The organism is Actinobacillus indolicus, from assembly GCF_004519515.1.
Lineage (GTDB): Bacteria > Pseudomonadota > Gammaproteobacteria > Enterobacterales > Pasteurellaceae > Glaesserella > Glaesserella indolica_A.
This window is the reverse complement of sequence record NZ_CP038145.1, coordinates 865,070-947,500: the sequence shown is the minus strand read 5'-3', so window position 1 is coordinate 947,500 and position 82,431 is coordinate 865,070. Positions and strand designations below refer to the sequence as shown.

At 40.0% G+C, this 82,431-nt stretch carries 73 protein-coding genes, 2 tRNA genes, 3 rRNA genes and 3 pseudogenes (1 of these 81 running past the window's edge); 45 read left to right on the top strand and 36 right to left on the bottom strand.

Annotated features, from left to right (window positions below; translation table 11 throughout):
* The 7 genes from EXH44_RS04555 to EXH44_RS04525 all read left to right on the top strand — a co-directional run.
* Positions 1 to 2,325, top strand: a 23S ribosomal RNA gene (locus tag EXH44_RS04555); it begins 571 nt to the left of the window's first position.
* 150 nt (positions 2,326 to 2,475) lie between these two features.
* Positions 2,476 to 2,591, top strand: a 5S ribosomal RNA gene (gene rrf / locus EXH44_RS04550).
* 51 nt (positions 2,592 to 2,642) lie between these two features.
* A 5S ribosomal RNA gene (gene rrf, locus EXH44_RS04545) occupies positions 2,643 to 2,758 on the top strand.
* Between the two features lie 11 nt (positions 2,759 to 2,769).
* A tRNA-Asp gene (locus tag EXH44_RS04540) sits at positions 2,770 to 2,846 on the top strand.
* Between the two features lie 50 nt (positions 2,847 to 2,896).
* Positions 2,897 to 2,972: transfer RNA gene (locus EXH44_RS04535), tRNA-Trp, on the top strand.
* 118 nt (positions 2,973 to 3,090) lie between these two features.
* Complete coding sequence (gene xerD / locus EXH44_RS04530) at positions 3,091 to 3,984, top strand: site-specific tyrosine recombinase XerD (protein ID WP_162856461.1); 894 nt, start codon at positions 3,091 to 3,093, stop codon at positions 3,982 to 3,984.
* Position 3,985: 1 nt separating this feature from the next.
* Positions 3,986 to 4,279, top strand: coding sequence for a DUF5389 family protein (locus tag EXH44_RS04525; RefSeq protein WP_162856460.1), 294 nt, complete (start codon positions 3,986 to 3,988; stop codon positions 4,277 to 4,279).
* A gap of 19 nt (positions 4,280 to 4,298) precedes the next feature.
* Here EXH44_RS04525 and tilS read toward each other — a convergent pair whose 3' ends face one another.
* The 5 genes from tilS to proA all read right to left on the bottom strand — a co-directional run bounded on the left by tilS (position 4,299) and on the right by proA (position 9,057).
* Positions 4,299 to 5,567, bottom strand: coding sequence for a tRNA lysidine(34) synthetase TilS (gene tilS, locus EXH44_RS04520; protein ID WP_162856459.1), 1,269 nt, complete (start codon positions 5,565 to 5,567; stop codon positions 4,299 to 4,301).
* An 8-nt stretch (positions 5,568 to 5,575) separates the two neighbouring features.
* Positions 5,576 to 6,010 (bottom strand): D-aminoacyl-tRNA deacylase, encoded by a 435-nt coding sequence (gene dtd / locus EXH44_RS04515; protein ID WP_162856458.1) that lies wholly within the window; start codon positions 6,008 to 6,010, stop codon positions 5,576 to 5,578.
* Positions 6,007 to 6,855: a virulence factor BrkB family protein gene (locus EXH44_RS04510; protein ID WP_162856457.1), complete on the bottom strand. Its 849-nt coding sequence runs from the start codon at positions 6,853 to 6,855 to the stop codon at positions 6,007 to 6,009. Before EXH44_RS04510 ends, dtd begins: the two co-directional genes overlap by 4 nt.
* A 97-nt stretch (positions 6,856 to 6,952) precedes the next feature.
* Positions 6,953 to 7,759 (bottom strand): 5'-nucleotidase, lipoprotein e(P4) family, encoded by an 807-nt coding sequence (locus EXH44_RS04505; RefSeq protein WP_162856456.1) that lies wholly within the window; start codon positions 7,757 to 7,759, stop codon positions 6,953 to 6,955.
* Between the two features lie 47 nt (positions 7,760 to 7,806).
* On the bottom strand, positions 7,807 to 9,057 hold the full coding sequence (gene proA / locus EXH44_RS04500; protein WP_162856455.1) for a glutamate-5-semialdehyde dehydrogenase: 1,251 nt from the start codon (positions 9,055 to 9,057) through the stop codon (positions 7,807 to 7,809).
* Positions 9,058 to 9,154: 97 nt separating this feature from the next.
* On the opposite strand from proA, the gene mutL reads away from it, so the two are divergent.
* The gene (gene mutL / locus EXH44_RS04495) at positions 9,155 to 11,002 is read left to right on the top strand and encodes a DNA mismatch repair endonuclease MutL (protein ID WP_162856454.1); all 1,848 of its coding nucleotides are present in this window, start codon (positions 9,155 to 9,157) and stop codon (positions 11,000 to 11,002) included.
* 135 nt (positions 11,003 to 11,137) lie between these two features.
* The gene (gene cpdA / locus EXH44_RS04490) at positions 11,138 to 11,965 is read left to right on the top strand and encodes a 3',5'-cyclic-AMP phosphodiesterase (protein WP_162857526.1); all 828 of its coding nucleotides are present in this window, start codon (positions 11,138 to 11,140) and stop codon (positions 11,963 to 11,965) included.
* A 37-nt stretch (positions 11,966 to 12,002) separates the two neighbouring features.
* Here the strand turns inward: cpdA and EXH44_RS04485 are convergent, their stop codons facing one another.
* On the bottom strand, positions 12,003 to 12,296 hold the full coding sequence (locus EXH44_RS04485; protein WP_162856453.1) for a YfcZ/YiiS family protein: 294 nt from the start codon (positions 12,294 to 12,296) through the stop codon (positions 12,003 to 12,005).
* Positions 12,297 to 12,373: 77 nt separating this feature from the next.
* On the opposite strand from EXH44_RS04485, the gene EXH44_RS04480 reads away from it, so the two are divergent.
* The 6 genes and pseudogenes from EXH44_RS04480 (at position 12,374) to corA (ending at position 17,864) form a co-directional block, all read left to right on the top strand.
* Complete coding sequence (locus EXH44_RS04480; RefSeq protein ID WP_162856452.1) at positions 12,374 to 13,042, top strand: NAD(P)H-dependent oxidoreductase; 669 nt, start codon at positions 12,374 to 12,376, stop codon at positions 13,040 to 13,042.
* 18 nt (positions 13,043 to 13,060) lie between these two features.
* Positions 13,061 to 14,655 (top strand): annotated as a pseudogene (gene thiP, locus EXH44_RS04475) (thiamine/thiamine pyrophosphate ABC transporter permease ThiP).
* Entirely contained in the window at positions 14,652 to 15,281 is a 630-nt protein-coding gene (thiQ, locus tag EXH44_RS04470; protein ID WP_162856451.1) for a thiamine ABC transporter ATP-binding protein, read from the top strand. Before thiP ends, thiQ begins: the two are co-directional and overlap by 4 nt.
* A 69-nt stretch (positions 15,282 to 15,350) precedes the next feature.
* Positions 15,351 to 16,277: an SPOR domain-containing protein gene (locus EXH44_RS04465; RefSeq protein ID WP_162856450.1), complete on the top strand. Its 927-nt coding sequence runs from the start codon at positions 15,351 to 15,353 to the stop codon at positions 16,275 to 16,277.
* 14 nt (positions 16,278 to 16,291) lie between these two features.
* Positions 16,292 to 16,609 (top strand): DUF2322 family protein, encoded by a 318-nt coding sequence (locus tag EXH44_RS04460; protein ID WP_162856449.1) that lies wholly within the window; start codon positions 16,292 to 16,294, stop codon positions 16,607 to 16,609.
* A 289-nt stretch (positions 16,610 to 16,898) separates the two neighbouring features.
* On the top strand, positions 16,899 to 17,864 hold the full coding sequence (corA, locus tag EXH44_RS04455) for a magnesium/cobalt transporter CorA (RefSeq protein ID WP_162856448.1): 966 nt from the start codon (positions 16,899 to 16,901) through the stop codon (positions 17,862 to 17,864).
* Positions 17,865 to 17,896: 32 nt separating this feature from the next.
* Here the strand turns inward: corA and ftsX are convergent, their stop codons facing one another.
* The 3 genes from ftsX to ftsY are packed head-to-tail and all read right to left on the bottom strand — an operon-like array spanning position 17,897 to position 20,877.
* Positions 17,897 to 18,823 carry a permease-like cell division protein FtsX gene (ftsX, locus tag EXH44_RS04450; RefSeq protein WP_162856447.1) on the bottom strand — a complete coding sequence of 309 codons (927 nt, stop codon included), beginning with the start codon at positions 18,821 to 18,823 and terminating at the stop codon, positions 17,897 to 17,899.
* Between the two features lie 9 nt (positions 18,824 to 18,832).
* Complete coding sequence (gene ftsE, locus EXH44_RS04445) at positions 18,833 to 19,486, bottom strand: cell division ATP-binding protein FtsE (RefSeq protein ID WP_162856446.1); 654 nt, start codon at positions 19,484 to 19,486, stop codon at positions 18,833 to 18,835.
* Positions 19,486 to 20,877 (bottom strand): signal recognition particle-docking protein FtsY, encoded by a 1,392-nt coding sequence (gene ftsY / locus EXH44_RS04440; protein ID WP_162856445.1) that lies wholly within the window; start codon positions 20,875 to 20,877, stop codon positions 19,486 to 19,488. The genes ftsE and ftsY overlap by 1 nt, the downstream gene beginning before the upstream one ends.
* Positions 20,878 to 20,975: 98 nt before the next feature.
* Between ftsY and rsmD the strand changes: the two genes are divergently transcribed.
* From rsmD to cgtA, 8 genes are all read left to right on the top strand, one after another.
* A complete protein-coding gene (rsmD, locus tag EXH44_RS04435) occupies positions 20,976 to 21,566 on the top strand; it encodes a 16S rRNA (guanine(966)-N(2))-methyltransferase RsmD (RefSeq protein ID WP_162856444.1) in 591 nt (196 codons plus the stop codon).
* A gap of 118 nt (positions 21,567 to 21,684) precedes the next feature.
* On the top strand, positions 21,685 to 22,479 hold the full coding sequence (gene nagB, locus EXH44_RS04430) for a glucosamine-6-phosphate deaminase (protein ID WP_162856443.1): 795 nt from the start codon (positions 21,685 to 21,687) through the stop codon (positions 22,477 to 22,479).
* 8 nt (positions 22,480 to 22,487) lie between these two features.
* Entirely contained in the window at positions 22,488 to 23,639 is a 1,152-nt protein-coding gene (gene nagA / locus EXH44_RS04425; protein WP_162856442.1) for an N-acetylglucosamine-6-phosphate deacetylase, read from the top strand.
* A 200-nt stretch (positions 23,640 to 23,839) separates the two neighbouring features.
* Positions 23,840 to 24,151, top strand: coding sequence for a 50S ribosomal protein L21 (gene rplU / locus EXH44_RS04420; protein WP_005711422.1), 312 nt, complete (start codon positions 23,840 to 23,842; stop codon positions 24,149 to 24,151).
* Positions 24,152 to 24,171: 20 nt separating this feature from the next.
* Complete coding sequence (rpmA, locus tag EXH44_RS04415) at positions 24,172 to 24,429, top strand: 50S ribosomal protein L27 (protein ID WP_005711421.1); 258 nt, start codon at positions 24,172 to 24,174, stop codon at positions 24,427 to 24,429.
* 77 nt (positions 24,430 to 24,506) lie between these two features.
* Positions 24,507 to 25,436, top strand: a complete 930-nt coding sequence (locus EXH44_RS04410; protein ID WP_162856441.1) for a DMT family transporter — start codon at positions 24,507 to 24,509, stop codon at positions 25,434 to 25,436.
* A 1-nt stretch (position 25,437) separates the two neighbouring features.
* Positions 25,438 to 26,358: a DMT family transporter gene (locus tag EXH44_RS04405; RefSeq protein ID WP_162856440.1), complete on the top strand. Its 921-nt coding sequence runs from the start codon at positions 25,438 to 25,440 to the stop codon at positions 26,356 to 26,358.
* Positions 26,359 to 26,394: 36 nt separating this feature from the next.
* Positions 26,395 to 27,570, top strand: coding sequence for an Obg family GTPase CgtA (gene cgtA / locus EXH44_RS04400; RefSeq protein WP_162856439.1), 1,176 nt, complete (start codon positions 26,395 to 26,397; stop codon positions 27,568 to 27,570).
* A 42-nt stretch (positions 27,571 to 27,612) separates the two neighbouring features.
* Here the strand turns inward: cgtA and gatZ are convergent.
* A pseudogene (gatZ, locus tag EXH44_RS04395) lies at positions 27,613 to 28,635 on the bottom strand (tagatose-bisphosphate aldolase subunit GatZ); the annotation flags it as partial.
* Between the two features lie 40 nt (positions 28,636 to 28,675).
* Here gatZ and EXH44_RS04390 point away from each other — a divergent pair.
* Positions 28,676 to 29,329 (top strand): IS1595 family transposase, encoded by a 654-nt coding sequence (locus tag EXH44_RS04390; protein WP_162856388.1) that lies wholly within the window; start codon positions 28,676 to 28,678, stop codon positions 29,327 to 29,329.
* A gap of 21 nt (positions 29,330 to 29,350) precedes the next feature.
* Here EXH44_RS04390 and EXH44_RS04385 read toward each other — a convergent pair.
* Positions 29,351 to 29,596, bottom strand: a pseudogene (locus EXH44_RS04385) (class II D-tagatose-bisphosphate aldolase non-catalytic subunit); the annotation flags it as partial.
* 264 nt (positions 29,597 to 29,860) lie between these two features.
* On the opposite strand from EXH44_RS04385, the gene ygiD reads away from it, so the two are divergent.
* Positions 29,861 to 30,643, top strand: a complete 783-nt coding sequence (gene ygiD / locus EXH44_RS04380) for a 4,5-DOPA-extradiol-dioxygenase (RefSeq protein ID WP_162856438.1) — start codon at positions 29,861 to 29,863, stop codon at positions 30,641 to 30,643.
* 43 nt (positions 30,644 to 30,686) lie between these two features.
* Here the strand turns inward: ygiD and mrcB are convergent, their stop codons facing one another.
* Positions 30,687 to 33,083, bottom strand: coding sequence for a penicillin-binding protein 1B (gene mrcB / locus EXH44_RS04375; protein ID WP_162856437.1), 2,397 nt, complete (start codon positions 33,081 to 33,083; stop codon positions 30,687 to 30,689).
* A gap of 219 nt (positions 33,084 to 33,302) precedes the next feature.
* Here mrcB and EXH44_RS04370 point away from each other — a divergent pair, with 219 nt between their 5' ends.
* Positions 33,303 to 34,505 carry an acetate kinase gene (locus tag EXH44_RS04370; RefSeq protein WP_162856436.1) on the top strand — a complete coding sequence of 401 codons (1,203 nt, stop codon included), beginning with the start codon at positions 33,303 to 33,305 and terminating at the stop codon, positions 34,503 to 34,505.
* Between the two features lie 63 nt (positions 34,506 to 34,568).
* Here the strand turns inward: EXH44_RS04370 and trpS are convergent, their stop codons facing one another.
* A complete protein-coding gene (trpS, locus tag EXH44_RS04365; RefSeq protein ID WP_162856435.1) occupies positions 34,569 to 35,597 on the bottom strand; it encodes a tryptophan--tRNA ligase in 1,029 nt (342 codons plus the stop codon).
* A gap of 322 nt (positions 35,598 to 35,919) precedes the next feature.
* Between trpS and cspE the strand changes: the two genes are divergently transcribed.
* The 4 genes from cspE to dnaJ all read left to right on the top strand — a co-directional run bounded on the left by cspE (position 35,920) and on the right by dnaJ (position 40,065).
* Positions 35,920 to 36,129: a transcription antiterminator/RNA stability regulator CspE gene (cspE, locus tag EXH44_RS04360; protein ID WP_135676362.1), complete on the top strand. Its 210-nt coding sequence runs from the start codon at positions 35,920 to 35,922 to the stop codon at positions 36,127 to 36,129.
* Positions 36,130 to 36,397: 268 nt separating this feature from the next.
* Positions 36,398 to 38,299 carry a molecular chaperone DnaK gene (dnaK, locus tag EXH44_RS04355; protein ID WP_162856434.1) on the top strand — a complete coding sequence of 634 codons (1,902 nt, stop codon included), beginning with the start codon at positions 36,398 to 36,400 and terminating at the stop codon, positions 38,297 to 38,299.
* Between the two features lie 192 nt (positions 38,300 to 38,491).
* The gene (locus EXH44_RS04350) at positions 38,492 to 38,872 is read left to right on the top strand and encodes an AraC family transcriptional regulator (protein WP_244238744.1); all 381 of its coding nucleotides are present in this window, start codon (positions 38,492 to 38,494) and stop codon (positions 38,870 to 38,872) included.
* Between the two features lie 56 nt (positions 38,873 to 38,928).
* Entirely contained in the window at positions 38,929 to 40,065 is a 1,137-nt protein-coding gene (gene dnaJ / locus EXH44_RS04345) for a molecular chaperone DnaJ (RefSeq protein WP_162856433.1), read from the top strand.
* 233 nt (positions 40,066 to 40,298) lie between these two features.
* Here dnaJ and EXH44_RS04340 read toward each other — a convergent pair whose 3' ends face one another.
* The 7 genes from EXH44_RS04340 to EXH44_RS04310 are packed head-to-tail and all read right to left on the bottom strand — an operon-like array spanning position 40,299 to position 49,356.
* The gene (locus tag EXH44_RS04340) at positions 40,299 to 41,162 is read right to left on the bottom strand and encodes a hypothetical protein (RefSeq protein WP_162856432.1); all 864 of its coding nucleotides are present in this window, start codon (positions 41,160 to 41,162) and stop codon (positions 40,299 to 40,301) included.
* 33 nt (positions 41,163 to 41,195) lie between these two features.
* Positions 41,196 to 42,605, bottom strand: a complete 1,410-nt coding sequence (locus EXH44_RS04335) for a glycosyltransferase (RefSeq protein ID WP_162856431.1) — start codon at positions 42,603 to 42,605, stop codon at positions 41,196 to 41,198.
* Between the two features lie 14 nt (positions 42,606 to 42,619).
* The gene (locus EXH44_RS04330; protein ID WP_162856430.1) at positions 42,620 to 43,630 is read right to left on the bottom strand and encodes a glycosyltransferase family 2 protein; all 1,011 of its coding nucleotides are present in this window, start codon (positions 43,628 to 43,630) and stop codon (positions 42,620 to 42,622) included.
* A 1-nt stretch (position 43,631) separates the two neighbouring features.
* On the bottom strand, positions 43,632 to 46,595 hold the full coding sequence (locus EXH44_RS04325; protein WP_162856429.1) for a CDP-glycerol glycerophosphotransferase family protein: 2,964 nt from the start codon (positions 46,593 to 46,595) through the stop codon (positions 43,632 to 43,634).
* Between the two features lie 14 nt (positions 46,596 to 46,609).
* A complete protein-coding gene (locus EXH44_RS04320) occupies positions 46,610 to 47,752 on the bottom strand; it encodes a LicD family protein (protein ID WP_162856428.1) in 1,143 nt (380 codons plus the stop codon).
* A gap of 5 nt (positions 47,753 to 47,757) precedes the next feature.
* Positions 47,758 to 48,189 (bottom strand): glycerol-3-phosphate cytidylyltransferase, encoded by a 432-nt coding sequence (gene tagD / locus EXH44_RS04315; protein WP_162856427.1) that lies wholly within the window; start codon positions 48,187 to 48,189, stop codon positions 47,758 to 47,760.
* Between the two features lie 18 nt (positions 48,190 to 48,207).
* A complete protein-coding gene (locus EXH44_RS04310) occupies positions 48,208 to 49,356 on the bottom strand; it encodes a CDP-glycerol glycerophosphotransferase family protein (RefSeq protein WP_162856426.1) in 1,149 nt (382 codons plus the stop codon).
* A gap of 196 nt (positions 49,357 to 49,552) precedes the next feature.
* Between EXH44_RS04310 and EXH44_RS04305 the strand changes: the two genes are divergently transcribed.
* The 4 genes from EXH44_RS04305 to EXH44_RS04290 are packed head-to-tail and all read left to right on the top strand — an operon-like array spanning position 49,553 to position 53,309.
* Positions 49,553 to 50,728 (top strand): polysaccharide biosynthesis/export family protein, encoded by a 1,176-nt coding sequence (locus EXH44_RS04305; RefSeq protein ID WP_162857523.1) that lies wholly within the window; start codon positions 49,553 to 49,555, stop codon positions 50,726 to 50,728.
* A 9-nt stretch (positions 50,729 to 50,737) separates the two neighbouring features.
* The gene (locus EXH44_RS04300) at positions 50,738 to 51,865 is read left to right on the top strand and encodes a capsule biosynthesis protein (protein ID WP_162856425.1); all 1,128 of its coding nucleotides are present in this window, start codon (positions 50,738 to 50,740) and stop codon (positions 51,863 to 51,865) included.
* Positions 51,865 to 52,662 (top strand): ABC transporter permease, encoded by a 798-nt coding sequence (locus tag EXH44_RS04295; protein WP_162856424.1) that lies wholly within the window; start codon positions 51,865 to 51,867, stop codon positions 52,660 to 52,662. Before EXH44_RS04300 ends, EXH44_RS04295 begins: the two co-directional genes overlap by 1 nt.
* On the top strand, positions 52,659 to 53,309 hold the full coding sequence (locus EXH44_RS04290) for an ABC transporter ATP-binding protein (protein WP_162856423.1): 651 nt from the start codon (positions 52,659 to 52,661) through the stop codon (positions 53,307 to 53,309). Before EXH44_RS04295 ends, EXH44_RS04290 begins: the two co-directional genes overlap by 4 nt.
* Before the next feature lie 81 nt (positions 53,310 to 53,390).
* Here the strand turns inward: EXH44_RS04290 and EXH44_RS04285 are convergent, their stop codons facing one another.
* The 3 genes from EXH44_RS04285 to ppa all read right to left on the bottom strand — a co-directional run bounded on the left by EXH44_RS04285 (position 53,391) and on the right by ppa (position 56,724).
* A complete protein-coding gene (locus EXH44_RS04285; protein ID WP_162856422.1) occupies positions 53,391 to 55,253 on the bottom strand; it encodes an SLC13 family permease in 1,863 nt (620 codons plus the stop codon).
* Positions 55,254 to 55,373: 120 nt separating this feature from the next.
* Positions 55,374 to 56,132 (bottom strand): M48 family metallopeptidase, encoded by a 759-nt coding sequence (locus EXH44_RS04280; RefSeq protein WP_162856421.1) that lies wholly within the window; start codon positions 56,130 to 56,132, stop codon positions 55,374 to 55,376.
* Positions 56,133 to 56,196: 64 nt separating this feature from the next.
* Complete coding sequence (gene ppa, locus EXH44_RS04275; protein ID WP_162856420.1) at positions 56,197 to 56,724, bottom strand: inorganic diphosphatase; 528 nt, start codon at positions 56,722 to 56,724, stop codon at positions 56,197 to 56,199.
* A gap of 270 nt (positions 56,725 to 56,994) precedes the next feature.
* Between ppa and ilvC the strand changes: the two genes are divergently transcribed.
* The gene (gene ilvC, locus EXH44_RS04270) at positions 56,995 to 58,476 is read left to right on the top strand and encodes a ketol-acid reductoisomerase (protein WP_162856419.1); all 1,482 of its coding nucleotides are present in this window, start codon (positions 56,995 to 56,997) and stop codon (positions 58,474 to 58,476) included.
* A gap of 98 nt (positions 58,477 to 58,574) precedes the next feature.
* On the opposite strand, the gene EXH44_RS04265 is transcribed toward ilvC, so the two are convergent.
* The 3 genes from EXH44_RS04265 to EXH44_RS04255 are packed head-to-tail and all read right to left on the bottom strand — an operon-like array spanning position 58,575 to position 61,238.
* Complete coding sequence (locus tag EXH44_RS04265) at positions 58,575 to 59,336, bottom strand: biotin--[acetyl-CoA-carboxylase] ligase (protein ID WP_162856418.1); 762 nt, start codon at positions 59,334 to 59,336, stop codon at positions 58,575 to 58,577.
* A 6-nt stretch (positions 59,337 to 59,342) separates the two neighbouring features.
* A complete protein-coding gene (gene murB / locus EXH44_RS04260; RefSeq protein ID WP_162856417.1) occupies positions 59,343 to 60,371 on the bottom strand; it encodes a UDP-N-acetylmuramate dehydrogenase in 1,029 nt (342 codons plus the stop codon).
* 3 nt (positions 60,372 to 60,374) lie between these two features.
* The gene (locus EXH44_RS04255; protein WP_162856416.1) at positions 60,375 to 61,238 is read right to left on the bottom strand and encodes a YicC/YloC family endoribonuclease; all 864 of its coding nucleotides are present in this window, start codon (positions 61,236 to 61,238) and stop codon (positions 60,375 to 60,377) included.
* A 90-nt stretch (positions 61,239 to 61,328) separates the two neighbouring features.
* Between EXH44_RS04255 and rph the strand changes: the two genes are divergently transcribed.
* The gene (gene rph, locus EXH44_RS04250; RefSeq protein WP_162856415.1) at positions 61,329 to 62,045 is read left to right on the top strand and encodes a ribonuclease PH; all 717 of its coding nucleotides are present in this window, start codon (positions 61,329 to 61,331) and stop codon (positions 62,043 to 62,045) included.
* A gap of 74 nt (positions 62,046 to 62,119) precedes the next feature.
* Here rph and qseC read toward each other — a convergent pair whose 3' ends face one another.
* Genes qseC through EXH44_RS04235 form a run of 3 tightly spaced genes read right to left on the bottom strand, consistent with a single transcriptional unit; the run spans position 62,120 to position 64,623 of the window.
* On the bottom strand, positions 62,120 to 63,490 hold the full coding sequence (qseC, locus tag EXH44_RS04245) for a quorum sensing histidine kinase QseC (protein WP_162856414.1): 1,371 nt from the start codon (positions 63,488 to 63,490) through the stop codon (positions 62,120 to 62,122).
* Positions 63,477 to 64,148, bottom strand: a complete 672-nt coding sequence (locus EXH44_RS04240) for a response regulator (protein WP_162856413.1) — start codon at positions 64,146 to 64,148, stop codon at positions 63,477 to 63,479. The genes qseC and EXH44_RS04240 overlap by 14 nt, the downstream gene beginning before the upstream one ends.
* A 52-nt stretch (positions 64,149 to 64,200) precedes the next feature.
* Complete coding sequence (locus EXH44_RS04235; protein WP_162856412.1) at positions 64,201 to 64,623, bottom strand: YgiW/YdeI family stress tolerance OB fold protein; 423 nt, start codon at positions 64,621 to 64,623, stop codon at positions 64,201 to 64,203.
* Positions 64,624 to 65,227: 604 nt separating this feature from the next.
* Here EXH44_RS04235 and rppH point away from each other — a divergent pair.
* From rppH to EXH44_RS04215, 4 genes are all read left to right on the top strand, one after another.
* The gene (gene rppH / locus EXH44_RS04230; RefSeq protein ID WP_162856411.1) at positions 65,228 to 65,842 is read left to right on the top strand and encodes an RNA pyrophosphohydrolase; all 615 of its coding nucleotides are present in this window, start codon (positions 65,228 to 65,230) and stop codon (positions 65,840 to 65,842) included.
* Positions 65,839 to 66,633 carry a sulfite exporter TauE/SafE family protein gene (locus EXH44_RS04225; protein WP_162856410.1) on the top strand — a complete coding sequence of 265 codons (795 nt, stop codon included), beginning with the start codon at positions 65,839 to 65,841 and terminating at the stop codon, positions 66,631 to 66,633. Before rppH ends, EXH44_RS04225 begins: the two co-directional genes overlap by 4 nt.
* A 10-nt stretch (positions 66,634 to 66,643) precedes the next feature.
* Positions 66,644 to 67,441 (top strand): prolipoprotein diacylglyceryl transferase, encoded by a 798-nt coding sequence (gene lgt / locus EXH44_RS04220; protein WP_162856409.1) that lies wholly within the window; start codon positions 66,644 to 66,646, stop codon positions 67,439 to 67,441.
* 68 nt (positions 67,442 to 67,509) lie between these two features.
* Entirely contained in the window at positions 67,510 to 68,184 is a 675-nt protein-coding gene (locus EXH44_RS04215) for a phosphoglycolate phosphatase (RefSeq protein WP_162856408.1), read from the top strand.
* A gap of 102 nt (positions 68,185 to 68,286) precedes the next feature.
* Here EXH44_RS04215 and rpsT read toward each other — a convergent pair whose 3' ends face one another.
* Complete coding sequence (gene rpsT / locus EXH44_RS04210) at positions 68,287 to 68,550, bottom strand: 30S ribosomal protein S20 (RefSeq protein ID WP_005713402.1); 264 nt, start codon at positions 68,548 to 68,550, stop codon at positions 68,287 to 68,289.
* Between the two features lie 240 nt (positions 68,551 to 68,790).
* On the opposite strand from rpsT, the gene murJ reads away from it, so the two are divergent.
* The 4 genes from murJ to EXH44_RS04190 are packed head-to-tail and all read left to right on the top strand — an operon-like array spanning position 68,791 to position 74,282.
* Positions 68,791 to 70,362, top strand: a complete 1,572-nt coding sequence (murJ, locus tag EXH44_RS04205; protein WP_162856407.1) for a murein biosynthesis integral membrane protein MurJ — start codon at positions 68,791 to 68,793, stop codon at positions 70,360 to 70,362.
* A gap of 60 nt (positions 70,363 to 70,422) precedes the next feature.
* Positions 70,423 to 71,487 (top strand): MFS transporter, encoded by a 1,065-nt coding sequence (locus EXH44_RS04200; protein WP_162856406.1) that lies wholly within the window; start codon positions 70,423 to 70,425, stop codon positions 71,485 to 71,487.
* A 6-nt stretch (positions 71,488 to 71,493) separates the two neighbouring features.
* Positions 71,494 to 71,865: a fluoride efflux transporter FluC gene (locus tag EXH44_RS04195; protein WP_162856405.1), complete on the top strand. Its 372-nt coding sequence runs from the start codon at positions 71,494 to 71,496 to the stop codon at positions 71,863 to 71,865.
* 32 nt (positions 71,866 to 71,897) lie between these two features.
* On the top strand, positions 71,898 to 74,282 hold the full coding sequence (locus EXH44_RS04190) for a GDYXXLXY domain-containing protein (RefSeq protein WP_162856404.1): 2,385 nt from the start codon (positions 71,898 to 71,900) through the stop codon (positions 74,280 to 74,282).
* 75 nt (positions 74,283 to 74,357) lie between these two features.
* On the opposite strand, the gene dsbA is transcribed toward EXH44_RS04190, so the two are convergent.
* Positions 74,358 to 74,996: a thiol:disulfide interchange protein DsbA gene (gene dsbA / locus EXH44_RS04185; protein ID WP_162856403.1), complete on the bottom strand. Its 639-nt coding sequence runs from the start codon at positions 74,994 to 74,996 to the stop codon at positions 74,358 to 74,360.
* Positions 74,997 to 75,035: 39 nt separating this feature from the next.
* Entirely contained in the window at positions 75,036 to 75,305 is a 270-nt protein-coding gene (locus tag EXH44_RS04180; protein WP_162856402.1) for a DUF1040 family protein, read from the bottom strand.
* Positions 75,306 to 75,390: 85 nt separating this feature from the next.
* On the opposite strand from EXH44_RS04180, the gene mobA reads away from it, so the two are divergent.
* Positions 75,391 to 76,512: a molybdenum cofactor guanylyltransferase MobA gene (gene mobA, locus EXH44_RS04175; RefSeq protein WP_162856401.1), complete on the top strand. Its 1,122-nt coding sequence runs from the start codon at positions 75,391 to 75,393 to the stop codon at positions 76,510 to 76,512.
* Positions 76,513 to 76,599: 87 nt separating this feature from the next.
* Here mobA and EXH44_RS04170 read toward each other — a convergent pair whose 3' ends face one another.
* The 4 genes from EXH44_RS04170 to EXH44_RS04155 are packed head-to-tail and all read right to left on the bottom strand — an operon-like array spanning position 76,600 to position 82,352.
* Positions 76,600 to 78,699: a TonB-dependent siderophore receptor gene (locus EXH44_RS04170; protein ID WP_162856400.1), complete on the bottom strand. Its 2,100-nt coding sequence runs from the start codon at positions 78,697 to 78,699 to the stop codon at positions 76,600 to 76,602.
* A 29-nt stretch (positions 78,700 to 78,728) separates the two neighbouring features.
* Positions 78,729 to 80,693, bottom strand: coding sequence for a Fe(3+)-hydroxamate ABC transporter permease FhuB (gene fhuB, locus EXH44_RS04165; RefSeq protein WP_162856399.1), 1,965 nt, complete (start codon positions 80,691 to 80,693; stop codon positions 78,729 to 78,731).
* Complete coding sequence (locus tag EXH44_RS04160; protein WP_162856398.1) at positions 80,687 to 81,586, bottom strand: iron-siderophore ABC transporter substrate-binding protein; 900 nt, start codon at positions 81,584 to 81,586, stop codon at positions 80,687 to 80,689. Before EXH44_RS04160 ends, fhuB begins: the two co-directional genes overlap by 7 nt.
* A 1-nt stretch (position 81,587) precedes the next feature.
* On the bottom strand, positions 81,588 to 82,352 hold the full coding sequence (locus EXH44_RS04155; RefSeq protein WP_108923711.1) for an ABC transporter ATP-binding protein: 765 nt from the start codon (positions 82,350 to 82,352) through the stop codon (positions 81,588 to 81,590).
* Between the last annotated feature and the right edge of the window lie 79 nt (positions 82,353 to 82,431).

Here is an 82,431-nt window from a genome sequence, read left to right as displayed (position 1 = left end):
AATGGGTCAGCGACTTATATTTTGTAGCGAGGTTAACTGAATAAGGGAGCCGAAGGGAAACCGAGTCTTAACTGGGCGGATAGTTGCAAGGTATAGACCCGAAACCCGGTGATCTAGCCATGGGCAGGTTGAAGGTTGGGTAACACTAACTGGAGGACCGAACCGACTAATGTTGAAAAATTAGCGGATGACTTGTGGCTGGGGGTGAAAGGCCAATCAAACCGGGAGATAGCTGGTTCTCCCCGAAATCTATTTAGGTAGAGCCTTGAGCGGACACCTTCGGGGGTAGAGCACTGTTTCGGCTAGGGGTCCATCCCGGATTACCAACCCGATGCAAACTGCGAATACCGAAGAGTGATACTCAGGAGACACACGGTGGGTGCTAACGTCCATCGTGGAGAGGGAAACAACCCAGACCGCCAGCTAAGGTCCCAAAGTCTATATTAAGTGGGAAACGAAGTGGGAAGGCTTAGACAGCTAGGATGTTGGCTTAGAAGCAGCCATCATTTAAAGAAAGCGTAATAGCTCACTAGTCGAGTCGGCCTGCGCGGAAGATGTAACGGGGCTAAAATATAGCACCGAAGCTGCGGCATCAGTAGAAATACTGTTGGGTAGGGGAGCGTTGTGTAAGCGGATGAAGATGGATTGAGAAGTCTGTTGGACGTATCACAAGTGCGAATGCTGACATAAGTAACGATAAAACGAGTGAAAAACTCGTTCGCCGGAAGACCAAGGGTTCCTGTCCAACGTTAATCGGGGCAGGGTGAGTCGGCCCCTAAGGCGAGGCTGAAAAGCGTAGTCGATGGGAAACGGGTTAATATTCCCGTACTTGTCTTCATTGCGATGTGGGGACGGAGAAGGTTAGGTTAGCAGACTGTTGGATGTCTGTTTAAGTTGGTAGGTGGGGAGCTTAGGCAAATCCGGGCTCCTACTAACACTGAGAGATGATGACGAGTCTCTACGGAGATGAAGTAACTGATACCACGCTTCCAGGAAAAGCCACTAAGCTTCAGATGAAGATAAACCGTACTGAAAACCGACACAGGTGGTCAGGTAGAGAATACTCAGGCGCTTGAGAGAACTCGGGTGAAGGAACTAGGCAAAATAGCACCGTAACTTCGGGAGAAGGTGCGCTGGCGTAGGTTGTAGGGATTTACTCCCGAAGGCTGAACCAGTCGAAGATACCAGCTGGCTGCAACTGTTTATTAAAAACACAGCACTCTGCAAACACGAAAGTGGACGTATAGGGTGTGATGCCTGCCCGGTGCTGGAAGGTTAATTGATGGTGTTATCGAAAGAGAAGCTCCTGATCGAAGCCCCAGTAAACGGCGGCCGTAACTATAACGGTCCTAAGGTAGCGAAATTCCTTGTCGGGTAAGTTCCGACCTGCACGAATGGCATAATGATGGCCAGGCTGTCTCCACCCGAGACTCAGTGAAATTGAAATCGCCGTGAAGATGCGGTGTACCCGCGGCTAGACGGAAAGACCCCGTGAACCTTTACTATAGCTTGACACTGAACATTGAATTTTGATGTGTAGGATAGGTGGGAGCCTTTGAAGCAGTCACGCCAGTGATTGTGGAGGCGTCCTTGAAATACCACCCTTTAACGTTTGATGTTCTAACGAAGATTGCGGAACGCGGTCTCGGACAGTGTCTGGTGGGTAGTTTGACTGGGGCGGTCTCCTCCCAAAGAGTAACGGAGGAGCACGAAGGTTTGCTAATCACGGTCGGACATCGTGAGGTTAGTGCAATGGTATAAGCAAGCTTAACTGCGAGACAGACAAGTCGAGCAGGTGCGAAAGCAGGTCATAGTGATCCGGTGGTTCTGAATGGAAGGGCCATCGCTCAACGGATAAAAGGTACTCCGGGGATAACAGGCTGATACCGCCCAAGAGTTCATATCGACGGCGGTGTTTGGCACCTCGATGTCGGCTCATCACATCCTGGGGCTGAAGTAGGTCCCAAGGGTATGGCTGTTCGCCATTTAAAGTGGTACGCGAGCTGGGTTTAGAACGTCGTGAGACAGTTCGGTCCCTATCTGCCGTGGGCGTTGGATGATTGAGAGGGGCTGCTCCTAGTACGAGAGGACCGGAGTGGACGCATCACTGGTGTTCCAGTTGTCTCGCCAGAGGCATTGCTGGGTAGCTACATGCGGAAGAGATAAGTGCTGAAAGCATCTAAGCACGAAACTTGCCTCAAGATGAGTCATCCCAGTCTATAAGACTGTAAGGGTTGTTGGAGACTACGACGTAGATAGGCACGGTGTGTAAGTGTAGTGATACATTGAGCTAACGTGTACTAATTGCCCGAGAGGCTTAACTATACAACCTCAAGCGTTTTTGAAGAAGAAGCGCAAGAGAGTTGAAAGCTGAATAAAAGCAACAAACTAACTAAACAAAATAAAGACACTCAGAGCAGCTTGTTTCGAAATGAAAGAACAGACAATAAGATAGAGAAAGTCATCAAAGATTTTCCTGATGGCCATAGTGCTGTGGTCCCACCTGATTCCATCCCGAACTCAGAAGTGAAACGCAGTAACGCCGATGGTAGTGTGGGGTTTCCCCATGTGAGAGTAGGGCACCATCAGGGTTTTATTAACTTAGTTCATTACATTAGTGAACTAACTTAATAAAAGAATTTATTGGCAACTATAGTGCTGTGGTCCCACCTGATTCCATCCCGAACTCAGAAGTGAAACGCAGTAACGCCGATGGTAGTGTGGGGTTTCCCCATGTGAGAGTAGGGCATTGCCAATTACCCAATTTGCGGAGCGGTAGTTCAGCTGGTTAGAATACCTGCCTGTCACGCAGGGGGTCGCGGGTTCGAGTCCCGTCCGTTCCGCCACTTATTTAAGAGCGAGTTAGATACTCGCTTTAGCTATATATGATTTATATAGGGGCGTAGTTCAATTGGTAGAGCACCGGTCTCCAAAACCGGGTGTTGGGAGTTCGAGCCTCTCCGCCCCTGCCATTATTAGAGGAACCGATTAGTGAAAGCTAATCGGTTTTTTCGTTTTAGCTATCTTTTAAATACTTTCTGACTTTTATGTTAGAATTTTGCAAATTTTGATAACAATCCTACCGCTTGTATGAAACAGCTTGATCCTATTATTGAACAATTTCTAGATACACTGTGGCAAGAACATGGTTTATCAGAAAATACAGTGACATCCTATCGTCTGGATTTAGAAAGTTTTTCTCAATGGCTTTCTGAGCCTAAAGCCTTTTTAACGATAGATTACGCTGACCTTCAAACTTTTTTAGGTGAAAGAGTAGAGCAAGGTTATAAAGCGACAAGCTCATCTCGAATGTTAAGTTGTTTACGCAAATTCTTCCGTTTTCTGTATTTAGAAAATTATCGTGATGATGATCCGACGGCAACGCTGGCATCACCACGTAAACCTGCCCATTTACCTAAGTCATTGAGTGAAGAACAGGTGTTGGATTTACTGAATATACCTAATACCAATGATCCTTTAGAGCTTCGAGATAAGGCGATGTTAGAATTGCTTTATGCAACGGGTTTACGTGTGACAGAGCTCGTTTCTTTAACATTAGATAATCTGAGTTTAAGACAAGGGCTTGTGCGTATCATTGGTAAAGGTGATAAGGAACGTTTAGTGCCTTTGGGAGAAGAGGCGAGTTATTGGATTCAGCAGTTCTTTGAATATGGACGTAGTACGTTATTAAATGGCTCTCAATCGGATGTGGTTTTTCCAAGCCGATTAGGTAATCAGATGACACGTCAGACATTTTGGCATCGTATTAAGCACTACGCATTGTTAGCGGGCATTGATAGTGATAAGCTCTCTCCCCACGTGTTACGCCACGCATTTGCCACACATTTAGTTAATCACGGTGCAGATTTACGTGTTGTACAGATGTTACTTGGACATAGTGATCTTTCTACCACACAAATTTATACCCAAGTAGCGAAAGCTCGTTTAAAATCATTACATCAACAGTTTCACCCAAGGGGATAATATGCAACAAGGTTTTTCAAAATTTAGTTGGGCATTGGCACTTTTCTGTTTACCCAGTACATTATGGCCACTTGCCTTATTGGTTTCACCAAAGTTTTCAGATAATCCAAATTTAACGCCAAGCCAAATTGATTGGTTTTCAACGGCATTTTGGATTTACCCTTTCGTGTTATTAGCCATTTCAGGCATTTTATATAAGTTACATCAATCAAAAAAAGGGCTGGCTAGCGGATTATTAACGCTAGGTTTTCTCGCTTTTTATGGATTAGTTTTCTATATTTTCCACAGTTTATAGAAAAAACGGAAAATCCCATTTATCTCTTTATCATTTCAACGAATATTTCACCGTAGAAAATCAACGGCACACGTCCCCGTAACCACACGGGGATACAATTTTCCTGCCAAATTTTTTTCATCTCTTCTCGATGGGTTTTTCCGTAACACTGCACTTTGCTTGGATAGCGGTTGGTTAGGCGAAGTGGGGTTTGTTGTAACGCTTCTGGCAATAACAAGCGGTGAGATTTGCCTGATATTTTGTAAATAATCTCTGTGCCGTTGCGTTGAACAATGCCAAGCGAAGCGGGCAGTTGAATTTCTTCACTTTGCGGTGGCAGTTCCAACTCAAAATCATCTATCTCTGCTTGAATAGGGGTAATGAAGATCTGCTGTTGGTAACGGCGAATAAGATGTTGTTCAAGTTTGACCTGCGGATTTTTATCGGCTTTTGCCAAAATGAGATGTTGGATAATCTGTTCTAGTTGAGCCACGCTTGGCATTGCAAGGTGAGCCTGTGCCAGCCACAAACGGACAAGCTGTTGTTGCTTTAACAAAGAAAAATGCTCAAAGCCGGTGATGTCTAAACCGCCATTTTGTAGCCGACTAGCCAGTTCGGGGTGTAGCAATTCTTCAATCAGTTGTTGTTGCTCGGCACAATGTTGGCTTGAGCGTGCCACCATTTGATTAAACTGTTGCCAACGTTGATTGAGCAAAGGTAACGCTGTTTGACGTAGGAAATTGCGGTCAAAATCGGTGTTGAAGTTGCTTTCATCTTCAATCCATTCCAGTTGATGTTGTTCAGCATAAGCGAGAATGTCGGTTTTATTGAAGCTGAGAAGCGGTCGGAAAATCGCAATATTTTGCCAAAAACTGACCGCTTGCATTGCCCCTAGTCCTTGAATACCGCTTCCTCTTTTTAATGCAAGGAAAAAGGTTTCAACTTGATCGTCAAGATGATGTGCAGTTGCCAACATTTCACTCAGTTGAATATGCTGTTGAATGGCTTGATAGCGTGCTGTTCGAGCATTGGCTTCCAGCCCTTGCTGGCCTTGTACTTGAACCTTGCAGACAGTCAAAGGGATTGCCCACTGTTCACAAAGCTGTTCACAGAATGTTGCCCAGCTATCTGCATTTGGGCTTAAGCCGTGATGGATATGAATTGCCCTGAGTTTAAGGCTAAGGGCTTGTCGGGCCTGTGCGAACAGATGCAGTAAGACTACCGAGTCCACCCCACCGCTTAAACCGATGAAGAAAGCGGTCTGATTAGGGCAATGTTTTGCAAGTTGTTGCTGGAACTGTTGGTACATTGCCGTGCCTATACTTGTAGCCAAAAGGTGACAGGCCCGTCGTTCTGTAAGCTGACCTGCATATCGGCAGCAAACTGTCCTGTTTGGGTATGGATTTTGAGTGCCGCTTGCTGATGAAAATAGTCGTAAAGTGCTTGAGCAAGTGCTGGAGTTGCCCCACGAGAGAAACTCGGGCGTAGGCCTTTTTGGGTATCGGCGGCAAGGGTAAATTGGGATACGACTAATAAACTTCCCCCTGCTTGCTGAACGTTTAGGTTCATTTTGCCTTGTTCATCGGCAAAGATACGATAGTTCAAGACTTTTTCCAGTAAGCGATCTGCCTTAGCCTGATCGTCACCTTGCTCAACACCTAATAATACTAATAGTCCCGTTGAAATTTCGCCGACCGTTTGGTTATCCACTTCCACTTTCGCCCATTTTACTCGTTGAATTAATCCGATCATTCTCTGTTCTCCGTTAATGGATTTGCTAATTCGCCTGCTTTGATCATTTCCATATCTTTTAATACGGAAGCAAATTGTCCCCCTAATAACACCACTCGCCAGCTTAGGTGGATCCAAACAATCATAATCGGAATGGTGGCTAACGCACCATAAATTGCTTGATACGACGGAAACGTTGCGATATACCAAATGAAAATTTGTTTACCTAGAGTAAAGAAAACGCCAGCAAATAAAGCGCCTAATGTCGCATGTTTAAATTTTACTTTAGTATTCGGCACAATCAGATAAGTTAAAGTAAACATCAGCCAAGTAAGTAAAAAGGGGACAAATTGGAGAAGATGATGGCTAAAAGAAAACAGCCCGTCTTGGCTAAACATTTCTAAAGAGAAAATATAAGAACTGATGGCTATACTAGCACCAGCAAAGAGAGGACCAAAAATCAGGACCGCTAAATAGATCCCAAAGGAAAGGATAGTTGGGCGTTTTTTCGTATTATGCCAAATTTCATTAAAGGCATTATCAATGCTCGAAATCAACATCACCGCCACCACGACTAAACCGATGATACTGATGATCCCCATTTTTTTTGAGTTATCGACAAACATCTCAAGATATTGCTGAACCATATCCCCTGCACTTGGGGCAAAGTTATCGTACACCAGTTCTTTTAACTGTGTGGTGGCTTGTTCAAAAATCGGTAATAGCGTAAATATCGAAAACACCACCATAATTAATGGTACAAGGGACAGTAAAGATGTATAAGTGAGATACCCAGAATAAATCGCAATTTTGTTTTGTTGGAAGCGATAAACAAAGAGTTTCAAAAAAAAGAGAAGTTGTGCCATGTCATTTTTCCTCCAAAATGGAGGAAAAGTTTAACATAGAATTGAAATGAGATAAAAAGAGAGCCTATCAATAAAGATAGGCTACACATATCAAGGATTATTTTCCATCCCAAGCTTTAATCGCATCATGACGAATTTTGATTCGGCTTTGTGCATCACCTTTATAGTAATCTTTGTCTAAACCGCCTTCCCAATCACCATAATTTGGATTTGGTAGGACGATAAATTTATTACCAAAGGCTTTACTATTGGCATCTACAAAGGCTTTACGTTCGGCGTTGGATTTTTTATAGGTAGCATCACCAAAATCATTTAGGTTATCGCCGATATAAAGCACAATCTCATACCCTTGTTTCTCAATTTCTTCAAAACGAGGGGTTTTATTTGATTTGTCTTTACGTAAATAGAGTGTCTCTTCACTCACTCCAGTAAAGCCAAGTTTTTTCATATCATCAATAGTGCCTGCTTTTTCATTTGCATCTTTACGGTTAGATACATAGAACACTTTTCCGCCGTGTGCATTCACATAATTGTTGAACTCAACCGCACCCGCAATGGCGCCTGTTTGGCGAGCATCGACCCAGCGAGTCCAATCTTTGCTGTCAAAAGCTTTGTTGTTTTTGATTTGCCAACCTGCGTAAGCGCTGTTATCCATCATCGTTTCGTCTAGATCAACGGCAACCGCTTTTTTCTTCCCTTTCTTCACTTTGGCTTTATCAAAAGCAATCTGAGCAATATTAAAAGCTTGATAAGCTAATGCTTGATATTCCCCTGATTGTTGAACCCAGTTTACACCTAAAACAGCGTGTTGTTGTAATTGGGCATCGCCTTCTACTTTTTGTGTGCAAGCAGAAAGTGCTAATGCGGAAAGTATCGTGGTGATAGTAAGTTTGTTTAGCTTCATTGATGTTTCTCCTTTTGTATAAATGAACGATGACGATACTAGCCTGATTAGCTTCTCGTCAAATAATCCCCTTCACACACCCATTTATAAGTTGTGAGTGCTTCTAGCCCCATAGGTCCACGGGCATGTAGTTTTTGGGTGCTGACCGCCACTTCTGCACCTAAGCCAAATTGTGCCCCGTCGGTAAAACGAGTGCTGGCGTTAATATATACCGCCGCCGCATCGACCTGTTGAACGAACTGGCGAGCCAAAGCATAGTTACTGGTTAAAATCCCTTCGGAATGTTGGCTACCATAGGTACGAATATGCTCAATCGCTTGCTGAATACCATCTACAACCACCACACTTAAGTCTAACGACAGCCACTCTTGACGTAATTTTGCTTGATCAAGCGGTTGGATTTGCGGATTATTTTGCAGATCTTCAGAAAAATCATCGCTATGCAATGTCACTTTCAATTTGCAAAGATGTTCGGCAAGTTTCGGTAAAAACTGATCTGCAATCGCCTTATCGACCAATAAAGTTTCAAGGGTGTTACAAGTACTTGGGCGTTGGGTTTTCGCATTGGCAATCACATTCAGCGAACGCTCTAAATCCGCACTGGCTTCCACATACAGGTGACACACCCCGATACCGCCGACAATCACTGGGATAGTTGAATTTTCCTTGCAGAACTGATGTAAACCAGCCCCACCACGCGGAATAACCATATCAATGAACTGATCCAACTTGAGCAATTCGAGCAATAAAGCACGGTCAGGATCAGTGACGGCTTGCACCGCTAATTTCGGTAATCCTGCCTGCTCTAGGGCAGATTGTACGACTTCAACCAAAATCGCATTGGTAAATTTCGTTTCTTTACCGCCTCTTAAAATCACCGCATTACCCGTTTTTAAACAAAGCGAAGCAACATCAATGGTCACATTCGGACGAGCTTCATAAATGGTTAAAATCACCCCTAACGGCACTCGTTGGCGTTCGATTTTCAACCCACTATCCAACACACCGCCGTCAATCACCTGCCCGACAGGGTCGGCAAGGCTTGCGACGTTTCGTACATCATTTGCAATCCCACGAATACGCTCAGGTGTTAGCAACAAGCGGTCGATTATCGCCTCTGAAATCCCTTGCGATTTAGCATAATCAATATCCTTCGCATTGACCGCTAAAATCTCATCAGTACGCTGTTCCAACGCATCGGCAATGGCGAATAGGGCTTGGTTCTTTTGAACATTGCCAAACTGTGCTAACTCAAAGCTCGCTTGTTTGGCTAGTTTTGCAATTTCAATCATTGTCATAGGAAATTCTCATCAAAAAATAATGGCGATTGTAGCACAGCTTGAAATTTTTTTAGGGGGTGAAATGTGCTAAAGTAATATTATTGATTTTTAACCTATGAATGATGAGCCAATGAAGCCTTTAATCCAAATCCTACCGCCCCAACTCGCTAACCAAATTGCCGCAGGCGAAGTGGTAGAGCGTCCTGCGTCTGTGGTTAAAGAGCTGGTGGAAAACAGTTTGGACGCAGGGGCGACACAAATTCAGATCGATATTGAGAAAGGCGGATCGCAGTTGATCCGTATTCGAGATAACGGCTGTGGGATCGGTAAGCAAGATCTGGCTTTAGCTTTGGCTCGTCACGCCACCAGTAAAATTGCTACCCTTGAAGATCTGGAAAGTATTTTAAGTCTGGGTTTTCGTGGCGAAGCCTTAGCCAGTATCAGCTCGGTGTCCCGTTTAACGCTCACTTCTCGCCCCGAATATCAGGCAGAAGCGTGGCAAGCCTACGCACAAGGGCGTGAAATGGAGGTTGAAATCAAGCCTGCTTCTCACCCTGTCGGCACGACTATTGAAGTGGCTAACTTGTTCTTCAATACCCCTGCTCGCCGTAAATTTTTGCGTACCGATAAAACCGAATTTGCCCATATTGATGAAGTGGTTCGCCGTATTGCATTGGCAAAACCGAATGTGACTTTTACGCTGACCCATAATGAGAAAAAAGTGCGTTACTACAAAGCGGTGGCGACACAACAGCTTGAACAGCAACAAAAACGGGTTGCAACGATTTGCGGTGATGAGTTTATTCAGCAGTCGGTACACATTGATTGGCAACACGACGATCTACATATTTACGGCTGGGTCGGCTCGCCAAGTTTAGCGAGAGTTCAAAACGATCTCTGTTACAGCTATGTCAATGGGCGAATGATGCGAGATAAAACGATCAACCACGCTATTCGCCAAGCCTATGGGGAACGGTTGCCGAAGGATCATTACCCTGCTTTTGTGCTATTTTTAGATCTTGACCCGAGCCACATTGATGTCAATGTTCACCCTGCAAAACACGAAGTGCGTTTTCATCAAAGTCGCTTAGTCCACGATTTCATCTATCAAGGTGTTTTGAATGCCCTTGAAGATCAACATCATTTACCGCTGAAAACGAATGTCAGTGAAGCATTGCCGAATTATATTGCCGACACCAACCGTGTGGCTTCGGGGCAGAATATTTTTGCTCACCACTATCGTGAGCCAAGTTCGGCTTCATCAACTTACAGCGAACGTCCGAATTACAACCACTCTCGTTCATCAGGGGTAAGCAAAAGCGAACAGAAGTGGTATGGCGAATTGCTTTCTACATCGCCTATGCAAGACTATAAGCGGTCAGAACCCGTTCAAAATTTGCCAAAAACCGCCAAGATCACACCGCTTGTTGAACCGATAGCCGAGCCGGTCACGCCCTATGCCCAAGCCTTAGCGGTAGTGAAACAGAAAGCATTGTTGATGAAACAGGGCGAAACCTTTTATCTGCTTTCCCTTGAAAAATTGGCTCAATTAAAACTACAAGCTGAGTTAGCCAAAGGGGAAAATCAGGCTCTGTTGATACCGCTAAGTTTAACCCTTGATGAACAGCAAACAGCATCTTGGCAACAACTGCAAACCGCTTTGGCAGACTTGGGTTTTGATATTCAAACAAAACAGTGGCAAGGGCAAACTCGCCTTACCATTCAAAAAGTCCCAACTTGTTTACGCGAACAAAATCTGCAACAACTGCTGTTTAGCCTATTCAATCAACAAGCGGTCGATTGTGCCGAGTTTTTTGCAAAAAATGCGACTTATCCAACCGCTAGCAGTTTGAGCGAAGCGGTGGCGTTATTGGCGGAGATTGAAGTGTTGCCGAAAGGGAAAGCGATGTTAGAGATGCTAAGAGTTGAAGTAGATTTTTCCCCATACCTAGAATTAGCTTAAAAATCATCAAATAAACGTAAATTTTTGTGAAAAATGTGGCGTGTTCCACATTTTTTTATTTTGCTTAATGACAAGGTGTGGGAAATGAGTAGAGTAGCCTTCGTTTGATAAATTTTTATGAGAGTGTTTGATATTATGGATGATAGTTACACATTTCCCCTGAAATCCCCAATAGTGCGTATTTTACAAATTACAGATCCGCATTTATTTGCATCTGATGATGGCGAACTATTAGGGGTAAATACAACACAAAGCTTTCAAGCGGTATTAAACGCAATTGAACAGGATCTTTTCGATTATGATTTTATTTTGGCAACGGGAGATCTTGTGCAAGATCATAATCGAGAGGCATATCATCGTTTTACAAAGATGGTGAAGCCTTTAGCAAAACCTATCTTCTGGGTGGAAGGTAATCACGATTTACAGCCACAGATGCGCAATGCGCTTTCTCTTTATGCCCAAATGCAACCTGAAAAACATATTTTAGCAGGGGATTTTTGGCAGGTGATTTTGTTAGATAGTCACATAGAAGGCGTGCCAGGTGGGGCTTTGAGTACATCACAGTTGGATTTTCTCAAAGCAAAATTAGAGACTTATCCTGAGCGTTATAGTTTGATTGTTTTGCACCACAATATTTTACCTACCAATTCGGCATGGTTAGATCAACATAGTTTGGCTAATGCGGATCAGTTAGCGGAAATACTAAAACCCTATCCTAAAGCAAAAGCAATTTTACACGGGCATATTCATCAGGAAGTAGATAAATTGTGGAAGGGGTATCGTGTACTGGCAACCCCATCGACCTGTATTCAATTTAAGCCAAATTGCGATAATTTCACTTTAGATCCTGTGCCACAAGGTTGGCGAGAGATCTGTTTAAATCTGGATGGTTCGATTGACACGCGCGTCAAGCGGTTAGATTGTAACGATTTTTTACCAAATTTTAATGCCTTGGGGTATTAAGTAAATAGCTTAGCGGGTAAGGCTAAGCTATTTTGTTTTAGCGTAACTTCATCTGAAAAATCACCGCTTCCGCTTGGCAACTAAATAAGAATTTCGCTTGTAACAAAAAGCCATCTTCGGTTTGGCGGATTTGGCTACTGATGTCGCACGGATCGCTTTCAACTTCTCTTGCTTTTGCTGTTAATGTAGCTAGTCCTTGTTCTGCGTCTGCTTGAGTTGGATAGACAAGGGCTAATTCAATGGTGCTGTCCGCATTGTCAAACATAGACGTGCTACTTGGTTTGCAAATGCCACCACAACAATCGGCTTGGTCACTAAAGGTTTTTGACATATTTACTCCTTGATATTTTGAAATTTAAGTAAAGCGTATCATAATATGGTAATCAATTCATTGAGGGGAAACAAATTATGTCTATTTCTAAACAAGCTATTCTTGATGCCTTTCATTATCGCCACGCTTGCAAACAATACGATCCAACGAAAAAAATCAGTGATGAAGATTTCCAATTTATTTTGGAAACAGGGCGTTTATCGCCAAGTTCTTTTGGTTTTGAGCCGTGGAGATTTTTAGTGATTGAAAACCACGCTATCCGTGAGCTTATTCGTGATAATGCGTGGGGGGCAAAGGATAAGGTGATGGATTGTAGCCATTTTGTTGTGATCCTTGTTCGTCAGCCTGAAACCTTGCTTGCTGATGGCGAATATGTGCAACATATGATGCGAGATGTTCACCATATTCCTGAAGAAGCGTTAAAAATGCGTCAAGGTTTTTATCGCAACTTCAGTGAAAAGGATTTTGGCTTGACCCAAGATCCGGTGGCGTTTTATCACTGGGCTTGTCGTCAAAGCTATATTGCGTTAGCCAATATGCTTACCGCTTCAGCAATGATTGGCATTGATAGCACGGCGATTGAAGGTTTTCCATTGGAAAAAATGGATCAGCTTTTTGTCGAAAAAGGGCTATATGATCCGAAAGTCTATAAACTCAGTGTGATGGTTGCCTTTGGTTATCGTGCGGTAGAACCTAAAGCGAAAACCCGTCAAGCAATCTCTGATGTGGTGGAATGGGTGAAATAATTGCAAGTTGGTAAGCAAATCTCACCGCTTGTTACTCGCAAGCTGACCCAATTTTCCGCTTGGGCAAGCTATGTTGGCTTGCTCTCACTCTATGCGTTCAGTTTCTGGGCATTATTTGAACATCGTGCCGATGAAACCTTTTGGTCGTGGCAAGAAACGTGGCAAATTTTAAAATACAGCACCTTGCAAGCAACGCTGTCGGCGAGTTTATCTTTACTGTTTGGTGTTTTGTTGGCTCGTAGCTTTTTCTACCTACGTTTTCGGGGCAAAACTTTGCTCTATAAGCTGATTTCATTTGCGTGGGCGTTGCCATCGTTGGTAGTGATTTTTGCATTAATCGGGGTTTGGGGAAATTCAGGTTGGATAGCCCATCTCGTTCAAGCGGTGGGATTGTCGTGGGATTTTTCCCTGTACGGTTTACAAGGGATTGTGTTAGCTCATCTGTTTTTGAACATTCCCCTTGTCGCAAAGTATTGCCTTGAAGGGCTACATCTTATTCCAACACATCAGCACCAACTGGCGAACCAGCTCAATCTGTCTGGGTGGCACTACTTTAGGATTATTGAATTACCGATATTAAAAGGCATTTTGCCCTATGCCTATGCAACGGTTTTTCTGCTCTGTTTTACCAGCTTTCCAATTGTATTAATGTTAGGGGGGGGCCTAAATACAGTACGCTTGAAGTGGCGATTTACCAAGCGGTGACTTTTGAGTTTGATTTTGCGAAAGCGGTGATGTTAATTATGGTGCAAATCCTTGTGGGGATTGGCTTACAACTGATAATGGATTGGGTGACACGCTTTAGTTTTCAGCGAGTGAAAACGCAGTCTGTGTCGATTGAGATCTGGACGGCACAGCCTAAAGGTAAGGAAAAATGGCTACTACAAGCGGTGCTTTTCGGGGCAATTTTTACCATTTTATTACCGCTTGCAAATGTAGTTTGGACTGCCATTTCAGTATCAAACTTTTGGCAACGGCTCTTTTCGCCAACACTTTGGCAATCGGCAAGCTATTCGTTGTTATTAAGTCTTATCGCATCTTGTTTTGTGATCGGCATTGCTTATCTACTCGCCCTTGAAACTCGCCAGCTTGCTTATCATAAACAGAAAATCAAGCAAAGCATTCTCGCAGGTGTGAGTACTTATCCCCTGATTTTGCCGATATTTATGTTAGCCGTTGGGCTATTTTTACTGCTGATCAATGTGCAATTAACCACTTGGCAACTGCTATTGTTGGTGGGAATTTGTAACGGTTTGATGCTACTGCCTTACATCTATCGCTTGTTGTTTTCAGCAATGTGGGAAGCCTTGGTTTCTCACGATAAATTGGCTCGTAGTTTGGGATTAACGGGGCTTCGCCGTTGGTGGATCGTGGAAAAAAATTATCTTATCCGACCGCTTATCAATGCTTTTGCCCTGTCAATGTCAGCAAGTTTAGGCAATTTTTCCGTGATTGCCTTTTTTGGTAGCCCTGACTTTAGCACCTTACCTTATTTGCTTTACCAACAATTAGGCAGTTACCGAACTGAAGATGCGACTGTTACCGCATTTCTTTTAATGCTATTTGCCTTTTTGCCGTTCCTATTGATTGAACAGAAAGAGAACCGTCGATGATTTGTTTAAATGTTGAATTTGATTACCCTGAAATGCCAATGCAGTTTCAACTCAATGTAAAAAAGGGGGAACGCATTGCGGTGATTGGTGAAAGTGGTGCAGGCAAAAGCACCTTACTTAATCTGATAGCAGGTTTTGAAAAAGCGGATCGTGGTGAGATTTTACTCAATGGGGAAAATCATTTTGCCACTGAACCAGCCCAACGTCCTGTATCGATGTTATTCCAAGATAATAACCTTTTTCCACATTTAACGGTTGCTCAAAATATCGGTTTAGGGCTAGTTTCTCGTTTACATTTTAATGCTACGCAGATGCAAAAAATTACGCAAATTGCAGAGCAGATGGGCATTGCTGAACTGTTAGAACGCCGTTCGGATTTATTATCCGGCGGGCAAAAACAGCGTGTGGCGTTAGCCCGAACACTCCTTAGAGATAAACCGATTTTGTTGTTAGATGAACCTTTTTCTGCCCTTGATCCACAAAAGCGAATGGAAATGCAACAACTGGTTGTAGAATTATGCCAACAGAAACAGCTCACGTTACTGATGGTGACACATCAAGTGGAAGAAGTGAAAAACTGGTGTGACAGAGTGATCGAAGTCAAACAAGGTTCGTTGATTTACTAGTCAAAATCCGATTTTTTCAGTAAGATTAGCGTTTATTTTACTCATTTATTTTTTTAAGCAGAGGTTATTGTGCCAAATCGTGATTATGCCGTTCGTTCTAAATCTAAGAAAGGCGGAAATAAAGTGCTTATTTTAGCTATTATTATTTTATTATTAATGGGAAGCGGCTTAGCTTTATGGTTATTAAAAGAAAGTAGCCCACCAATGGTGGTTCCAACTCAAACCGTACAAACTCAGCAACAACCGAAAAGTAGTTTGCCGACTCCGCCAGAGGAAGTGTATAGCTATATTCGTGACTTAGAAACAAGAGAAGTGCCTGTTGATAAGAACTCCAAACTTGCTCAATTAACAAAAGAGCAAGAAAAAGCGATACAAAAGCAGAAGGAAGAACAATTACGTTTAGAACAAGTTGCACAGAATGCTCAGACTGCAACTACTGTTGCTTCTGTGGCAACAGAGAGTGAAACTGTAAAAGTAGAAAAAGCACCAGAAACGACGGAAACTAAGCCACAAATTGTTGCGCTTACCCCAGAAGAATTGGCAGCGAAAAAAGCTAAAGAGCAAAAACTGGCAGAAGAAAAACGTAAACAGGCTGAGTTGAAAAAACAACAAGAACTTGCAAAAAAAGCAGAACAGGAAAAAGCAGAGCAGGCTAAGGTTGAATCTGCAAAATCTGAGCCTGTAAAAGAAACAGTACAAACGGCTAAACAAGAAAGCACTAAACAAGAAACGGCCAAAATTGTGGCAACGGCAAAACCTGCATCAGAAGCTCCAAAAGCTACAGGTAAATTTGGCTTACAATGTGGTGCGTTTAAAAATAAAGCTCAGGCAGAGAATATGCAAGCTCGTTTAGCGATGGCAGGATACAATGCTCGCATTGCTAGTAATGGTGAATGGAATCGTGTGTTCGTAGGTCCAGTAGGTGATAGAGCAGCCGCATCATCAGCACAATCTAATGCTCGTAGTGTGGCGGAATGTTTAATTATTGCGATGTAATGGGGAATTAAAAAATGCAATTTAAAGATTATTTAGCAACTTTTCCTAGTATTGAACATTTATCGGGTTTAGATGTATTAAATGAGCAAGGTGAGACGATTCATCATATTCCAGCAGTAGAAGGTAAACTGGGTTCACTAAAACTTTACTATGCGCTATCTACGCAGTTTAATCAAAAATTAAACAGTGAGTCTGCAAAGCAAGGTGTGGTATGGTTTGCAGAACATCTTGAAGATGCGAAGCAACATGTAGGAAAACACCCGAATATTGATCTTTTACTCAAGGTGGTTGAGCAAGATTTGCAATATGTATTAAAACCGATTGAAAAATAGAACATAGCTGACAAGGTTAAGTAAGGCACTTTCACAATACAGAAAGTGCCTTTTTATTTTAAATCAGAAAAATATCTCCTTTTTCTTGACGATTTTGGCTTTAATCTGTACCATTCGCCCGTTTTTTTCACTTGAGGATATCTATTTTGGACAGTCACAGTCGATACTTATCAGTTTTTTAACCTTTCTCGTCCAAAATCCTTTTGCCGACGAGAGTCGGTAATTCTTATCAGTATCTTATTTTGTTTCTTTCTGTTCATCGCCTCATACCATTTGTTAGGAGTATGAAATGATCCGAGCTTTTTCGTTAAATAACGAGCGCTTAATCAGTGTAGATGAAACGACCCAAGACCAATTAAATCAAGCAATTTGGATCGATCTTGTTGATCCCACAGAAGAAGAACGTAGTGTATTAGAGCATCGTTTAGATCAAACGCTTGCTGAAGAGCATGAGTTGGAAGATTTAGAAGCTTCTGCACGTTTCTTTGAAGACGAAGATGGCTTGCACCTACACTCATTTTTCTATTGTTTAGATGATGACGATTATGCCGATATTGCAACAGTTGGTTTTACCATCCGTGATGGACGTTTATTTACATTACGTGAACGGGATCTACCCGCTTTCCGTTTATATCGTATGCGCTCGCGCCGTGCAAAATTGATTGATGGCAATGCCTATGAATTATTACTCGATTTGTTTGAAACCAAAATTGAGCAATTAGCGGATGTCATTGAAAATATTTATGCGGATTTAGAAAAATTAAGCCGTGTTGTGCTTAATACCCATGATGGGGAAAATAAAGGTGAGCATAACTTTGATGATGCTTTAGCTGAACTCACGGAATTGGAAGATGCAAGTTCAAAAGTTCGTTTATGTTTGATGGATACACAACGTGCGTTAAGTTTCTTATTACGTAAGACACGTTTACCGAACAATCAGCTTGAACAAGCACGTGACATTATGCGAGATATTGAATCACTTCAGCCCCATAATGAATCGTTATTTCAAAAGGTAAACTTCTTAATGCAAGCTGCAATGGGTTTCATCAATATTGAGCAGAACCGCATTATGAAATTCTTCTCTGTTGTTTCTGTGATGTTTTTACCAGCTACCTTAGTGGCATCTACCTACGGTATGAATTTTGAATTTATGCCAGAGTTAAAATTCCAATATGGTTATCCAATGGCAATAGGATTAATGATCTGTGCCGCAGCAACGCCATATCTCTACTTTAAACGTAAAGGTTGGTTATAAAAAATGAGGAAGTTAAAAACTTCCTCATTTTTTTAGTATCGAGAACCGATTTTTTGAATATAGCGATTTGTTGCTATTTTGGCGGATAGCCAGCCAAGGAAAATACTAAGAACGATAATAAAGACAACTTCACTCATATCAAAACCGTGTAGTTCAAATTTCACGGTAAACATATCCGAAACATAGCGAACTACGCCTGTAAAATAGCTAATGGTCATTAGGCTAAAGAGGATAGCCAATAAGCTACCTAAGAAACCGTAAATCATGCCGATATATAAAAAAGGCCTTGAAATAAAATGATCCGTCGCGCCTAATAACTGCATCACATCAATAGAGGCTTTGCTGTTTGACACATCTGAACGAACGCTATTTCCAATCACTAAGAAGACTGCAATCAGCATTAAAATCGTGCAAGTCACAGCAATACGAGCAATAAGCTGACTTAAGGCACTTAATTTTTCTATCCAACCATTATCTAAACGGACTTCTTGCACGCCTTTGATATTTTGTAAACCGTTACGAAGTTCCAACATACTATCTGGCGCAGTAAACTCTTTTTTAGGTTTTAATACAACAACAGCTGGCAATGGATTATCATCTAAAATATCTAATGCCTCACCAAACCCAGACCAAGTACGGAACTCATCCAAACTTTGTTGGCGAGAGATGTAATTCAATGATTCAATTTTATCTGTATTAAATTGACGAATTTTCTCTACCACTGCATTTACATCGTGTTCAGCCAAATTTTTATGTAAATAAACCGTTAATTCTGGTTCTGGATAAAATTCGGCAACGGCTTGGCTCGTATTTTTCCAAAGTAAATAACTTATAGTTGGAATCATGAGTGATGTTGCGATAACAAGCACGGTCAAAAATGTGCCAAATTTACGTTTGAGTAGATCTTGCCACACGGAACGCAAAATAAAACGGGTTTGAGCATTAAGTGAATTTAGCATTGTTGATCCTTACTTTAAGTGTCCTTCTTCCAACACCAAGCATGGTTTAGGGCGTTGGGCGATAATGTTTGTATCGTGAGTTGCAATTAACACTGTCGTTCCTGCTTTATTAAATTCTTCAAATAAACGGAAAATTTCAAAAGAGAGTTTATCGTCTAAATTTCCTGTGGGTTCATCTGCCAATAATAGTTGTGGTCGGTGAACAATCGCGCGAGCAATATCTACACGTTGTTGCTCCCCCCCAGACAGATGAAGCGGTCGGAAGTTTGCTTTATTTTCCAAACCAACACGACTTAACGCAAGGCGAGCTTCTCGTTCTGCAACGGTCTGATTAACGCCCATAATAATCAAAGGCAATGCCACATTATCTAAAATCGAGCGGTCGCTCAGTAGGCTATAATTTTGGTGAACCATACCAATCTGACGACGTAAAAAAGGCAATTCATGCTCCGCTAAGCGAGTAATATCGTGGCCATTAAATATAACCTGTCCACCATTAGCTCGCTCAATCCCCATGATGAGCTTAAGAAGTGTCGTCTTTCCCGCGCCGGAGTGACCTGTAATATATTTCATTTCCCCTTGAGCAAGATGAAAACTAATTCCTTGTAATGCAGGTCGTCCACCGCCTTTATAGGCTTTGCTGACATTGGTAAATTTGATCATTATTTATTTTCCTCATGCGTAAAGAGCGCTTCAATAAATTCATCGGCATCAAATGGGCGTAGATCATCAATTTTTTCACCCACGCCAATAAAGCGAATTGGAATATTAAACTGATCCGCAATCGCAAAAATTACCCCACCTTTCGCAGTTCCATCCAGTTTTGTTAAGGTAATTCCTGTTAAACCAACCGCTTCATTAAACAGTTTTGCTTGGCTGATCGCATTCTGCCCCGTACCTGCGTCAAGAGTAAGCATAATTTCGTGCGGTGCAGTTTCATCATATTTCTTCATTACTCGCACGATTTTTTTCAACTCGTCCATTAAGTTATTTTTGTTTTGCAAACGTCCTGCGGTGTCTGCGATTAACACATCAATCCCTTTTGCCGCCGCCGATTGCATTGCATCAAAAATCACTGATGCAGAATCAGCCCCCGTACTTTGAGCCACGACTGGAATGTGATTGCGTTCGCCCCACACTTGAAGCTGTTCAACGGCGGCCGCACGGAAAGTATCGCCAGCTGCCAACATCACCGATTTTCCTTCCGCTTGGAACTTCCGTGCTAATTTACCGATAGTGGTTGTTTTACCAACACCATTTACACCCACCATCAAGATCACATAAGGCTTCTTATCTTCTAATACCAATGGCTGAGCGACAGGTTTTAACACATCAGCCAGTTCAACTTTCAATTGCTGATAGAGCAACTCTGCATCTCGTAATTGCTGTTTTGTGGCGTGTTCGGTTAAATTTTTAATGATTTTCGTGGTAGTCGGCATACCTAAATCCGCCACCAATAACTGTTCTTCTAACTCTTCAAACAGCTCATCATCAATTTTCTTACCACTAAAGAAATTGCGGAAGCCAGAGCCGATACTCTGTTTCGTTTTAATTAACCCTTTGATTAAACGACTGAAAAAACCGCCTTCGCTGGTTGGTTTTTCTTGATATTCATCTGCCTGAACACTTTCTTCTGCTTGAGGTTCATCTTCCACATCTTGTTTCGTTTCATCTTCTACAAGCGGTGGGTTTTGCTCAGAAATGTGCAACTCTTCCGTTTGTTCGTCTGAGCTTTCGGTCGTTTCTGCTGTGGGTTCAACAACCGCTTGCTCGACAGTTTCAACTGTTTCTTCCGCCGTCTGTTCAACGATAACATCTTCGACAACTTCAGTTGGGACTTCCGCCACGTTTTCGGTTGTTATATTTTCTTCAATAACTTCTTCATCTTTTGCAAAACCTTGCTCAGAACTGACCGCTTGTTCTGTGATTTCCTCTGGTTGAACTTCTGCTTTCTCTTCTACTTTTTCTTCGGTCGCTTCCGTTTGTTCAACCTCTTCCTTTTTCCCGAAACCTAACCAAGACCAAAAGCCTTTTTTCTTCTTTTCATCTGACATTTTTTGCGCTCTCTTAAAATTAAAAAATCCATTTTCAACAAAAATGGAATAAACTTGTACTAGTCTATCATTTTTAACCCTAATTTTTACGATTTCGTATGAAAAAAACTCGAATTTCTACACAAAATAGACCTACGGGTGAAGTCCGTGTGATTGCAGGCTTATGGCGTGGGCGAAAACTACCCGTGTTAAACGCAGAGGGATTACGTCCAACCACTGACCGAGTAAAAGAAACGCTCTTTAACTGGCTGATGATGGATGTTGCGGGCTCTCGTTGTTTAGACTGCTTTGCTGGCAGTGGCTCACTTGGGATCGAAGCACTCTCACGCCAAGCACAAGCGGTCACATTTTTAGAAAAATTTGCAGACGCTGCAAACCAACTCAAAAAGAATTTAGTCAGTCTAAAAGCTGAAAATGGCAAGGTTATTCAAACGGACACCTTACAATTTCTCACACAGAAAAATAGAGAAATGCCTTTTGATCTGGTTTTTGTCGATCCGCCATTTCATCAAGGTTTTGTTCCACAAGTCTTAACAGCACTTGAACAAAACGGCTGGCTAACTGAAAACGCCTTGATTTATGTCGAAACAGAGAAAAATCATCTCCCGTTGGTCTTACCTGAACATTGGAAAGTCATTAAAGAAAAAACAGCAGGGCAGGTGGTGAGTCGGTTAATTCGGATCAATTAAGTCTCAAATTTGTGATCTTGTTCAAAAATTAGGTAAATTTTCTACAAATGAAGTGAATTCTCCTTTATAATTAATAATAATGAAGTTTTATTCCAAATTATGATTTTAAGGAGGATTTATGCGTTTAGTACCTTTAGATTGTGCTGAACAAGTGAGTCGTTGGGCCGCTCGTTATATTGCAGATAAAATCAATGCTTTCCAACCTACTGCAGAAAAGCCTTTTGTACTTGGCTTGCCAACGGGGGGAACGCCACTTCAAACCTATAAAGAATTAATTAAGCTGTATCAAGCAGGTGAAGTGAGTTTCAAACACGTTGTCACCTTTAATATGGACGAGTACGTTGGGCTACCACCAGAACATAAAGAAAGTTACCACTATTTTATGTTCCATAACTTCTTTAACCATATTGATATTCCCGTAGAAAATGTGAATATCCTAAATGGTATGGCAGAAGATGTAGATGCCGAGTGTGAACGTTATGAAGCGAAAATTCGTTCTTATGGCAAAATTCATCTCTTTATGGGCGGTGTTGGTGTAGATGGGCACATTGCCTTTAATGAACCTGCCTCGTCTTTAAGTTCTCGTACTCGTATCAAAACTTTGACAGAAGATACATTGATTGCGAACTCTCGTTTCTTTGATAATGATGTCAATAAAGTGCCAAAATTTGCATTAACAGTGGGCGTTGGGACTTTGATGGATGCCGAAGAAGTATTGATTTTAGTCACAGGTTATAACAAAGCCCTTGCATTACAAGCTTGTGTTGAAGGACCTGTAAACCATTTATGGACAATTAGTGCATTGCAATTACATCGTCGTGCGGTTGTAGTTTGTGATGAACCTGCAACGCAAGAATTGAAAGTTAAAACAGTGAAGTATTTCAAACAGCTAGAACAAAACGTAGCTCGTTAGGAGGAAAAATGAGTCGATATGCTTTAATGAACGGTGTGATTTACACTGGAAGTGAAGTGCTATATCAGCACGCTGTGATTATTAATGATGACAAAATTGAAAAAATTGTACATCAACAAGAGTTAACAGAAGACCTTTTTCAAATTGATTTAGAAGGTGCAAACCTTTCTGCAGGTTTTATTGATTTACAGTTAAATGGTTGTGGCGGTGTAACATTTAATGAAGACATTAGTGTTAAAACCCTTGAAATTATGCAAGAAACCAACCTGAAATCAGGTACAACAAGCTACTTGCCGACCTTTATTACTTCGCCAGATGAAGGAATGAAACAGGCAGTGCAAGTAATGCGTGAGTATTTGGCTAAATATAAAAACCAAGCACTCGGCTTGCATTTAGAAGGACCTTATTTAAGCGTGGCGAAAAAAGGGGTGCATCGTCCTGAATATATCCGTGAAATAAGCGGTGAGATGTTGGATTTTCTTTGCAAAAACGGTGATGTTATTACGAAATTAACACTTGCAGCAGATAATCCAACAGCAGATCATATTCAGAAATTTGTTGATGCAGGCATTATTGTGTCTATTGGGCATTCAAATGCGACTTTTGCAGAAGCTAAACGACGTATTGAGCAAGGCATTGGCTTTGCCACCCATTTGCATAATGCCATGTCGCCGATCAGCTCTGGGCGTGATGGTGGCGTAGTGGGGGCAGTGTTGGATAGCGATATTTACGCAGGCATTATCGTTGATGGCTTGCACGTGGATTGGAGTAATGTGCGTATTGCGAAAAAAGTCAAAGGCGATAAGTTGGTGATTGTGACCGATGCGGTTGCTCCAGCTGGTACTAAAGATATGGAATATTTTATCTTTGTGGGTAAAAAAGTTTGGTACAAAGACGGTAAATGTGTCGATGAATTTGGCAGCCTTGGCGGTGCGGCGATCACGATGATCGAGTCTATTCGCAATATGATGCAACATACGGATCTGACATTAGATGAAGTACTTCGTATGTGTACCCTGTACCCAGCCAGAGCGATTCACGTAGAAGACAAACTCGGATCTATTGAAGCGGGCAAAATCGCTAACTTAGCGGCGTTTAATAGCCAATTTGAAGTGATTGGTACTGCGGTAAATGGTCAGTGGAAATGGAGTCAGCTCTAATTTAAAGGATTAAAGGAATAAAAAGATCGTTTAAAGATCCTAACTTAAACGGTCTTTTTTATTTGTTTTTGAAGAATTTCAAATTTTTATCAATTTCTCGCTTGCTCTCATTTGAGTTTTTGCGTAGAATTGTCCACCTATTTTATATGAATTTAAGAGTGCCAAACGCAAAGCGATAGGCACATATTAGCGGAGTAAATATGTACGCAGTTTTCCAAAGTGGCGGCAAACAACACCGAGTAAGCGAAGGTCAAGTTGTTCGTTTAGAAAAACTTGAAGTAGCGACAGGTGAAAAAGTTGAGTTCGACTCAGTGTTAATGGTCGTTAATGGTGAAGATGTTAAAATCGGTACCCCAGTTGTTGCTGGCGGTAAAGTAGTGGCAGAAGTGGTTGCACACGGTCGTGGCGAAAAAGTTCGCATCGTTAAATTCCGTCGTCGTAAACACAGCCGTAAACAACAAGGTCATCGTCAGTGGTTCACAGAAGTGAAAATCACTGGGATTCAAGCATAATTTCAGAGGAGATCAAGTAGATGGCAACTAAAAAAGCTGGTGGTTCAACTCGTAACGGTCGTGACTCTGAAGCTAAACGCCTTGGTGTTAAACGTTTCGGTGGCGAATCTGTATTAGCAGGTAGCATCATCGTTCGTCAACGTGGTACAAAATTCCACGCAGGTAGCAATGTAGGTATGGGTAAAGACCACACTTTATTCGCAACTGCTGACGGTAAAGTAAAATTTGAAGTAAAAGGCGAGAAAAATCGCAAATATGTAAGCATCATTGCTGAGTAATCTTCAAAAGAATAAGATTAAAATGCCCCGCTAATCAATTAGCGGGGTTTTTTATTACCATTGAAACAAAAAAATTTATGTCAAAATCACAGCCTTTACTTGGCTTTCTCTTTGCCCTAACTGCCGTAATGATGTGGGGTATGTTGCCGATAGCCTTGCAGCAAGTTTTGAAATTTATGGACGCTCAAACGATCGTCTGGTTTCGGTTTATTACTGCAATGGTAGGGTTGTTTTTAATTTTGTGCTTTGCAAAAAAATTGCCTAAAGTGACCGCTTTCACTCGCCGTCATTGCTATCTGTTACTACTCGGTGTATTTGGTTTATCCTGCAATTTTTATTTATTTAATTTAGCGTTAAATCATATTCCACCAGCAGCCAGTCAAGTGATTAGCCCTTTTTCCTCTTTGATTATGGCGTTTATCGGCGTTTATTTGTTTAAAGAGAGCTTCGGTTTACATCAGAAAATCGGCTTTGTTATTGTACTGATTGGCTTGGGATTATTTTTTAATGATCGTTTTGATGATCTTGCTCAGATGAATGAATATGCCTGGGGAATGATTTTTGCAGTAGGAGCAAGCCTTATTTGGATCTGTTACAGCATTGCGCAAAAGATGATGCTAGATCGCTTTAACTCGCAGCAAATTTTGCTGTTTATTTATTGTGGCTGTAGCCTGGTTTTCACGCCTTTAGCGGATCTTTCACAAATCAATGATCTCAATGGTTTTGCGGTAGCTTGCTTGATCTTTTGCTGTTTAAATACGGTGATCGCTTATGGCAGTTATGCCGAAGCGTTAAATCGTTGGGAAGTGACTAAAGTGAGCGTAATGATGCCACTTATCCCGATCTGTACAATTTTATTTTCGCAGTTGGCATTTTATTTAAGTCCTGAGCATTTTGCTGAACCTGATTTTAACCATTTGACACATTTAGGAGCAGTTGTAGTCGTATGTGGAGCGATGCTTTCTGCAGCCGGACATAAACTTTTTTATCGACATAAACGGATTTAATATGAAACCACAACGCACATTACTTGGATTTTCGTTAGCCTTACTTACTGCGATGATGTGGGGTTCTTTGCCGATTGCGGCACAAAAAGTCTTGAGCGTTGTGAATGCTCAAACGCTCGTCTGGGTTCGTTTCATCGTAGCGGCAATCGGTTTGTTGCTCATTTTAGGCTTTACAAAAAAATTGCCGAAACTGACCGCTTTTACCCCACGTTTTCTTTGGTTAATCGTGATAGGCGTGGTAGGCTTGTCGTTGAATTTTTTCTTGTTTAGCTATAGTTTAAATTTTATTTCACCGACGACTAGCCAAGTATTGTGGCAATTAGCTCCGTTTACGATGATTTTATGTGGTGTGGTGATTTTTAAAGAACAATTTGGGCGACACCAGCAAATCGGCTTGTTATTGCTTATTATTGGTTTAATCGCCTTTTTTAATGAGCGTTTTGAGGAAATTTTCCAGTTAGGCACTTATGCTTTTGGGGTGCTTGTCGGAGCAGGTGCTGCAGTTGTTTGGGTTGTTTATGCGATAGCCCAAAAAATGATGTTAGCAAAATTTAGCTCACAGCAGATTTTGTTAATTATTTATGCGGGGTGTGCCTTGGTGCTTACCCCATTTGCTAGCCAGATAAATATGGATGGATTTGATCCGTTTTTATTGGGTTGTTTCATTTTCTGTTGTTTAAATACCTTGATTGGTTATGGTGCCTATGCCGAAGCATTAAATCACTGGGACGCATCAAAAGTAAGTGTAGTCACGATTTTAGTCCCGATTTTTACGATGGTTTTTTCAAGCATTGGACATTGGGTATTTCCCGATACCTTTGCAAGCCCTGATATGAATTTATTGAGTTATATCGGTGCATTTATTGTGGTGTCAGGCACGATTTTATCGGCGGTCGGACATAAATTAGTTAAAAGAAAATAAGCATTTCCCTAATTTGTATGGGAAATAGGAGAAGATATGAAATTTATTGATGAAGCCCTGATCCGAGTGGAAGCAGGCGATGGTGGAAACGGCTGTGTCAGCTTCCGCCGTGAGAAATTTATTCCGAAAGGCGGCCCTGATGGTGGCGATGGTGGTGATGGTGGTGATGTGTATTTAATTGCGGATGAGAACTTAAATACGCTCATTGACTACCGTTTTGAAAAACGTTTTGCTGCTGGTCGTGGTGAAAACGGTCGCAGCGCTGGTTGTACAGGGCATCGTGGTAGCGACATCACTTTGCGTGTTCCCGTCGGTACTCGTGCGATTGACAACGATACCCAAGAAGTGATTGGCGATTTAACCAAACACGGTATGAAAATGTTGGTGGCAAAAGGTGGCTATCACGGTTTGGGGAATACTCGCTTTAAGTCGTCAGTCAATCGTGCGCCACGCCAGAAAACCAACGGCACACCAGGGGAAAAGCGTGATTTACAGTTAGAATTGATGTTACTTGCAGATGTGGGAATGTTAGGTTTACCGAACGCAGGGAAATCCACCTTTATCCGTGCAGTATCAGCCGCAAAACCGAAAGTTGCAGATTATCCATTCACAACCCTTGTGCCAAGTTTAGGTGTAGCACGAGTTGGGGCAGATCGTAGCTTTGTGGTGGCAGATATTCCAGGGTTGATTGAAGGTGCGGCTGAAGGTGCAGGTTTGGGGATCCGCTTCCTAAAACACTTAGAGCGTTGTCGAGTACTCATTCACCTTGTCGATATTATGCCGATTGACGAAAGCGATCCTGCACAAAATATCTCTATTATTGAGTCGGAACTTTATCAATACAGCGAAAAATTGGCGGATAAACCGCAATGGCTGGTGTTTAACAAAATCGACACCATTGGCGAAGAAGAGGCGAGAGAAAGAGCCGAAGCGATTGTAGAAGAGATCGGTTGGGAAGGTGATTACTACTTGATTTCTGCAGCCACAGGGCAAAATGTATCCGCTTTAACCCGTGATATTATGGACTTTATCGAAGCAAATCCTCGTATTGAAGAAGAGGAAAAAGCGAAAGAAGAAGTGGCATTCAAATGGGACGACTATCATCAACAAGCGATGTTAAACCCGATTACCGAAGACGATTGGGACGACTTAGATGATGACGGTTGGACAGAAGAAGATGATGAAGGGGTAGAGTTTATCTACAAACCATAAGGTGAAAGGGGCAAGTTTATTTGATTTGCCCCTCTTCTTTACCTATTTACCACATCCATAAGCATAATCATTCAGTACCATTTGGATTTTATCAATCACGAGAGATTTAGGTGTTGCTTCAATCTCTTTGGCGAGTACCTTCTTCGCTTGCTCTGGGAGATATTGGCTTAATAAGCCAAGTGGAATGGCGGTATTAGATAGATTTTCTATCAATTTCTCAACGGCAGTATGAATACGTTCATGTGGCCAATAATAACGAATACGATCCGATAAGCTGAAGTGTAAATCCACCATCGCTTTAGAATGCTGCGGTGAATAGTATTTCTGCCAGTATTTGGGCTCATCTTGCATCACATGATCGATCACATCTAATAAATAGCTTCGTTTTTCAGGGCTAATTAATTCATTCTCAATATTGGCAAGGGCAAACAACGCTTCACGTAATGCAAAAGTTAACGCAGGGCCGACTTTGAGAATAGCAAAGTGATCTCGAACTAAAGCACGATAGGACTCTGGAATTTGGTAATCGGTGGAGTGCGCTTCAAAAATGTAAGGTGTCGATTCAATAAACTGTGAAAGTGCTTGGGCTTTTTCTGGCTCATATAAAATGACATTGGAGTGATCAAACTCCACACCTGGTTGCACAACAATACCAATAATCCGCTTAAATCCTTCGGTTAGTCCTAATTGAGTAAAAGCTTGGTGATGAGTATCTATGGTTTCCTGTGCGCTCTCAACCGTCGTGACCGCAATAGATTGAATAGCGTGAGCTTCTCCGCCAGGCACAGGAACTTCAGTCCCTACAATGTAGCTTATTTCCTCTTTTTCCGATTCAGAAAGTGCCGTTTCAATCGCTTGGCATAAAATTGCGGCTCGCTCGGCAACGACTTTCGGCGGTAGCGGTATTGGGTCATCGGCACAAGACATAGAGGCATCCAAATGAATTTTGCTAAATCCTGCTTTTGCATATTCAACAACTAAGACTTTAGCTTTTTCCATTGCAGTTGTAGCATCTTCATGTTGCCAGCAGTTTGGCCCAAGATGATCTCCCCCTAAAATAATTCTTGGGGCTGTAGTAGATTAGCACTTATGCTATACTACAAACATGAAGATAACTCGTTGTAAATTAAGTAAAAAAGTTCAAATAAAACTGCTTGAATTTTTTGTTGCACAAGTTACTGCTAGAACAGCAAGTGATTTGCTTGGCATTCAGCACAATTCAGCAGCTTTATTTTACCGCAAAATCAGACTTGTGATAGAATATAATCTCAACCTTGAAGCTCACACTTTGTTTGATGGCGAAGTAGAGCTTGATGAAAGCTACTTCGGTGGCATTCGCAAAGGCAAGCGAGGTCGTGGAGCTGGTGGCAAAACAGCTGTATTTGGTCTTTTGAAGCGTAATGGCAAGGTTTATACTGTTGTTGTAAAAGATACCAAGCAAAGTACCTTAATGCCTATCATCTCAAGCAAAATCAAGCCAGATAGCATCGTTTACACAGATGGTTACAGAAGCTATAATGCTCTTGATGTGAGTGAGTTTAAACACTTTCGCATCAATCATTCCAAAGAGTTTGTCAAAGATCACAACCACATCAATGGCATTGAAAATTTCTGGTCTCAAGCCAAACGAGTACTTAGAAAATACAATGGCATTGACAAGAAAAACTTCCATCTTTTTATCAAAGAATGTGAGTTTAGATTTAACTACAGCACACCATCTAATCAGCTTAAAATATTGAGAAAATGGTGTGGGATTTAGACCTTATCTACTACAGCCCCTAATTCTTTCTTGTGGAAAACCAACTTGTTCAGCAATGTGATAAACGAATTGTTTAAAGTCCGCTGGTGTCATGCCCGTATAGCCACCAAACTGGTTGACTTGGTTTGATGTTGCTTCAATTAAGACGTTGTTATTGGTATGAAGATCGAAGCGTAGTGCAGCTTCAATGACAAGTGGGTGTGCAGAACAAACAGAACAGATCCCAACAGTCTCACCTTCTTTATGTTTTTTGACGAGTGTTTTCATCTATTTTCCCCATGGTCGATTTGAAATCAAATGTAGTTTTACAAATCTTTAATAAACTTTCGTTTATTTTCAAATATAAGGTTATCAGATTATTTTTTAAATAAAACAAAAATAAATGAAAGTTGAGATCTTATTCACAAAATAGTCAGAATTTAACCTAGTCTTTATAACATCTGAATTCTCTTTTTACTTTTACTAAATACCCCATGAGATAAAAAGACTTTAGAATGTTGCTAGTTTCAATAAAAAACAAAGGATAACAAAATGAGAACTCCAGCACTTTTTGTCGGACATGGTAACCCGATGAATGTATTAGATAAAAATAATGTATTTAACCAAGGCTTTGAACAAATTACTCAAACCTTTGAAAAACCTAAGCTAATTCTTTGTATTTCGGCGCATTGGTATAGCTCAACATTGCAAGTTGCAAGCGGTGAGAATCCTGAAATGATTTACGATTTTCACGGCTTTCCAGAAGAACTTAGCCAAGTCGTATATCCTGCGAAAGGTAGCCCTGAGTTTGCACTACAACTACAACAGCTTCTTGCGCCAGAAAGGGTAGAGCTGAATGCAACCCGTGGTTTTGATCATGGCGCTTGGGCAGTCTTAAAATACCTTTACCCTGATGCAGATATTCCAGTAGTTCAACTTAGCCTTGATCGAACTAAACCAGCTGAATGGCATTTTGAACTTGCTAAAAAGTTACGCCCTTTACGTGAGCAGGGCGTATTGATCTTAGGCAGTGGCGATATTGTGCATAATCTCAGAGCGATTAGTTGGGAACATATCGATCAAGTTGGCGCAGGTTATGATTGGGCATACGAATTTAGAGATGCCATAAATGGTGCTATTGCTGAAAATAATGTGGATGCGTTAATCAACTTTGAAAAATTTGGTGAAAGTGCAGAGTTATCTGTACCAACTCCAGATCACTATTTGCCTTTACTTTACGTGATGGCACAACGAGATGAATCCAATAAGGTGACCTTATTTAATGATAAGCTCGTTGCTGGTTCAATCAGTATGACATCGGTACTTGTTGGTTAAATATAAAAAAATGGAAAGAATTGATATTCTTTCCATTATTTTTTTATTCTCTAGGTGCGACTTCTTCTATTGGGGCTTGTTGTAAGTTTTCTGCTTCATCTGCTTTCACAGGTTGGGTCGCAGATTTATCTTTACTTAGAGATAATGCATCCCAGACACTTTGGTTAGATTGAACGACAGCACCACCAGTACAATAACGTTGCCCTTTATCTTTCCAAACAGGGATTTGGCGGGAGCTTGAGCAATCCCACGAGCCGTAGCTATTAATACCTACCCATTGAAGATTCGGGGATTTTGGTAATTTAAACGCTAAAGGCTCTGCACGTCTTAAGTATTCCTTATAGATCTGCAATGCACCACTTGAGCCAGTAAGATTGGTATCACCGTTGTTATCTTTACCTAGCCATACCGTTGCTACATTCTCACCATCAATGCCCACAAACCAAGTATCACGTGCATTGTTGGTTGTCCCCGTTTTACCTGCCAGTTTTAGATTTGCAAAATCCGTCTGTAAGCTTCTTGCTGTACCACGTTCAACGACTTGTTGCATTGCATAAAGCGTTTGGATGGAGGCTTCTTCTGGCAAAATCTGTTTACCTGTTTTGCTTAAGTCAGGTTGATAAATCATCTCACCGCTTGGAGAAATGATGGCTTCAATCGTTGTTAATGGCGCTTTTAAGCCAGCATTAGCAATGACTTGATAAGATTTTGTCACATCATAAGGCGAGATTGAATAAGAGCCCAATAATGTAGCTGGATACGGTGGAATCTCTGCGTTATCCCATCCCATTTCTTTCTGTTTATCAATGACATTCTTCAAGCCGATTTTCATCCCAATATTCACCGTTGGAATGTTTAGGGAGCGAACGAGTGCATCCATTAACATAACAGAGCCACTAAATCGACGATCGTAATTTCGTGGCGACCATGGCGGACTTCCTTTTACGGTAATCGTAATCGGTTGGTTATTAACAGGGGTGTTCAACCTAAAGTTTTGCGGATTGGATAGCGCAATCGCATAAATGGACGGTTTCACCAATGAACCAATCTGACGTTTTGTTTGAATCGCTCGGTTAAAGCCTGCATATTGGGTTTGTACACCACCGACAATAGCACGAACCTTACCCGTTTTATATTCTGCAACCACAATCGCAGACTGTAAATCTTTGATTTTCTTATCGCTATTTTCAAGCTCTGCCACGCCATTGATAACCGCCATTTCTGCGGAGCGTTGCTGTTTTCGGTCAAGGGTCGTAAAAATTTTTGCGCCAGAGAGTAATGCAGATTTGCCTTCACCTAACTCACTCTTAATATCTAAATTCAAAGCGTGCATAAAGGCTGGCTGTTGGCGATAAATATTCCCTTTATCTTTCACGCCAAGTGGTTGTTTACTCAATAATTCATACAACTCTTCATTGATAACTTTATGCTCAAGTAACACTTTCAGCACTACATTGCGACGCTCTAAAGCCCCTTCAGGATTCTTCCAAGGATTATAAAGTGAAGGACCTTTTACCATTCCGACCAGCAATGCAATCTGGTTTAGGCTAATTTCTTGAACTGGACGACCAAAGTAGAATTGACTTGCTAATGCAAAGCCGTGAATTTGGTAACTGCCGTTTTGCCCTAGATAAATTTCGTTCAGATACGTTTCAAGGATACGATTTTTATCGTAACGGAAATCCAAAATCAGTGACATGAGCGCTTCATTTGCTTTACGTACAAATGATTTCTCATTGCTTAAAAAAAGATTTTTAACCAGTTGCTGTGTTAATGTACTACCACCTTGAACGGTACGCCCTGCTTGATAGTTAGTCAAAAAAGCACGAGCGATACCAAGTGGGCTGATGCCGTCATGTTGGAAAAAGCGTTTATCTTCGGTCAGTAATAGCGCATCAATTAAGAGACGTGGATAATCCTGAAGGCGTAGCGCTTGGCGCTCTTCATCATTATCCGAATGTAACATGGCGATCAATTTTGGATCTAAACGGAATTCATCGACTTCTTTGAATTGCACTAAATCTTCAATACGAGCTAATTTTTCATTCACAAAACGTAAACGAAGCACACGCTGAGCTTCAGGTGTTTCAGGAAATAAAAACGCTCGACGAAGTAAAACCAAAGAATCGCCTTCAATTTTAAAGTCGCCAGGTGTCGCAATTAAAGAGACTTCTCGATAGCCATTATCTAATAAAGCCAGTTTTACTTGCTCTAAGGTAAGATTGTCATCAAGACGAATACTCTCAATACGGCTATATACTTCAGCAGGTAATTGCCAAACTTGGCCGTCCATTTTGGAGCGAATCTTTCCATCCAAATAAATACCATATAACCCAACACAGCAAGCACCGAGCAAGGATAATTTTAAACATGTTGGGATAACATAGGGCTTTTTCTTCGGCTGTTGTTCTTCTTGAGCCGTTTCACTATTGTTCGACATTCTTAATGACCATCATAATTTTTACAAGCGGTGAGATTTTACAAGAATTTTGCATAAAAGACATTGCATTTTCATCGTTATGGAGAGCTATCTTTAAAAATATCTCTATTCGATCTATTTTTGATTTATCTTCATTTTTACCCTTGACTGAAAGGTATTTAAGGTCAATGATATAGCAATCATTCAAATGCTTAACGTAATAATTGTAAGGAGTTATTTATGTCACAGCACCATATACTTGTTATTAATTGCGGAAGTTCATCACTGAAATTCTCTATTATTCAACCGAAAACGGAAGAAACATTGCTCTCAGGGCTGGCAGAATGTTTACACTTACCTGAAGCTAAAATTAGTTGGAAATATCAAGGTGAAAAATACCAAGCCCAACTTGCCGATAAAGCCAATCATGCCGATGCTCTTAATTTCGTTACTAACAAAATTCTCTCCGATTACCCTGCTCTAAAACAAAGTATTAAAGCCATTGGACACCGAGTTACTCACGGTGGAGAAAAATATTCCCAACCAACACTTATTACTCCAGAAGTTATTGATAATCTTGCCACCTTATTTGAACTCGCTCCGTTACATAATCCAGCGAATGTTATGGGGATTAAAGCCTCTCAAATTGCTTTCCCTCATTTACAAGATAAAAATGTTGCTGTCTTTGATACGGGCTTCCATGCAACCTTACCACCGCATGCTTATCTTTATCCTTTACCGATAGAGTTTTATGAGAAATATGGGATTCGTCGTTACGGATTCCATGGCATTAGCCATTACTACATTGCTTGTAAAACGGCTGAGTATTTAGGTAAGCCTCGCTCAGAATTAAATATGATTAGCTGTCATTTGGGTAATGGCGCATCTATTACTGCGATTAAAAATGGCGAAAGTATAGATACATCTATGGGCTTTACCCCTTGCGAAGGTTTAGTGATGGGAACGCGTTGTGGAGATGTTGACCCAGCGTTATTAATTTATCTCAAACAAAAATTAGATATTTCTACTGAAGAAACGAGCGATTTAATTAATAAAAAATCTGGATTATTAGGATTAACAGGCTCAAGCAGTGACTTCCGCTATATCACTGAACACTATGAAAAAGATGAAAAATGTCGTATTGCATTAGAAGTTTATATTCATCGTTTAGTCAAATATATTGGCGCTTACGCAATGCTATTAGACAATAAATTAGATGCGGTGGTCTTTACCGGTGGAATTGGTGAAAATTCTGAATTAGTTCGTCGATTAGTATTACAAAAACTCACCATTTTAGGATTTGAGTTAGATCAGGAACGCAATTTATCTGCAAGATTTGGTCAGTACGGACAAATTACGACAGATTGTTCACAACATTCTGCTTATGTAATCCCAACTAATGAAGAATTAGTGATTGCAAAATATACGGCAGAATATATTTAAACGTTATCAAAAAATTTAGCGGAGAGTTATTTGAATAACCCTCCGCTTTTTTACTTGGATAAATTAAGAGACAAATCCAACAACTTTATAAACTTCTGCTAAAGTCGCTTTTGCTCTTGCTTTCGCTTTTTCTGCGCCTTCACGGTAGATTTTTTCGAGTAATGCTTCATTATTACGGAAATGATGATAACGCTCTTGGAGCTGGCTCAACATCGCAGAAACTTCTTCCGCCACAGCACCTTTTAAGTGACCATACATTTTGCCTTCAAATTCAGCTTCTAATTCAGGAATTGTCTTGCCTGTTACGCTTGCCAAAATATCGAGTAAGTTTGAGACACCCGGTTTATTTTGAACATCATAACGCACTACAGGAGGCTCATCGCCATCAGTCATTGCACGTTTAATTTTTTTCTCCACAGATTTTGGATCTTCTAACAAACCAATAACGTTATTACGGTTATCATCTGATTTTGACATCTTTTTCGTTGGCTCAAGTAGCGACATAATTCTCGCCCCTGTTTTGGCAATAAAGACTTCAGGCACAGCGAAGATTGGCTGAATTACATTACCCTCCGCATCTTTTTTACCGTATAACGCATTAAAACGGTTAGCAATATCACGAGTGATTTCTAAATGCTGTTTCTGGTCATCACCTACAGGAACTTGGTTTGCTTGATATAACAAAATATCTGCTGCCATTAATACAGGATAAGTAAATAAACCCACGTTCACGTTATCTTCGTGACGAGCGGATTTATCTTTAAATTGTGTCATTCGTCCCATTTCGCCAAAATAGGTATAACAATTTAAGATCCACGCCAACTGGCTGTGCTCAGGAACGTGTGATTGGATGAAGATTGTGCTTTTTTCAGGATCGATGCCACAGGCAAGATAGATAGCAAGGGTATCCAAAGTCGCTTTGCGTAATGCTTCAGGATCTTGACGTACCGTAATCGCGTGTAGATCAACGATACAGAATAAACATTCATATTCCTCTTGCATCTTAACCCAATTGCGTAATGCACCAAGGTAGTTTCCTAAACTTAATTCACCTGAAGGCTGTACGCCACTGAAAACAATCGGTTTTGACATAATCTTTTTCTCTTTCTAAAAATACAAGCGGTGCGATTTTGGCAGAAATTTGCAAAAAATGCCAAGTATTCGACCGCTTGTAGTGCATTTATTTTGTAAATTTGCGATTTAATGTTCGCTTTTAATACTTAAACGTGTTCTAATGCGTCTCAAGCTAATTGCGATTTACCTAAGTTCGTTATTTATTGCACTTCCTGTTCTACAAGTTTTAAATTTGTTTCTTGAAAGTTCTACCAATATCTACCTTAATTAAGTTCTAGCCCTTAGCGTTACCGCTTGTTTCAAGCACACAAATTTAAATTTTTTATAGAAGGAAGACATCATGTCTAAATTAAACGGTTCAGTAAAATGGTTCAACTCTGATAAAGGTTTTGGTTTCATCACACCTGCAAATGGTGGTAAAGATGTATTCGTTCACTTTTCAGGTATCGCAAGCGAAGGTTTTCGTTCATTAAAAGAAGGCGACCGTGTTGAGTTCAATATCCAAGACTCACAACGTGGTCCTGCTGCAGTAGATGTTGTAGTACTTTAATCTATTGAAATAGTCTTAAAAGCACCGATATGTTCGGTGCTTTTTTGTTTTTAGCGTATCGAAATAGATTTTTTTGATCTTTTTTCACTGTTTCCCCTTGAAGCCATCAATTTCGTCCCTATTTATTGTTCCGTCTGAGCGGGAACGTAGCACAACTTCTCGTTTCTTTTTTGAAAAATGTTTGAGTTACCCTTGAAATGTCGCGAAAAAGCACCATCTTGTCGCTAACTTGAACAAAAAACCAAATTTATATTAGAGGAATCAAATTATGGGAAAAATTATCGGTATTGACTTAGGTACAACCAACTCTTGTGTTGCAGTAATGGACGGCGACAAACCACGTGTAATTGAGAATGCAGAAGGTGCGCGTACGACTCCGTCAATCATTGCTTATACAGATAAAGAAACCTTAGTGGGTCAGCCAGCAAAACGCCAAGCGATCACTAACCCGAAAAATACCTTATTTGCCATTAAACGTTTAATCGGTCGTCGTTTTACCGACTCTGAAGTACAACGTGACATTGAAATTATGCCATTTGAAATTACCAAAGCGGACAATGGCGATGCGTGGGTATCGGTAAAAGGCGAAAAAATGGCACCGCCACAAATCTCTGCAGAAGTATTGAAAAAAATGAAGAAAACCGCAGAAGATTTTTTAGGTGAGCCGGTCACTGAAGCGGTTATTACTGTGCCTGCTTACTTTAACGATGCACAACGTCAAGCAACCAAAGATGCAGGTCGTATCGCAGGCTTAGAAGTTAAACGTATCATCAACGAACCAACAGCGGCGGCATTAGCTTACGGCTTAGACTCTAAAAAAGAGAACCAAATCGTTGCAGTGTATGACTTAGGGGGCGGTACATTCGACTTATCTATCATCGAAATTGATAACTTAGACGGCGAACAAACCTTTGAAGTGCGTGCAACCAACGGTGATACTCACTTAGGTGGTGAAGACTTTGACAACCGTTTAATCAACTACCTTGTTGAAGAATTCCAAAAAGAGCAAGGCGTAGATTTACGCAATGACTCAATGGCAATGCAACGTGTGAAAGAAGCTGCGGAAAAAGCCAAAATTGAGCTTTCATCAGCGCAATCAACTGAAGTAAATCTTCCGTATATCACCGCAGATGCAACAGGTCCAAAACACTTGGTTTTAACTGTGACCCGTGCGAAATTAGAAGCGTTAGTAGAAGATTTAGTAAACCGTTCATTAGAGCCAGTAAAAGTGGCATTAGCAGACGCAGGTTTAAGCGTATCTGAGATCAACGATGTGATCTTAGTCGGCGGTCAAACCCGTATGCCATTAGTACAGAAAAAAGTGGCGGATTTCTTCGGTAAAGAACCACGCAAAGATGTAAACCCAGATGAAGCGGTGGCTATCGGTGCGGCGGTACAAGGTGGCGTATTAGCTGGTGATGTAACAGATGTATTATTGTTAGACGTAACCCCGTTATCATTAGGTATCGAAACAATGGGTGGCGTGATGACAACCTTAATTGAGAAAAACACCACGATCCCAACGAAAAAATCGCAAGTGTTCTCAACGGCGGAAGATAACCAAAGTGCGGTAACTATTCACGTGTTACAAGGTGAACGTAAACGTGCAGCGGATAATAAATCACTAGGTCAATTTAACCTTGAAGGCATTAACCCAGCACCACGCGGTATGCCACAAATCGAAGTCACATTCGATATTGATGCAAACGGTATTATTAATGTGTCTGCGAAAGATAAAAACACTGGTAAAGAGCAACAAATTAAGATCCAAGCGTCTTCAGGCTTAAGCGATGCAGAAATCGAACAAATGGTGCGTGATGCGGAAGCGAATGCAGAAGCAGACCGTAAATTTGAAGAGTTAGTTCAAACTCGCAACCAAGCGGATGCGATTGCTCACTCAACCCGTAAACAGATCGCTGAAGCAGGTAGCAACCTTGCGGATGCAGACAAAGCGAAGATCGAAGAAGCGGTAACGGCATTAGAAAAAGCAGCGAAAGGCGAAGATAAAGCGGATATCGAAGCGAAAATCGAAGCTCTAGTAAAAGCGTCTGAACCGTTAATCCAAGCAGGTCAAGCTCAGGCACAACAAGGTCAGCAACAAGCGCAACAAAGTCAAAAAGATGACGGCGTGGTAGATGCTGAGTTTGAAGAAGTGAAAGACAACAAGTAATTTACGGGTAGGGACACACAGCGTGTGTCCACGGACGCAGGCACTGCGTCCCTACAAAGGGCGTGGAAACACGCCCTTTTGGTGTATTTAAAGAAAGAGTCGCAAAGCGACTCACTTATGCGTAACCCTGTACGCTTTGCGTGCGGGGCTTAAACAAGCGGTCACTTTATTGCCTAAATTTGCAAATAAAAAATGAAACTTTACCCCCTTATCACCAAACATTTTGACGACACAGCAACCAGCCACGATTTTATCGAGCTTTGGAATAGTACTGTGTTACCGCAAAATACCCGTTGCTATGGTGTTTATTTTAATTATCAAAATAACGGTAAAGCGTATGATTTTGCGATTGCGACGGAAATAGTGAATGAACATACTCCGATTGTGATTGAAGATGATCTTATCTGGTATGAAAAATTTACGACAAAATGTGAGCTACTAGCAGATACTTGGCAAGATATTATTCGTAAAGGGAAACAGGGTTTATTAAAGCGAGCATTAACTGTCGATTTTGAAAAGTATTACCCTGACGGTAAAGTCGACATCTATATTGCACTACAACCGCATTGCTAAATACAAGCGGTGAGATTGATAACATATTTTGCAAATTTCAAAACGGAAATAGATTTATGTCCAAAAAAGATTACTACGAAGTCCTTGGCTTACAAAAAGGGGCGAGTGAACAAGAGATTAAACGTGCTTATAAACGTTTAGCGGCAAAACATCACCCCGACAAAAACCAAGGCAGCAAAGAAGCTGAAGAAAAATTTAAAGAGATCAAAGAAGCCTATGAAGTGTTAGGCGACAACGAAAAACGTGCGATGTACGATCAGTACGGTCACCAAGCCTTTGAGCAAGGTGGCGGAGCTGGTGGCTTCGGCGGATTTGGTGGTGGAGGTTTCGGTGGCTTTGAAGATATTTTCAGCGAAATGTTTGGCGGTGGTTTCGGTGGTGGCGGTCGTCGCCAACGTGTCGTGCGTGGCGATGACTTACGCTACGATTTAGAAATCACCCTTGAAGAAGCCGTGCGTGGTGTGAAAAAAGATATTCGCATTCGAACCCTTGTTCAATGTGATACTTGCCACGGTTCTGGTGCTGAAGCTGGAAGTAAAGTCGAAACTTGTCCGCACTGCCACGGCTCAGGACGAGTTCGTCGCCAGCAAGGTTTCTTTATGACAGAAACCGTCTGCCCAAGTTGTCACGGTACGGGTAAGAAAATTGAGAAACCGTGTAAATCTTGTCACGGTGACGGACGTGTTGAGAAAACTAAAAATCTTTCAGTCACTATTCCAGCTGGTGTAGATACTGGCAACCAACTTCGCTTATCAGGCGAAGGCGCAGCAGGGGAAAACGGTGCACCAGCAGGGGATTTATATGTTGTGATTCACGTGAAAGACCACGATATTTTCGTGCGTGACGGCTCAAATCTTTACTGCGAAGTACCAATCAGCTTCACGATGGCAGCGCTAGGTGGCGAGATTGAAGTGCCGACATTAGACGGACGAGTGAAACTCAAAATCCCAGCAGAAACTCAAACGGGTAAACTGTTCCGTGTGCGTGGTAAAGGTGTAACCAGTGCAAGAGGTGGATATGCTGGAGATCTCATCTGTAAAGTGATTATTGAAACCCCAGTATCACTCAACGAAGAACAGAAAGAGTTGTTACGTAAATTAGAAGAAAGTCTGGAAGGCAAAGGACAACATCGTCCGAAACACGAAGGCTTTTTCAAAGGGGTGAAAAACTTCTTTGATAATTTAGGGAAGTAAGTACAAAGGCTTAGTGGTAATGATCTTCCCCCCAAAAGTTAGACTCATTTAGTTGAAGGGCTGAGTTCTGTATTCCACAGGGCTTAGTCCTTTTAATTATGAGGATAAAATTTGATGGCATGTTGTTTGAAAGATTGGTGGTATCTAGTAATAAAAATCTGCACCTTAATTAGTTGGGTGTGTAGCCCAACTTTTGAAGTGCAGATCAATTTAACTAAGCCTTACTATATTTATTATTCTTTGAAAGAACAATTATCTTCTGAAATAACTAATTTCTTATCTAATTGAATGGTAAATATTTCACAACCAACCCCTAAAGAAAGGTAAATATCATACACACCAAACTCAAAAGAACTTGAATCAATTCCAGCTAAATTTTTTGTTGCATAATAACAAGCATTATACTCACCAAATGGGTTGTTGATGTATTGCCCTAAATCTGGCTTTTTAATCTGACCTAGCTCAAAAGCATATTGTGTTTGAGTTATAGGCTTTTTCACAATCAGATAGTATTTTGCTTGGTTAAATTCTGTTATATTCACGCCCGGCACTATGAATTTACCTTCAATATGGAATTTTCGATCTTGTATCCAAGCATTATCAATACTTACATAGCTATCTTCGCTAATTTTTCTACCTAGAATTTCTCGTTTAACTAAGTAAGCTTTATTTTGATTTTTGAATAACCGATATTCATAGCGATTGTTAATTGTACGAATATCTAGATGTTTCATATCTAAGTTTAATGAAGCATAATTTCTTTTATCTTTACTTGGTGAAGATGAAATTTTAATTTCATACATACCAACATCAATATTTGAAATATCTATTCCTTTAAAACCAATAGTAGCAACTCCCGCTGCTCGATAATTAAAATGTTGTTCTTTATATTTCACATTTACCATATCATTTCTATTGGTAATACCCAGAGGATGCTCAATTACCTTATTTGTATAGATGTTATGCAGTTGTAAATGTTTTATGATTGTGTCATGGGTTGGACTATCATAACCTTGAATATAAGCAAGTCCTTCTATAAACAATGTCTGTTCTTTAATACTTAACTTTGATATTTTATTAGTTGGAAGTAGTTTCATTTCTTCTCCAGTGATATAGCTTGTAAAAATATTTTATTTATCAAAAGATTGTTGAAGTGAAATTAATTTATTTCTTTCTGCTTTTCTTTTCCTAGCTGTTAATTTGGCTCTATTCCAATCAGAAAGAACTCTCTCAATTGAAAATGCTTTAGATGTTTCAATTGCTTTTTGTCTCATTTTATTTAATTGAGACTCATCTAAAGAACAGGCTTTTATTATAGCCTCCTTTAGCTTTTCAATATTTCCAGCCTCTACCAACCAACCATTATTTCCATTAATGATTACATCACTAGGACCAAAATTGATATTGTAAGCAATAGGAATACAGCCAGCCTGCATAGCTTCTAATAAAGCAACGGGTAATCCTTCAGAAGTACTGGTTAATAAATAGAAACTAAACTCTTTAAGTTTATTTGGAACATCGGAACAATGTCCATGAAAGTAAGTACCACTTAAGTTTTTTGCTTTGTTCTCTAAGTATTCTTTTTGACTCCCATTTCCTAATAAATGAAGTTCTGCGCCTTCTATATTTGCCATAGATAATGCATCAATGGCGTGGTCAATTCTCTTAACTTGTTCTAATCTAGAAGCTATTACAAAGCTATTCTTTTTTCTTACAACATTTGCTGTATCAGCATTTATTTGAGGTAATGCATGAGGTATATACTCAAACCCACTGTAATCAGGAAACATTAATTGGGCTTTATAACATTGTGAGAATGTCGGAAAAATAAATAAATCAAAGCACTCTAATCTTGAAAAAACAAACTCAGCATAAGGTAAAACCTTATTATCATTGCAATGAGTACCGTGAAAATAATGGATAATACTCACATTTTTCCTATGATAATCTGTTAAAAATCTTGCTTCATGATCATTATCTACAATTATATCAATATAATCACTTCCAAAAATACTATCCAACCAAGCATGATAAAAAGGCCATGAATATGAAAAAACTCGTTGAGGTACTCCTAGTTTATTACAAGTAATAATGCATCTCTGTCCAGTTCTACGATTATCAATTACTGCAACTGAGCCATCTTTTCGTAGATGGTTAACCTGAACCCATCCATTTACTCCAGGCTCAGAAATCAGCTGCCTTAGAATCACCCCATTTTCAATATCAAGAGTGCTATTATCAGCGTTTAGAGAAAGTGAAGAGTACTTGTGTTTATTATTATCAAAAGGAATACCGCCACAAGATAATTCATGCTCACGAAGCCAATCATAAATATTTATAACGGTTACTCCATTACGTAAGCCGTTTCTTTCTTCTAGATGTTGTAAAATAGTTTGCGGATATTCTCGGTCCCTAAATGTCAATATTTTCACAGGTTCTTTCGAGATAGATGAAATTTGAGCCGAACGATTTAGAAGAGCGGTTGTTAATCCACCATACCCAATAGGTATACAGCCAGTAAGAGTGTAGTTTTTAACCATGTTGATTCCTTGATCTATATGTTGCCTTTATAAAAAACTTTTGAAAGTATATTTGCAGTATATATAAATTTATTTTTATCATTATCACATAAAGCATCCAAACAAGCTCGATTATAATTATTCGTAACCAAACGGTTATAAACATATTTTTTATGTTTTTGAATAAACTCATTCGCTATTTGGTAAATTTCTTCTTTTTCCTCTTCGGTATAGAATTGAAATTCGCGTAAATAAATCAATAGATCATGATTCATATAAAAAGCAATTTGATATGCTTTACGTAATTCGGGAATATACTGCCATAAATTATTGATTGCAGTCATTCTTCCTTTAAAATTATTTAGTGATTTTGTGGTTGTAATACTGGTTTGATTACCGTAAATTAACCACACATAAATTCTTTCATCAATTAGTCCTATACGATCTACTTTAGAATAAAGCTTGGCTGTGAATAACTTATCCTCATATAAACCTGTTTCAAAGTAAATATTATTTTGTTTTAGCACATCGATTTTATAGAGTTTATTTGTGGAAAGTGTATCATCAAACTGTGTTAAACGGTTCTCAAAGGTGTTAATACTTTTGATTTTATATAGACTTCTAAACCATTCGCTTTCTTCACCTGTTTCAAAATCTTTACGAACTGTCACACCAGAAACCACATCTAATTGATGTTCTAAGGCATAATCCATTAAATGTGTAAAAGCATCGGGGTAAATCAGATCATCTGAATCTAAAAAGAAAATATATTCGCCTAGTGCATTCTGAATACCAAAGTTACGAGTAAGCCCTAGGCCTTCATTTTGCTTATCAAAATAGCGAAAACGCTTATCCTTAAAAGATTCTACAATATCTTTTACTTTAACTTCATGTCCATCATCCACAATCATCACATCTAAATTTTTATAATGTGATTTTTGGAGTGATTGTAGTGTTGCTGGTAATGTTTTACGAGAGTTATAGCAAGGTACAAGCACAGAAATTAAAGGTTTTGTTACTTTTTTCTTAAATAATCGTTTGAACATTTTATTCTTCCCCTAATTCTGCTTCAGTTTGCTTTTCATCTAACTCAGTAATGAGTTGATTCCATTGCTTAAATACAGTCTCATTTGAAAATTGGTAAAATTTTGCTTGAATCTCACCGCTTGTAAGCGTTCCACATTGATGAACCGCATGGATTACACCTTCATAGTCACCATAAGGTAATAAGAAACCTGATTTTTTATCTTCCACAACATCTTTGGCTGCGGTAAATGAGTCAAATACAATAGCCGGTTTTCCATAAGCATAGGCTTCTAAGATAACAAGCCCGAAACCTTCCGATTTACTCATTAACAGTAGAGAATCGTTTTCAGCAAAAATTTTTGCTTTATCACTTTCAAAGCCTTTTAGTTTAATAATGTCTTGTAATTGATATTTCTCAATTTCAGCCATAAAATCATCTTTTAATGCACCATCACCGTATACATTTACGATAATATTGGCTTTTTTATCTAAAATTGCTTTTCCTAAATCAATAATAGCAAAGATATTTTTGTCTGCATCTAAACGAGAAATAACGGCAGTCGCAAAAGTATTCTTATAAGCTATAGGCATAAATTCGGCATCAATAGAATTGTGCATAAACCCGAGTTTATCTTGTATTTCTGGAATTAAATGCGGTTTTAATAACGTAACTGCTGATTCTGTTAATAACAACAATTTCTCATAATTGAAAATTTTATTTTCATTAAGTGCATCTAAATGCCACGAATACATTTCTTTTGATATCATATCTTTAACATCACCATGGAACATCAATACCGATTTTGCATTAGTAAGATATTTTTGAAAATGCATATGTGCAGAAAATTGTAATGAAATGACAAGCCCATCAGTATTTTGTAAGATATTTGTACAAGCACCCGCAAGATATTGACTTGATAATTTAAAATCAATATAAGGGCTTTCAAGTAAATGATACTCAGAGTTGGCTATCGCAAATTCTTTAATGGCAATCACAAAAATACGCGAGTTATATTTTTGTTTATAATATTTTGCCATATTTTTTAAGAATGTATGAACACCACCTATTTGATTCAAATCATTTACTAAGAAAATAATATCCTTACTTTGACGATTCTCTGGATTAAAGTTAATGGCATCAACAATACGTTGTGTTGAATTTCCGTCTTCTAATGGGTAAAAAGTTTCAATAATTTTATGATTATTAGATTCTAGCTTTAACCAATCTAATTTATAAAGTTCTTGTTCTTGTTTAATAATTTGTGAGCTAGTTAAATAATCATTGAAGTCAAAATAAACTCCACGTTGTTGCATATATTCTTCATAATCGTATTGGAATAATACAATAGGTTTATTCAAAATAGCGTAATCTAATACAAGTGATGAATAATCGCTAATTAAGATATCTGCCATTTTCATTAAATCTGCCATATCAGAATATGATGTGCAATCTACGACATTATCATAGGATTTTTCTAGATAATTTAAGTAGTGCATTTTAGTTATAATAACATATTCATTGTTTAGCTTTTTCAGTAATTTTTTAGGATTGAATGGCAGCGTAACTGCTCCCGCTTCACGATACGTTGGCGCATATAAAATTACTTTTTTATTAACAGGTATACCTAATTTATAGCGCAAATCTGAAATGCCAATATTCTTAGGCAAAGCATTACCGATGCCTTCCTGTTTTAACACTCCCCAATCTAATGAATAGAACTCTTCCGAAGAATTTGCAACATAATAACGAGATGCCAGAACATTTAGTTCTTCTTTACGAGCCGGATTCGCTCTCATAAAATCCTCTCGATCTGTTTGAATAAGTACAACGGGCCTATTATATCTATCGAATTGATATATCAAGGGGTTATAGTCACTAATTAAGATATCTGAAAGTAATAATGCCTCTATATTTGATAAGTGTGGTAAGTAATTTACCCCTTTCTCTGCTGGGTAAGTTTCTGATGTGATATAAATTAAGTGATATTCCTTTCCTAAAATAGTGAGTAATTTTTGTTTATCGAATGGGCATTTAGCTGATGATGCTCTATATGTAGGAGCATACAATACAAATTTTTTGTTTTCAGGCAAACCTAACTGAGAAATTAGTATCTTTCTAACTTCATTATTATTTGCTTTTGGGCTATTTTGTTTAAGAAGATTATCCATTTTGGCACAACCAAGTTGGAGAATTTCACCATCATAACGCATTGCCTTACGAAGGAACGTATTGGTATAAAAATCGGACATTGAAATCATGGCATCATAGGCTAAATTGTAGCGAATCGCCGTAGAAAGATGTTCAATGTTTAAATCTACAAACATTTTTTTATACGGAATACCGTGCCATACAGATACCCATTTGTTAGTATCCGTAATACGATAACTATAATTCATTGTTCCTGAGTCAATCACGTAATCAGCTGTAAATTTCAGAAACTCTCCGAATGATGTCCCTTGTTTTACTAATGTATGAGACTGATGCTTGATAATATCTTGTTCTAAATCTCTTAAGATAATATAAATATCAAACTGTTCTTGATAGAAAGGAATAAATGAAGAAATATCTGCCATTACCCTATGGTTATAGTCAGAAGGAATAAGTAATAGCGTTTTCTTATTTCTATTGAAAAATAAAGCTGAATGACTAATGCGAGGAACAATTGGGAATTCCTTGATACCTGCTAATGCTCCACTATTATTCAATTTACGATAACTCTGCTCTAATTGCTTTCTCCAAGAAGTATTATAAGGAGCTAACTCTATTGCTTTTGAAATATACATTTGGGCTTCAGGATATTGTCCTAATTTAAGATGGCATAACCCTAACTTAAATACATTTTTAGCATGATTAGGAGCTTGTTTATAAGCTCGCTCAAAAGCAAGTAAAGCCTGATGCCATTTTTTCCGTTTATAGAGCACAAGACCTTGATGATATTCTTTTGGAGCAACAATATGATGATATAAATTTTTTACTATTTTCATAAATTCTACTTATACTAAGAAAGTAAATGTTTAAGTTGATAGATTTTCATTTCAACTTGATTAATTATTTCCATATTAGGCGTATCTACTGCACTATCAAATTTTGTTTTTGGTGTACGCCAATCACCATAATTTTCTGTTAGATACAAATCATAATTCTCTGGGATAAGATAACTTTCTCCTAGAAATTCTGTTTTTATTAAATTAAATGGCGAATTATGCCATTTAATTTTTACCCCAGCATGCCAATAATCATTAGGTTCACGATAGTGAATAAATACATCGATCACAATACCATTCACATGTCTTAAGGTGATAAGATGTTTTGTTCTTGTTGGTACAATATAAAAATATCCTGATGTTGATAAATAATGTACTAATTCATCATAGCTATACTCGTCCCAGACTCCTACATCAATATCTTTATCATGTCCCAATAATTTTCCCTCTCGGATACAGCCTAGAAGCGTGCCACTAATTAAGAAAAAAGAAATGCGATGTAAATCTAATGCTTTCTTTAAATCTGCTAATGCTTTTGCTGCTAATGTATCAGAAAAATTTGATGATGCTTTTTTTCCCACTTTCGATATTTGAGATTGCTGTTTTGCCAACACTAGAGCCTCATCATTTAAGCCTGCACGTAATGCCGCATTTATTCTAGGGTGAAAAAGAGGATCATTTTTTAAGAAATCTGTCGCATTTCTTACATATTGAATATGCTCTTCTAAATTTGCAAAATCTTGAGCTTTCTCTACCAAATTAGAGAGGTAAACCCAAACTTTCTTGCGAGAATTTTCTAAAGTACATTGTACAAGTACATCCCAAGCCTCTTTCTTTCGGTGTTGTCTCACTAAAATATCTGAATACAAAAAGATAGCTTCTGGCATTTTGGTAAAATTTGAGACTTTTCTGACCGCTTGTTCAGCAAGCTGATATTCTCCACATAGAAAATAGCTTTGTGCTAGATAATAATAACCAACACTAATGCCTTTTTGTGTCATTTTTTCAGCCAAATTTCTAACTTTTTTATGCTGTGCCTCTGTTAGGGCTTTTAGAATCCGATAACCATACCAATAAGCTAATAGTGAATATTTGTAGTTAGCCTCTCTTAATACTCTCTTTAAGGATTGAGTTTGTATCGAATAGAAAGTCACCATAAAGCTTACTCTTTTTCATGAATTTGTTTTTGATCTTTAGCTAGATTTTTTTCTGCCAACATTTTTTTTACTTTTGTCGTTGATATATCTGGTGTACGAGGTAAATAAACAACTTCACAATATTCTTGTAGAAAATCAAAATGACCTTCCCAATCATCTCCCATGACAAAAATATCTATTTCATGGTTTTTAACATCTTCGATTTTTTGTTCCCAGTGCGTTTCAGGAATTACTTGGTCAACGTAGCGGATAGCTTCTAATATGTGCTTACGTTCTTCATAACTATAGGCACAAATTTTATTTTTACATTCTAAATTAAATTTGTCAGTTGAAATAGCAACAGTTAAATGATCACCTAACGATCTTGCTCGTTCTAATAATCGAATATGTCCATGATGTAATAAATCAAATGTACCGTAAGTTAATACTTTTTTCATAATGATTCCCTTTAAATATTATCTTCGTAATATCCGGTTGGATATTTTGCCTATTTTACCAAAACCTTTGTTTTTCTCTTTTTTATGCTTTTCAAGATATAACTGTTGCACGACTTGTCTAACATAAAGTTGTTGTTGATTAAGCTGATATTTTCCTTGTAATAAATTCTGTAAACATTTAATGATATTGTCTACAGGATTAGTAGCTGTATGAAATAATAATGAAAACAGCTCATTATTTATAGGTTTCTTAACTAATGTGTGGTTTGGATTAGATAAAATTTGCTCTAATTCATCAGGTGTTAATACTTCTATACCAAGTAGATGTCTACGAGACACCTCTAAACTAAATTGGTCAATTTTTTCTGCTTTTAACTCTGGAATTGAAACTAGAATAAGTTGTTTCTCACAGAAAATAGCATCAAAAATAGCTCCACTATAATCGGAAATAACTATATCGGATATAGATATTAACTCTAAAATATCTTCATTTTCATAAAAGAAATGAACCCCAAAAAATAGAGTTTGATACGATTTCGTATCATGTGTTTTGTTTAACAGAATAGTGTTATGGTGTAACTTAACTAGGACATTATAATTCTTAGTTTGTTCATAAAGCGTATTGATGTATGTAGAAAAACTAGACAGTTCTCCCCAGCTTGGAGCATATAAGATTGTTTGCTTATTTGGATCTAGGAGGTTTTTGTATTTATCGTATGATTTTTGATAAAAAGAGTTCTCTTTTAGATGTTGATAGCGTGGACAGCCAACGATTTCGGTTGGCGAGAAATAAGATATTCGCTCATAAGCATATTGGCCATAGACTAAATTGAGATCTGCTAATGCTCGCCATGCTCCATAATTATGGGGCTCTTTTGCATATCCATACTGTAGCATGACAATTTTTGTCGCTTTAAATAAATAGAGTTGTTCAAATACTGTTTGAGTTATTAGTATGTCAAATTTTCCATCTAACTTATTGAATACATTTTTACTATTGATATATGCTACATTATTCGGAATTGCTTCTAATAATGTTCTATCGAACTCTTGGCTTTTTGGACGTTTTTCAATCACGAGTAAGGCTGTTGGTAAAGCTTGTAGTAATGGCTTAAATTGTAAAAGTTGGAATGTATTCCAAACTATAAATGCAACTTTGCCTTTCATTCTATAATCTCTCTTACTCCTTTGTGGGGCTATTAACTATTATACTGACTATATTTACGTTTAGTAAGAGCTATAATCATAAAAATTTATTATATGAGTGCTTTGTAAAAATATTTCTGCAAGTTTATATTTATTAGCTTTATATAGTACAATACACAGTATATTTCTATGTACCTCTAATGAGATTAAAATGTTCATGAATATGCCAAAATACAAAAAATTATTACCTTTGGTGGCAGTAATAATGCTTTCAGCCTGCTCTTCTCTCCCAACCTCAGGCCCTAGTTACAGCAAAGTCACTGAAGTGAATGGGAACCAGCAACTTCCAGATGTGAATCTTGTGGAACTCAATAACCAAATTGTTCAAACCCTATATAGAGCGCAAGAAAGCCAGCTATTTTCTGGCTTTGATGGTTTGCAAGGGCGTGGCGGATATGCTGGAACAGCAAATGTAGGTGATATGCTTGAAATTTCTATTTGGGAAGCCCCTCCAGCTGTTTTGTTCGGTGGTACACTTTCAATAGAAGGACAAGGTAGTAGTCATTTAACTCAGCTCCCACCTCAAATGGTCAGTAAGAATGGAACGATTTCAGTACCTTTTGTCGGGAATATTTCTGTTGCAGGTAAAACGCCCGAAAGTATTCAAGCTCAAATTGTGTCAAGCTTAGCCCGTAAAGCAAATCAACCTCAGGCGTTAGTTCGTATTGTAAATAATAACTCTTCAGATGTTACCGTTATTCGTCAAGGCAATACTATTCGAATGCCTCTGACTTCTGGTGGTGAGCGTGTATTAGATGCGGTTTCTGCGGTAGGGGGGGCACAAGCAGATATCCAGGATGTCACCATTCAATTAACACGTGGGCATCAAGTTAAAACGCTTGCTTTTGAAACATTAATTGCCGATCCAACGCAAAATATTACCCTCCGTTCTGGCGATGTTGTTTCATTGTTAACTACGCCATATAGTTTTACAGGTTTAGGGGCAGTGGGGACAAATCAACAAGTCAAGTTCTCAACTCGTGGTATTACTTTAGCTGAAGCTATTGGTAAAATGGGAGGTTTGATTGATGATCGCTCTGATCCTAGAGGTGTATTTGTCTTCCGCCATATTCCTTTTGGTCAACTTGATTTAGAACAACAACAAATTTGGGAAGCGAAAGGTTATGGAGTAGGTATTGATGTACCTACTGTTTATCAAGTTGATTTACTTGATCCAAAATCAATGTTTTTACTACAGCGTTTCCCTATGCAAGACAAAGATATTGTCTATGTCTCAAATGCACCACTGGCTGAATTCCAGAAATTCTTGAGAATGATCTTCTCTTTAACTTCACCAGTCACCAGTACAATTAGTAATGTTAAAGCACTATAGGAATAAATCATGACAGACGCTGTACAAACTCCAAAACAGAAAAAAAAGCAACGTTGGTTTACTAAACCATTACTATGGCTAACCGTGATTATTCCTACGGTAGCTTCAACGGTATATTTTGGTAGCATTGCATCAGATGTTTATATCTCTGAATCAAGCTTTGTTGTGCGATCTCCTAAAAATCAATCTTCCTTAACTGGGTTTGGTGCTTTATTACAAAGTACGGGGTTCTCTCGTTCTCAAGATGATGCTTATACGGTTCAAGAGTATATGCGTTCATTAACTGCGTTAGAGCAGTTGCAACAAACGATACCTGTAAAAAGTTTTTATGACTCAAAAGGAGATATTTTGAGCCGTTTCAATGGATTCGGTTTAAATGATTCACAAGAAGCCTTTTTCCGTTACTTCAAGAATCATTTGAGTATTGATTTAGACGCAGTATCAGGTATTTCAACCTTAAAAGTACGTGCTTTTGATGCGGCCGAGGGACAACTTGTAAACCAAAAGTTACTTGATATGGGGGAAGAGTTAATCAATAGACTCAATGAACGTGCACGCAAAGATACACTAGAATATGCAACACAAGCAGTGCAAGAAGCAGAAAAAAATGTGAGTGATACTGCGGATGCCTTAACAAAATATCGTATCAAAAATAAAATTTTTGATTTACCTGCACAATCGGGTGTTCAGCTTTCTTTAATTTCTTCATTAAAGAGCGAGCTGATTCGTGTAGAAACACAATTGGCACAATTGCTTTCAATTACGCCTGAAAACCCACAGGTTGAAGCATTAGAAATGCGTCAAAAAAGTTTACGTAAAGAAATTGAGCAACAATCAAAATCTCTTTCAGGAAGTAATAACTCCATTGCAACACAAACAGCTGAATATCAACGTCTTGTGTTAGCAAATGAGTTAGCTCAGCAACAGCTGACTGCGGCAATGACCTCTTTACAAAATACAAGAGGAGAAGCTGATCGCCAGCAACTTTATTTGGAAGTGATTGATAAACCAAGTAAACCAGACTGGGCTTTAGAACCTTACCGTTTATATAATATTTTAGCGACCTTTATCATCGGCTTAATGTTATATGGTGTTTTAGGATTATTAGTTGCAAGTATTAGAGAGCATAAAAACTAATGCGATACGGTGACCAAACAACATTTAAACGTTCTTTGGTGATTCAAGGGCGTGTTATTAACGCCCTACTTATGCGTGAAATCATCACAAGATATGGACGTAAGAACATTGGTTTTTTATGGCTTTTTGTTGAGCCTTTAATCATGACGCTATTCATTGCATTATTATGGAAATTTGTTCGTGCAGATCAAATGTCCACGCTGAATATTGTCGCTTTCGCAATTACTGGCTACCCACTCATGATGATGTGGCGTAATGCATCAAATAGAGCTATTGGAGCGATATCTTCAAACCTAAGTTTACTTTACCACCGTAATGTCAGGGTCTTAGATACCATTTTTGCGAGAATGTTACTCGAAATCGCCGGTGCGACCATTGCTCAGATATTAATTATGTCTGCTTTTGTTGCTATTGGTTGGATTGATCTTCCCCAAGATCCACTTTATATGGTGATTGCGTGGTTAATTATGGCATTATTCGCTATCGGGTTAGGGTTAATCATTTGTTCTATTGCTCAAAAATTTGAAGCATTTGGGAAAATCTGGAGTACATTAAGTTTCGTCTTCATGCCTCTTTCTGGTGCTTTTTTCTTTCTTCATACCTTACCACAACAAGCCAGAGAAATTTTTCAATGGGTACCGATGGTTAATGGGACAGAAATGTTCCGACATGGTTATTTCGGTGATGCAATTCCAACCTACGAACATGTCGGATTCCTCTTAGTTTGTGATTTGGCGATGCTATTTATTGGGTTAATCATGGTCAGAAACTTCAGTAAAGGAGTGGAGCCACAATGATCAGTGTAAAAAATGTGAGTAAACGCTACCATACTAGAAGTGGCTGGAAAACGGTGTTGCATGATATTAATTTTGAACTGAAAAGAGGTGAAAAAATTGGTATTCTTGGCAGAAATGGGGCGGGAAAATCTACGTTAATTCGTCTTATGAGTGGTGTCGAACCACCAACAACAGGTACAATTGATCGTCAAATGAGTATCTCTTGGCCCTTAGCATTTAGTGGTGCTTTCCAAGGTAGCTTAACTGGAATGGATAATCTCCGTTTTATTAGCCGTATTTATGGTACTGACTTAGATTACATGAAATCCTTTACCGAGGAATTTTCAGAATTAGGGGATTACCTCTATGAGCCAGTAAAAAAATATTCTTCTGGTATGAAAGCCCGTCTAGCATTTGCGATCTCACTTTCTGTTGAATTTGATTGCTACTTAATTGATGAGGTTATCGCTGTTGGGGACTCTCGTTTTGCTGCAAAATGTAAATATGAGTTATTTGAGAAACGTAAGGATAGAGCCATTATTTTAGTTTCCCATAGTCCTGCAGCGATTAAAGAATATTGTGATAATGCGATGGTGTTAAATAAAGGGCATATGCATCAATTTCCATCTATTGATGATGCTTATAAATTTTATAATGAGAATATATAGTTCTCTTGAAATAACGTTTCAGCATATAAAAAGAAAAAGAGTTGCTAGCAAATGGTTAGCAACTCTTTTTTATTGATGGAGTTATAGTGGAAATAACATAGGTACCAAGAATACAGAAAGTAACATCACTAAAATCGTGAATGGAAGTCCTACTTTCACAAAGTCCATAAAGCTATACCCGCCAGGTGCAAGTACCATTGTATTTACTGGAGATGACACTGGGGTAATGAAAGCAGCTGAGGCTGAAATCGCCACAATCATAGCAAAGGGGGCGGGTGAATAATTTAGTTGATGCGCAATCGCAATCGCAATAGGCATCACGAGAATAGCGGTTGCAGTATTTGAGATAAAGGCACTGATAATCGCGGTAAAGATAAATAAAACAATCAAGACAAAGTGTACCCCTAAACCTTGCATAATCTCAGTGAGCATACTTACGATAATATCAATCCCTCCTGTTTTTTGTAATGCAATCGAAAATGGCATCATACCAACAATCAATACGATACTTGGCCAGTGGATAGATTCATAAGCGCTTTTCATATCGACACAACGGAATTTACCTAACATCAAGCAGGCAATCAGCGCTGCAATCACATTGGGTACTAATCCTGTAATCATTAAAAAAACCATCGTTACAACAGAAAAAATAGCATGTGGGGCTTGGCTAATGGCTGGGGCTGCTTGTTTACTTTCTTCGGGCGCCTTTAATAAGAAGAAATCTCGGTTAGCACTATCCATTTTTAATAAATTATTCCAAACTCCCATCACCAATAAGGTATCACCAAAACGTAATGGCGTATGAATAATATCCCCTTCAATAATTTCACCATCGCGTTTTAGCCCTACAATACTTAGCCCGTAGTTTGAGCGAAATTTGAGTTCACTGATGCTTTTTCCAATACTGCCTGTTTCTGGCATGATAGAGAATTCTGCCATACCCACAGATTTAGCATGTTCTGAAAAGTAGTCGCCTTTTAATTCCACTGCTCTTAGGTTAAATTCTTCACATCGTTGAGCAAAGGTATCTGAGTCAATATTAATATCCATCAATAAGATATCTTTTTCTTGCAATGTTTCTGAACCATAAGCTGCAATTGAAATTGTTCTTAAGCGTTTAACGCGCTGTATCGCAACAACATTTAAGCCATATTCACTCCGTAAATTCAATTCATTGATTGTTTTTCCAATGAAAGAAGATTCTGCGGTAATAATGGCCATTTTAGCGCGTCCAGAGAGATGATACTCTTCAATAAATTGATACATTGATGAGCTTTTTTTATGTTCTGTATCCACTTTCTCACCATTATCTAGCCAATTTCTTGCAAAGAGCATATAGATAATACCTAATGCAAGCACAGATAATCCAACGGGGGTAAAACTAAAAAAGCCAAAGCCTTGGTGTCCCGCTTTAACTAATTCGGAATGTGCGACTAGATTAGGGGGGGTTGCAATTAAGGTCATCATGCCACTAATGAGTCCTGCGACACTTAATGGCATCATTAAGCGTTTAGGGGAGATACCCATGCCCGAACAAATGGCGAGTACAACCGGAATAAAAATGGCCACAATACCCGTTGAACTCATAAAAGATCCTAATCCTGCAATTGAAAGCATTAACAAGACTAAAACGCGAACTTCACTTGCTCCAGCTACTCGCATTAACCATTCACTGACTTGATAAGCAATACCAGTTCTGACAAGCCCTTCACCAACAATAAAGAGCAGGGCAATTAACACCACATTGGGATCACTGAGCCCAGCGAATACTTCATTAACTGTCAAAATGCCCGTTAAACTAAAAAAAGCGATCACAAGCAGTGCGACAATATCCATCCGTAATTTATTTTGAATAAATTGCCAAATAGAAAAAATAAGTAAGGCTAAAACCCAAAATAGAGGATGAAAGAGAAAGTCAGGAAGAAGAGTATGTAAGAATTGCATAATCAAAATAGAGTAGAGTGGAACAATGCATTGATTATACTGATTTTGAAAAAATTCGCAGTGCGTTTGGTCAATTTTAGCTAAAAAAATAGGCAGGATAGCCTGCCTATTCCATATGTATTATTTTTTACTTGCGTTATAGATTTCTTTTGCTTTTGGCACTAGACGAGCAAGATTCTCTTGGCGATCTTCGTTAGATGGGTGGGTAGAGAAAATAGATAGACCTGAGCTACCATTCGCTTTGCTCATTTTTACCCATACATTCGGCGCAGCTTCAGGGTTATAGCCGGCTTCTGCCATTAACATCAAACCGACTTCATCAGCTTCTGTTTCTTGGCTACGAGAGAATGGTTTTGTTGCAATTAAATCAACGCCTGCACTTAATAGCCCTTCGGTACTCACGCCAGTAGCCGCTGTTACAGCAACATCTGCCAATACGCCTACGAGCCCAGTGATAGTGCTTACTGTTCTATCTGATTTCCCATGCTCTTGTAATGCATGTGCCATCTCATGTCCCATTACAACCGCAATTTCATCATTCGTTAATTTAAGTTTATCCACTAACCCAGTATAAAACGCCATTTTACCACCAGGCATCGCCCATGCATTGAGCTCATCTGATTTCAACACTGTGATTTCCCATTGGAATGGTACACCTGTTTTATTCGCTTTTTCCGCATAAGGCTTCATTTTATTAAATACTGTGTGTACACGTTTTGCAGTTACAGAGGTGGTATCAATCGCATTTTTCGCTCTCGCTTCTTGCTTTACCTGCGTATAGCTGTTAGCCGCTTCCTGATTAATTTCAGAAGTCGTTACACAAGCGGTTAGAAATGCAACAAAAATTGCAAATGTTGTTGTTCGCTTTAGAAGTTTCATCATTTTTCCTTATAAGAATGCCAAAGTATCTACTTTGGCATTACATTAAACAAAAGGTTTTTAATTATTTTTTCGCACGCTCGTAAGAGTCTAAGATTTCTTGGCGAGCTTCATTCACATCGCCCCAGCCTTCAACTTTCACCCATTTGCCAGCTTCTAATGCTTTGTAGCTTTCGAAGAAGTGTTGGATTTGTGCTTTTAATAATGCAGGTAAATCACCCACATCTTTAATGTGATCGTACTCTTTGCTTAATTTAGTGTGCGGAACTGCAACTACTTTCGCATCGCCACCTGCTTCGTCAGTCATTTTTAACACACCAACTGGACGGCAACGAATCACTGAACCCGGTTGAAGTGGGTATGGTGTTGGAACTAATACGTCCACAGGGTCGCCATCAGAAGAAAGAGTATGGTTTACATAACCGTAGTTCGCAGGATAGAACATTGCTGTTGCCATAAAACGATCCACGAAAATTGCACCGCTTTCTTTATCCACTTCATATTTGATTGGATCTGAATTTGCAGGAATTTCAATTACAACATAAATATCATCTGGTAACTCTTTACCAGCAGGTACGTTTTCTAAGCCCATTTTGGTTTCCTTCTATTAAATAAGGGTGAAAAATTGGCGAGATTATAACGGATTCATTGCCAATCAGCAAAGCAAGCGGTGAGATTCTCACAAAAATTTGCAAAAAATAATGGGTATCTGACCGCTTGTAATTTCATTTATTGCAATAACAAATCCTAATAATATCAATTTACGCAACAATAAAAATAGGTATAATCGACACCATAAAAACAAACAGTATGTAAACACAACATCAATACACCTCAATTAACACAAACAAAGGATTCCAATATGGCTAACTATTTCAATACCTTAAACTTACGTGAAAAACTTGACCAATTAGGTCGTTGTCGTTTTATGGATCGCAGCGAATTTGCTGACGGTTGCAACTTCTTAAAAGGCAAAAAAATCGTGATCGTAGGTTGTGGTGCGCAAGGTTTAAACCAAGGTTTAAATATGCGTGATTCTGGTTTAGATATTGCTTACGCATTGCGTGCAGAAGCAATCGCAGAAAAACGTGCATCATTCACTCGTGCATCTGAAAATGGTTTTAAAGTTGGCACATACCAAGAGTTAATCCCAACTGCAGATTTAGTGATTAACTTAACCCCAGATAAACAACACTCTAAAGTGGTGGCAGATGTGATGCCGTTAATGAAACAAGGCGCAGCATTCGGTTATTCACACGGTTTCAACATCGTTGAAGAAGGCGAGCAAATTCGTAAAGACATCACCGTTGTGATGACCGCACCAAAATGCCCGGGTACAGAAGTGCGTGAAGAATATAAACGTGGTTTCGGTGTGCCGACATTAATCGCCGTTCACCCTGAAAATGACCCGAAAGGCGAAGGTATGGCAATTGCGAAAGCGTGGGCATCTGCAACAGGCGGCGATCGTGCAGGCGTGTTAGAGTCTTCATTCGTGGCAGAAGTAAAATCTGACTTAATGGGTGAGCAAACGATCCTTTGCGGTATGTTACAAGCAGGTTCTATCGTGTGCTACGACAAATTAGTGGCGGACGGTAAAGATCCGGCATACGCAAGCAAATTAATTCAATACGGTTGGGAAACCATTACCGAAGCGTTAAAACAAGGCGGTATCACGTTAATGATGGATCGTCTTTCTAACTCAGCGAAAATCCGTGCCTTTGAATTAGCGGAAGAAATTAAAGTCCAATTAAACGACCTTTACTTAAAACATATGGACGACATCATCAGCGGTGAATTCTCATCAACAATGATGGCAGACTGGGCAAACGGCGATGCAAACTTATTAAAATGGCGTGAAGAAACTGGCAAAACAGCTTTCGAAAATTCACCAAAAGCAGAGGGTATCAAAATTTCTGAACAAGAATACTTTGATAACGGTGTCGTGATGGTGGCAATGGTGAAAGCGGGTGTTGAAATGGCATTCGATGCAATGGTTGCAAGCGGTATCTACGAAGAATCTGCATACTATGAGTCATTACACGAACTTCCGTTAATCGCAAACACTATCGCGCGTAAACGTTTATACGAAATGAACGTAGTTATTTCAGACACTGCGGAATACGGTAACTACTTATTCTCACACGTTGCAACGCCAATTCTTGCAGAGAAATTAATCCCGATGTTACAAAAAGGTGATTTAGGCGAACCAACACCAACCGTTGAAATCGACAATGTATATTTGCGTGATATTAACGATGCAATCCGCAACCATCCAGTTGAGTTAATCGGTCAAGAATTGCGTGGTTATATGACAGATATGAAACGCATCTCTGTTGGTGACTAATTTTTAGTGATAGAAAAGCCTACTACGAAAGTGGTAGGCTTTGTTTTCCGATATGGAGTATCAGTAACATAATGCTGTATAGGAAAGGTTCTATATCGTTATTTCGCCCTCAATGAAATTTCACCTATCGCAAAACTACGAATAATTTCCCCTTGTTGCAAAATCAATTCCCCTTCTTCATTAATCCCAAGGGAAATGCCGTGAATTTCTTCATTTTCAGTGATTAATCTGACCGCTTGATGACGGAAAATATCAAACTGTTGCCAACGTTCCACATAGGGTTCAAAGGTGGTTTGTGGGTAAGTCGCTAAGGCATTTTGTAAGCGTTTTGCCAGTTCAGCAACCAGTTGAGAACGGTTTATCTGATGTTCCGACAGGTCGCTCCAAGCTTGCGTGACCACATTTTTATCAACAGTGTTCATTCCTAAATTCAAGCCGATGCCAATCACAAGGTAAATTCCCGTTTTATCGACACGACTTTCAATTAAAATGCCTCCCATTTTTTTACCTTGATAGTAAATATCATTGGGCCATTTAATTTGAATATGTGGTACATTCAGTGCTTGGAAGGTCTCGGCAATTAACACTGAAACCACTAAACTTAATGACGAAAGCTGTGGAATGTCCAATGAAGGATAATGCCACAACATTGAGAAATAAACGTTTTGGCTTTCTGGGGAATACCATTGCCGTCCACGTCTGCCCCGTCCTGCTGTTTGGGATTCCGCCACACAAAGCGAACCTGACGGCAAGGTTTTATAGTGCGTCAGCAGATATTCGTTGGTGGAATCAATCTCTTTAAATACAAGAGCTTGCCCTTGCGTTAATGCCGATGTAATTAAATGTTGATCAAGTCCCATTGCCAATTACCTTGTCACCAGTTCACTATCTACTTCACCGTGTCGCCCCATAAAACGCACTTCAGGGTGCAATTCAACGCCAAATTTCTCACGGACTTGACGGCGGACTTCTTTGGCAAGAGCCACAACATCCGCTCCAATGGCATTCACTTTATTAATTAACACCAACGCTTGTTGGGTATGGACTGCCGCGCCACCAATTTGGAAACCTTTTAAATTTGCTTGGTCAATCAACCAGCCCGCAGGTAATTTGACCGAACCGTCCGCTTGTGGATAGTGTGGAATAGTCGGGTAAGCGGTCTGAATCTGTTGAAATTTTGCAAATTCCACTACGGGGTTTTTAAAAAAACTGCCTGCGTTACCAAACTCATCAGGATTCGGCAATTTCGCACTGCGTACGGCACAAACTTCATCAAACACTTGCTGTGGTGTCACTGTATTTGGATCAAATTGAGCCAGAGAACCATAATTTAAAACAGGTTGCCACGCCTTAGCTAATTTCAAACCGACAGACACAATTGCATAATGCTCACGATATTGATGTTTGAATACACTTTCGCGATAGCCAAACTCACATTCATTTTTCGTTAAACGGAACAGCTCACCCGTTTTAAGATTTAGTACATCGACATAATCGCAAACACGTTCAAATTCCACCCCGTAAGCCCCGATATTTTGAATCGGTGCAGAGCCAGCAACACCAGGAATTAACGCCAGATTTTCAAGCCCGCCAATCCCTTGTTGCAACGTCCATTGTACGAGTTCGTGCCAATTTTCACCGCCAGCCACCTGTAAATAATGAAAATGATCGTCTTGACGATGTTCGATCCCTTTGAGCTTATTGACTAATACTGTACCGTCAAAATCGTCTAAAAACAGCACATTAGAGCCTTGCCCTAGCAACAAAATAGGTTGCTGTGCTTGATCGGCTTTTTGCCATTCGGTTAATAGTTGTTCAATATTGTTGAACTCAATAATGACCGACGCTTTTGCAGGCAAATGAAAGGTATGAAATGGGGTTAAGGTCTGACTCATTGACTACTCCAAATTCTGAATTTGCTCACGCATCTGTTCAATCAACACTTTCAGCTCAACGGCAGAATTAGTGACATCAGCATTAATAGATTTTGAGGCGAGCGTATTCGCTTCTCGATTTAGCTCTTGCATCATAAAGTCTAATTTACGCCCAACCGCACCGCCTTTTTTCAAAATAGATGTGGTTTCTTTGACGTGTAGCTGTAAGCGATCTAACTCTTCCGCCACATCGACTTTTTGAGCGAGTAGTACCATTTCTTGCTCTAAACGTAGTGGATCAAGTTGCAAGTTCAGTTCATCAAAACGCTGTTGCAAGCGGTCTTTTTGCCACTGTAAAACGCTCGGCATTTGAGCCTGTACTTTTGTCGCTTCTGTGGCAATAGCGTCTAAACGCTGTTGAATTAAGGCTTGTAAATTCGCCCCTTCACGTCCACGCATTGCGATAAATTCTGCAAGGATCTGCTCAAAACCGTCTAATAAATCTTGGCTGATTTGGTCGAGATCTTGATTTTGGTTATCAACAACCCCAGGGAAACGCAGAATATCCACCAAGTTAATTTCGCCTTCTTGAGCCGTTTCTTTTAGCCATTGTAATGAACTTATCACCTGTTTGGCATACTCTTGATTTAAAGTTAAGCCATTGTTTTGATTAGCATTTAATTCAATGCGTAAACTACACTCTACTTTACCACGGGTTAGTGTCGTACGCAGACGTTCACGCAAGGTCATTTCCAAATTGCGAAAGGCTTCAGGCAGACGGAAATAAGTTTCTAAAAAACGTTGATTAACCGAACGGATTTCCCATACGGCGTTACCCCACTCTTTCTTAAGCTCAAGGTGGGCGAAAGCGGTCATACTGTAAATCATTGTACTCTTTTCTCTTTGTTACAAAATTTGGCATATTGTACTTGGTATTCTGCTAGAATAGGGGAAATTTTTTAGAGAAAAGGAATAAATATGCGTCCAAATAATCGTCCTGTTGATCAAACTCGTCCTGTAAAAATCACTCGTAACTATACTCGCTATGCCGAAGGGTCTGTGTTGGTGGAATTTGGTGAAACCAAAGTGCTGTGTAATGCCACTGTCGAAGAAACTGTACCACGTTTTCTCAAAGGGCAACAACAAGGCTGGGTGACTGCCGAATATGGTATGTTACCAAGAGCAACCCATAGCCGTACCCAACGTGAAGCGGCGAAAGGCAAACAAGGCGGTCGTACAATGGAAATTCAGCGTTTAATCGCTCGCTCTTTGCGTGCTGTCGTTGATTTGAAAGCCTTAGGTGAGCGTACGATTACGGTAGATTGTGATGTGATACAAGCCGACGGCGGTACACGCACAGCGTCTATCACGGGGGCTTGCGTTGCGTTACACGATGCGATTAACAAATTGATCGCCGATGGCTTATTAAAAGAAAATCCGATGAAAGGCTTAGTGGCGGCAATTTCGGTTGGTATTGTCGATGGACAAGCAGTCTGCGATTTAGAATATGTAGAAGACTCTAACGCTGAAACCGATATGAATGTGGTGATGGTTGAAGACGGTCGTTTAGTTGAAGTACAAGGCACAGCCGAAGGCGAACCGTTTAGTCATATGGAATTATTGCAACTCCTTGATTTAGCACAGAAAGGGATTGAGCAGTTGTTTGAAGCACAGCGTCAGGCATTAAACAACTAAGTGGTCATTATACAAGCGGTACGATCCTGCTCATATTTTGTAAAAAATAGAGAGAATCGCACCGCTTGTGAAGCTTAAAGAAGAATGGTGGCTTTTAACCCTTTTTGACCATCAATAGCGCCATTTTCAATCTGAATTTGATAATGGTGAAGCTCTGCAATACGTCTAACGATGGATAAACCAAGCCCACTTCCTTTTTCATTTTGACCTGCTGGACGATAAAAACGTTGTCCTAATTTAGCCAAATCCGCCTCATCCACACCACCGCCATTATCTTCTACAATAATTCGATGTTGTTCTAACGTTACTCGAATTACGCTATTTGGCTGACAATATTTAATCGCGTTATCAATCAAATTTCTTAACATCAATGAAAGCAATAAAGGCTGTCCTTGTTGGATTTTAGGTGTTCCCTTCTGTTCAAATTCAATCTCCATATCACGTTTTTGTGCTTGGAAATAAAGCTCACCCACTAGCGATGGAATAAGTCTATCCCAGTGAATATCTTCCACACCTTCCAATTCCGTTAAGTTGTCTAAACGGGATAGCGTAAGCAGTTGCTCAATAAGTTGAGTTGCACGGTTAATGCCTTGGGTTAAATTGCCTAACGCCTTATCACGTAAAGCACTGTCATCACCCGCTAATTGTGCGATTTCCGTTTGAATCTTTAATGCGGCTAACGGACTACGTAACTCATGAGCTGCATCCGAAGTAAATCGACGCTCTCTTAATAACATCGTTGATGTTTTATCAAAAAACTGATTTAAGCTCGTCACTAACGGCAAAATCTCTTTTGGGACATCTGTCGAAAGCGGACTATTGTCTTCTGGTGTTCGCTGTTTAACTTGTTCGCCTACGCGTTGTAACGTCTGTAGTTCTCGCTTAATCACCCAAACAATTAAGCCTAATAATAATGGAAGACTTGCAAACCAAATCCACATTTGGCTAAAGACCATACCTTGAGTGAGATCGTCACGATAATCAAGCTCTTGTCCAACGGCAACCAAGAAACGATCACCAATCGGCAACCAAAAAATTCGCCACTCATCATTATCTTCATTATTTAACGGGGATTTAGAAAAACCGCGGGTATTTTTAAACGGAAAGTTTTCACCATTATTTCCATCACTCAGCACCATTTCTCCTTGAGAGGTGAAAATCGCAAACGCCAAAGCATCATCATCAAATTTTGCTTTTTTAAAGCCTTTTTTATGATGTTCGCCATTAAATGCACGTTGGGGTTTTCGTTCCATCAGTAAGGTGCGTAAATCCGATGAGGCAAGGCGTTGCGCAAATAAAATCTGTTGTGCATCAAATACTTTATTGACTTCGCTACGGACTTGTACCCATGCCACAGCCGTTGAGATCAACCAAATAAACACCGCACTACAGGAAATCACCAACATTAAACGAAAACGTAAACTGGTATTTTTAATGAGTTTCATCGTTTTTCCCTAAGGTATAGCCTACGCCGTGTACAGTGCGAATAAATTGTTTTCCGAGTTTTTGACGTAAATTGTAGATATGGACTTCTAATGCATTGCTATTAACTTCATCGTCCCAAGTATAGAGTTTTTCTTCAATAGAAGAACGGGTTAAGACACGATCTTTATTGTGCATAAATAGCTCAAGTAAATTATATTCCCTTGTGGTTAAGGTCACTTCCTGATCTTTAAGGAACACTTTGCGTTGGTTTGGATCGAATCTCACTAAACTGTGTTCAATTACGGGGTTGGTATGCCCATAACGACGACGGATTAATGCTTGTAAGCGTGCCACAACCTCTGCGAGAGCAAAAGGTTTACAGAGATAATCATCTGCTCCACGTTGTAGCCCTGTGATACGTTCATCAAGGGTATCTCTTGCGGTTAAAATCAGCACTGGCACATCCTGATTTGCTCTGCGCCAATTTTGTAGCACATCAAGTCCGTCCATTTTAGGCAAGGTGAGATCGAGCACTACAGCATCGTAAGGTGCAGAACTGAGCGCATCTAAACCTGTTTTACCGTCCGTAAACCAATCCACACTAAAACCCGATTTAGTTAACCCTAATTTCAGCCCTTCGCCAATTAACGAATCGTCTTCAATTAATAAAATACGCATCTCAACCTCCAAAATAGAAAAAGTGGCATTACTGCCACTTGGAATTATCGCATTAATTTACTTTTTCTACACGATGAACTTCAATGTCCGTCTTATTCCAAGACTTATCAACTTCACCATAGAGTTTCACTTCATTATTTGGGGTAATTTCTTGTCCTGCCCAAGCTTTACGCTCAATTTCTACGTTAATTTCTCCGCTTGTATCACGGAATAAGAAATCTTCTTTCCCGACTTGTTTTACAATTTTACCTTGTAAAACAACATATTGATCATCATTCATTGAAGCGACTTCACTCACTTTGGAAGGTGCTTGATTGCTATTGTAGCCTCCACGTTTAAATTCCCCTTTTTGTTGAACTTGGTTCATCGTTTGTGGTGCATTTGGATCTTGAAATCCACCATTTGGGGTATTTGCAAAAGCTGATGCTGTTAATGTGGATAATACTAAAGTTGAGATTAAGGTTAATTTTTTCATAAATTTCTCCAAGTTAAGTTTATAAACCAAAGCTATATTGCTTTGTTGGAATGTATTAAACCAAATAAATCTTAAGAAACCCTTAAGACATGAAATTTTTTAAAGAAAAATAATGATTAAAAAATAAACTGCAATCTCATACTTATTCAAATTTCATCTAACTTATTGTTTTATATAGGAAAAGTAAATTATTCAGATCGTTATTTTAGGTTATACACGATCATTATCCCGATCTATCACAATTTTATCCACAGAGAATGGGGATAAAACCCTAGCTAATGTGGAAAAAGTAAGAAAAGCGTATAAATTTTGCTAATCTTATTCACTTTTGAAAATAAATTAATCAGTTAAATGTGTACTTATCCAGTAAGATTTTTCCTTTTTGGGATCTTAATCAGAAAAAAGATCCCATAGAAGATCAAGGTATTCCTAAGCTTATCCAATGAAAACTCTCAGCAAATTCTCAGCTTACTCACAATGTTATCCACAACTTGTAAAAAAATGTGTAAATCTCACCGCTTGTTTTGCCCTTGGCGGTTGTTCAAATAGCCGAAGTATGAAACAATCTCACTATTTTTAAATTGATTAAATAAGGCGGTCTAAATTGATCGATTTCGATGGTTACCGCCCGAATGTTGGCATCGTGATCTGTAATAAACAAGGACAGGTTCTCTGGGCAAAACGGTTTGGTCAAAACTCTTGGCAATTTCCACAAGGTGGAATCAATGAGGGTGAAAACATTGAAGCAGCAATGTACCGTGAGCTCTACGAAGAAGTCGGTTTATCCAAAAAAGATGTACGATTACTTTGGGCATCCAAATATTGGCTAAAATATAAATTGCCGAAACGTTTGGTTCGTAATGAACAAACACATCCTGTATGTATTGGACAAAAACAACGTTGGTTCCTACTCCAATTACTCTCTGATGAAAATGAAATAAACCTGAAAGCCAGTAAAACGCCCGAATTTGACGGCTGGCGTTGGGTGAGCTTTTGGTATCCCGTTCGACAAGTGGTGTCATTTAAACGTGATGTTTATCGCAAAGTGATGAAAGAGTTTGCCCAAGTATTGATGGGTGAAATGAAAAAAAATGACAGCGATAAAAACCGAGAAGAAGTGAAAGAGCAAAAAGAGTTCAAAGCAGAAAAACGAGACTCTCACCAATCCAAGCGGGAATTTCGTAAACTATATCGTACATTTAAGGGGAAAAAGTCGTGATCGAAGTTTTTATCGCATTTCTTGTCCTTGGGGCAATAGCTGGCTTTTTAGCTGGCTTATTTGGCATTGGTGGAGGCATGATCATTGTGCCGACACTTGTCTATCTTTTACCAAAAATTGGTGTGTCTGATGAATTATTAATGTCCATTGCATTGGGAACTTCTTTCTCAACGATTGTTCTTACAACATTATCTGCCGCACAACGCCAGCATAAACTGGGCAATGTGGAATGGTCATTACTGAAATACTTTGCCCCTGCATTAATGGTTTCCGTCTTTATTTCAGGTTTGATTGTAAGTGATTTTCCTAAATCAGTTCTGACTAAACTCTTTGCTATTTTAGTGTTCTATAACTCGATCAAGATGTTTCTAGCACTCAAGCCAAAACAGCAAGAGCCTAAGCCGTTGACAACCAAATCAACGATTATTGCTGGAAGTATCATCGGGATGATTTCCAGCTTTGCAGGTATCGCAGGCGGTGCTTTCATCGTGCCGTTTTTAAATAGTCGAGGAATTGAACTGAAAAAAGCGATTGGAAGTTCATCTTTCTGTGGTGGCTTATTAGGGCTTGCCGCAACAATTAGCTTTATCATTAGTGGTTGGAATGCGCCTAATCTACCTGAATATTCGCTAGGTTATGTCTATTTACCAGCCTTAGCGGGCATTACCATGATGTCGGTGTTTACTTCCAAACTTGGCGCAAATGCTGCTAATAAGCTTCCTGTGCCAATTTTAAAACGGGCGTTGGCCGTATTTTTAATGATTATTGCAATAAATATGTTTTTGAAATAAAAGGAAATTTATGTCTGAACAATTTCTAGCCTTTCCAAATATCGATCCTGTAGCCCTTAAACTCGGGCCTATTTCGCTACATTGGTATGGCATTATGTATCTGCTCGGCTTTGGCTTTGCCTATTGGCTTGGTACTAAACGAGCGAAAAACTCAAACGGTGTATGGACAACAGAACAAGTCGATCAACTTCTGTTTAACGGCTTTTGGGGCGTTGTACTGGGCGGCAGAATTGGCGATGTATTCTTTTATAGCTTCGACCGTTTCCTACAAGATCCCCTGTATTTATTTCGAATTTGGGAAGGGGGAATGTCGTTCCACGGCGGTTTACTTGGTGTAATTGTTGCAATGCTTTGGACTTCCCGTCGTCAACATCGTAGCTTTTGGCAAACTGCTGACTTTATCGCACCGCTTATTCCGTTTGGGCTAGGCTTAGGGCGTATTGGTAACTTTATCAATGATGAACTTTGGGGACGTGTCACCGATGTACCTTGGGCAATCATGTTCCCGAGTGGCGGCTATTTACCACGCCATCCATCTCAACTTTACGAAGCCGTTTTAGAAGGGTTAGTACTGTTCTTTATCCTGAACATCTATATCCGTAAACCACGCCCAACAGGCTCGGTGGCAGGACTCTTTTTAGTGGGCTATGGAGTATTCCGCTTTATCGTCGAATACTTCCGTGAGTTCGACCCAAATGTGAATACCGCAGCGGATTTAATCACGCGTGGGCAGTTGCTCTCATTGCCGATGATTATTGGGGGAATTGTGATTATGGCGGTTGCTTATAAAATGGATAGAAATAAATAAGCTACAAGCGGTGAGATAACGCAAAACTTTTGCAAAATCTCACCGCTTGTCTTTTTAAGGAGAATAAAATGACACAACAATTCAAATTAATCGGTTTTGATCTCGACGGAACGCTAGTCAATAGCTTACCTGATTTAGCCTTATCGCTTAATTCTGCCTTTGCTGAAGTTGGCTTGCCACAAGCCCCTGAAGAGCTTGTGTTGACTTGGATTGGCAATGGAGCTGATGTACTTTTTGCGAAAGGAATGGAATGGACAGGAAAAGCAGGCGAATTTTCACAGGACGAATTAGCCCAAATTAAATGCCGATTTGGTTATTTTTATGGTGAAAATGTCTGCAACATCAGCAAGCTCTATCCTCATGTGAAAGAAACATTAGAAGAGCTTAAAGCACAGGGCTATATTTTAGCTGTGGTAACAAACAAACCAACTAAGCACGTTTTGCCTGTGTTGCAAGCCTTTAAAATCGATCATCTCTTTTCAGAAGCACTTGGTGGGCAATCTCTGCCTCAAATTAAACCACACCCAGCGCCACTTTATTACCTTTGTGGTAAATTTGGTTTATATCCGCATGAAATGTTGTTTGTCGGTGATTCTAAAAACGATATTTTGGCGGCAAAAGCTGTTGGTTGTAAAAGTGTAGGTTTAACCTATGGCTACAACTACAACATTCCAATTAGTGACTCTGAGCCTGATTATGTTTGTGAAGATTTTGCTGAAATTTTGAAGATTGTCTCTATATAAAGTATAAATAGTGGCAGGTTTTGTTTCGGCAATTTACCTATAAAAAAACCGACCAAGTGGTCGGTTTTTCCAAAAAATTTGCAAATTTGTTTAAAAAAGCAATTACGCTAATTTTTTGATTTGAGCTGCTAACTTAGATTTGTGGTTAGCTGCTTTGTTAGCGTGGATTAAGCCTTTAGATGCCATACGATCCACAACTTTTTGCATTTCAACGAAAGCTGCTTCTGAAGCTGCTTTATCACCAGTTGCTACTGCTGCGTATACTTTTTTGATGAAGGTACGCATCATTGAGCGTTGGCTTGCGTTATGTTGGCGGCGTTTTTCTGATTGAACCGCACGTTTTTGTGCTGACTTGATATTAGCCAAGGTCAAACTCCTAAAAATATCTGTGTAAAAATAAAAACATAAAAAACAATTTTTTATGCAGTGCTATCGATAGTTTAAATTCATTTTCAACGAGACACGGGCTTGAAAATAACATCGTTTCACACAAGAAGTGTTCTTGAGTAAAAGATAGGGGCGGATTTTAGCAGTTTTTTTCTGATTTTCCTATAACAAACTGCTAAAATTCCGATCAATTTTTTAAGAAGATAAAGAGAACAGATTGTGAGCAAGAAATTATTAAGATCAGGCTTAATTGTCAGTAGTATGACATTAATCTCTCGCGTACTTGGTTTAATTCGAGATGTGGTTGTTGCAAATTTACTGGGGGCAGGTGTTGCTGCTGATGTATTTTTATTTGCTAACCGTATTCCTAACTTTCTTCGGAGGCTTTTTGCTGAAGGGGCTTTTTCTAAAGCCTTTGTGCCTGTTTTAGCGGAATATAATGCCGATAATGATCCAGATAAGACCCGAGAGTTTATCGCCAAAGTATCGGGAACGTTGGGTGGATTAGTCACTGTTGTCACCTTAGTCGCCATGATTGCTTCCCCTGTGATTGCCGCATTATTTGGGACGGGCTGGTTTTTAGATTGGCTCAATGATGGCCCGAATGCAGAAAAGTTTACCCAAGCATCCTTATTATTAAAAATCACCTTCCCTTATTTATGGTTTATCACCTTTGTTGCCCTATCTGGTGCGGTGCTGAATACCTTAGGCAAATTTGGGGTGATGGCATTTTCTCCAGTTTTACTGAATGTGGCGATTATTGCTGTGGCGATCTTTGCTTCCCCTTATTTTGACTCGCCCGATACGGCGCTTGCGTGGGGGGTATTTTTAGGTGGCTTATTGCAATTCCTATTTCAAATCCCTTTTATGAAAAAAGAAGGGCTGTTGGTTAAACCTAAATGGGCTTGGCACGATGAAGGGGTGACAAAAGTTCGTAAATTGATGATCCCAGCCTTATTCGGTGTTTCTGTTACCCAACTGAACTTGCTCATTAATCAGATTATCGCCTCATTTTTAATTACAGGCTCAATTAGTTGGCTCTACTATGCAGATCGCCTTATTGAATTCCCATTAGGTCTGTTTGGTATCGCGATTTCAACGGTGGTATTGCCTAGCCTTTCACGTATCGCAAAACAGAAAGATCTGACAGAAGAGCAACGCAAATTCAACTTTGAGCAAACAATGGACTGGGGCGTTCGTATGGTATTACTGCTCGGTATTCCTGCGATGATTGGCATTATGATTTTAGCTCAGCCATTAATGATGACGATGTTTATGCACGGTAAATTCCAACTGGCAGATGTTATTGCTTCTTCAAAAGCATTAACAGTGATGTGCTTTGGATTAATCAGTTATATGCTCATCAGCATTCTAGCCAATGGTTTTTACGCTAATCAAAATACCAAAACGCCAGTCAAAATCGGGATCATTGCGGCAATCAGTAACATTTGCTTTGGTGTACTCGCAATTCCTTTTGGCTTTGTTGGTTTAGCGATGGCTTCTGCATTATCTGCGGCGGTCAATGCTACCTTACTTTACCGTGGTTTATCCCAAAGTAATATTTATAAAGTCAGCATAAAAACGGCGATCTTCACCTTAAAATTGCTCATTTCTGCGTGCATCATGGGCGCATTGGTTTCCTATTTTTCGCCTGATTTACAAGGGTGGAATGCATTACACTTTTGGTCAAAGGTTCATTGGCTAGCGTGGTTAATTGTACTTGCTGCAATCAGCTATTTTGCAAGTTTAATTGCCCTGGGTATTCGTCCAAAAGATTTCCGTGCTGCTTAACACTCAAGCGGTGAGATCTGCAAAAAATTTGCAAATCTTACCGCTTGTCTGGATATTCAAATGTCTTTAGAAAAACTATTACTCACTCGTCGCTTTATTTCGACCCTTGCTTATTTTTCAATGCAAACGGTCTTTTTTATCTACCTGCAACAAAAAGGCTTATCTAACGCTCAGATCGCATTTTCGTTGTCGGTACTGTTTTTTTGTAGCCAAGCCCTTGCAATTTTTGCAGGAGTGTTAGGCGACCGCTATGGTTTAGCGAAAATGATGTTAGTCGGCTGTATGCTCGATGTGATCGCCTATGTTTTCTTCTTGTCAGCGGAAAGCTACATGGTGCTATTAATGGCGACAATGTGCTTTGGTATGGGAAGCTGTCTATTTGCAACTAATGCAAGGGCGTGCTTACTTGCCTTGGCAGGTGATGAATATGCGGCGAAAACTCGCTTACAAGGCAAATTCTTACGGGTCACCAGTATGTCTTCGATGGCAGCTCCGTTACTCGCTATTCCCTTTATCAAGTATGAACAGATCAATGCGTTAATCTGGTGCTGTTTTCTCTTGGAAGCGGTGTTGTTTGTCTTTATGGCAAAGCCATTCTACCAAATGGAAAATGTGAACAATTTAGTGAAATTCCGCTGGGGGCAAATTCGGGAAATCATCACCAAAGAGTTTATTTTTGTTCACTTAATGCTGTTTGTACCGTTAAGTGTCGCAATGTCGTTTTTTGTGATTTTTCCTTATCTGTTTGACAATAAACTCAATGCCCCAGAGCAGATCCCAATTGCGTTATTTATCAATGGGTTAATGACCGTTGCTCTACAATCGTATTTCTCCAAGCATATCAATTTAACCCGTAAACAACTTATTTTCGTCAGCCCGGTTTTAGCGGTTGGTATGGTTGCCCCTTGGTTTATCACGCTACATTATGCATCGCTGGTTTCTGCCTATATCTATTTGGTGATTTTTACCTTACTTGAAGTCTATGCATTAACGGCAATGGCGAATTTACTGGTGAAATTTGATAACGGTAAAAATCGTGGATTTATCTTCGGATCGTCCCGCTTGATCCAGTCGATTTTGACGATGATGGTGATGAATTTAATTCCTGTACTGTTTTTGGTGTAACAGATAATGACACAAATTCTACTGATTTCTTTCGGTGCGGTACTCGGCGCACTCTCTCGCTGGCAACTCGGTGTATGGCTCAATCCGCTTATCAGTCAATTTGCTTTTGGCACTTTACTGGCGAATGTGATTGGCTGTTTTCTCATTGGTATTGCGCTAGGTTTGAATTTGCAGGAAAGTTCAAAATTGTTATTTATTACAGGATTTCTCGGCAGTTTCACAACATTTTCCGCATTTTCAGCGGAGATCGGCGAAAAACTGCTTCAAGAAAAGTGGTTGAATGCGGTGGGGATTTTTCTATTGCATAATATCGTCGGCATTATGGCGACGGTGATCGGTGTGATATTGATAAAATCGATAACAAGCGGTAGGATTTAACCAAAATTTTACAAATCATCTAGGTGAGAGCAATGAACCTACTTAATCAATCTTGGGAAAAATATCTGCGATTCATTTTTATGCTATTGGCTGTCGGGCTTTTCTCAAGTGGGGTTGTCACCTTCATTGCATCAAACTGGGAATTACTCACTAAATTCCAAAAGCTCTATGGCGTACAAGTGCTACTCGTTGTTGTAACACTAGTTGCCACGTGGATTTATCGTCGAGAAAGCAGGCAACAGAGCCCCATCAAAAGTTATGCACTCTTTTTTGTCTCCTTGATTGTGATTGGTGCTTTACTCGCTCTTATCGGACAAATTTATCAAACAGGGGCAGACCCTTGGCAACTTTTTGCTCTCTGGACATTGTTGCAGTTACCCCTGTTACTTTGCCTGCCTAATATCGCTGGCGCACTACTCTTTTTAGCCACCTTAAATATCACCTTACTTCGTTATCAATTTGTTCATCATATTGACGCATCTTTTATCATCGGTGTTAATTTGCTTCTGCTTGCGGTAATTGAAGCGACAAAATCACGCTTATACGATCCTTGGCGTGTCGTGAATAAAATTCAGAATGTCATTTTAGTAGCGGTATTAGGCTGGTTCGTCGTGGAAAATACCCAATTAATCCCAATCACTTGGCTCATTTCCATTGGGCTACTTTGGTTTTACAGAACACGTCGTCTGGACTTATTTAATCTCTCCGTACATTTTGCCTATTTGATTGCATCCGTAAATGTCTGGTTATTAGATCAACTTGAACTGGGCGGACTAATGTTTTCATCACTCATCACATTGTTTGCTCTCTTTTTTGTTGCCTATTACGTCAAAAAATCATTCGGCGCTTATTTATCCCAACGCCAATCACACCTTGCCGTACAACTGCTCTATCTATTTTTGATTGCACTCGGTACAGGGATGCTTGTCCTATGTATTGCTTTATTTGTCGTACAAGATGAAGCCTATACGTTACTTTTCACAACAGCCATTCTCCTTATTCCTGCGTTCGCTTTTAGGAAAAAGGGAAATTATTTAGAACTCAGTGCGATTTGTTTTTTGGTTGCATCAGGGACTTGGACTGCATTTTGTCTATTTTTAGATATATCCTCTTGGATGGGATTAACCTTAAGCATTACCGCATCGGTAATCGTTTACTTGATAAATCAACAACATTGGGTAAGAACAGTTGTTGTTCTTCAGATTTTATTTATACTTTTTGAACATTTTTATGCCTTTAACGACTTCTATTCCTCTGAATACGAACATGAAATGTTTTTCTACCATTTCTTTAGCTCTTATTCGTTTTACTGGCTATCATTGGGTTCACTGATTTGCTTTTACTGGATGGGACGCACTCGGTTTGATTTACGCTCTATGGCGTGGGGTTTTCTTCTCTTTTACGTGTATTTTGTTTTCAGCAAATCACTCTTTAGTTATCACATGGAAGCGGATGAATTACCGCAGATAAATACCTTTAGTGACTTCTTCCATTTGGCTACTTTTGATCTGTTCAATCGCCCTTGGGATATTCATTCATTTTTATCTCTCGTTGCATCCCTTTATGCCGTCGTCACTTTTTTACTTTTACATAAAGCACAGCAACGCCCAATACATTGGCTAATTGCTATTGGTATCTTATTTTTGAGTATTAGCTTTATTAGCGTTCCATTACTGATCTTTTGTATTGCCTTACTCTTATTGGCTTATACCAAACAAAGCCGACCGATCTTTGTATTTAGTTTAGTGATCGCAATAGCATCATTAGCAGAATATTACTATTCACTAAAACTTCCGTTACTCTATAAATCCTATTTGTTGTTAAGTGTAGGTGTTGCATTTAGCCTGATTGTCATCAGCTTATATCGTCAATATCCAGAGCAACAAGAGCATATACAAGGGCATTCTTCATACACTAAACGCATACCTATTACGGCTCTTGTCACGCTTATTTTAACCCTAGGCGTTGCACAATTTACGATTCATCAGAATGAAGATGTATTAGAAAATGGCGAATCTATTGTACTAAAGTTAGCTCCAAGAGATCCAAGATCGCTAATGCAAGGGGATTATATGGAACTCCATTATGAACTACTCAATCAAGTAGGTGATGCGTTACCAAATGAAGAAATGACCAATAGCAAAGCCTATGCACTACTCACACTGGATGAACAGCGTATTGCAACACTTTGCCGAATTGAATTTGAAAAACCACAGTATTTTGATGGCTGTGCACAGGGTATTTATTTACCCGTTACACTAAATAGTTATGGGGATTTATCTCTTCCAACCCAGCAATTCTTCTTCCCTGAAGGTAAAGGGGAATATTTCAACCAAGCGGAATATGGGGAATATCGTTTTAAAGAAGGAAAGGCGTTGCTATTGAGATTACTGAATACAGAATTACAGGGATTATAATATCGTGAGGGAGAGAAAAAAGTTGCTAATATTTAAAGAGGGTAAATATTAGCAACTATTTTATTGATGATGGTACTATTTTTTCACTAAGAATAAAATCGCATCAATATAACGCTGAACAAACTCATTGGTTGAACCTGAATCAGAGAAACCTTCTGGATTTAGCTGATATTGTTCATTTACAAAAAATGCTGGCACGCCACGCACTTTAAATTCTTCAGCGGCTTGAGTTTGTTTTGTCACTAAGCCATTCACCGCAAAGCTGTTAATGCCACTGTCAAATTGTTCTGCGGTAATGCCATTGGCTAAGAAAATCGCACGAATGTCGTCCATCGATTTAATCGCATCTTTTTGTGCTGCTTCAAATAATGGGGTTTTCACCTTATCTTCCGCACCTAATGCCATTGCTAATGCCCACGCTCGTGTTAATTCTGCCGATTGACGACCTAAAAAATCAACGTGGTACTGTTTTAACACCGCCCCTTCAGGTAAACCTGCTTTGACTTTACTTGGAATTTTGTAATTCAATTCAAAATCATAGCAGTGTGGGCAATAGAAAGAGAAAAATTCTAACACCTCTTTTTGAACCGAAGGCACTTGGCGAACTTCGATATACTCTTTATTTGCAACAGGATCTTGTGCCATTGCAGTGGTTGAAAAAGCCCCTAATGCAGAAAGGGCAATGAATACGGTTTTTAAAGCAAATTTTTTCATAAAGTCCTCGAGTTAAAAAAAGTCGATCCTACGACAATATTAATTATTTAAAATTCCACGCGCTTTTAATAAAGCGGTTTTAAAATCTTCTTCGTAATCTTTTTTGATACCTGGGATCACTTCGGTTTTATCTTTGCCACGCATTTTGAGCTGGTAAATTAATACTTCATCGCGCAACGCATCTAAATCATTCGGTTTGCCAACTTCTTCAGCAAGTTTGTGTAATAAATCAAGTAAGTGAAGATCGGGTTCTTTACGCCAATGTTCGCCCAATAATTCTAAAACCTCGTCTAAACGTTTACATTTCATTGGAAAATCCTTAAAAAAATTTGGAAAAAACTAGGCAGAATCATATACTTTTAAGGTCAATTTTGCAAAAACAAGGGGAAAATAAATGCAATTTAATCAAATTCAAGGGGTAATTTTAGCAGGGGGGCTTGCCCTTCGTTTGAATGGAGTACAAAAAGGATTGCAACTGCTACAAGGTAAACCTTTGATTTCACATATTTTAGACAGATTATCTCCGCAGATTTGCAAAATTTGGCTGAATGTAAACCGCTTGCAAGAGCAATATCAGCAACACTATCCCGATATTCCGCTTTATGCCGATAGCCTTGACGGCTTTCAAGGTCCGTTAAGCGGTATGTTATCGGGCTTTGAACAAATCGACAGCGAATACTTGCTGTTTGTCCCTTGCGACAGCCCATTTTTGCCTGAAAATCTTGTCGCAAAACTGAGCACAGCCTTACAGATTAATAATGCACAAATTGCCTACGCCCACGACGGTGAACGCCCACACCCGACCTTTGCTTTAATCCACCGCTCTGTATTACCTGCATTGCAAGATTATCTGCATAATGGCGAACGCCGCCTATTTCAGTTTTTCCAAAGCCAACGTAGTATTGCCGTTGATTTTTCCGAACAAAAGCAGGCGTTTCAAAATTTTAATACCCCTGAAGATTTTCTTCCTTATTCCCTCCCTCCGCTTGCGGGGGGAGGTGTCCGTAGGACGGAGGGGGGTATTCCGTTACTTGCAGTGACAGGCTATAGTGGCACAGGCAAAACCACTTTACTTGAAAAGCTCATTCCCCAGTTAAATCAAAAAGGGATAAAAGTGGGTTTAATTAAGCACTCTCACCATAATGTCGATGTCGATAAAGCAGGCAAAGACAGTCATCGCCTACGTTTAGCGGGTGCAAATCCGACAATGATTGTCTGTGAACAGCGTTGGGCGATGATGGTGGAAACGAATACTCTTGAATCCTTTAATGCGCTAGTAAAACAGATGGAAACACAAGATGTCGATCTGATTTTAGTCGAAGGCTTTAAACACGAAACCTTGCCGAAAATTCAGCTACACCGAAAAGAGATGGATAAACCCTTACCTGAGTTAGATCTTTTTACGCTCGCCACCGCAACGGATTATCCGTTGGAAAGAGAAAATCTGTTGGATATTAATGATGTGGAGCAGATTGCGGAGTTTGTGGTGGGATATTTGAAAGGGTATCTAGGCTGATGCCTTTTGATAGTGAACTACAAGCGGTCAGTTCCGTTTAAAAATTTGCAAATTTTTAGGGAAAACCGACCGCTTGTATTCATCGCATTAGAACTTATAACTCACTTGAGCGTTAATGTTACGTCCCGCACCGTAGTAGCAGTAGTAATCACAGCCGGCAACATAGCGGCGATCACCTACGTTTTCCACGTTAATTTGGGTACTCCAGTTTTTGTTGAAGTCATAACGTGCCATTAAATCCACCAAAGTGACAGACGGAACTTTCGCACCTGAATAGAGAGAGCCTTGAGCGGTAACGCTGCTTCCCACATAACGCACGCCAGCACCTAAGGTTAAGCCACTTAAAGCACCGCTGTTAAAGGTGTAAGAAGTTCTGGTTGCCAGCGTATGTTTTGGTAGTAATTCTTTACGCACATCACCCGTCGAGGTTTGGGTAACGGCTTTCAAGTAAGTGTAAGCTAAGCCTAAATTCCAGTTTTCAGTGAGATAAACATCCGCTTGAAGTTCTACGCCTTTGCGTCTTACTGGATCTGTGCTGCTGACCGTTGCACCAATTCCGTTACCGATTAATGCGCCTTTATCTTTCGCTTGGAAACCAGCAACGGTAATCACGCCGTCTAACCAAGTCGGTAGATATTTCACACCCACTTCGTATTGGCGGGTTGTGTTCGGATCATATAACGTTTGATTACCGCTTAATCCAACAGGTAAACGGAACGATTCGCTGTAAGCAAAATAAGGATTGATTCCGAACGGTGCTTCATACATTAATGATGCAGAGTAAGACGTGTGGTTCGCTTTCACACTTTGCGTGCTGGTATATTCATCTTGTTTTGCACGGTCGTGACGAACGCCTAAGCCTAAAACGATTTTATCCGCAAAACGGCTTTGGTTTTGTAAATAAAAACCTAATTGACGTGCTTTTATTTGAACGTGTGGTGCGGCACTCACGTCTTGAGTTTGGTTATAGCCTACCGCCGAATTAAAGACATTGGTTGCTGCCGTACTGCCGAATAAGGTATATAGCGCATCGACTTTTTGATGGCGGTAATCGGTTCCGACTACTAAGGTATTTTTCAGCCAATCATTCTCAAATTTCCATGTCACATTATTATCGATTGCGTGCGAAATAGATTTACCGTCGTTAAACACCACGCCACGCGCTAAAGCATAACCTACAGCGCTTGGTGCAAGTGGTGCCCAATTAGCATCATAGGCTGACGGATAAGCATAAGAACCACGGTGATAGTTATCCACATGGCTATAGCGGTAACTACTGTTGACGCTAAAACCGTTGGCAAAGTCATGATTAAATTCATAACCAAGCCCATATTGGCGGTTACGTTCTTTATCATTGACTGGATCGCCCAAGTTAGTAGAACGGCTGATATAACCGTTTGGTGAGGCGACTAAGGTACCTTCTTGCGGTAAGAAGTTTGAACTTGGCACACCCTTATCCTGCTGATAATTCGTCAAAATCGTTAAACGGGTACGATCTGAAATATCCCATTCAAATGAAGGTGCGATATAAAGTGTTTCATTCTTTGTATTATCCCATTGGCCATCTTTACCGCCATAAGACGTGACCAAACGATAGCGCAATGTTTCCGCCGTGTTCATCGCACCAGTGTAATCAGCTGCAAAACCATATTGTGCATTATTACCTACATTGATTTTAAATTCGCCTTTGCCGATTTGATCTTTATGTGGGCGCTTGCTGACATAGTTGATTAAACCGCCTGATTGTGCTGCACCGAATGTCATTGCATCCGCACCTTTGGTAATTTCAACTGCTTCTAAACCAAAGGTGTTCACATAAGGGGTAAAGAAACCGTAGCTGAATGTCGGTAAACCGTCCACCGCTTGAGTGACTTCCGCACCACGCACACGGAACCAGTTGGTGTTGGTATCTTCACCGAATACTTGGTTAGCGAAACCCGCTTGATAACGCCCGATTTCATCTGCTTTGGTAATGTTTTGTTTATCAAGCTCTTCACGATTAATCGCCACCGCCGATTTCGCTTGATGCACCGGCACTTCGCCCATACGGTACATAGAACCGCCCACCACACTGATTTCATCCAATGTTGCCGTTTCTGCGTTAGTTTGCTCGTTTGCCATTGCATGATTTGCAATGGCAAGTAGTACTACTTGAGAAATTGTTGAATAAACGAATGTTTTTTTCATTTTAAAGTCCTTTGAGTTAATAAAATAAGTTACACCCTTCTCACCATCAGCAAGAAATAAGTCCCCCCAATCAGCGTTGCCACTAAACCGGCTGGCACTTCATAAGGGAATAACATCTGTCTGCCGAGCCAGTCGGCAAACACCATAATCAAACCGCCGATAAGGGCAGAGATTAAAATCTGTGAACTTGCTCGATTTACACCTAAAAAACGGGCGATATGTGGGACGAGCAAGCCGATAAAACTGAGCGGTCCGATAATCAAAGTTGCTAACGCCGTCAGTAATGCGGTAAATAAAATCAAAATCCAACGGGTACGTTTTAGGTTTAGCCCTAAGGCTTGTGCCATCGGGGCTTGTAATGCCAATAACTCAAGCCAACGGCTGAAAATCAAGCTAATCCCTAGTAGAACAAGGCTTATCAAGAAAAACGGCACGGCAAGATCCGCCCCGATTTGTTGGGTCGAACCCGATGTCCATGCAATCAGTTGGTTCGCTCTTGGATCGCCGCTGGCAATAGCAATGCGTTGCAAAGTATCAAACAGTGCCGATAGGCTGATCCCCGTAAGTAGCACCTTTTCGGGCAACATTCCGTTGCGTTGGTTGATCGCCGTCAGCACCAATAAAGCCACAACTGCCCCTGCGATACCTGCCAGCCAATACCATTCCGTTTGAGCGGTGCTGGCAAGGAACAACACAGCCAAAATCCCCATACTTGTACCAGACGACACGCCGAGCAGTTCAGGGCTTGCCATCGGGTTTAGGGTTAAGCGTTGCAATAACACGCCAGCCACCGCCAATAAGATCCCAACAGCAATGGCGGTCAAAATGCGTGGGTAACGTAGCTCGACAAGCGGTGCGTAAAATTCGTTAAATTCCAATACATTCCAACCGCTTGTGCCTTTGCCTAATGCGAGTGCAAGCCATAGCACAAGTGCAAAAACAAACACTATCGGCAGTAAGGTGTAGCGATGAAAACGGCGAGATAGGCGAGTTGATGTTTCTGTTAAACGCCCCGTATTTGATAGCGAGAGGAACATCAGCCACAGCAATAACGGCGTGCCAAGCAGAGCCGTCACCGCCCCCGTCGGCAAGTTAATTCCTTTAAAATGGGCAAGCAGTTGTAGCAGTAAATCCGTGACCGCTAGCAGTAACGCCCCACCAGCAAACGCCCCAAGCAATTGCCATTTCAGCGTTCGCACACCAAGTTGGCGAATAATTGTGGCGGACGCTAACCCGATAAAACCGAGCATACCGACACAACTTACCACCGCCGAAATCATATAAGCACTGATAAATACCCCGAAAAAACGCAGGCGATTAACAGGCACCCCAAGGCTTTGGGCGTTGCTGTCGTTTAATGAAAGTATGGCGAGCGGACGAAGCAATATGGCAATTAATCCGCCACAAATGACCGCTTGTATTGCTAAAAATTGTGGATCTCGCCAGCTTTCTTGAGCCAAAGAACCTGCTCCCCATTGTGCCAAGCCCCGAGCTTCTTCAGGGTAAAACAACATCATCAAGGCGGAGAATGAACCAAAATAGAGATTAACCACCAAGCCAGCCAAAATTAGCAACAACGGCGACATTGTTTTTCGCATTGCTAACGTCAGAACAAGAACTAGGCTTAAACCAGCCCCGACTAACGCAATGGCACTTGAACTTATGTCTATCCAATTCGGTGCAAAAATAGCGGTAATAAACAGAGCAAACTGCGAACCGGCACTGATCCCAAGCGTATTATCGGAAGCCAGCGGATTTGCCATCACTTGTTGCAACAGCAAACTCGCCAAGCCGAGCATACCGCCAGCCAATAACGCAATGGCAATGCGTGGTAGGGTATAGCTTTGAATTAACAAAATATCGAGATTGTCACTGGCTTGAAACAGGCTAATCAGGGATTGATGTTCAGGCAGTTGCACGCCGAGTAGCCACATCATCAGTCCGATAAAACAGGCTGACAGTAGAATGAACAACATCTGTGGACGATTTACCATTGCTCGCCCCCGTGAATTAAGCCGTTTGCCAGTACTTCCGCAAAGCGTTGCGCCGATGGAATAGCTCCGAATGTCCAGACTTCAGGCAAAATCAGTGGATCTTTCGCCATCGCCAGTTTTTGCCATAAGGTGTTGTATTTCAAGGCAGAACCGATATTTGACGGATAAGGTTTAACCACAACAAAACGGCTCTCTGGCGGTAATTTCGCCAGTTGGATCACTTCGATAACGTCAAAGCCCCAGTTGTTGTGATTGCCTTGCCAACTGTTTTTAAAACCAAGTTGCGACAGCACCGCACCAAACGGACTATTTTCTGCATAAACTCGCAGGTGACGTGTGTCGATAAACTGCACCAACAGCACAGGACGATCGGTAAAGGGTTGTACAAGCGGTCGGATTTCGGCAATTTTTTGCAAATACTGATTCAGTAAGCGATCCGCCTGTTCAGGCTTTTCAATAATATCGGCAATTTGCTGAGTGGCTTCGACCACATTCTGCCACGCATCGCCTTCTTTATAGAAATCGACCAAATGCACCTTGCCGAATTTTTCCAACATCGGCGTGGCAGACGCATAAAACGAAGAGTTGATAAACAGCAAAGGCTGAGCGTCTAGCTGTGTCGAAAGTTGCCAAAGCTGTTCAGGGTTAGGCTGTAAACGAATACCGAGATCGAGCGTATTTTCAGGCAGTTTTGGTTCAGACACCCAAACTTTATAATTTTTTGCATCGCCAACAGCTTTTGGTTGTTCATCAAGGGCAATCAATGTTTCAGCTACCGTCCAGTCCAATGTCGCTAGACTAGGTTGCGGTTCACCTGCAGATAGGGGATTTGCAAAAAAGAGGGAGAAAGTGACCGCTTGTAGCCATACTGTGAGCTTTTTTAGGTTTATCATCTTAATAAAAACTCACTGGTCTGCCCGTTTCAGGGTGGTTGATCACATTCAGCTCAATCCCATAAATCGCCTTTAAAGACGGGGTATTGATAATTTGTTGAGAGTTGCCTTCAGCAAGTAGCTTGCCACTATGTAGGGCGACAAGATGATCGCAGTAGCGAGAAGCAAGGTTAATATCGTGGATCACAATAATCACGCCTAAATTCAGCTCTCGGCTCAGTTGCTGGATCAGTTCCATTACTTCCACTTGATGAGCAATATCTAACGCAGCTAAAGGTTCATCTAACAGCAAAAATTGACTTTGCTGTGCCAGCAACATTGCCAGCCAAATACGAGAACGTTCGCCACCCGAGAGTACATCGACTAGCTGATCGGCAAATTTTTCGGTATGTGTCAGAGCTAAAGCACGCTCAATCGCCTGCTTGTCTTGAGCCGTTTGACGACCAAAAAGCCCGTTCCACGCATAACGCCCCATTGCAATTAGCTCTTTTGCGGTTAAGTTGGTTGCTTGCGGAAGATGTTGCGGAAGATAAGCGACACGTTTAGCAAACTCACGGTTTGACCAAGCGTCAAGCGGTTGGTTATCAAAAAGAATTTCACCCGATGAAAGCGGTTGCTGTTTGGCAAGCAATTTGATTAAAGTGGATTTGCCTGAGCCGTTATGCCCGATCAATCCATACACTTTTCCTTGTTCAAATTGCACCGAAATCGGCTGTAACAGCGTACGATTTGGAATGGCAAAACTTGCCTGTTTAACCACAAACATAAAAATCCGAGTGAAATGTAAAGTTCTAAAACAAAGTTGGCATTCTAATTAGAAATTATTATCATTAAAATAACATTTA

Excerpts from the sequence above, each read along its gene's own strand:
- xerD (WP_162856461.1), top strand. The coding sequence starts at position 3,091 with ATGAAACAGCTTGATCCTATTATTGAACAATTTCTAGATACACTGTGG.
- EXH44_RS04525 (WP_162856460.1), top strand. The coding sequence starts at position 3,986 with ATGCAACAAGGTTTTTCAAAATTTAGTTGGGCATTGGCACTTTTCTGT.
- tilS (WP_162856459.1), bottom strand. The coding sequence starts at position 5,567 with ATGTACCAACAGTTCCAGCAACAACTTGCAAAACATTGCCCTAATCAG.
- dtd (WP_162856458.1), bottom strand. The coding sequence starts at position 6,010 with ATGATCGGATTAATTCAACGAGTAAAATGGGCGAAAGTGGAAGTGGAT.
- EXH44_RS04510 (WP_162856457.1), bottom strand. The coding sequence starts at position 6,855 with ATGGCACAACTTCTCTTTTTTTTGAAACTCTTTGTTTATCGCTTCCAA.
- EXH44_RS04505 (WP_162856456.1), bottom strand. The coding sequence starts at position 7,759 with ATGAAGCTAAACAAACTTACTATCACCACGATACTTTCCGCATTAGCA.
- proA (WP_162856455.1), bottom strand. The coding sequence starts at position 9,057 with ATGACAATGATTGAAATTGCAAAACTAGCCAAACAAGCGAGCTTTGAG.
- mutL (WP_162856454.1), top strand. The coding sequence starts at position 9,155 with ATGAATGATGAGCCAATGAAGCCTTTAATCCAAATCCTACCGCCCCAA.
- cpdA (WP_162857526.1), top strand. The coding sequence starts at position 11,138 with ATGGATGATAGTTACACATTTCCCCTGAAATCCCCAATAGTGCGTATT.
- EXH44_RS04485 (WP_162856453.1), bottom strand. The coding sequence starts at position 12,296 with ATGTCAAAAACCTTTAGTGACCAAGCCGATTGTTGTGGTGGCATTTGC.
- EXH44_RS04480 (WP_162856452.1), top strand. The coding sequence starts at position 12,374 with ATGTCTATTTCTAAACAAGCTATTCTTGATGCCTTTCATTATCGCCAC.
- thiQ (WP_162856451.1), top strand. The coding sequence starts at position 14,652 with ATGATTTGTTTAAATGTTGAATTTGATTACCCTGAAATGCCAATGCAG.
- EXH44_RS04460 (WP_162856449.1), top strand. The coding sequence starts at position 16,292 with ATGCAATTTAAAGATTATTTAGCAACTTTTCCTAGTATTGAACATTTA.
- corA (WP_162856448.1), top strand. The coding sequence starts at position 16,899 with ATGATCCGAGCTTTTTCGTTAAATAACGAGCGCTTAATCAGTGTAGAT.
- ftsX (WP_162856447.1), bottom strand. The coding sequence starts at position 18,823 with ATGCTAAATTCACTTAATGCTCAAACCCGTTTTATTTTGCGTTCCGTG.
- ftsE (WP_162856446.1), bottom strand. The coding sequence starts at position 19,486 with ATGATCAAATTTACCAATGTCAGCAAAGCCTATAAAGGCGGTGGACGA.
- ftsY (WP_162856445.1), bottom strand. The coding sequence starts at position 20,877 with ATGTCAGATGAAAAGAAGAAAAAAGGCTTTTGGTCTTGGTTAGGTTTC.
- rsmD (WP_162856444.1), top strand. The coding sequence starts at position 20,976 with ATGAAAAAAACTCGAATTTCTACACAAAATAGACCTACGGGTGAAGTC.
- nagB (WP_162856443.1), top strand. The coding sequence starts at position 21,685 with ATGCGTTTAGTACCTTTAGATTGTGCTGAACAAGTGAGTCGTTGGGCC.
- nagA (WP_162856442.1), top strand. The coding sequence starts at position 22,488 with ATGAGTCGATATGCTTTAATGAACGGTGTGATTTACACTGGAAGTGAA.
- rplU (WP_005711422.1), top strand. The coding sequence starts at position 23,840 with ATGTACGCAGTTTTCCAAAGTGGCGGCAAACAACACCGAGTAAGCGAA.
- rpmA (WP_005711421.1), top strand. The coding sequence starts at position 24,172 with ATGGCAACTAAAAAAGCTGGTGGTTCAACTCGTAACGGTCGTGACTCT.
- EXH44_RS04410 (WP_162856441.1), top strand. The coding sequence starts at position 24,507 with ATGTCAAAATCACAGCCTTTACTTGGCTTTCTCTTTGCCCTAACTGCC.
- EXH44_RS04405 (WP_162856440.1), top strand. The coding sequence starts at position 25,438 with ATGAAACCACAACGCACATTACTTGGATTTTCGTTAGCCTTACTTACT.
- cgtA (WP_162856439.1), top strand. The coding sequence starts at position 26,395 with ATGAAATTTATTGATGAAGCCCTGATCCGAGTGGAAGCAGGCGATGGT.
- EXH44_RS04390 (WP_162856388.1), top strand. The coding sequence starts at position 28,676 with ATGAAGATAACTCGTTGTAAATTAAGTAAAAAAGTTCAAATAAAACTG.
- ygiD (WP_162856438.1), top strand. The coding sequence starts at position 29,861 with ATGAGAACTCCAGCACTTTTTGTCGGACATGGTAACCCGATGAATGTA.
- mrcB (WP_162856437.1), bottom strand. The coding sequence starts at position 33,083 with ATGTCGAACAATAGTGAAACGGCTCAAGAAGAACAACAGCCGAAGAAA.
- EXH44_RS04370 (WP_162856436.1), top strand. The coding sequence starts at position 33,303 with ATGTCACAGCACCATATACTTGTTATTAATTGCGGAAGTTCATCACTG.
- trpS (WP_162856435.1), bottom strand. The coding sequence starts at position 35,597 with ATGTCAAAACCGATTGTTTTCAGTGGCGTACAGCCTTCAGGTGAATTA.
- cspE (WP_135676362.1), top strand. The coding sequence starts at position 35,920 with ATGTCTAAATTAAACGGTTCAGTAAAATGGTTCAACTCTGATAAAGGT.
- dnaK (WP_162856434.1), top strand. The coding sequence starts at position 36,398 with ATGGGAAAAATTATCGGTATTGACTTAGGTACAACCAACTCTTGTGTT.
- EXH44_RS04350 (WP_244238744.1), top strand. The coding sequence starts at position 38,492 with ATGAAACTTTACCCCCTTATCACCAAACATTTTGACGACACAGCAACC.
- dnaJ (WP_162856433.1), top strand. The coding sequence starts at position 38,929 with ATGTCCAAAAAAGATTACTACGAAGTCCTTGGCTTACAAAAAGGGGCG.
- EXH44_RS04340 (WP_162856432.1), bottom strand. The coding sequence starts at position 41,162 with ATGAAACTACTTCCAACTAATAAAATATCAAAGTTAAGTATTAAAGAA.
- EXH44_RS04335 (WP_162856431.1), bottom strand. The coding sequence starts at position 42,605 with ATGGTTAAAAACTACACTCTTACTGGCTGTATACCTATTGGGTATGGT.
- EXH44_RS04330 (WP_162856430.1), bottom strand. The coding sequence starts at position 43,630 with ATGTTCAAACGATTATTTAAGAAAAAAGTAACAAAACCTTTAATTTCT.
- EXH44_RS04325 (WP_162856429.1), bottom strand. The coding sequence starts at position 46,595 with ATGAAAATAGTAAAAAATTTATATCATCATATTGTTGCTCCAAAAGAA.
- EXH44_RS04320 (WP_162856428.1), bottom strand. The coding sequence starts at position 47,752 with ATGGTGACTTTCTATTCGATACAAACTCAATCCTTAAAGAGAGTATTA.
- tagD (WP_162856427.1), bottom strand. The coding sequence starts at position 48,189 with ATGAAAAAAGTATTAACTTACGGTACATTTGATTTATTACATCATGGA.
- EXH44_RS04310 (WP_162856426.1), bottom strand. The coding sequence starts at position 49,356 with ATGAAAGGCAAAGTTGCATTTATAGTTTGGAATACATTCCAACTTTTA.
- EXH44_RS04305 (WP_162857523.1), top strand. The coding sequence starts at position 49,553 with ATGAATATGCCAAAATACAAAAAATTATTACCTTTGGTGGCAGTAATA.
- EXH44_RS04300 (WP_162856425.1), top strand. The coding sequence starts at position 50,738 with ATGACAGACGCTGTACAAACTCCAAAACAGAAAAAAAAGCAACGTTGG.
- EXH44_RS04295 (WP_162856424.1), top strand. The coding sequence starts at position 51,865 with ATGCGATACGGTGACCAAACAACATTTAAACGTTCTTTGGTGATTCAA.
- EXH44_RS04290 (WP_162856423.1), top strand. The coding sequence starts at position 52,659 with ATGATCAGTGTAAAAAATGTGAGTAAACGCTACCATACTAGAAGTGGC.
- EXH44_RS04285 (WP_162856422.1), bottom strand. The coding sequence starts at position 55,253 with ATGCAATTCTTACATACTCTTCTTCCTGACTTTCTCTTTCATCCTCTA.
- EXH44_RS04280 (WP_162856421.1), bottom strand. The coding sequence starts at position 56,132 with ATGAAACTTCTAAAGCGAACAACAACATTTGCAATTTTTGTTGCATTT.
- ppa (WP_162856420.1), bottom strand. The coding sequence starts at position 56,724 with ATGGGCTTAGAAAACGTACCTGCTGGTAAAGAGTTACCAGATGATATT.
- ilvC (WP_162856419.1), top strand. The coding sequence starts at position 56,995 with ATGGCTAACTATTTCAATACCTTAAACTTACGTGAAAAACTTGACCAA.
- EXH44_RS04265 (WP_162856418.1), bottom strand. The coding sequence starts at position 59,336 with ATGGGACTTGATCAACATTTAATTACATCGGCATTAACGCAAGGGCAA.
- murB (WP_162856417.1), bottom strand. The coding sequence starts at position 60,371 with ATGAGTCAGACCTTAACCCCATTTCATACCTTTCATTTGCCTGCAAAA.
- EXH44_RS04255 (WP_162856416.1), bottom strand. The coding sequence starts at position 61,238 with ATGATTTACAGTATGACCGCTTTCGCCCACCTTGAGCTTAAGAAAGAG.
- rph (WP_162856415.1), top strand. The coding sequence starts at position 61,329 with ATGCGTCCAAATAATCGTCCTGTTGATCAAACTCGTCCTGTAAAAATC.
- qseC (WP_162856414.1), bottom strand. The coding sequence starts at position 63,490 with ATGAAACTCATTAAAAATACCAGTTTACGTTTTCGTTTAATGTTGGTG.
- EXH44_RS04240 (WP_162856413.1), bottom strand. The coding sequence starts at position 64,148 with ATGCGTATTTTATTAATTGAAGACGATTCGTTAATTGGCGAAGGGCTG.
- EXH44_RS04235 (WP_162856412.1), bottom strand. The coding sequence starts at position 64,623 with ATGAAAAAATTAACCTTAATCTCAACTTTAGTATTATCCACATTAACA.
- lgt (WP_162856409.1), top strand. The coding sequence starts at position 66,644 with ATGTCTGAACAATTTCTAGCCTTTCCAAATATCGATCCTGTAGCCCTT.
- EXH44_RS04215 (WP_162856408.1), top strand. The coding sequence starts at position 67,510 with ATGACACAACAATTCAAATTAATCGGTTTTGATCTCGACGGAACGCTA.
- EXH44_RS04200 (WP_162856406.1), top strand. The coding sequence starts at position 70,423 with ATGTCTTTAGAAAAACTATTACTCACTCGTCGCTTTATTTCGACCCTT.
- EXH44_RS04195 (WP_162856405.1), top strand. The coding sequence starts at position 71,494 with ATGACACAAATTCTACTGATTTCTTTCGGTGCGGTACTCGGCGCACTC.
- EXH44_RS04190 (WP_162856404.1), top strand. The coding sequence starts at position 71,898 with ATGAACCTACTTAATCAATCTTGGGAAAAATATCTGCGATTCATTTTT.
- dsbA (WP_162856403.1), bottom strand. The coding sequence starts at position 74,996 with ATGAAAAAATTTGCTTTAAAAACCGTATTCATTGCCCTTTCTGCATTA.
- EXH44_RS04180 (WP_162856402.1), bottom strand. The coding sequence starts at position 75,305 with ATGAAATGTAAACGTTTAGACGAGGTTTTAGAATTATTGGGCGAACAT.
- mobA (WP_162856401.1), top strand. The coding sequence starts at position 75,391 with ATGCAATTTAATCAAATTCAAGGGGTAATTTTAGCAGGGGGGCTTGCC.
- EXH44_RS04170 (WP_162856400.1), bottom strand. The coding sequence starts at position 78,699 with ATGAAAAAAACATTCGTTTATTCAACAATTTCTCAAGTAGTACTACTT.
- fhuB (WP_162856399.1), bottom strand. The coding sequence starts at position 80,693 with ATGGTAAATCGTCCACAGATGTTGTTCATTCTACTGTCAGCCTGTTTT.
- EXH44_RS04160 (WP_162856398.1), bottom strand. The coding sequence starts at position 81,586 with ATGATAAACCTAAAAAAGCTCACAGTATGGCTACAAGCGGTCACTTTC.
- EXH44_RS04155 (WP_108923711.1), bottom strand. The coding sequence starts at position 82,352 with ATGTTTGTGGTTAAACAGGCAAGTTTTGCCATTCCAAATCGTACGCTG.